The following is a 115,343-nucleotide window of genomic DNA, read 5'->3' on the forward strand; positions in this document are numbered from 1 at the left end:
CCCCCCGTTGTACGCCGAGATCATGCTGTACTCGAGTGAAAGTGGGTGATTGACGTCTTTCAAATAGCGGTTTTTCAAAATGTAGAAGTAGGCGGTACCAGTATCTATGTTGTTTTCAGGGTTAAATAAATACTCTGGAGTTGGCTCCCCCGACTTTTTCTTTACGAGCTTAAACACATCTTTACCCGCAGTCTTAGGGACAACTTGCATCAAGCCATAGGCATTGGCCCAACTGACCGCGTAAGGGTTAAAGCTGCTCTCAGTTTTAATGATGGCGTAAATTAGATCTTCGGGGATGTCGTACTTACGAGACGCGCGCTGAACAATGTCTGCGTATTTATAGCTGCGGATCTCGAACTGTTCTTCCACCATAGGAATTTCGACATAGTAGGCTTTCTTAAAGTCGACATCTTTGACTTTGAGGTGATTGGCGATCAGATAATCGGCAAATCGATTAGCTCGCCAAGACCACTGAATGGGCTGTTTATCTTGATCAACCACTTGTCGATAAAGAAAGGGCTGACCCTCGAGGGTGATCTCTTTAGAAGAGAACAGATCAACGTTGGCTGGGTCGTCTGGTGTTAGGAGTGTGGTGATGATGGCATTTTTTAAATGCCCTTTTGGGTCGGTCGGAGAGACGGTCTCTACCGTGATCAACCCTTTATCGAAGTTGACCTCTGAGCGGCTCAAATAATTGTCGATGTACTTAACGTAGTTACTTTTGCCCGCAAACTTGATTTCATTCCGTCCCCAGCGTTTTTCAATGTTGCCTGAAAAACTATTGATTAGGGCGTCAAGGGCATCGGTATCTTTTGCGAATTGACCAGGTAGCCCCGCTAGGTTTTTTGCAAAACGGTTGGTCGGTTCGTAATTGACGTCATATATGCTTTCGACAAATTCTCGGCTGCAACCGGTCAAGGTCATGGCCAGAGCAAAGTAGGCTAACTTCTTCATAATTCTCCTAAAAAAAGACATCAATGCAATGCAGTGATGTCTTTTCGTTGATCGTTACGCTTCGGTGAGTTTTTACTCACTCGGTGGCGTGTAACCCTCGATGTGAACCTCTTTGCCTTCAAATAAGAAGCTGACCATCTCTGCTTCAAGCAGTTTACGATGCTCAGGATCCATCATATTCAGTTTCTTTTCATTGATCAGCATGGTCTGTTTGTGTTGCCACTCAGCCCAAGCTTCTTTTGAAATGTTGTCGAAAATACGTTTGCCCAGTTCACCTGGATAAAGTTGAAAGTCTAGACCGTCAGCTTCTTTCTGCAGTCGAGCACAAAATACGGTGCGGCTCATAACGATTCCTTAAATAGATTAATGTTGAAGCTCAAAGGGTAAGCTTTCCAGCAATTGTTTGACTGGTGCAGCTAAACCGATCTCTTCAGGTTGGGATAAGTTATACCAAAGACCTTTGCCTGCTTCCATTGCCACATTAGGTTGGTTTGATAAGTCTACCAAAATTGGGGTGATGTCGAGGTGGTAGTGACTGAAGGTATGACGAAAAGCGATCAGTTGGCTGGTTTGATTGATGCTAGTTTCTAAGACGCCGCGAAGGTCCAACTGATGCTGAATATCGGCGTCACTGTGTTCTGGAAAGCAGAATAGCCCGCCCCAGATACCAGACTGCGGGCGTTGCTCTAGCCAGACTTTGCCATCGAAGTGAAGCATTACAAACCATGCTTCTTTCACAGGCTTCTCTTTTTTCGGCTTTTTACCTGGATAATCAAGCGGATTACCTTGCTGTTTGGCAACGCACATTGATTCGACTGGGCACAAGGTACACTTGGGCTTGCTGCGCGTGCACACCATGGCGCCCATGTCCATCATGGCTTGATTGTATTTATCGACGTCCACATCGGGCGTGTGTGCCTCAGCGTAGTGCCACAATTGATTTTCAACTTTCTTTTGTCCGGGCCAACCTTCTACAGCAAAACTACGTGCTAAGGTTCGCTTAACGTTACCATCTAATATAGCGTGTGGCTGTTTATAGACTGAGGAAAGAATCGCTGCGGCTGTCGAACGCCCAATACCGGGTAGCGCATTCATCTCTTCTATGTTGAGCGGAAACTCTCCTCCATATTGTTCTGCGACCACTTTTGCGGCTTTATGCAGGTTACGAGCACGCGCGTAATAGCCCAGTCCCGTCCAAAGGTGGAGAACTTCATCTTGCTCCGCGTTGGCTAAATCGATAACCGTTGGGAATCGCTCTAGAAAACGTTGGTAATAGGGGATGACGGTAGCAACTTGAGTTTGTTGCAACATGATTTCTGACAGCCAAACGCTATATGCGGTTTTATCTTGCTGCCAAGGTAGGCTTTTACGGCCATAGTTTTCATACCACTCTAGGATGGCACTAGCGAATGGAGTCACGACTTGCTCTGTTTATTTTGTTATCGAATCTGGCAAAATTGCATCATAGTTTGTAGGTAAAGTACAACCGACAAACAGTAAGGGTATACTTTCCAGCAGGGATAAGAGTGGAATTCGCTAAAAAACTTGCACCAGTGGCAATTCTTTGGATAATCACAATCCCTTTGAGTCGAGAGCAAATTTTAAACAGGCAAAATCATGAGTGAAGTGACCACTAACGAGTACAACGAAGACGGTAAACTGATACGCAAAATTCGCAGCTTTGTTCGCCGCGAAGGTCGTTTGACCAAAGGTCAAGAAAACGCGATGAATGAGTGTTGGCCAACCATGGGTATTGATTACCAAGAAAAGCTTCTTGATTGGAAAGAAGTGTTTGGCAACGATAACCCTGTCGTTCTCGAGATTGGTTTTGGCATGGGCGCATCGCTGGTTGAAATGGCGAAGAATGCACCAGAAAAGAACTTTATCGGCATCGAAGTACACAGCCCTGGCGTGGGTGCGTGCTTGTCTGACGCTCGCGAGGCGGGTATTACTAACCTACGCGTTATGTGTCACGATGCGGTTGAAGTTTTTGAGCACATGATCCCTGATAGCAGCCTAGCAACGCTGCAACTCTTCTTCCCTGACCCATGGCACAAGAAGCGCCACCACAAGCGTCGTATCGTTCAGCTCGGCTTCGCTGAAATGGTTCGCCAAAAACTGATTGATGGCGAAGGTGTTTTCCATATGGCGACAGACTGGGAAAACTACGCCGAGCACATGATCGAAGTGATGAATCAAGCGCCTGGTTTTGAGAACATCGCGGAGGATGGTGATTACATTCCTCGCCCTGATGAGCGCCCGCTAACAAAATTTGAAGCGCGCGGTCACCGTTTGGGTCACGGTGTTTGGGATATTAAATACAAGCGCGTAAAATAGCCTCGCGCAGGTTACTCTGCTAACCGCTCAACAAACAACGAGAAAGCCAACATTCCACGATGTTGGCTTTTTTGACCCTACAAGAAAATAATAATAACTAATTGATTTTTAAGGTTGCCATGAAACCGACAAAAGAAATTCTCACTGAAATCCTAGAAGAGGTTCGTCCTCTGATTGGGAAAGGTAAAGTTGCTGATTACATTCCGGCTCTTGCGAAAGTGCCGGCAAACAAACTGGGGATTGCGGTATTTACCAACGATGGTCAAGTGATCAAAGCTGGAGATGCTGATGAGTCTTTTTCCATTCAATCCATCTCTAAAGCGCTTAGTCTAACGCTTGCCATGTGTTTGTATAAACCGGACGAGATTTGGAGTCGAGTCGGTAAAGAACCATCGGGTCAGGCGTTTAACTCTCTGATTCAGCTTGAGATGGAGCAAGGCATTCCACGTAACCCGTTTATTAATGCGGGTGCGATTGTGGTGGCTGACTTGCTCAACAGCCGTTTGTCGGCGCCGCGCCAACGACTGCTTGAATTCGTTCGTCAGCTATCGGGCGATACCCATATTTGTTATGACAAAGTGGTGGCAGCTTCGGAGATGATGCACAGCGATCGCAATGCAGCGATCGCGTATCTGATGCGCTCGTTTGGTAACTTTGAAAACGATGTGATTCCGGTACTGAACAACTATTTCCACGCCTGTGCGCTCAAAATGAGCTGCGTCGATTTAGCAAAGACCTTCAGCTACTTGGCCAACAAAGGGACATCAGTGCAAACGGGTAAGCCAGTGATTACGCCAACTCAAACGAAGCAGCTCAATGCATTACTGGCAACGTGTGGTCTCTATGACGGAGCGGGCGAGTTTGCGTATCGCGTGGGTATGCCGGGTAAATCAGGGGTTGGTGGGGGCATCATTGCAGTAGTTCCCGGAGAAATGACAATTGCGGTTTGGTCGCCTGAACTTGATCCTTCAGGTAACTCATTGGCAGGAACCAAAGCGTTAGAGTTGCTTGCTGAGCGAATCGGTCGTTCGATCTTCTAATCTGACACACCTTATAAACAACGGGTTGAGGTTTGCGCCTCAACCCTTTTTTATATCGGTTTTATTCTTCTGCCATAAAGGCTTCAAGCAGATCGTTTAGGAACAACTTACCTTTCTCTGTGATTTGCCACTGAGTATCGCTCTCGTCGATGTAGCCCATCTCAATCGCCCAGTTCATGGTGGCTTGAATTGCTTCAAAGCCTAAGCCTGTTGTATCAAGAAAGTCTTGCTTAGGGCAGGCTTCAAGAAGTCGAAAGCGGTTCATAAAGAACTCGAAAGGGCGATCGTCTGCTGCAACTTCCTCTTCGCTGTTCAAGTACGGTTTGACCATATTGTCGTACGCGGCGAGGTAGCCTTTAGGGTGCTTAATTTTGGTGGTGCGAACAATGCGTCCATCACGAAAACTGATCTTACCGTGAGCGCCACAGCCTATGCCAAGGTAATCACCAAAGCGCCAGTAGTTGAGGTTGTGTTGGCATTGGAATCCTGGCTTGCTGTAACCGGAGATTTCGTATTGAACGTAGCCTGCGTCAGCGAGCTTTTTATGCCCAAGTTCGAAGATATCCCACAGGTCATCGTCGTCAGGTAGCGTTGGCTGTTTGTAGTAGAACAGAGTATTGGGCTCAATGGTCAGCTGATACCAAGATAGATGCGGAGGATCAAGCGCGATCGCTTTCTCAAGGTCAGCAAGAGCTTGATCGACAGATTGATCCGGTAAGCCGTGCATAAGATCGAGGTTAAAGCTGTTTAAGCCAATCTGATGAGCAAGCTTGGCGGCGTTAACGGCTTCATCTTGACCGTGAATACGCCCAAGCCGTTCTAACTTTTGTTGCTCGAAGCTCTGCACGCCTACCGAAATTCGAGTGACTCCTGCTTTTTGGTAACCAGCAAAACGTTCTGCCTCAATGGTGCCTGGGTTGGCTTCCATAGTGATCTCAATATCGGGCTTAAATGGCAGTCTTGCCTCAATGCCAGAGAGCAGATCGGCAATGCCTTGTGCTGAGATTAAACTTGGCGTACCGCCGCCAATAAATATGGAATGCAGTAGACGTGGGTTGCTCTCTAGTTGATAGCGTTCAATATCGGCCTCTAAATCTTGAAGCAGAGCGGCAATGTATTCCTTCTCGGGAATCTCTGCCTTTTGAGCATGCGAGTTAAAGTCGCAATATGGGCATTTTTGTACACACCATGGGATGTGTACATAAAGGCTTAACGCTGGTGGAATTAGTTGGCTCATTACGATTACAAAGGTTGCTCAGAAAGCGTTGCAAACAGTGTTTTGAGCGCTTTACCACGATGAGAAAGTTGCTTCTTGCGTGCTGGCTCTAGCTCAGCTGAAGCGCAGTTATCTTCAGGGACAAAGAAGATTGGGTCGTAACCAAAGCCGTTATCTCCGTGAGCTTCCGTCAGAATGCGGCCTTCCCATTTGCCGTGACAAACGATCGGTGTTGGATCGTTTTCATGGCGCATAAGCACCAGTACACAGTGGAAACGTGCAGTGCGTTCTGCTTCCGGTACGTCTTTCATTGCTTCAAGTAGCTTTTCTAAATTCTGTTGGTCAGTCGCACCAACACCTGCATAACGGGCAGAATAGATACCTGGTGCGCCTTTAAGGGCATCCACTTCAAGGCCAGAGTCATCCGCAATCGCGGCAAGGCCAGTTTCTTTTGCTGCGTGGCGCGCTTTGATGATGGCATTTTCGATAAAGGTTGTGCCAGTCTCGGCGACTTCCGATACATTGAACTCGCTTTGAGCAACAACATTGAAGCCGAAGTCAGACAGTAGGTCAGCCATTTCACGAACTTTGCCTTGGTTGCCAGTTGCTAGCACTATCTTTTTCATGGTGGTCTCTTTCGTTTTTATAAGTGGGGAGAGTGACGCCTCTTCCCGTTAAATAGGTTTCGGTCTTAGGGTGTCCAAAAGCATTTAGATCATCACAGCCTAATTACTCTTCGACATAAAATTTTTGGGTGAACTTTAATGTGCCCGTGCCTTTATTGCCAGCATTAACATCAATGGTGAAGGTTAAGTTCTCTTCGTCGCTGATGGGAAACTCTGCTAAGTAATAAATGGCGTTCGCCTCTTTGACTTCACGGAAGGTCAGCTGACGAGTTTGACCAAGCAGGTTTTTCGCCGAGCCACTGATTTTCGCTGTAATAGCAGGCTTACCTGGTTGGTAGTTGTCGAGCACACTGATGTTGAGAAGCGCGGAGTAGCCATTGCGTTTTAGCTTATAGCTGCGCGCGACTTGCGGTGTCAAAAAAGTAGAGTTAAAGGCAGAGTAGTGTACTTCCACCTCTTTAATGGTTTTAAACTGACCTGCCCATGTCGGTAGGGCAAGCAAGCTTGCACACAGTAGGGTAATCCATTTTTTCATAGCTGCTTCTTCCTTTGTAAACAAAAAGCCATCATAAGATGGCTTTAATTTCTGCGGGGATTTGAGTGGGCGAGTTTACTCTGAGCTGTTTGTGCCGGCCGAGTTCGCCTTTTTCTATCTTGATGAATCCCTTCGCGACTTTAAATTGTTTTGCGAGGTATTTGCTCAAATGCGCATTGGCCTTGCCATCTACGGGTGGGGCAGTAATGGCGACTTTCAGTTCGTCGCCATGTAACCCGACTAACTTGTCTCTACTCGCTTTTGGTTGAATATAGAGGCGAAGAACTAAATCTTCGCCATCAAACCAAGCAACGTTAGACATTATAGTTGGAACCAGATTGGACCGATCAAATCGCCCATTAGGAAGTTAGCGAATTGAAGAGCGATGAACAGCACCAGCACGCTGAGGTCGAAACCACCCATCGCCGGAATAATGCGACGAATTGGTGCCAGCATAGGTTCAGTGAGCTGGTGGAACACGTACTCAATCGGGCTGCGACCTTGACTCACCCAGCTTAAGATGGCGCGGATCAATAGCACCCAGAACAACAGACTGCCGGCCGCTTTTAGAAGTGACAAGAAGCCCAAGAATAGAAAATCTGCACTGAATGATACTGAGCCGTTGGATGCAATAAGAATCAGCGCGACAAACTTGAGTACACACAATACGTAGGCAAACAAGACGGTTGCCATATCCAAGCTACCGATAGATGGAATGACTCGGCGTAGTGGGCCAATCACAGGTTGAGTGGCTTTGACGATAAACTGCGAAAACGGATTGTAGAAATCGGCACGGGCGGCTTGCAGCCAAATGCGTAAGATCACCACCATGATGTACAAATCAAATAGGGTGGAAATCAGAAAACTCATCGAATTCATAGGTGACCCTTAGTTAGTGAGCCTGAGGCTCAAATAGTTAAAATAGTGCTTCCATCTCTTTAGCGCGCGCGACCGCCGCTTGCATGGCTTTGGCTACTATATCTGAAAGTTGGTGTTCATTGAATGTGCGCAGCGCCTCTGCGGTTGTTCCACCTTTAGAGGTGACATTCTCTCTTAGTGTGGACAGCTCGGTTTCTGGGTTGTTCACCACCATACTGGCCGCGCCAAGTGCTGATTGTTGAACCAACAAACGCGCGGTGTCTTTATCAAAGCCTTGCGCGATGGCCTCGGCTTGCATCGCTTCCATAAACAGGAAGAAATAGGCTGGCGCACTGCCTGCGGCGGCAATGATGTTGTTGATACCAGATTCTTGCTCAACCCAGCAGACCTTTCCACATGATTCCATGAGCTGAGCTGCAAAGGCTTTGTCTTGCTCAGAAACATGCGCTGGTGCAAACAAGCCGCTCATGCCCAAGCCTAACTGCGAAGGTGTATTAGGCATCACTCGAACCAAGTTGAGCTCACTGTTTAGCATTTCATTAAAGCGCGCACTTTGAATACCCGCGGCAATCGAGATAACCAATTTGCCTGACCAATCTAGCTGCCGAAGAGGCTTGCATACCTCCTCCATCATTTGTGGCTTCACAGACAACACAATCACATCGGCTTCCTGTACGGCGTCGCTATTGTTATTCGTGGTATTGATACCAAACTCTCGCTCTAGCGGTAGGCGCCTTGTTTCTGAAGGTGCAGTCGCCGTAATCAAAGATGAAGGATACCCACCTGCAATTAATCCAGAAACAATGGCTTTGACCATGTTGCCCGCGCCAATGAAGGCAATTTTCTTGTGTTCCATTGGTTATCTTGTCCTTCTGTTTGTTTATGACTTGCTGTAGTCACGTGCGCCGAAAATGGCGGTCCCGATACGAACCATAGTGCTTCCCGCTTCGATGGCCGCGTCCATATCGCCGCTCATTCCCATCGATAGGGTATCAAGCTGCTCATCTGGAAAACGCTTTGCCAACGCATCTTTTAACTCGGCCAATTGCTTAAATGCGGACAGCTGTGATGCGTAGTCAGACACGTTGGCAGGAATTGACATCAATCCTCTTAACGTGAGGTTGGGCAGCGAAGAAATCAACTCTGCCAGAGCAAAGATTTCATTTTCATTCAGGCCAGATTTTGATGCTTCACCACTGGTGTTGACTTGCATTAGGACTTGAAGCGGAGGCATGCCTGCTGGACGTTGGTCATTGAGGCGCTGAGCTATCTTGGCGCGGTCAACCGTATGTACCCAAGCAAAGTTCTCTGCCACGTGACGAGACTTGTTGGATTGGATCGGACCAATGAAATGCCACTCAAGCGCAAGTTCTGGATGGTGTTCGTTAAAATATGCTACTTTATCGGCCCCTTCTTGCACGTAGTTTTCACCAAATGCAACTTGGCCTGCGTGGGCAGCTTCGAGAATTGCGTCTACAGGTTTCGTTTTACTCACCGCCAGAAGTTGCACTGACTCTCGAGGTCGTCCACACTTTTGTTGTGCGCTCTCAATCTGTGAGGTGATCTGTTCAATATTTTGTTGAATACTGTTCATAGCCGATTTTACTTAAGGAAAATAAATGGATATCGCTGAATTACTAGATTTTAGTGTAAAGCATAATGCATCAGATCTACATCTTTCTGCGGGTGTTTCACCCATGGTACGTATAGATGGAGAAGTAAGAAAGCTTGGTGTTCCTGCTTTTAGTCATTCTGATGTGCACCGTTTGATTTTTGAGATCATGAACGATGCTCAGCGAAGTGAGTTTGAAGAGCGGCTTGAAGTCGATTTTTCATTTGAGTTACCCAACGTCGGTCGATTCCGTGTCAATGCGTTCAACCAGTCTCGCGGTAGCTCTGCGGTGTTTCGTACCATTCCAACCGATATTCCAACCTTAGAGCAATTGGAAGCGCCGCAAATTTTCGAAAAGATCGCCAATATGGAGAAGGGCTTGGTCTTGGTTACTGGACCAACTGGCTCGGGTAAGTCGACAACGCTTGCTGCCATGGTAGATCACATTAACCGCCACCAGAATAAACACATCCTTACCATCGAAGATCCTATCGAATTTGTTCACACCAACAACAAGTGCCTGATAAACCAACGCGAAGTGCACCGTGATACCCACAGCTTTAGTAATGCGCTGCGTAGTGCGTTGCGTGAAGATCCCGATGTCATTTTGGTGGGTGAGCTGCGTGACCAAGAGACGATCAGCTTGGCGCTGACGGCGGCGGAAACAGGCCATTTAGTGTTTGGTACGCTGCATACCAGTAGTGCCGCTAAGACCATTGACCGTATTATCGATGTTTTTCCTGGTAGAGATAAAGACATGGTGCGCTCCATGTTGTCGGAGTCACTGCGTGCTGTTATCGCGCAGAAACTGCTGAAACGGATTGGGGGAGGGCGCACCGCCTGCCATGAGATCATGATGGCGACCCCAGCGATTCGAAACTTGGTTCGTGAAGACAAAGTGGCACAGATGTATTCAGTGATCCAAACAGGTGCAGCGCACGGCATGCAGACTATGGAGCAGCACGCCAAGCAGTTGATTGCTCAAGGTCAGGTGGATCCTGATGAAGTGGCGAAGAAGATCGAAACTGAATCCAATAGTTTGTTCTGATGGGTGAGAATATGGATATTAATGCTTACCTTCAGGGAATGAACAACCAAAAGTCGTCGGATCTATACATTACCGTAGGCGCTCCGATCCTTTATCGAGTAGACGGGGAACTGCGTGCGCATGGTGAGAAGCTGTCACTGAATGATGTGGATATGCTACTCAGAAGTATGATGGATCAAGATCGGCAGCGAGAATTCCATTCAAGCAAAGAGGCGAACTTTGCGATTGTACGAGACTTTGGGCGTTATCGGGTTTCGGCGTTCTATCAACGAGAATTGCCCGGCGCGGTGATCCGCCGCATTGAAACTACGATTCCTAGCTTTGCAGATTTGCGCTTGCCTGATGTGCTGCAAGATCTGTCGATCGCCAAGCGAGGGCTCGTGTTGGTCGTCGGTGCTACAGGGTCGGGGAAATCCACCACCATGGCCGCAATGACTGGCTATCGAAATACCCACCGAACTGGTCATATTCTTACCGTGGAAGATCCGATCGAGTTTGTGCATGAGCATAAGCGTTGCATTGTTACCCAGCGTGAGGTGGGGCTAGATACCGAAAGCTATGAAGTCGCGCTTAAAAACTCGCTGCGCCAAGCGCCGGATATGATATTAATTGGTGAAATTCGTTCTCGTGAAACCATGGAATACGCGATGACGTTTGCTGAAACAGGTCACCTGTGTATGGCGACGCTCCACGCGAACAACGCAAACCAAGCGCTTGAGCGTATCTTGCATTTGGTGCCTAAAGAGCAAAAAGAGCAGTTCTTGTTTGATTTGTCGATGAACCTACGCGGAGTGATAGGCCAACAGTTGATTCGTGATAAGAATGGCCAAGGGCGTCACGGTGTATTTGAAATACTGCTTAATAGCCCACGCGTGTCAGACCTGATTCGCCGAGGTGAACTGCATGAGTTGAAATCGACCATGGCCAAGTCAAAAGAGATAGGCATGCAGACCTTTGACCAAGCTTTATATCAGTTAGTTATCGATGGAAAAATCAATGAAAAAGATGCCTTGCACAGTGCGGACTCCGCCAATGACTTACGCATTATGCTGAAGACAAGGCGAGGTGACGGATTCGCTGGTGGCTCTTTGAGTAATGTGAAAATTGATATGGATTGAACCATGCCCTGCTATTCTGCAGGGCATTTTTTACTGGCTAGATTTTCTCTTTCGATTTATCTGAGCAGCAGCCACCACAACCATTGCCACAACTGGCTTTTTTTCTCACCAAGCGAACGTAAAGGTAGACAATGGCGATTGCTACAACCGCGACTAACCCAAATGTATCCAAGACGGTATAGTTTTGTTCGAACATGCTATTTCTCAACAACTTTTATAGGAATAGGTTGCCCCTGTTTTTTCTGCTGCTTTCTATCGTGTAGACCGACCAGCAGCAGAGCGGCTAAGGCTGAAAAGTAGGTGAGTGACATCACTTGGATTCCACTTAGAGCAAAGCGGGTACCGATCGTATAAACAAGCGTTGCGACGGTAAAACCGAGCAAGGTAGGCAATACGATGGAGAGGAGCATCCATTTATACTCTCCCGTCTGCACTTTTATCATCATCACGGTGGCGAGACAGGGTGGGTACAAAATGAAGAACAAGATCAGCGCAACAGCAGCGACTTCGCCGTGACCGGCAAGTTCATCTGATTGGGCCATCCGCTGCTCCAGTTTTTGGTTATTGTCCTCTTCGGGTTGAAATAGCACGCCGAGTGTCGCCACACTGCTTTCGCGAGCGGCAAACGAAGAAAATAGCGCAACGTTGATCTTCCAATCAAACCCTGCATATTGGGTGACCGGTTCCAAAGCTCGGCCAAAACTACCTAACAGTGAAGCTTCAAGGCGCCTCTCTTTCATTTCTCGGCGAATTTTCTTTCTTTCCGAAGCCAGCTTTCTTAATGCTTTGTTGAGTTTAGCGGCATCTTTTCCTCCCTTTCTCGCAGTAATGGCGAAGTAAAGTTCATTGCGAGATTGGAAAGCGGTGTTCACTGATTGAGATGCGTCAGCGCCTTTCGCATTCAGTTTTGCTGCGCGGTAATCCGTATAGAAGTTTACGAGGTCTGTTAACGACTGTTCATCAAATGAGTCGGCATACTGAGTTTTTTTCGCTGCTTTTTGAAAGCGAGCGACGGCTTTTTCCGCTCGGGCTTGGAACGCTTGCTGCTCTTGCTCTGGAACGCCGGGAAATTGCAACAAGACGAAAATGACCGTAGAGACCGCAAGCACAATGGTGCCCACTTTGCGTACGTACATCCAGGTTCTCTCTAGAGAACGAGTCACCACACTGCGTGCCGTTGGCAGGTTGTAGCGCGGCAGTTCCATGACAAAGGGGGCTTGCTCGGTACGGCGCAAGACAGATTGGGTTAACAGCTTTGCCACAAGTAGCGCTGCGATGATTGAAATTGTCGAAATGTAAAATGTCATCAAAGACTTGTCTTCAACAAAGAAAATACCCAGAAGCAGGGTGTACAGAGGGACTTTCGCTAAACAGTTCATATACGGCACCGTTAGGATCGTCGCAATGCGAGCGCGATTGTCTGGAATCCCTTTGGTTGCCATGACGCCCGGTACGGCGCATCCCCCGGCAAAGACGCCTGCGAGAATCATCGGCAATGTACTTTGTCCATGTAAGCCAAAGCGATTGAGTACCCGATCTGAAATAAATGCGATCCTTGCCATGTAGCCTGAATCTTCAATGATCGCGATAAGCGCAAACAGAATCAGAAAAATGGGGATATAGTTGAGTAGCGTGTTGGCTGAGTCGACAATCCATAGGCCGAGCGATCGAACGTAAGGATCGTGGAGAAAACCCGCGTCGGGTAAGACCCCGGCAATGAGCTCTCTAAGCCCAGCGAGATAAGGCCACCAGTAGTTGGTTAGCTCGTATCCATAGACAATGGAGCTTTGATAGATGACAAATACGGTCGCGATAAGAAACAGCGGCGCGCCAAATTTATTGAGGACAACCTTGTCAATTTTGTCGCTCACAGAGAGTTTTTCGATTTGGTGGCAAGATTGACTGCTGCACGCTTCAACAAGCATCGAGACACGCAGATGTCGCTGCTCAACAATGTAATCACTGACTGTGCTGCTTAACCTTGTTTCAATGCCGTTTAAATAGAGCTGGACTTTGGCACTCAACTGCTGAGCTTGCTGGTCAGACAGCAACTCACCTAGCCATTCATCGATATGACTATCGCGTTCTAACAGTCGCAGTGCAAGCCAACGGAACGAGTAGCTTTGCGGGGCAATCGCGCTATCGAGCCACTCGGTGAGTGAAGAAAGCTCGGGCTCTAATTGCGGATAATCGATTGGCGCTTGCTGCTTTTTGGCATTGAGCAGAGCAGCGTTGATCTGATCTTCACCTTTTCCTTTCCTACCAATACATTCTGCGACAGGCACACCGACTTGTTGACTCAACGCACTCGAGTCGATAGCGATACCCTCTGACTGAGCAACGTCCATCATGTTAAGTACCAAGGCGATTGGCAGACCCATTTCAATCAGTTGCAGTGTGAGGTGCAAAGAGCGGTTGAGGTTGGCGGCATCGACTACGTTGAGCACCACGTCAGCCGACTCTTGCCTAAGGGCATCGCGAGCCACCCTTTCTTCTAGTGAGTAGCAGCTCAAACTGTATGTACCGGGTAAATCGATGAGTTGGTAGGCGTCGCCGGCTACCGAGAAATAGCCTGTTTTTTTGTCTACAGTAACGCCTGGGTAGTTAGCAACATGCTGTCTTGCGCCTGTCAGCATATTAAAAATCGTCGACTTGCCCGCGTTTTGTTGGCCTGCCAGTAGTACTTTTTTCCGTTGCATAACGATTTCCTTACGACAACGTTGCGAGTTGCACGACAACGGTCTCGGCTTCTGTTTTTCTGATCACGACGCTGGTTGCGCCCACTCTAAACTCGAAAGGATCACGCAGCGGCGCTTTGCGAATCAGCTTGATTTGAGACTGTGGAATGAGCCCTAAATCAAGCAGGCGTTGGCGAACGGCTCCGTTCGATTGATGAGAAACAATCGTTGCGCTTTGTCCAATGGATAGCTGGCTTAAGGTAGTTTGCATGTAATAACAGTGAGTAGTTTTTCCTTTCGAGATTGTAAACAATGCGCCGAAAATTAATTAAACAATAACCATTGTATAAATGATTTATATCAATGAAGATGTATTTAATAATCATTCTCACTTTCATTTGTTGGGTTCAGTCGTTAATCTCTCGGCATAAAATTGGGATTCATTCTCAATATCTTTTTAAAAATGCTAGAAATGGACGAAAGAATGAAACAAAAAACTCTGCTCTTACTAATGAGTGCAGTGCTTCCTAGTGCAGCACTGGCTCACACCCCGTTATTTTCATGTTATGACTTCGGCGACAATACCATTTTGTGTGAAGGTGGCTTTTCCGATGGCTCTTCAGCATCCGGCGTAGAAGTGTTGGTGATTGACGGCTCGGGCAAGACGTTAATTACCAGTGAAATTAACGAAGATGGTGAAATTGAATTTGAGAAACCTGCAGGTGAGTACAAAGTTCAGTTCAATGCTGGGCCGGGACATTCCATAGAAGTTGATGGCAAGAATATTGTTGAATAACCAAAGAAATTTAGGATGAAAAAATGAAAAAGTTATCTCTAGCGGTTGGTGTGGCTGCACTCTCTTTGTCTGCCGCTTCTCAGGCTCACTTCCTATTAATGCATACGCCAACTTCTCAGCTTGACGCTCCAACGACCGTGGACATGAAGGTTGTGTTTGGTCACCCGATGGACAACGGCCATGTGATGGACATTGAAAAGCCAGAAGCCCTAACGGTTACATTCAAAGGCAAGAAAACAGATCTGCTGGAAACGTTGCAACCTATTGAGTGGACCGGCCCGGACAACAAGGCGAAGGCGTTTGAGTTAGAGTACAAAATCCGTCGCAACGGTGATTACATTTTTGCCGCAACACCAGCGCCTTATTATGAAGGCGGTGAGGACATCTACATTCAACAAATCACCAAGCGTTACATCAATAAAGGTGGACTGCCAACTGGGTGGGAGAAGCCACTGGGTTTGAAGACGGAAATTGTGCCGAAGAACAAGCCTTATCAAGTGCTTGCTGGTAGTACATTCACTGGCCAGCTTCTCTCTGAAGGCAAGCCAGCGGCAGGTGTTGAGTGTGAGATTGAATTCCTAAACACGGACATTGATAGTAAAGCGAATGCTTTTGGTAAAGGTACGCATCGCAGCACTCCTGCGTCTGCGATTGTTGCCATCACGGATGACAATGGCATGTTTACTTTCGGTGTGCCAACAGCAGGCAAGTGGGGATTTGCGTGCCTAGGGTCAGGTCCTGATAAAGAGTTTAAAGGCAAAGAGCTGTCGCAAGACGCTGTGCTTTGGATTGAAGCGCAAGACTTATAAACGCTATTCGATCAAAAAAGCTGGCGCTTAATCGCCAGCTTTTTTCGTTTAGTTTCTGCGATGGGAAGGCTTATTCACCCCATTGCGCTTCAAACCAACTTTCCAGAATCACAACGGCGGATTGGCAATCGACATTACCCTTGCTTAGCGCTTTGTATCCTCCCATGTTGAAGAGGTCTGCTCGCGCTTCGGTGGTTGAGAGTCTTTCATCATGCAACTCGACAGGTAAGCCATAGCGACCGTGCAGTCGGTTGGCAAACTTTTTCGCCCGAGGTGTGATGGTTTCTAAGTCGCGACCATGGAGGTCGGTCGGTAAACCAACAACCAATAAATCGGGTTGCCACTCTTTGATTAATTTTTCGATGTCATCCCAATTGGGGATTCCGTCATTGGCTTTAAATGCACGAAGAGGAGAGGCGGTACCCGTGACCTCTTGACCAATTGCACTGCCAATGCTTTTGGTACCGAAGTCAAAGGACATGATGGTTTTAGACATGAGAATCCTGTTTTTAGTCTTTATGGTCGATTACGCGTGGCCAATCTCACTTGAGAGCTGAGCAACGTTAATACCCAACATTTGCACGGCTTTTTGCCAGCGCTCAGCAATGGGCGTGTTAAAAATGACGTCTGGGTCCGCTTCGATGGTCAGCCATGAGTTGTCTGAGAGTTCACTTTCGAGCTGGCCAGGCTCCCAGCCGGAATAGCCCAATGCCACCAAGTACTCGTTTGGTTCCGCTTCGGTGCCTAGCACGGTGAGAATATCTCGCGAGGTGGTGACAGAAATACTGTCCGTCATCTGAATACTCGATTCATACTCATCTTTGGGTTGGTGCAAGATGAAGCCTCGATCGCTTGAGACCGGGCCACCTTTTAAGACAGGCTTGTCGAGGCTGTCGGTGAACAGCTGCGGATGAACCGATTGGACATCCACTTGTTTGAGCATTTTGCCGACGGTGACGTCGATTGGAGCATTAATCATTAGACCCATGGCGCCCTCATCATTGTGTTCGCACACGTAGATGACGCTGCGCTCAAAGTAGGGATCTTTCATCCCGGGCATCGCCACTAAAAAATGGTTAGTTAAATTCATAGACACTCCAACAGATTATTAGGGGCAGAGGTTCCACCCCCTTGTTATTATTTGTTGATGCGGCGTTCAATCGCATCCATAAGCTTGCCTGTGATCGAAACATCAAATGCAGCCTCGATTTCACGAATGCACGTTGGGCTTGTTACATTAATTTCAGTTAGCTTGTCGCCGATGACATCCAAACCAACAAAAATCAGTCCTTTTTCCTTAAGTGTAGGCGCTACAGCTTCAGCGATCTTTTTATCTGTTTCACTTAATGGTCTTGCTTCACCAGTCCCTCCAGCAGCTAGGTTGCCGCGGGTTTCACCTTTAGCTGGAATACGGGCTAAGCAGTAACCAATCGGCTCACCATCGACCACTAGGATGCGCTTGTCACCATTGCTGATGTCTGGGACGAAGGTTTGCGCCATTGCGTAGTTTTGACCGTGGTTGGTCAGGGTTTCAATGATCACCGACACGTTTGGATCACCCTCTTTCACGCGGAAGATAGATGCGCCACCCATGCCATCAAGTGGCTTAAGGATCACATCTCCATGCTTTTCACGGAACTGTTTAATCTTCTCGGCTTTGCGCGTTACGATGGTGGTCGGGGTAAGTTCTGGGAACCAAGCAGTGAACAGCTTCTCGTTGCAATCACGTAGGCTTTGCGGCTTGTTTACAATCAGAGTGCCTTGCTCTTCAGCGCGCTCTAGGATGTAAGTCGCGTAGATGTATTCGGTATCAAACGGAGGATCCTTACGCATCAGAACGGCATCAAGCTCAGACAGTTCAATGGTTTGCTCCGATTTAAACTCATACCAACCCGTTGGATCTTCTTTTAGCTCGACGACCTTGGTATCTGCAATGGCGACACCTTGGTCTAGGTGAAGGTCACCCATCTCCATGTAATGGATTTCGTAGCCGCGGCGCTGCGCTTCAAGCATCATGGCAAAGCTAGAGTCTTTTTTGATGTTAATGGACGAGATAGGGTCCATTACGATACCTAATTTGATCATTGTTGTTCTCCGTTTAACCAAGATCGCCGAAACGAACTTGCAAGGCTGTAATTGCAGTGAGAGCCGCTGTTTCCGTGCGCAGTACGCGTGGGCCAAGCAGTGTCTCTTCAAATTTATACTCTTCTGTCATGCCGATTTCTTCCGCTGACAAGCCACCTTCTGGACCAATCAATAGACGAACCTTCTCTACCGGTGTTGGCAGGGTATTGATAGAGTATTTTGCACGTGGATGAAGGTTGAGCTTTAAGCCGTCATAGTCTTCGGCGCACCACTCTTCAAGCTGCATGATTGGGCGGATTTCTGGAACGGTATTACGACCACATTGCTCACAGGCACTGATAGCGATTTTCTGCCATTGCGCGAGCTTCTTTTCGAAGCGCTTTTGATCCAGTTTCACACCACAGCGCTCTGAAATCAGAGGAGTAATGGTATTTACACCAAGCTCAACCGATTTTTGGATGGTGAACTCCATCTTGTCACCACGTGAGATAACCTGACCTAGGTGCAAATCAAGCGGTGATTCCGCGCTGCGTTCAATGCGTTCGGTGACATCCACTTCGACGTGTTTTTTTGTCACACTTGAAATGGTTGCTGGAAATTCAGCACCACTGCCATCAAACAGCAGGACATCTTGCCCCTCTTTCATTCGCAATACACGGCCAATGTGGCCGGCAGCGTCGTCACTCAACATGAGAGTGCCTAGCTGTGAGATGGTTTCTGGATGATAGATTCGTGGGATTCGCATTGGTTTCGATTTCCAGCAAGAGATTTAGAGATAACCTCTAACATGGATGCTTTTAAGGGAAAAAACAAGGGGCGCAAAGCGTTTCCAGCTAAGAACTGGAAACTCTTTGTTGGTTGAAGGATAGATAACTTAAAGGGCTTGGCACGCTTGATAAACAAACGGGTTGTGATTGCCCTGAATTTTGAAAATTCGCTCTTCTCGCTCACATTCCCATGAATCAACCGGAAACTGCTTGTTCCATGCATTCATCAGTTGGGTTTGCTGTTTAGATAGCCTAAATCCATACTCTTTGCTCATATAAAGGTACGTACGCGCGATAGAGCCTTTTGCTCGATCGGGTGGCATCACTTTGCGCTGCTTAAAGTTGACCTGCATTTCACAGCGGCCATAGCTGACGCCGTCGACGCCATTCCACTGGCTAAAGTTATAGTTGGAACGATCGCCATTCACTTCACCGATCGCAGGAGTCAGGTTGTGAAGATCGGCTTCCATCATGCGGAAGGTTTTATCTTTCTTCGCGCAGTTTTTGCGTCCGCCCTCTTGCCAACATTGACGCTGGTGGCCAAATTGCCACGCAGGGACCACATGTTCCCATTCGATACGTGACGCGCGTTTGAGCTGTTTTCGAACTTGGTAGCCACAAGATTCTAAGTCGGGGATACCTTTTCTTCCTTGCCACTGAATATCACAACCACAATAAAAACTGGTTGGGTGATCGGCGTATATTTTGACCGCCTCTTTCTTTGCTTTCGAGAAAGAAGAAGGTGGAGCGGCGACGGCCACGGATGACAGGAGCGCAATGGTGAATGCAAGCAAGCGTTGTGTTTTCATATCTTGGTATTAGAAAAGTATGAGTGCTTACAGTCTAGCACGCATTGCTGGCTTGTATTACTGAGAAAACAATTAACTAGGAGAGTTGTTTACCACTGAAAGCGAGTGTTTGTTGGCACTGCTGACAGCGGTAACTGGCTTGCTTTCGCTGTACTTTATTGTGTCGGCGAATCGACAAAGGGTAGGTGGTACAGGCACAAAGGTATTCAAAGGTCTTCCCTTGTACTGAAGTGATTTCAAAGCTGTGCGTCGTTCTTGCAGGGACTTTAAATACAGCTTCCATCACCCCTTGCCACTCTTTACCGTGTGGTCTTACTCGGCCATAGACTTGGAAGGTCACAAGGTGGGCGACTTCATGGGGAATCACCTCGTTAAAGAAGGCCTGTTGGTTCTCTTTAAATAGAGTTGGGTTGAGGCGGATTTCATTGAGTTGTAGATAAGCTTTACCGGCAGCTTTACCACGTAGCTTGTAGTTGAGTGAAGGTTGTGGGAATTGACGTTTGAAGGCGTTTTGCGCTTGGACTAGACACTCTGCGATGACTTTGTGCGCACGATAATCGAGTTCTAAATACACATCTACTCCTAAAACAACGCCCCAACCAAAAGGGTTGGGGCGCATCATAGATCGAAACGGCTCATCTTGTTAAGGGTGATGTTTCTTCTTAATGGTTTCGTGGTATGCGTGCCAAGTGCCGTAGCCCAGTATTGGCATTGTGAACAACATGCCAATTCCGTAAGTGGCGAAGCCCACCAAGATACCGCCACAAATTAAACCAGCCCACACAATCATGGCCGGAATGTTGGATTTAACGGCATTGAAGCTGGTAAATACCGCGGTCATCATATCGACGCGACGTTCCATCATCAGCGGAATTGAAAATGCGGAGATGCTGAACACAACACAAGCGAGGATAAAGCCAACTAGCGAGCCTATCACGAGGAAAGGCATAAATTCGGTGAGCGGAGCACCTTGCACGGAAGGGTATAAGGCGTGAAGCAACGCAGCGATGCGCATCCAGAAAATCATACATACTGCCAGCAAGACCGCGAATGCCCATTGAGAGGTCGAATTGCGTCCGATCGCTTTCATTGAGTGAAGCAGGCTAGCGCTGTGTCCTTTCTCTCTTTCCCAACTCGCATCGTATAGACCGAGAGCGAGGAAAGGGCCGATTAGCATGTAAACAACGAGGCTAGGCATTACCACGAGGTGAGTTCCTTGCCATTGAACGAGCAATACAATACCAATCGCGGCGGCCATAAAGCATAAACCGTAGAATGCGCTGATAAGAGGCATTCTGATAAAGTCGTGTAAGCCCAACGAGAGCCAATGAAATGGCGCTGAAACGCTTACCTGATTACACGGAATAGTACGAGCGTATTCCGAGTCCGGGACTTCTTTCTGCTTATCTTTGAAGTCGTGTGGGTTCACCGTACGAGGCATACATCCTCCTTGATCGATTCTCTACGTAGACTAAATTCGTTGGCAAATTTAGCGTTTGAAACTCGATGCCCGGCTTGGCGACGTCTGGAATATAAGCGGCGCATCAGTTAACGCTAACGAGGTTTCAATCGCTGAAACTGCTCGTTAACATATTTTTAACTATTGACCCCATGGCAAAAAAATACAACTTTGAGTGGCAAATTAATCCTTAAAGAAAAAGGGCTTTTGGTTTCCCAAAAGCCCTTTTAAATTCGATTATGTCTTATGTTCTAATTACTTAAGACCTGCGAAGTCGGCAAGAATTGCTGCTTTGTCAGTCGCTTCCCATGGGAACTCTTCACGACCGAAGTGACCGTAAGCTGCTGTCTTCTTGTAGATAGGCTGAAGTAGGTTAAGCATCTCTTGTAGGCCGTACGGACGTAGGTCGAAGTTCTGGCGAACAGCTTCCACGATAATGTCGTGAGAGACTTTCTCTGTGCCGAACGTTTCAACCATGATAGACGTTGGATCCGCAACACCGATTGCGTAAGAAAGTTGGATCTCACAACGGTCAGCCATGCCAGCCGCAACGATGTTTTTCGCTACGTAACGGGCTGCGTATGCTGCAGAGCGGTCTACTTTTGATGGATCTTTACCAGAGAACGCACCGCCACCGTGACGCGCTGCACCGCCGTAAGTATCCACGATGATCTTACGACCAGTTAGACCACAGTCACCCATTGGACCGCCGATTACGAAACGACCTGTTGGGTTGATGAAGAAGTTTGTCTCTTTGTTGATCCACTCTGAAGGTAGTACTGGCTTGATGATCTCTTCCATTACCGCTTCACGTAGGTCAGGAGTTGATACTGAGTCACAGTGCTGAGTTGAAAGAACAACCGCATCGATACCTACAATCTTACCTTGATCGTATTGGAACGTTACCTGAGATTTCGCATCTGGACGTAGGAAGTTTAGTTTGCCGCTCTTACGTACTTCCGCTTGTTTTTCAACTAAGCGGTGTGCGTAAGTGATAGGTGCTGGCATTAGGATTTCAGTTTCGTTGGTTGCGTAACCAAACATAATGCCTTGGTCGCCTGCGCCTTGCTCTTTAGGATCGGCTTTATCAACACCTTGGTTGATGTCAGGTGACTGCTTACCAATCGTGTTCAGAACCGCACAAGAATCCGCATCAAAGCCCATGTCTGAATGCACGTAGCCAATTTCACGCACGGTTTGACGCGTTAGCTCTTCGATATCTACCCATGCTGAAGTAGTGATCTCACCACCAACCATGACCATACCGGTTTTAACGTAAGTTTCACACGCGACACGTGCTTTTGGGTCTTGTTCTAGAATTGCATCAAGAACAGCATCAGAAATTTGGTCTGCAATTTTATCTGGATGACCTTCTGATACCGACTCAGAAGTGAATAGGTGCTTAGCCATGTTAGCTCCACTATATCTGGTTAATGTTGGAGGTTTGGTAACACTCCAGCATTCAATAATACTAATAATTGTAGGTGTATCTACATCTAGACGTCTATTCTAGTTTTGAATGCTCAAATTACAAGCTCTTTTTTATTATTAGATAAAACCAAACGTTTGCCTTAAATTGGCTTCAAATGAGTAACTTCGAGCGATTTGCTGCGAAAGGTCGGAAATTTGTGAACAAATGGCTTGGAAAACGTTTGCACAGCTAGATTCGCTTTGAGAGAATTATCGCCCACATTTATATGATTCGCTTAATGCACTCAGGAGCTGACATGTCTTCTCGTCAACATCTCGCTAATGCTATCCGCGCTCTAAGCATGGATGGTGTACAACAGGCTAACTCTGGCCACCCAGGCGCCCCTATGGGTATGGCTGATATCGCTGAAGTTCTTTGGCGCTCTCACCTAAACCACAACCCAGCTAACCCAGAGTGGGCTGACCGCGACCGTTTTGTTCTGTCTAACGGTCACGGCTCTATGCTGATTTACTCTTTACTGCACCTTGCTGGTTACGAGCTATCGATTGACGATCTGAAAAACTTCCGTCAGCTACACTCTAAGACCCCAGGCCACCCAGAATACGGTTACGCACCAGGTGTTGAAACAACAACAGGTCCTCTAGGGCAAGGTATCACTAACGCTGTGGGTATGGCGCTAGCTGAGAAGACGTTGGCAGCACAGTTCAACAAAGAAGGCTTTGATATCGTTGACCACTTCACTTATGCATTCATGGGTGACGGCTGTCTGATGGAAGGTATCTCTCACGAAGCATGCTCTCTAGCAGGTACACTAGGTCTTGGTAAGCTGATTGCGTTCTGGGATGACAACGGCATCTCTATTGATGGTCACGTTGAAGGCTGGTTCTCTGATGATACACCTAAGCGTTTTGAAGCGTACGGCTGGCACGTAATTCCAGCAGTAGATGGTCACGATCCAGAAGCGATCAACGCATCTATCATCGCCGCTAAAGCGGATCCTCGTCCAACTCTGATTTGTACTAAAACAGTGATCGGTTTTGGTTCGCCTAACAAGTCTGGTTCTCACGACTGTCACGGTGCACCACTAGGCGCAGAAGAAATTGCAGCGACTCGCAAGCAACTGGGTTGGGAGCACGGTCCATTTGAAATTCCTGCTGATGTTTATGCTCAGTGGGATGCAAAACAAGCGGGTGCTGAAAAAGAAGCAGCATGGAATGCTAAGTTCGATGCTTATGCCGCGGCATACCCTGCAGAAGCCGCTGAGCTTAAGCGTCGCCTAAACGGTGAACTTCCAGCACAGTGGGAAGAGAAAGCAAACGCAATCATTGCTGACCTTCAAGCGAACCCAGCAAACATTGCATCACGTAAAGCATCTCAAAACGCGCTAGAAGCGTTTGGTGCTATGCTACCAGAATTCCTAGGCGGCTCTGCTGACCTTGCACCATCTAACCTAACCATGTGGTCTGGCTCTAAGTCTGTTTCTGCTGACGATGCATCGGGTAACTACATTCACTATGGTGTCCGTGAATTCGGTATGACAGCAATCATGAACGGTATCGCTCTGCACGGTGGTTTTGTACCATACGGCGCGACTTTCCTAATGTTCATGGAATACGCACGTAACGCGATGCGCATGGCGGCTCTGATGAAAGTTCAGAACATCCAAGTGTACACTCACGATTCTATCGGTCTTGGCGAAGATGGCCCAACTCACCAACCTGTTGAGCAAATGGCATCGCTACGTCTAACTCCAAACATGAGCACATGGCGTCCATGTGACCAAGTAGAGTCTGCAGTCGCTTGGAAACTGGCTATCGAGCGTAAAGACGGTCCAACGTCGCTAATCTTCTCGCGTCAAAACCTTGCGCAGCAAGAGCGTGACGCAGAGCAACTAGCGAACATTGCTAAAGGTGCTTACATCCTGAAAGATTGTGCTGGCAAGCCAGAGCTAATCCTTATCGCGACAGGTTCAGAAGTTGAGCTAGCAGTAGAAGCAGCAGCACAGCTAACAGCTGAAGGTAAGCAAGTACGCGTTGTTTCAATGCCATCTACAGATGCTTTCGACAAACAAGACGTAGCTTACCGTGAAGCAGTACTGCCATCAGACGTAACGGCACGTATCGCTATCGAAGCAGGTATCGCTGACTTCTGGTACAAGTACGTTGGCTTCGGCGGCAAGATCATCGGTATGACAACGTTCGGTGAATCTGCTCCAGCAGGCGAACTGTTCAAGATGTTCGGTTTCACCACTGAAAACGTTGTGAACACAGCGAAAGAACTACTTTCTTAATTTAGTTCGTATCAACGAAAAAGAGAAAACCGAGCCATTTGGCTCGGTTTTTTTATGCGTTCAAGTTAAGTCTGCGCAGCAGTTACTCAAACTCTTTACCCCAGTTATCTTTCTCTTTATGGCCACACACTTTACATGTGACGTATCTGTCCATGTCATAGTAATGACCACCATTGATAAAGGTATGAGCCATCAATTTGATTCGACCTAAAAGAGAAGTGTCCGTGTCGTAGCTGCTGTTTTTTCTGACAAGCACTTCACTATGGGGCGTTTCTTGTTCGCATTGTTTACAAAAGTGAGTGGCTGGGTATCCAGACATAGTCATTTCCTTTGGTTGATAAAACTAGAATAGAAACAGCCAATAGAAAAACGACATACTCCGCCTCACTATGCATAAGAAAAATGTATCAATCAAGTTGAATAAACTCACATTGCTGTCTAGGTAACTTCTCCTTGGTTTTTGTCTAAGGATGGACTGCAATCGGCCGTCTGTGATTAATCAGTCATTCCGTTTAGCCAAGTATTTGTTAGCCATGACAAGAAGATTGTAAGGGATGAGTTACAAACTGCTTTCTATTTGTAACCTTAGGCTTCGTCGTTGTTGGTAGTGTTCTTTGGTAATCCATCGATACTAAAGGACTGTATTATGCTAGATAGTTTAAAAACAGGCTTATCTAAGCTTTCCTTGATAGGGAAGGCATTGATGCTGCCTATATCCATCTTACCAGCAGCAGGTCTACTGCTCGCCTTTGGCGCTAAGCTCGATATCCCGCTTATGATGCGTGCTGGGGGCGTTATATTTGATAACTTAGCCTTGCTGTTTGCCGTCGGGGCTGCCGTTGGTTTGACTAAGGAATCTGGGATCGCCGCCTTAGCTGCGATTGTTGCGATGGTTGTCATGAATGCAACCATGGGGGTCGCGTTAGGTATTACGCCTGAGATGGCGATAGGCGGTGGTCGTTATGCGATGGTGATGGGCATTCCGTCATTGCAAACGGGTGTCTTTGGTGGACTCATCGCTGGTATTCTCGCTGCCGTTATGTACCAACGTTTTTATGATACTAAGCTGCCTGACTTCCTTGGCTTCTTTGCCGGTAAACGTTTTGTCCCTATTGTTACTGCATTTTCTGCGTTTCTCATCGGGTTAGTATTGCCTTATATTTGGTCATATATTCAGTCAGGGATTGATGCGCTGTCGCACATGGCGAATGGCGGCAACATGTATGTCTCAACGTTCATCTACGGATTTATGGAACGTGCTTTAATTCCAGTTGGTCTCCATCATATCTTTTATAGCCCTTATTGGTTCTCTTTTGGTGAGTACACCACCGCCGCTGGAACTATTGTAAACGGCGATCATACGATTTGGTTTAAAATGCTCGAAGATGGCGTCAAAACATTCTCAACCAGCGAATACCAAGAAGCAGGTAAATTCCTATCGGGCAACTTTGCAATTTACATGTTCGCTTTCCCTGCGGCGTGTTTAGCGATGTATCACGAAGCGAATGACAAAAACAAAAAAATAGCAGCGGGTATTTTGGGTTCAGCTGCACTTACCTCTTTTGTTACCGGTATTACAGAGCCAGTGGAATTCGCGTTTATCTTTGTCGCGCCTGTACTTTATGTGTTCTCTGCAATTATGGCTGGGGTGTCTTATGCGGTGACGTATGCGCTGGATGTTCACATAGGTAAAACCTTCTCTGCAGGTATCATTGATTTTGTTTCATTTGGGGTTCTTCCAGCGATGGATGGCTTTAAAACAAACTGGTTCAATGTGATTCTTTGGGGCTCAGCGATGGCTGCGATTTACTACACGGTTTTCCGCTTTGCAATTCGACAACTCAACTTGAAAACGGTTGGGCGTGAGGATACGCAAAGTAAGGCTATCACCTTAGAAAATGAAGAGCTAGCGAGTGAAATTACAACCTTGATTGGTGGTGCGGCGAACATTACTTCGATAGGGGCATGTATTACCAGGTTGCGCCTACAGATTAAAGATCAGTCACTTGTGAATGAGGAGGGAATCAAAGACCTCGGCGCGATGGGAGTCATAAAAGTAGGCTCAAGTGGCTTGCAAATCATTCTAGGAGCGAGAGCTCAATTTGTGGCTGAAATTATGAGTGATAGCCTCAGCGATACTTCGGCTTCACTGTCAGTAAGCCCTAGCTAATCATCTACAACTAACGATCTTCAACAATTACGCTATCAATCGAGAGGTTGGTAGCGTTGCCTTGCATTTAATTTTCAAACTTATTGATCGCTTTAGCATTCTACTAATGCGCTTCGAGTGGCTATCGGTTACTATTTGTGACACGAAAATCATGTAAGGCGATGGAATCATGCTAAGAGTTGCGATCAATGGATTTGGACGTATCGGTCGTAATGTACTGCGGGCAGTATATGAAAGTGGCAAAAGCCAGCAGATTAAAGTCGTTGCAGTGAATGAGCTTGCTCAGCCAGATGCCATGGCGCACCTACTGCAATACGATACGAGCCACGGTCGATTCGGCAAGAAGGTGACCAACGATCAAGAGCATATCTATATTCATCATGACAGCGGAGAATTTGATTCTGTCCGCATTCTACATCTCAGTGTTATTGAGCTGCTGCCGTGGCGCGATCTAGAGGTCGATCTGGTCCTAGATTGCACTGGTGTTTTTGGCTCTCAAGCGGATGGCCAAGAGCACATCAAAGCGGGCGCAAAGAAAGTCCTATTTTCACACCCTGGGGCCAACGATCTCGACAATACCATTATCTATGGCGTGAACCACGATACGCTAAAAGCCGAACACAAAGTTGTCTCCAACGGTTCGTGTACCACCAACTGTATTGTCCCTATCATTAAAGCCCTTGATGACGCTTTTGAAATTGAGTCTGGCACCATTACTACGATTCACTCATCGATGAACGACCAACAAGTCATTGATGCGTACCACTCCGATTTGCGTCGAACACGTGCCGCCAGCCAGTCGATCATTCCTGTAGACACTAAGTTGCATAAAGGTATTGAAAGAATCTTCCCGAAATTTTCTAACAAATTTGAAGCGATTTCCGTGCGAGTACCAACGGTAAACGTCACGGCGATGGATTTAAGTGTCACAATTAATACAAATGTGAAAGTTAATGACGTAAATCAAACCATTGTTAACGCATCTCAGTGTACATTACAGGGCATTGTTGACTATACTGAAGCGCCGCTCGTTTCTATCGACTTTAATCATGATCCCCATAGCGCGATTGTCGATGGTACACAGACTCGAGTGAGCAATGGGCATTTAGTGAAAATGCTTGTTTGGTGTGATAACGAATGGGGCTTTGCGAACCGCATGCTGGATACTGCGCTCGCAATGCAAGCTGCAAAGTAAGCCGTAGTGCAGCGAGGAGAATTATTTATTTTCACCCTTGAAATAAATAAATGATGGCTCCATATCTGAACCAGTTTAAAGAATTAATAGGCTTGGCAGGGTTGCCGGGCTACTGAAAACTTTACTTATTGAATATTTGAGAGGACACATCATGTCTGTAATCAAGATGACTGACCTGGATCTAGCAGGTAAACGTGTATTTATCCGTGCGGACCTAAACGTACCTGTAAAAGAAGGCAAAGTGACTTCTGATGCACGTATCCTAGCATCTCTACCAACGATCAAGCACTGTCTAGAAGCTGGCGCTAAAGTTATGGTTACTTCTCACCTAGGTCGTCCAACTGAAGGTGAATACGCAGAAGAGTTCTCTCTACAACCTGTTGTTAACTACCTAAACGACGCACTAGATTGCGAAGTTAAACTAGCTAAAGATTACCTAGATGGCCTAGAGCTAAACACAGGTGAGCTAGTTGTTCTTGAAAACGTTCGCTTTAACAAAGGCGAGAAGAAGAACGAAGAAGAGCTATCTAAGAAATACGCTGCACTTTGTGACATCTTCGTAATGGATGCATTTGGTACGGCTCACCGTGCTCAAGCGTCTACTCACGGTGTTGGTATGAACGCGCCTGTTGCGTGTGCTGGTCCTCTTCTTGCTGCTGAACTAGAAGCACTAGGTAAAGCAATGGACAACCCAGAGCGTCCACTTGTTGCTATCGTTGGTGGTTCTAAAGTTTCTACTAAGCTAACCGTTCTAGAGTCTCTATCTAAAGTCGCTGACCAGCTAGTCGTTGGTGGTGGTATCGCGAACACATTTATCGCTGCAGCAGGCCACAACGTAGGTAAGTCTCTATACGAAGCTGACCTAGTTGAAACCGCTCAAAAACTAATGAAAGAGTGTTCTATCCCAGTTGCGACTGACGTTGCATGTGCGAAAGCATTCGACGAGAACGCTGAAGCTGAAATCAAGAACGTTGCTGACGTCGCTGACGACGACATGATCTTCGACCTAGGTCCAGACTCAACGGCAGCTCTAGCTGAAATCATCGCTAACGCTAAGACAATCCTATGGAACGGTCCTGTAGGCGTATTCGAATTCAAGAACTTCGAAGCGGGTACCAAAGGTATCTCTGAAGCGATCGCTAAGTCAGCAGGTTTCTCTGTAGCAGGTGGTGGTGACACGCTAGCGGCTATCGACCAATTCGGTATCAAAGCTGACGTTTCTTACATCTCTACTGGTGGTGGTGCATTCCTTGAATTCGTTGAAGGTAAAGTACTTCCAGCAGTTGCAATGCTTGAAGAGCGCGCTAAGTAATTAAGTGAAAGCGGGAGAGTGATTCTCCCGCTTTCTTGTTTGCTGCACATCACAGTTTTTTGCTAGAATAGCGCGAGTTGTGAGCAAACGTTTGCAAGAATTTAAACTTAACAAGTTTTATTTTTAAAACGACAGATAAATAGGATTAAATCCATGTCTAAGATCTTCGATTTCGTAAAACCAGGTGTTATCTCTGGCGACGACGTACAGAAAGTTTTTGAAGTTGCTAAAGAAAACAACTTCGCTCTACCAGCAGTTAACGTTGTAGGTACTGACTCTGTAAACGCAGTACTAGAAGCAGCAGCTAAAGTTAAAGCTCCAGTTGTTGTTCAGTTCTCTAACGGCGGTGCAGCTTTCTTCGCTGGTAAAGGCGTTAAACTTGAAGGTCAAGGTGCTCAAATCCTTGGTGCTGTAGCGGGTGCTAAATACGTTCACGCTGTAGCTGAAGCTTACGGTGTGCCAGTAATCCTACACACTGACCACGCAGCTAAGAAACTTCTTCCATGGATCGACGGTCTACTAGACGCTGGTGAAGAGTTCTTCGCTCAAACTGGTAAGCCTCTATTCTCTTCTCACATGCTAGACCTTTCTGAAGAGTCTCTAGAAGAGAACATCGAAACATGTGCTAAGTACCTAGAGCGCATGGCTAAGATGAACATGACAATCGAGATCGAACTTGGTTGTACTGGTGGTGAAGAAGACGGCGTAGATAACTCTCACATGGACGCATCTGAGCTTTACACTTCTCCTGAAGACGTTGCTTACGCATACGAGAAACTAAGCGCTGTTTCACACCGCTTCACTATCGCAGCATCTTTCGGTAACGTACACGGCGTTTACAAGCCAGGTAACGTTGTTCTAACTCCAACTATCCTACGTGATTCTCAAGCATACTGTGCAGAGAAGTTCGGTATCGCACCAAACGCTCTAAACTTCGTATTCCACGGTGGTTCTGGTTCTACTCAAGAAGAGATCCAAGAGTCTATCGGTTACGGTGTTATCAAGATGAACATCGATACTGATACACAGTGGGCAACTTGGGATGGTATCCGTAAGTACGAAGCGGAAAACCACGATTACCTACAAGGTCAAATCGGTAACCCAACTGGCGAAGACGCACCAAACAAGAAGTACTACGACCCACGCGTATGGCTACGTGCTGGTCAAGCTTCAATGGTTGCTCGTCTAGAGCAAGCTTTTGCTGACCTAAACGCAGTAGACGTACTATAAGTTAGTCGCTATTACGAATGATAAAAACCCGCTCATTGAGCGGGTTTTTTTATATCTGATACTTGGCTCGTTTATCTGAGTGAGTGATGTGAAAAATCTGGCTAAATGTAAATGCTTTGCGTAATCTGTAACAAGCCGATTTCAACATGTTTTGATAAACGTCTGTTTTTATTCTCTTTGCAAAAACTTGACTTTGAGAATGGTCAAAAATGAGATATTGTGCCAAAAAAATGGCATTGCTTGACCGGATGGATAAGCAAGCCGTGGTTAATTACTAATATAAAGCAGTTTGATTCATAGAATTATTACATTTTGAGAGGATACAAATATGGCAGGCGAATCAGCGGGAATTGAAGCTCCCCTAGTTGATGGATTAAGTCACGCAGAAAAATGGTTAACGACGAACTCTGATCTATTGGTTCAATACGGCGTAAACATCATTTCTGCCGTTCTGATTCTATTTATCGGTAACATGATCGTGAAAGCCGTAGCAAACAGTGTTGCTAAGGTTTTAGAAAAGAAAAATATGGATAAGGCGGTTGTCGAGTTTATCCATGGTCTTGTACGTTACTTGCTGTTTGTGATTGTTCTAATTGCAGCGCTGGGCCGCTTAGGTGTTCAAACCGCATCTGTTGTGGCAGTAATCGGTGCCGCCGGTCTTGCTGTTGGTCTTGCTCTTCAAGGCTCACTATCTAACTTTGCGGCGGGCGTACTTATTGTTGCTTTCCGTCCGTTTAAGTCAGGCGACTACGTTGAAATTGGTGGTGTAGCAGGCAGTGTTGAAGCGATTCAGATTTTCCAAACTGTATTGAAAACACCTGATAACAAAATGGTAGTTGTTCCAAATGGCAGCGTCATTGGCAGCCCTATCACGAACTATTCTCGTCACGAAACACGACGTGTCGATTTAATGATTGGGGTTTCTTACAATTCCGATCTACAGAAGACTAAAGAGCTGCTGACTAAGATTTGTCAGTCAGATGAGCGCGTATTGAAAGAGCCTGGCGTGCAAGTTGGTGTTCATACTCTTGCGGATTCTTCAGTTAACTTCGTTGTGCGCCCTTGGGTGAAAACGGCGGACTACTGGAATGTTTACTTTGATCTGATGCAAGCGATCAAAGAAGGCCTAGACAAAGAAGGCATCGAAATTCCGTTCCCGCAAATGGATGTTCACTTGAACAAAGTTGAAGCGTAATCACCGCTTAACACGATACAAAGCGAAGCCATTGGCTTCGCTTTTTTTGTACGTTTTTACAGCTCGAAGATTGGGTTGCTCAAGGCTGATAAAACAATCTTGAGATCGCTAGCAGAAATACCAAATGTGCATTCCGGGTGACCTGGTGTGTAGAGAAGCTGTTCGAATTCATACAGTCGACGGTCAACCACGATTGGGATCTCTGCGGGCAAACCGAAGGGACAGACGGCACCAGCAACACAACCTGTTGCTTCACTCATTGCCTCATTACTTACAATCGATGGGCGTTTGCCTAGTAATGCTTTGATACCCTTGCTGTCCAACCGACTGTCTTTGTCTGTCAAGAACAGAGCGAAGCCAGCTCCTTTGAGTTGCAAGAACAGGCTTTTGGTGTGTGTCCCTGTCCATCCTAGCTCTTTAGCGACTCTCTCGTCTGTGGTGAAATCAAGAATTGGCTCGTGATGCCACTCTTGGTATTCAACGTTTAGCTTTCCCAGCAATGTCTTATTAAACAGATAAATTTCTTCGAGTTTATTCATGAATTACCCAACCAAACATAGTGAACAGCTCGAGCGCCAACATCAGCGCAATCGCATACATCATAATAGCAACCGCGATATCAATACCTTGCTTGACTCGAGGTTGTGATAACACTGGGCCTAATTTAGCGGCACCAATAGACAGCGAGTAGAACCAAACGAGTGAAGCCATCATCGTTCCTAGAGCAAAGGAAATGCGATCTTGGCCTTCAAACTGACCACCAATCGAACCCAGAATGACAACGGTGTCGAGATATAAGTGAGGGTTTAATACCGTCACGGCGAGTGCACCGAGAATCACGGCACGCTTTCCCCGAAGTGTTTGATTTTCTTTTGTTTCATTGGACTGAGTGCTAAAAGCACTTTTCAATGATAGGGAGCCATAAAGGGTTAAAAAAGCGATACCCCCCAGTGTAACTAGCATCAGTAGCGTCTCGTTTTTGGACAACAGTGCGCCGCCACCAAAAATACCCAACGAGATAAAAACGATATCAAGCAAACTGCAAATACTTGCTGTTGTTAAATGATGTTGTCGTTTTATTCCTTGGTTAAGCACGTAGGCATTTTGTGCGCCTATAGGAATGATCATGCTTGCACCCAGTCCAAACCCTTGCAAAATCAACCAAACATTCACCGCTATTACTCCATGTTAATTGTGTCTATCACCTAATGGGTAAAGTATTCAAACTTGGAAAATTAGTAAAATTAATGATTTTAACTTTACATAAGTAGTGCTAATAATTGTGTTTTGAACAGCTGCTAAGTAAGGGAATGTTTTGCGAGGTTTAGATTACAAATGGATTGAAGCGTTAGAAATGGTGGCCAGTCGTGGCAGTTTTGAGCGCGCGGCGAGCGAGCTATACATCTCTCAATCAGCGGTTTCGCAGCGTATTAAACAGTTGGAAAAGTTTCTTGCAAAGCCAGTGCTGATTCGTGAGAAGCCGTTGAGATTGACCACAACGGGTAAGAAACTGCTGGGTTTTTATCATCGTGTTCAAGTGCTTGAACGCGAGCTGTTGCCTGAGTTGACTAACCAAGATAGCGAACGCCCAATTCAAGTCTCCATCGCGACCAATGCTGACAGCCTAGCGACTTGGCTGCTTCCCGCGTTAACGCCCATCATGAAACAGCGCAAAGTCGAGTTTAACCTGTCCGTGGATCTTGAAGATCGCACCTTAGAGAAGGTAAGGAAAGGGGAAGTAACAGGAGCGATAAGTTGGGAAGAAAGCGCGCTCAAAGGGTGCGAAAGCCATTATTTGGGCAAAATGGATTACGTTTGTGTCGCCAACCCTGCGTTTGCGCAGCAGTACTTTCGAGAGGGCGTCACCCGAAAGGCTTTAGAATGCGCTCCAGCAGTGTCGTATGATCAATACGATCAAATGCATCGCCAGTTTCTTCAACAGCACTTTAATCTTTCTCCAGAAGCAATTGTTCATCACCGTGTAGCCAGCTCTGAAGCTTTTGTGAATCTTGCTCTACTCGGGGTTGCCTATTGTTTAATCCCCCGTCTGCAAATCAGCGACGAGTTAGCGCAAGGGCGGTTGGTAGACTTAATGCCAGGGTTCCAGCTGAGCTTTAAAATTTATTGGCACCACTGGCAGTTAGAGAGCGGGGTTTTACAACAAGTGACCCAAGCTATTCTCGAATACTGCCATGGCAAGCTGCCAAAATAGTTTGGGTTAAATCTTTGTCAGAACGGAGCTGTTCGCTTGGTCAAACCTTGTTCCTTACCTATGATGTAGTCAGTTAATCCGATAGGGCAATTTTAGTATGAAAGTGATTCCTTCCGTTGTTGCGCTTCTTTCATTGGCAACGTTAAGCACAAGCGTGTTGGCGAATACGCCAGATTTTCCTCATCTTGTGACCACAGGTTACGGTGAGGTCGTTGCTAAACCCGATATGGCTCAGTTCACTACTAGAGTCGTGGAAACCACTATGACGGCTGAGCAGTCCAAACAAGCCGTTGATAAAGTGGTTTCCGACTTCCTTACGGCACTCAAAGCACAAGGCGTTGAAGGAGAGAGTATTACTAGCTCCAACCTCTATATTTCTCCCCAATACCACTACCCAAAAAATGGTAAACCCGAGTTGGTCGGTTACCGCGCGAGTCGCACGATCAATGTGACAGTGAATGATCTGGATAAGTTGAATCAGTACTTAGATACGGCTCTAAATGCAGGTATTAATCAGGTCGACAATATCCAACTTCAAGTCAAAGACCCGGGCAAATATCAAGATCAAGCCAGAATGGCAGCGATCAAAGATGCCAATAATAAGGCAGACTTTCTCGCTGAAGGGTTTGATAAAGAGATCAAAGGGGTCTGGCGTATTGATTACAACATGCCAAGCTCTCAGCCAGTATTAATGCGATCGATGGCGATGGACGCAAAAACGGAGTCCAATACCTATCAAGACTCAACCATTGTGATTCGCGATAGAGTTGATGTTATTTATCAGCTGGACTGATTGCACCAATAGTTTAGGTGTGGCAGCCCCAAACTTTAACCCACACTCTGGTAAGTGGTATACTGATCAGCCAAATGATTAGGAGTAGTGGTATCAATGCGTCGTAAATATGTTTTCTCGTATTTATTAGCCACTACGCTTACATTTACGGTGATAGTAACCACTTACTACTTACAAAAGTTTTATCAGCTAAAAGATCAAGTTATTGATCAAACTGCAAGGCAAGCGGCTCATCAGCTCGCATATAGTGAGCGTGAATATCTCTCTTTCCGCAGTCAATTCCTTTCCATTATTGAGCTGCTTTCTCACAGTCGAAACCTTTACGATTACGTGCAGGATCCTTCCAATGAAAACAAACGTGTAGTGGAAGAAGTGTGGCGCTCTGTTGCCTTGAATCAGCGCTGGTACACTCAGATTCGCTATGTCGATTTGCAGGGCAACGAGCAAGTACAAATTAACTACTACCAAGGAAATGAACAGGTAGAAGTCGCTGAAACACTGTATAACGTATCGCAGCGGGACTATTTTCAGTTTGCTTCGCAGCTAAAAGAGAACCAAGTTGGGGCATCAGAAATCGATCTGCAACGTGAAGGCGGCAACATCAGCGTGCCTTATCAACCGACGTTGAGGTTGTTCACTCCCGTATTTGTCGATGGGGTGAAATATGGCTATTTGGTGGTCAATATTGATGTTTGGTATCTGGCTTCGCGGCTTAACTACTCACCTGATGAAATTTTCAGACCTGAACTGATTGGTGAGAACGGCTTTTATCTTGCTAGTGGGAATCAGAGCAAGCTCTTTGGGGATTTAATAGAAAGCAGGCAACACTACAATTTAGCTAAAGAGCTGCCAACGGCTTGGAGTGCCATGAAGGAGCAACCTTCAGGTCATTTGATCGAGAATGGTACCTTAGTGGTTTACAACGGCATTTCATTGACCCCGCACCAGAAGCTCTACTTAGTGATCCAAATGGGGCCAGAACAGATCGAAGCCTTGACCAAACGTGACGTCAGTGAGCTTGTTCAGCAAGCCATCTTGGTTGTCCTTTTGATGCTGGCTTTTGTTGTGCCTGCGACTTGGTTGGTGATGCACTACCGAAAGCGCAGTATTGAAAGTCAACTTGCGAGAGCCGCACTCAGTGGGATGTCTGCTGTGATCATCTCTGACAGAAATCACCGTACCATAATGGTTAACGATGAGTTTGTGCAGTTGACAGGATTAGCTCACTCTTCGGTTACCTCTAAAAATACCTTGGCTAAACTGCTCGGCGATAAACAACTCGAGTTGATGTTAGAGATATTTGAGCACGTTGCTCGTGACCATTACTGGCAAGGCGAAGTGCTCTTTTCAAAACCCAATAGCGACGAAGAGGTGACCGCAATACTCAGAATTCAGAGCGTGTTGTCAAAGTCTGGTCGCGTGAGTTACTACATTAGCTCATTGGTTGATATTACCGAGCGTAAGAAGCTTGAAGAGCGGCTGCGAATTCTGAGTGAAAAAGATGAACTCACCCAACTTTGGAACCGACGCAAATTTGAATCTGAGCTGAGTAAATACGCGAAGTTGGTTGACCGCTATCCTCGCCAGACGACATGTTTAGCGCTGCTGGATATCGACCACTTCAAGCGTGTTAATGATCAGCAAGGTCATGATGAAGGCGATCGCGTAATCAAACGCGTCGGCGTTATTTTGCAAGACACGCTGCGAGATACTGACTTCGTTGCGCGAATTGGTGGCGAGGAGTTTGCGGTGATCTTACCGCATACCAGTCTTGCTGAAGCCGAAATGGCATTGAATCGACTGCGTGTTGCCGTTGAGATTGCACCGGACCTTTCTGTCACGATCAGTGCAGGGGTGACGGATTTGCTTGCGGACAGAACGCGCAGTTATAAGTGTGCCGATATCGCGCTTTACGAATCTAAGACGTTGGGACGTAATTTGGTCTCTGTTTGTAGCTCGTCAGAAGAAGTGGCATAAAAAATCGAGCTGAAGTGCTCGATTTTTTATAGTTGATTTGATTACGCAGCTTGCTCAATCGCACCTTGAATATGTGACATTGAGCGATTTAGATGATGCTCAAACACTTCCGTTGCTTTTTGAGTTTCTTTAGAAAGTACCAGCTTCATGATGCTTTCGTATTCATCGATGTTGAACATCTCTGAGCTTGAACCATTGGCCAACGCAAAATAGCGATAGCGTTTGATTTGATTGATTAGATCAGTGAAAAAGTTCAGCATTTGCTTCGAAGTCGCCCCTTCAAGTAACGAAACATGGAATTGATGCTGACGTTCCTCCCATTCAGACCAATCAAAGGTTTCTTGTACGTTTTTGATGCGAGAAAGTTTATGGAAAGAGGTCAAGACTTGCAGCTCCCAGTTCTCATCACCATGTTCAATCGCCTGCTTTAATAGCGCCGCCGCGACAAAACGTAGGCTTTGGTAGAGGTCGGTTAGCTCTTCGACGGTCACGGCCGCAACCCAACAACCTTTTTGAGGTTCAAGGTTGACGTAGTTACTCCAAGATAACTGAACTAAGGCTTCACGGATAGGAGATGCGCCAACGTTGTACTTGGCTTTGAGGTCTGCAACGACGAGTTTTTGTCCAGGTTTAAGTTCACCGCTTAAAATATCCAGATAAATCATCTTAGCGACTTTATCTGTCAATGTTGGGCTAGGCACAATCCAATCCTCACTCACTGATAATACTGATATACAACTAATTCCATTTAACGGTATGAAGTACCGCTGGGTGAATTTGATGATACAGCGTACCGAATATAGGAGCAAGCAGAATATATAAAAAAAAGAGGGCGTTAGCCCTCTTTTTATCAAATGGTAAGAAAGTACTAGATTCTTATAGAACGTGTACTGACGCTGTGTTTGTAGTGCCTGAAGCAACTAGAGCACCAGAAACCATAACCACGATATCGCCTTTTTTACCTAGACCAGATTCTAGAGCAAGTTCTTTACCTGCTACGTAGAATGCGTCAGTGCTGTCGATTGACTCAACAACTACTGGAGTAACACCTTTAGTTAGAACTAGCTGCGCAGCCGTCTTAGTGTTAGTTGTTAGTGCTAGGATGTTTGCTGTTGGGAAGTACTTACGTACTGAACGTGCAGACTTACCACCTTCAGTTGCAACAACGATAAGTGGAGCAGCTAGTTTCTCAGCTGTGTCTACTGCGCCTTTACATACTGCTTCAGTGATGCGTAGACGTGGGCTGTCTAGACGAGAACCTAGCTCAGCTTTTAGAGCTGAATCAGTACGGTTCGCGATTTGAGCCATGATAGTTACTGCTTCAACTGGGTACTTACCTTTAGCAGTTTCACCAGAAAGCATTACTGCGTCAGTACCGTCCATTACTGCGTTAGCAACGTCGCCTGCTTCCGCACGAGTAGGACGTGGGTTGTTGATCATAGAATCAAGCATTTGAGTTGCAGTGATAACCATCTTACGTGCACGGTTACACTTCTCGATCATCATCTTCTGAGCAAAGATTACTTCTTCAGCTGGGATTTCAACACCTAGGTCACCACGAGCAACCATGATGCCGTCAGAAAGCTCTAGGATCTCGTCGAAGTTATCAACACCTTCTTGGTTTTCGATCTTAGAGATGATGTGGATGTTCTCGCCGCCGTTTGCAGCAAGTACTTCACGGATTTCTTGAACGTCAGAAGCTTTACGGATGAAAGAAGCTGCTACGAAGTCAACGCCTTGCTCACAACCGAATTTAAGGTCGTTCTTATCTTTTTCAGATAGTGCAGGTAGGTTTACAGAAACGCCAGGAAGGTTAACACCTTTGTTTTCGCCTAGAGCACCGTTGTTAAGAACTTTACATTTAACTTCAGTGTCAGTTGTTGCGATCACTTCCATTTCGATTAGACCGTCGTCTACTAGGATAGTGTTACCAACGTTTAGGTCAGCCGCAAAGCCAGCGTAAGTTACAGCAACTTTGTCTTTGTTACCCACAACTGAGATGTCAGTTGTGAATGTGAATTCTTGACCAGCTACTAGATCAACGTCGTCGCCGTTTTCTAGTTTGATCGTACGGATTTCAGGACCTTTAGTGTCTAGAAGGATTGCAAGTTGCTTACCAGACTCTTCCATCACTTTGCGGAAGTTCGCGATACGAGTGCCGTGCTCTTCGTAGTCACCGTGAGAGAAGTTCAGGCGCATTACGTTCATGCCTGCGTTTACTAGCTCAGTTAGCTTCTCTACAGATTCAGTTTTAGGGCCAATCGTACATACGATTTTGGTCTTTTTCATGGAAGATACTCTCCGGTCAATAATAGTTACAATTTGAAAGTTGTTAATCTTGTGGAAGTCTCAACAGTTTACCGAGCATTTTGTGCCTGCTTTTTACAGGTAAACCGACAAAATTCATGTGACTTCAAAACTGAAAGTCTTTCACCAAGTTTAGTCATTTTCTGACCAATCTGGTGCGCTATTATTCAGCATTTATGTGACTAACCTAGGATATACGCAGTTAGTTGCAAAAAAATAACGTTCAATTCTGTAATTTTTTTTCTTTTAGGTGGCGCATTCTACCACCGAATGATTTCAATATCACTGCTTAAGAATTGTCTTAGGACAAGGTTTTATCGCTATTTATTAATTTTTTGGATCGAAATAAATGGACTTAAATCTTTCGACTTGACTATAATAACTTTCACTTCGAAACTTTAAAGTAATCAATAAATGTCGAAACGAAACACTCAGCTAAGAAGACACGCGATTTCCAATTTGGTGAATGAGAAAGGTGAGGTCAGTGTTGAAGAGCTATCGGTTCAGTTTTCAACTTCTGAAGTCACGATACGAAAGGATCTTGCTTCTCTTGAAAAAAATGGTCAGTTGCTGCGTCGTTACGGTGGCGCGATTGCATTACTAAAAGAAGTGGTCAACGACGAATTGAGCCAACATGTTTCGATTCGTAAGAATGAACTTGCTGAAGCAGCCGCTAAATTGATCCGTGAACACAATCGCATAGTAATCGATAGTGGCAGCACGACGGGGGCATTGATTAAGCAACTCGATGGAATGCGTGGCCTTGTGGTGATGACCAATTCGCTCACCGTGGCAAATGCGCTGAATGAACTCGAGAGTGAGCCCACTTTGCTGATGACTGGCGGAACATGGGATGCGCACTCGGAGTCGTTTCAGGGGCAAGTCGCCGAATCTGTTCTAAGATCGTATGACTTCGACCAACTCTTTATTGGGGCTGATGGCGTTGACTTGGAGCGTGGTACTACGACCTTTAATGAGTTAGTCGGCTTAAGCAAAGTGATGGCAGAAGTGTCACGAGAAGTCATTGTTATGGTCGAATCTGAAAAGATCGGCCGAAAGATCCCCAACTTGGAACTGGCTTGGGACAGCGTCGATATTTTAATTACTAACAAAGATTTAGAACCAGAATCTAAGCAAGTTATTGAGTCGCATGGCGTCACAGTGATTTGCGCTTAAAGCAAAAATTATCAACAAATATTAACCGATCCGCTTTTGGCTTTGCTTGTTGCCACTCGGAAAATTAAATTGGAGTTACCATTATGTGTGGAATCGTCGGTGCTGTTGCACAACGAGATGTCGCTGAAATTTTAGTAGAAGGATTACGTCGCTTAGAGTACCGCGGTTATGATTCGGCAGGGGTTGCGATCGTTGATAACGAATCGAACCTAACGCGTGTTCGTCGCCTTGGTAAAGTACAAGAGCTCGCGGATGCCGTCGATTCAGCGCAAGTTGTGGGTGGAACAGGTATTGCTCACACGCGCTGGGCAACACACGGCGAACCTTCAGAAGTGAACGCACACCCACACATGTCAGGTGACATCGCAGTGGTACATAACGGCATCATCGAAAACCACGAAGAGCTACGTGAATTGCTGCAATCTCGCGGTTACGTATTTGAATCTCAAACCGATACGGAAGTTATCGCTCACATGGTTGAGTGGGAACTTCGCACGTCAGAAACACTGCTTGAAGCGGTACAAAAAACAGCAAAACAACTGGAAGGCGCATACGGCACGGTAGCGCTGGATCGTAACGATCCTTCACGCATCGTCGTGGCGCGATCAGGTAGCCCAATCGTTATTGGCTTTGGTGTGGGTGAAAACTTCCTCGCGTCTGACCAACTTGCGCTACTTAACGTAACACGCCGTTTCATGTACCTAGAAGAAGGTGATGTTGCTGAGATCACTCGTCGTGACGTAACGGTATTTGATGCAACAGGTGAGCGCGTAGAACGTGAAATCACAGAATCAAACGCTGAGCACGATGCGGGTGACAAAGGCCAATACCGTCACTTCATGCAGAAAGAGATCTACGAGCAACCAACGGCGCTGATCAACACCATGGAAGGTCGTATTACGGCGGATTCTGTTGTTACTGAAGCCATTGGTGTGAACGCGACAGAAATTCTAAGCAAAGTGGAACACGTACAGATCGTGGCATGTGGTACGTCTTACAATGCAGGTATGACAGCACGTTACTGGTTCGAAGATATTGCAGGCGTAAGCTGTGACGTAGAAATCGCGTCTGAATTCCGTTACCGCAAATTTGTGACGCGTCCAAACAGTCTATTGATCACGCTTTCTCAATCTGGTGAAACCGCCGATACGTTAGCAGCCCTTCGCCTAGCAAAAGAGAAAGGTTACATGGCGGCAATGACCATCTGTAACGTAGCGGGCTCTTCTTTGGTTCGTGAATCTGATTTCGCATTTATGACCCGTGCAGGTGTGGAAATCGGTGTGGCATCAACTAAAGCGTTCACCACTCAGCTTTCTGCGCTACTGATGCTGGTAACTGCTCTTGGTAAGCAACAAAACCGCATCAGCAAGGAGAAAGAAAAAGAGATCGTAGAGGCACTTCACGCTCTACCGAAGCAAATCAACGCAGCGCTCTCTTTCGAAAAAGAAATCGAAGCACTCGCACCGGACTTTGCTGATAAACATCACACACTATTCCTAGGTCGTGGTGAGTTCTACCCAATCGCGATGGAAGCGTCTCTAAAACTGAAAGAGATCTCTTACATTCACGCAGAAGCGTACGCAGCGGGTGAACTGAAACACGGTCCTTTAGCGTTGATCGATGCAGATATGCCCGTAGTGGTTGTTGCACCAAGCAACGATCTTCTAGAGAAGCTGAAATCAAACGTTGAAGAAGTACGTGCGCGTGGCGGTCTGCTTTACGTATTCGCAGACGCGGACGCAGGTTTCGAAGGCGATGAGACTATGAAGATCATCACTATGCCACACGTTAGTGAAATCACAGCAGCGATCTACTACACCATCCCAATGCAGCTACTGTCTTACTACGTAGCATTGATCAAAGGTACTGACGTAGACCAACCTCGTAACCTAGCGAAAGCGGTAACGGTAGAGTAATCGCGATATAACTCGATTCAGCCGAGGCTTTGTCCTCGGCTTTTTTGTCTCTGGGGAAAATGAATCAAGTGCTTAGGAGATATGTTTTAGGTTATTGACTGCTGTGATTTATCGGTTTACTAGAGGCGTTGCGATAGGAAGTAGCGTTAGAATGGGCTCTCTTTGTTGAGTTCGTTACAAATCTCAACAATCGCAAGTGAGAGCCCTGATTTTATGATCTGCTGCTGTCGTTGCAGTTGAAGTTGATAAAACTCGAGGTCAATGTCGTCGTCAGGTTCGGTCACTTCCAACTGAACCATTCCCATTTTACTTGCCAAGTTGAGCTTCTTAATCGGTTCTAACACGTTTGGATCGGTGAATTCATAATCGGAGGTATCACTGTTTAACGTGTTCTTTATTTTGATTATGTCTTCGATGTCGTGATAAACCTGGTTGGGAAGTACCCCTAAACCAAAAAGTAGTTTTAGGCGGACAGAAAGATCACCAAGTGGACCTGTGTCATGGAGTAATGGACCAACCACAGATTGCACAGCGAAGTTATCTTTTTGGAATATTCTCTGCATTAATGCGTCGATCGACTCATTAAATACGTCAACGGTAGCGATAAAAAAACCGCGTACCGAAGGGGCGCTATTTAATCGTTCGATAATCTCGGTTTCATTGATAGTGTCTACCATATACTGAACTAAATTGCTGTTAGTGAGGGAGGAGTCCGCAAACCCCTCCTTGAATGTTTTATTATAATGTTTCGAAAATGGATTCGATTTTTGCCACTTCGAGACTCTCTTCCGCTAGCCCAGTGTATTTTGCTAGCGTCTGCTTCACACCCACTTCTTTTAATGAGGTTTGCAGTTCTACTGCTTGTGGGTCGGTGTCGTTAGTGTACTTCAACGCAGCGGCAATGCCTTTCAAAAGTGTTTGATTTTCAGTGCCATACTCAATTGTACCGAGTAACGGCTTCACTAATCTATCGTTTGCACCTAATTTGCGAATTGGTTGACGGCCGACACGGTCAACTTCATCAACTAAGAATGGGTTAGCGAAACGACCTAGGATCTTTTCGATGTACGCATTGTGCATGTCGCGATCAAAGCCGTAGCGTTTGATCAGTACTTCTCCGCTTTCTTGCATCGCCTGTTTTACTTCAGCGTGAATGCTTGGATCTTCAATCGCTTCACGAATGGTGCGATGCCCTTTCAAGCAACCTAGGTAAGCGGTAATGCAGTGACCTGTATTGAGCGTGAACAGCTTGCGTTCGACAAACGCCATTAGGTTGTTGGTTTTTTCCATGCCTGCGATGTCAGGGATTTCGCCCTTGAATTGCTGCTCATCCACAATCCATTCGCTAAAGCTTTCTACCGTCACTTCTAGTGGGTCATCGTTCGCCGCTTCTGCTGGTGGTACGATGCGGTCTACTGCTGAATCGACAAAGCCAACCAACTCGTCTGCTTTTGCGTGCAATGATTCATCTAAGTGTTTGTACACTTCACCTTTTAGGTGTGTGGTGCCACGAACCATGTTTTCACACGCGATGATGTTTAATGGTTTTTCGTTGCCTGCCGCAAAGCGTTTTGCTATGCCGGTAGCGATGGTTTTCGCAATGATGTCCAGTACGTTAGGACCCACTGCTGTTGTTACCAAATCGGTTTTTACAATGCGGTCGATGACATCTTCGCTAGCGGAATTAACAGCGGTGACGTGAGTTACTGTGTCGATTTGGCACTCAGTACCGACCACTTTTACTTTGTATTCTTGTTTGTGGCTAAGTTGATCAACCAGTGGAGCATCAACGTCTGCAAATGTCACCTCGACTTCTGCGTCTGCTAAGAGTTTACCGATGAAACCGCGACCGATGTTACCTGCACCAAAATGAACTGCGTTTTTCATAATTCTTACCTACCAATATCTGAAAATGTTGACTTACGAAACTAGGGTGAGGCCAACCGCATAGGGGGTGACAGCTGACCTCATTTGCCTCAGGAGCAAATTAAAGGAGTAATTAAGCCGCTTGCTGGCCGCCAAGGATGTTCAGAATCTCTTCCACATCGTTGGTGCTGGTTAGCTTTTCAATCGACTCCGGCTCATCGAGCGCGTTGGTAATGGTGGTAATCACCTGGATGTGCTCATCGTTCTTAGCGGCAATGCCGATAACCAGTTTCGCTACATCATCGTCGTCTTCAGTAAATTGGATACCCGATGGGTATTGGCAGATTACAATGCCGGTTTTCTTCACGCGGTCTTTCGCTTCTACTGTACCGTGAGGCACTGCGATAGATTCGCCTAGGTAAGTAGGAACCAATGCTTCACGTTCAAACATCGCGTCTACGTATTCTGGTTCTGCGTAGCCAAGTTCAACCAATTTGTTGCCTGCAAAGCGAATGGCTTCTTCTTTGTTGGCTGCTTTCAAACCTAGGTGAATGTTCTCACGCTGGATTTGGAATACCGATGGTTGTTGTGGCTCAAAGCTGTCGTCGTTCGCCGCCATGACGGACACTTTTACCATCTGGTCGTCATTGGCTGCGGATTGGTTTTGTGCTGCTAGTAGTTTGGTGACTAGCTGGTTGTACATTTCGCTGTCTAGGAAGTTCGTCAATGAAATGTGGTGTGCGTTTGGAGCATGCTTGCGTGCACGATCCGTTAAGTCTTTATGAGTAATCACGATATCTGCACTCTCTGGTAAGCTGTTAATGGCAAGGTTGGTTACGTGGATGTTCAGACCTGCGTCTTGAACCTTTTTGCGTAGCATGCTCGCGCCCATTGCACTCGAGCCCATGCCCGCATCACAAGCGACAATGATGCTTTGTACTGTCGCTAGATCTACGTCACCTTTGCTTTGGCTGTTTACCACCGCATCGTTTTTAGATGCAGATTTCATGTCTTTCATTTGTGATGTTGCTTTCTCTAGTGCAGCTTCATCACCGTCTTCTTCTATTGACGTTTGTGTCTTCATTAGCAGTGCTGCTACGGCGAATGACACGCCTGTTGCTGCAGCGATAGACGCTAGAACACCAACGATTGAACCTTTCTGAGTCATCAACAAGATAGCGAAGATTGAACCTGGTGATGCTGGAGAAACGATACCTGCGTTAAACATTGTTAGAACGAATACGCCAGTCATACCACCTGCAATAGCTGCAAGGATTAGGCGAGGGTTCATTAGGATGTATGGGAAGTAAATCTCGTGGATACCGCCGAAGAAGTGGATGATTGATGCACCACCTGCAGTTTGACGAGCTGTACCCTTACCAAACACCATGTACGCTAGAAGGATACCTAGACCAGGACCTGGGTTTGCTTCGATTAGGAAGAAGATCGATTGACCAGCTTCAGACGCTTGCTGAATACCCAGTGGAGAGAAGATACCGTGGTTGATCGCGTTATTTAGGAACAGGATCTTCGCTGGCTCAACAAAAATAGAGGTTAAAGGCAGTAAGTGCGCTGACACCAGGAAGTTTACGCCAGCAGCCAAGCCGCCAGATAACACTTTGACAAATGGTCCGATAAAGAAGAAAGCGAGGATCGCACACGCCATACCGATGATGCCGGCAGAGAAGTTGTTGACCAACATTTCAAAGCCGCTTTTTACTTTACCGTCGATGTAGTTATCGAATTTCTTGATCGCCCAGCCGCCCATCGGACCAACCATCATCGCGCCCATAAACATTGGGATGTCGGTACCGACAATCACACCCATTGTTGTAATTGCACCGACGACCGCCCCACGATCGCCACCAACTAACTTACCACCGGTGTAACCGATAAGTAGTGGCAGCAAGTAGGTAATCATAGGACCAACCATAGAAGCTAACGTTTCGTTAGGTAGCCATCCAGTTGGGATAAATAGAGCAGTGATAAAGCCCCACGCGATAAACGCGCCGATGTTAGGCATTACCATGTTAGATAGAAAACGACCAAAATTTTGTATCTTGATCTTAGCATCTGGTGATATCATAACAGTTCCCCGTTCGATGTTCTGATGAATATTGTAGTAGTACGGTTCGCCAAAACCGCTTGATTGCTTAGTTCTCAATCAATTTACCACACAAATTCATTCTGGAACTGACGACGGGTTTTTTGTGATCACTACCTCGTAAACACCTACCTCCAACGTATTTCTTCGTGATTTTCATCTCGTTTTTACAACGTAATTTTAATACAAATTTTAAATTTCAAATTTGTCAATAAAAATTAAACAACCAATGTCTCGTTTTTGTGGTTTTAAAATTCAAACTAATGGTGATCTAAATCACCTTTATTGTTTTTGTTTTTATCGAATAAACTTAAAGTGAGGTTTTTATCACGTTTCACCGTGGTGCTATCTAAATGTGCATTGTGATCTATGTCTTATTTTGTTGTTTTGTGAAATTTAGCAACATAAATGGATGACGTAAGTGAGGTTGGATAATCTGATGTGCTGGTTGAAAAATGGCAAGGTTGCCCTTGCCATTTATTCGCTAGTTAGCCTCAAGATACGCTTTTGAAGAAATATCGGTCCAAGCGCGTACTTTTGTTAGGTATTGCTTTTGGGACTCTATGATCTCTTTGGCGAGAGCGTCATTGTTCGCTTGCTCTTCGAGTAACTCAGCGGTGGCTGTTTGCATCGCTTTGAGTACTTCTGGTGGGAAGTCTCGAACCTTGATGTCAGGGTATTCAGCGCTCATGGTTGCCCAGCTGTTTGCATTGGCATCGACGGCTTGAGTGTACATATCAAATGCAGCGACGCGGAACGCGGTTTCTAAGATCGTTTGCAGATCTTTTGGTAAGGAATCCCATTTCTTTTTGTTTACTAGGAATTGGGTTTCCGAACCAGGCTCATGCCAAGCGGTATAGTAGTACGGAGCGATTTTTTGAAAGCCCATACGTAAATCGAATGCAGGACCTACCCACTCTAGAGCGTCAATGGTCCCACGTTCCAATGAGGTGTACAGCTCACCAGGGGCAATATTCGTTGGCGCAGCACCGACTTTTGCCATCACTTCTCCTGCAAACCCCGGGATACGGATTTTTAGCCCTTTCAGATCATCGACTGAGTTGATCTCTTTTTTAAACCATCCACCCATTTGAATATCGGAGTTACCCCCAGGGAAAGAGAGCAAGTTATGTGGAGCGTAGACTTTTTCCATCAATTCCATACCGCCTCCGCGGTAGAACCAAGCGTACTGCTCCGTTGAAATCATGCCAAATGGCATAGAAGAGAAGTATAGGGTGTTGGGTACTTTGCCCTTCCAGTAATAAGAGCTGGAATGCCCCAAGTCGTATTGGCCAGATTTAACCATGTCAAAAATACCCAGAGGGGCTTTATGTTTATTGGCAGAATCGATGCGAATTTGCAGGCGTCCATTGGACATCTCTTCTGCCAGCTTCGCCATGTTTTTTGTCGCATCGCCCAAGATAGGGGTATTTGGTCCCCATGTTTCGGCAAGTTTTAGGCGGTAGACTTTATCGGCGGCAAAACTAGCAAATGAGGCGGACGCTAAAGAGAGCGTGGCGGCGCCTATTAGCAACGGACGGAGGAATTTTTGTTTTGGCAGCATGACTTTACGACTTCCTTGTTGTTGTGTTTATCATCAAAGGCTAGCTTTTCCTTTGGTGAATTTTTCGTCAATCTAATTTTGTTCTACTGAGCCGCTGCTAGATAAGATAAGGTACCGCGTTGGAAACACTTCATGGTGAGAGTGCATAGTGGTAAGTGATGGTTGTGCAATATATGAGCAGAAATAGAGGCACTAAAAGAAGATTATCTTGATAGTAAAAGTGCTGCATAGGTCACGCAGCACTGAGCATGGTTAGCGTTCGGCGTGATAAGAGAGATATTGCTGAGCGTGTTGAACTCCCATGTACCGTGCTAAGGTTTTTACTGGAACATCTCTAAGATCGACCATGATCAAACCGTCTAGCGCATTGTTGAAGGCGGGATCGACGTTGAAAGCGATCAGCTTTCCATTCAATCCAAGGTATTGGCGCAGTAAAACCGGCACGCCTTTACCCTCATCCATACGTGAAATCACTTTCGAGAGTAATTGAATATCACCTAAAGCAGTCAGCATGGAAGTATTCCAGTGATGACTCTTTGTCGGGAGTGGATTTGAGGGCGTAACAAATTCGGCAACGTCAGAGTTGTAATAATGCAGCGTCATGGTTTCTGCTAGCAGTTGCCTTGCTTGTTCACTGTAGTCGTTGCTGATGCTGACTGGACCAAATAGGTGAGTGTAGTGAGGGTTGCGCTGAACAAAAGTGGCGATGCCTTTCCAGAGCAACAATAGGGGAGCCATGGTTTTTTGGTAGTGTTCATCGATTACAGAGCGCCCCATTTCAATCGCCGGGCCCATACTTTCAATAAAGGGGTGGTCAAACTGGAAGAGTGTTTTCGAATACAGTGTAGATAACCCACCTTTTTCAATGAGTTTACCGACAAGTCCGAGTCTGTATGCACCAACCAAGCGTTGGTGTTGTTTATCCCAAATAAACAGCTGTAAGTAGTCGCGATCAAACTCATCAAGATCAATGCTGCGGCCTGTGCCTTCTCCAACTTTCCTGAAATTGGCTTCACGTAAACGGCCAATTTCATGCATCAGCGCGGGGATTTCGTCAGATCGGCAGCAATATACATCAAAGTCGCCGCTAGATAGTAAATGGTGATCTTCATGCAGACGTGCAAGATCATTTAATCGATCCGCTAGAGGCAGTGGTTGAGCAATGGGTTCAATCGGCGTTTGTTGCTGATGTCGGGCAGAGGTCGATGGGCTTTGAAGCACATAGGTATTAAGACGCAAATATTGGGTCATTTGATCATCGCTGAGCCCTTTGAGTTCTCTATATTGAATCGCATTGCCCAGCGAGATGTTGATGCATTGCTCCCGTTTGTTGAGCAGCTCACGCCCTAACATCAAAGTTCTTAGCAGTGGGTGAACTTTGCCAGCGACATAAAAACGTTTCGAGTTTTGACCATCGATAAAAACCGGAACGGCGGTGGCTGAGGACTTTCGAATCAGGCGACTGACCGATCGGCTCCATTGCTTGTCTTCTAGATACGCTTCTTTGCTGTTGATGAGTTGAGAAACTTCGCCTGCTGGGAATAACAAGAGGAGTCCACCTTGTTCTAGGTGTTGGTGAGCATGGCGAAGCGCCTTCAAATTGGCCTGTTTAGCGGTATTGCCCTCAAACACATCGACGCCAATGAATAATTCGTCTAGCTCAGGTACGGTTTTAAGATGGTGGTTGGCGAGAATTTGAACATCAGGTCGTACTTGCAACAAAAGCTCAGCAAGGATAACGCCTTCCACACAGCCTAGTGGGTGGTTAGCGACCACGACGGTTGCGCCCGATGATGGAATGTTTCCAAGCCCACCTTTTATGACTTGGTAGTCGATCCCTAACACTTCTAAAGTAAAGCGGAGAAATGCTTGAGTGGAGCAGCCTGCTGGACGTTGGGTATAAAACTTATCTAACTGAGACAGGCCAGTAGCCCACTCGGTAAACTGTTCGCCTAAGCGGAATGGTGTTTTTTGAGGGAGACGAAAAGGGCTCGAAACTTCCATATATCCTCACAGATGATTGAGTTCTGTAGAAGAGGTTATGAGGATGTTGTGACAGGGAAGCTTCAACTTAGTGAGTTCTGAATGACATTCAGGTGACAGTTGAATGACACTTAACTCTATTGCGGTAATGTTGGTGAGCGAAAATGTAACGATGATTATTTAATTTTATTAAAAAATATATCGCTCACAAAATATACTAATTTTGCATCTAAACCAAAGTTTCATTGCTAATGTGTCTAGGCGGGTAGGGCTATCGAACCGAGATGAGCGATAGACTCCTATGGAAGATAGCCAGTCAATTTACCTTCGCAATTGCTGATCTGGAATACCTCACCTTAAGAGGTAAAACGGGAACCTAAGGTTCCCGTTGTTGTATCTGCTGTTTTTAGACACTGCACGCTTAACTGGTTCGGTGAACCGCCATATGTGCGAGTGTGACTAGCGCTTGCTTATACTCAGACTCTTCAAGCACGCGAAGCTCTGCAATGGCTTTGTCCGCTTCTTGGTAAGCTTTTTGGCGTGTGTACTCTAACGAGCCAGTCTCTTCCATGGCCGCTAGAATCTCAGTGAGTTTTTCCATGCCGTTCGCTTTTTCAATCGCTTCACGAATCATGGCAACTTGCGCGTCATTACCATGACGCATCGCGTACAGCAGAGGCAGAGTCGGTTTACCTTCTGCAAGATCATCGCCGACATTTTTCCCCATTTCTTCTCCGTCTGACGTGTAGTCCATAACGTCGTCAATGAGCTGGAATGCCGTGCCTAAATATTTGCCGTAGTTTTGTAGGGCAGTCTCCACTTCTTCAGGTGCGTCATTAAGAATCGCACCGATCTGTGTCGCGGCTTCAAACAGACGTGCCGTTTTTGAATAGATCACGTCCATATAGATCTCTTCAGTTGTGTCAGGATCGTTGCAGTTCATTAACTGCTGAACTTCACCTTCTGCAATCACGTTAACAGCATCACTCATGAGCTTAAGGATCTTCATGGATCCTAGCTCTGTCATCATCTGAAAAGAGCGTGTGTAGATAAAATCGCCAACTAATACGCTAGCAGCATTACCAAATGCCGCATTTGCGGTTGCTTTACCGCGGCGCATGTCAGATTCATCAACGACATCATCGTGCAATAGCGTCGCCGTATGAATGAACTCAATAAAGGCTGCCGCCGTTGTATGAGCGTTTCCTTGATAACCCAAAGCGCGAGCAGATAATACTGCTAACAATGGACGTATGCGCTTACCACCACCACTAATGATGTAAAAACCTAATTGGTTGATTAAAGATACGTCTGAGTTGAGTTGGGCGTGAATTGTTTCATTCACTTTTGCCATGTCATCGGCAGTTAGCGCTTGGATAGCTTTAAAATCCATGGTAAATCCGGCTGAAGTTAGAACTTGTAAGGTCTTCTTATCTGCTTTAATCGCTGAATAATACACTAAAAAACGTTGATTAATACATGCTTAACGGGCATGATTGCCGCACTTTTAATTGGCGAACAGCTTTTCGCCAATTTTTTCAAAATATGGCTTGTCATAGGGAGATCTCTTCTGTAGAATCTGCGCCCTATTGATGATTAGTTTAGCGCACACCCAAGATGCTCATTTAATATGCATATGGCTGTGCGGAAAAAGCGGAGTAAGATATGTACGCTGTTTTCCAATCTGGTGGTAAACAACACCGTGTAAGCGAAGGTCAAACTCTTCGTTTAGAGAAATTAGACGTTGAAACTGGTGCAACTGTAGAATTTGATAAAGTTCTTCTTGTTGCTAACGGCGAAGATGTTAAAGTTGGCGCTCCTCTAGTAGAGGGCGGTAAAGTAGTTGCTGAAGTTGTACAACACGGTCGTGGCGATAAAGTTAAAATCGTTAAGTTCCGTCGTCGTAAGCACTCTCGTAAGCAACAAGGTCACCGTCAGTGGTTCACGGAAGTGAAAATCACTGGTATCAACGCTTAATCGATTAGGAGAGTTTAACAATGGCACACAAAAAAGCTGGTGGTTCTACTCGTAACGGCCGCGATTCAGAAAGCAAACGTCTAGGTGTTAAGCGTTTCGGTGGTGAGTCTGTTCTTGCAGGTAACATCATCGTTCGTCAACGTGGTACTAAGTTCCACGCTGGTACTAACGTTGGTATCGGTAAAGACCACACTCTATTCGCTCTTACTGAAGGTAAAGTGAAGTTCGAAGTGAAAGGTCCTAAAAACCGTAAATTCGTTAGCATCGAAGCTGAGTAATTAAACCCAGTTTAATTTATTCATTAGCTTTCAAGCTGAATTCAAAAGCCCTGCCGATTCGGCGGGGTTTTTTATTTATGGCGACTTGAGTTTGCCAACATTGCGGAATGAATACTAAGGCACTCTGGTAAAGAGTCCCTTCATATTTGTTCCAGTAGCAGAACATTACAGATCTAAGGTGATCAGTCTGAGATTGGAATCTGCTAGAATTTGTATCATTCACTTCACTTGGTGGAGTTTGAGATGATATTTGCAACGCAGCTATGACACATAGCAAAAGGGCGGAGTAAGAGATGAAATTCGTTGATGAAGCGGTAGTAAAAGTTCAAGCCGGTGATGGCGGTAACGGTGTAGTGAGTTTCTGGCGAGAGAAATTCGTTGCGAAAGGTGGCCCTGATGGTGGTGATGGTGGCGATGGCGGCGATGTATACATCCAAGCTGACGAAAACCTAAATACCTTGATCGATTACCGTTTCCAACGCTTCTATGAAGCAGAACGTGGTGAAAACGGTCGTGGCGGTAACTGTACAGGTAAGCGCGGCAAAGACAATGTATTGCGTGTTCCAGTTGGTACACGTGCAGTTGATATCCATACCAATGAAATCGTTGCGGAAGTGGCGGAACATGGTAAGAAAGTGATGATCGCGAAAGGCGGTTGGCATGGTCTGGGTAACACGCGTTTTAAATCGTCAGTAAACCGAGCGCCACGTCAAAAGACGCTAGGTACTAAAGGTGAAATCCGTGAGATTCGCTTAGAGCTACTGCTACTTGCTGATGTGGGCATGCTAGGCCTACCGAATGCGGGTAAGTCGACATTTATTCGAGCGGTGTCTGCGGCGAAACCAAAAGTTGCTGATTACCCGTTTACAACACTTATCCCGAGCCTAGGGGTAGTGAGTGTGGTCCCTGAGAAGAGCTTTGTCGTTGCGGATATTCCAGGCTTGATTGAAGGCGCTGCGGACGGTGCTGGACTTGGTATTCGCTTCTTGAAGCACCTAGAACGTTGTCGAGTGCTTCTACATATGATCGACATTATGCCGATTGATCAATCTGATCCTGTTCAGAATGCATTGACGATCATTGATGAGCTTGAGCAGTACAGTGAAAAACTGGCTGATAAACCACGTTGGTTGATCTTCAATAAAGTCGATCTGATGCCAGAAGAAGAAGCTAACGAAGTAATCCAAAATATTCTTGATGCACTTGGTTGGGAAGAGGATTACTACAAGATTTCAGCGGTGAATCGTCAAGGTACTAAAGAGCTTTGTTATAAGCTGGCTGACTTTATGGAAAATCTACCTCGTGAAGAAGAAGAGCTTTCGGAAGAAGAGAAAGTTGACTTCATGTGGGATGATTACCACAAAGATGCGATGGCTGGTAAAGACGTGATCACTGAAGATGATGACGACTGGGATGATTGGGACGACGAGGAAGATGACGGCCACGTTGTCTACGTTCGTGACTAATCAGTGAAACTATATCTAAGCCGCAATGACTATTGCGGCTTTTTTGTGTCTAAATCAAATCATGATGTTGCAATTCCGAGGACAATAGCCGGATTCTAAAGGAGTAGGATTGTTATATGGCATCTAAGCAACGCGCCGTTTCCCGCATGATCGCCCAAGCAGGGCAAATGCTGTTGGCTCACGGCGCTGAAAGTACATTAGTTGGTGACTTGATGCGCCGTTTTGGTATGGCATCAGGCATGGATGAAGTTGAGGTTTCTCTCTCTGCCAGTTCTTTGGTGGTAACGACTGTCTATCAAGAACACTGCATCACGACCGCTCGTCGATGTCCTGACAGAGGGATCAACATGCGGGCGATCACTCAAGTTCAGCGTATCTGTATTATGTTAGAGCGTGGCATCATTGACTCAACAATGGCTCAGAAGAAACTCAACCAGATCAGTCCTGAACGTTATAACCGCTGGTTAGTGGTATTCATGATCGGTTTGTCGTGCGCGGCGTTCAGTCGTCTAGCTGGGGGAGATTGGGCGGTATTTGTGATGACGTTTATTGCGTCTGCGACGGGTATGGTTGTTCGACAAGAAATTGGTCATCGTCACTTTAATCCACTTTTGAACTTTGCCGCGACCGCTTTTGTCACTACCGCTGTTTCTGCTCAGGCGGTGATTTATGACATCGGAAACTCCCCTTCGATCGTTATGGCATCATCTGTTTTGATGCTCGTCCCTGGTTTCCCTTTGATTAACTCTGTAGCGGATATGCTCAAGGGCTACATCAATATGGGCATTGCGCGCTTTGTTATGGCAAGTCTTCTAACCTTAGCAACCAGTTTAGGAATCGTAGCCGCCATGAGCTTAGTCGGTGTTTGGGGGTGGGTAGCATGATCTCAATAGAACTGCTGTTAGGTTTGCTCAACGACATGTTGTTTGCTGCAATCCCCGCTGTTGGGTTTGCTTTGGTTTTCAACGTGCCGCAGAAAGCCCTGATGTATTGTGCGTTAGGGGGAGCGATAGGTCATGGTTCACGTTACTTGATGATGCACTTTGGTATTCCGATAGAGTGGGCAACCTTCTTTGCAGCCATGATCGTGAGTATGGTTGGCATTCATTGGTCACACCGCTTTCTTGCTCACCCAAAAGTATTTACCGTTGCCGCTTTGATTCCAATGGTCCCTGGGGTATTTGCTTTTAAAGCGATGATCGCTTTAGTTGAATTGAACCACCGAGGCTACAGCCCTGAATTGGTGGCGATGTTGATGGAGAACTTCTTAAAGGCAATGTTTATTATCGCTGGATTAGCAGTTGGTCTTGCTATGCCTGGCTTGCTATTCTATCGCCGTAAACCCATTGTCTAACTCAGGAGTAAGTGAATGATCATTAGCATGATCGCTGCCATGGCAAACGATCGAATTATCGGCAAAGACAATCAAATGCCTTGGCATTTACCTGCAGATTTTGCGTGGTTCAAGCGCTGTACTATGGGAAAGCCCGTCGTGATGGGGCGCAAGACCTATGACTCGATTGGTCGACCTCTACCTGGTCGCGAGAACATTGTCATTAGCCGAGATGCCAGCCTGACGATTGAAGGGGTGACTACGGTTACGTCGATTGACGATGCTTTGAAGGCGGCAGGTGATGTGGAAGAGGTCATGATCATTGGTGGTGGAGCGATTTATGCCGCTTGTTTGCCTTTGGCCAATAAGTTGTACGTGACCCATATTGACGCTTGTGTTGACGGTGATACACAGTTTCCAGATTGGGGGACTGAGTTCGAAGAGTGTTACTCAGAGACGTTTACTGCAGATGAGAAGAATGCCTATAACATGCGTTTTGTCGTGTTGGAAAAGAACAGCTAGCAATTGACTAACTTTTCAAATTAAAAACGGTTGATGTTATCGCATCAACCGTTTTTGTTTATCGCTCTAACGCATCCTGTGTGAAGTACGTTTTATCTTCCCAACGCAGCATCGTTAAACTGCCCCCCCAAACACATCCGGTATCTAAACCGATCACGTCTTTACCGTCATAACCTTCCAGTGCAGCCCAGTGACCAAACAGGACGGGCTTGCTGAGAGGAATTCTTTCTTTAAGGTTAAACCAAGGAACAAACTTATCGCCGCTCACTTCTCGTGGTGGCAATTTACACCCCATATCCAGTCGCCCATCAGGAAAACAAAAGCGCATGCGCGTAAATGCATTGATAATATAACGGTAGCGATCGATACCTTGTAGAGTCTCCTGCCAAAAGTCGGGTTGATTGTCGTACATGTTTTCGATCAGCCACGTCCAATCATCACCTCGTAGGCAGGCTTCGACTTCGTTCGCGTACTGGCGAGCTTGTTCAAGTGTCCATTGTGGCGAGACACCCGCGTGACACATCACAAACTCAGGATGCTCAGCAAGTAATGGCTGTTTTCTGAGCCAATGGAGTAACTCATCGCGGTCTTCTGCATCAAAAATTGGCGCTGTTTTGTCTTTATTTTTGAGTTTGTGGATGCCCAGAGCAACCGCGAGAAGGTGCAAATCATGATTACCTAACACGACTTTAGCGCTGTCACCAAGGCCACGTACAAATCTTAGTGTTTCTAAAGATTTAGGACCTCTAGCCACCAGATCTCCCGCTAGCCATAGGGTGTCTTTTTTAGGATTGAAGCTTACGGTTTTAAGAAGGAGTTGTAGCTCGTCAAAGCAACCTTGAATATCGCCAACAATATATGTAGCCAAAATCGCCCCTGTCGTTGATTAGTTGAGAATATTAGGAATCGCGAGTCGAAATGGATCAATTTCCGCGATGAACTGATTGCCTTTTTCATCCAACATCATGTATTGACCTTGCATGACGCCAACAGGTGTTTCAATAGCGGTACCGCTGCTGTAGGTATACTCATCATTGCTGGGAATAAAAGGCTGTTGACCCACCACACCGTCGCCTTCTATGGTCAGTTGCTTGCCATTCGCATCTGTAATCAACCAGCGCCGGCTCTGAAGCTGAACCGTTTGGTTGCTTAGGTTTTTAATGGTGATCATGTAAGCGAAGAGGTAGCGGTTGGCATCTGGTTGAGATTGCTCAGGAATGTACTTGCTGTGAACTTGGACTTTTATACAAGGGACTGCTTCCATGTAAACTCCTTTATAAAGTCGAAAAAGGGCGATAAACCAATGTTTATCACCCTTTGATTTTAACTAAAACTACTTGCGATTGGCATCTAACCAGTTCGCCAAGTCAACAAACTGTTTCAAGGTGAGGTTCTCCGGACGCATCCCTGGGTTGATATCTAAACTTTCCAAGGTTTCCGCATCAACCAAGCCTTTGTAACAGTTACGGACTGTTTTGCGGCGTTGGTTAAAGCCTTCACGACAGACGCGATCAAGCCAGTTTAGGTTTGTCGCTGGATAAGGCAGCTCCTCGTATGGAACTAGGCGTACTACCGCTGAATCTACTTTTGGTGGTGGCACGAAGGCTGTCGGTGGCACTTCGAGAACAGGGACCACTTTACAGTAGTATTGTGCCATCACGGTTAGACGCCCATACGCTTTGGTACCAGGCCCTGCCGCTAAGCGGTTAACCACTTCTTTTTGCAGCATAAAGTGCATGTCTTGCACATCTTTATGGTACTCAAACAAGTGGAACATCAATGGCGTGGAGATGTTGTAAGGAAGGTTACCGAAGATGCGTAGCTTGTTGTTTGGCTTCACTAGCTGTGTGAAGTCAAAGCGCATCGCATCGCCTTCATGAATCGTGAGTTTATCCGCCAATTCAGGGTGGTTACGTAAGCGTTCGGCTAGATCTCGGTCAAGCTCAATAACTGTGAACTTATCAACTTCACGGCCAACAGGCTCCGTGATTGCGCCAAGGCCCGGACCAATCTCTACAAGATTCTGCCCAGGTCTAGGATTAATCGCAGATACGATCCCATCAATAATGTAAGGATCGTTCAGGAAGTTTTGACCAAAGCGTTTACGTGCTTTGTGCCCTAAGTGGACATCATTTCTCATAATTTTCTCAAGTTAACTGGTTTTCTTTTCGACTAGCTCAATCGCATGAGCGAGTGCAGTTCTAAAGCTTCCTGTGTCTGCATTGCCTGAACCTGCCAAGTCTAATGCAGTGCCGTGATCAACGGAGGTCCTGATAAAAGGTAGGCCCAAAGTAATGTTTACTGAGCGACCAAAGCCTTTGTATTTTAGTACAGGAAGTACCTGATCGTGATACATCCCTAACACTGCATCGGCTTCCTCAAGATACTTCTCGTTGAAGATAGTATCTGCCGGAAGGGGGCCGACTAAGTCAAGGCTATCGCGTTGACGTAGCATTTCAAGTGTTGGTGTGATGGTCTCTATCTCTTCATTGCCGAGACAACCATCTTCACCGGCATGTGGATTTAGGCCACATACGTAGATCTTAGGCGATGGAATTGCAAACTTCTCAACCAAATCAGTATGGAGAATGTTGATAATGCTTTCCAAGCGCTCTGCGGTGACCGCCTTCGAGACATACGCAAGCGGTATATGGGTTGTGACCAACGCTACACGCAGTCCTTCTGTAGCCAACATCATCACCACCAGAGGGGTGTTGGATTTCTCTGCGAAAAATTCAGTATGGCCGCTGAAGGCGACTCCCGCTCGATTGATGACCCCTTTGTGCACAGGGCCGGTGACAATAGCATCAAACTCACCACTCATACAGCCCAAAGCGGCTCTTTCCAGTGTTTTTAATACATAATGTCCGTTCGCCTCGTTGAGTTCCCCAGCAACCGCTGGGCTATCGAGCGCAATATGATCGACAATGAGAGAGCCAGCTTGCTGAGCGGTTACTGGACTATCCATTTGATAATCCAGTAGTTCAACGTCAATTCCAAGTTGCTGCGCTCGCTGCTGAAGCAACTGCTTGTCAGCGCAGACGACAATTTGATGGGCCCAACTCTCTTTAGACAGTGCCAATACGAGATCGGGGCCGATTCCAGCGGGCTCTCCAGCGGTGACGATGATGCGCTTAACTGTCATCTTCGTCGTCCTCAAGAATTTCAACAAAGGCACTCGCTCGTAGCTCCTGAAGCCAAGCGCTTGCTTCTTCATTGAACTTACGGTTAAACAAAATGCGGTAAGCTTTGTTCTTCATCGCAGAATCGGTGCGGTCTACCTGACGACGGTCAAGTACTTCGACAATGTGCCAGCCATGTACGGTTTTGAAAGGTTCACTGATTTGACCTTCTGGCAGCGTATCCACTTGGTGCTTAAATTCAGGCACATAAAGATCAGACGTTTGATAGCCTAACTCACCATTTTGCGCAGCAGAACCTGGGTCTTGGCTATATTGACGTGCCAACTCACCAAAGGTCGCTTCACCAGCCTGAATACGCTCAATAATTTCATTTAACTCTTTTTGAACGCCTTCATCACTCAGAATAACGGTTGGTCGAATCAGAATATGGCGTGCATTCACTTCTGTAACGGCGACGGTTTCAAGACCCTTTACGTCATCAATTTTTAGAATATGGAAGCCAACACCGCTTCGAAACGGGCCAATAACGCTGCCCTTGTTTTCTAAGTTGATGTTGTCCGCGAAGATGGTTGGCATCTCTTCTTTACGCATCCAGCCCCAATCACCACCTTGAAGTGCTTTTGGACCTTTAGAGTAGGTGTAAGCCATGGTTGCGAAGTCGGCACCCTCTTTGAGTTTAGCGACAATATCCTTGGCTTGTTTTTCTAGCGCTGATGCATCGTCGCCATCGTTTACACGCAGTTGGATATGACTGATTTTGTACTGAACAGTGGCGTTGGTCTCTTGGGCTAAGATGTTGGCTAAGTTATCCACTTCTGCCGGTAAGATATTGATGCGGCGACGAACCAATGCATTGCGTGCCTCCGTTGCTGCGATTTCCTTGCGCACTTGCTCGCGAAATTCAGAGTACTCTAGGCCTTCAGCGGCAATGGAGTCGCTCAACTGCTCAATGGTTTGGTTGTTATTTTTAGCGATCTCTTCGATAGCCTGATTGAGTCGATTGTCATCGATACGTACACCGATTCGCTCTGCTTCTTGCTGTTGTAGGGTGTCAATAATCAGCTTCTCGGTCACTTGCTGACGTAGAACCTCTTGCTCTGGTAAGCCTTGACCATTTTGGCGTGCATTAGCCTTTAGAGTTTTAATTGAAGTGTCAATATCACTCTCAAGAATGACTCCGCTGTTTACAATGACATTAATTTTATCAAGTGCGACTGGCTGAGCGTATGCCAAGGTAAACTGGCTTGCCGCAAACAGTGCTAACAACGACTTTTTCCAAAATTTCATTTGTAGTCCTATCCATTCATCGCTTGCTTGTTAGACAGCAAGCGGTCAAATTAGTTGTTTAAGAAGAATGGGCGACCGTAGCCCAATGAGTTATCACTGCTTCCTGAACCACCACCTAGGTTGGTACCAAAGCCTATAATGCCGAAGTTAACACTGAAGTTGCTTTCATATTTAGGCTCTGAGTTCGGGTAACTGTTGAAATCAGGTTTCCAGTTACGCAGTTGGTTGCTGTATGAGAAACCCACATACCAACAATCCGAGGTGTAGTTAATACGACCTAGCCATTCAATGGTTTGCTCAGTGGTAAAATCATAAAAGTACTGCAAGCTGGTATCCCAGTGACGAGTCAATTGATAACTGGCCAGTAATCCACCTTGCGAAATGCCGTCTTCAGTAATTGCATCGAGGTCACCTAGGCTATCTCCTAAGGTATTTTCGATGTAGCTACGGGTAACGTAACGATAGTTACCTTGTAGGTAACCTTTATCGAAACGATATTCTAACGTGCTGTTTCCTAGCTGAACCTCGCTTGAGTCAACATCGTACTGAATACCGCCGTGGTAGAACAAGTAATCGCCATAGTTGAAATCCATTTCAACCGCCCACGCGGAGTAATTTGATGGTTTTTCTGCGGTGCTATCAAGGCGATTGGTTCTGTCTAGATAAATTATTTGACCGAAGGAGACACTCAGGCGCTCTTTATAGTCACTATCGTAAAAACGCGAGCTCGCACCGTAGCTAAACTGATTGGCACCTTGGATTTTATCGACACCACTGTATTTGCGGCTACGGAACAAGCCGTAATAGTCGGTTTGAAGCAAGGTCGTATCGTAGTTGGCGATGTTATTTTGTTCGACTTCTGGAATATACAGATACTGAATCTGAGGTTCGAGCGTTTGAGTGTAATCGTCCATTACCACGGTATCGCGCTCTAGAACAACACCAGCGAGCGAGCGCACTTCTGGCATGATTCGATTAACTTGCTCTTCTAGTTCGCTGTCCACCACTCCATTGAGGTCTTGTTGATAGTAGGTGCTGAGTAAGCGCGCTTCTGTCACCCATGAACCCCAAGTTGTACCGAGCGGTACCGTTAGGCCCGGCTCAATATGAACGCGTGTTGCAGAAGGTTTACCTTTGGCCTCTGTGTCAAAACGTGTGATGTGGCTAATGACATCGAAATCTAAATAGCGCAGTAATTCTGGCGCGTAGTAGTTAAGTTTCAACTGCGGCAAAATATGATAAGGCAGGTTGTCACTTTCGGTCAGTACTTGGAAATCACGAGTGAGGAGTGTGGCATCCCAATTGTTTGCGCGGTACTGAACTTGTCCTTCTTGGACGAGTTGGCCATCTTCTCGGCTACCAATACTTGAATCAACATCGGTAAAGTAGTCAACATCACTGACTTGTGAGTAATCGATGTTAAATTTCCAAGCCTGCTCGTAGATGCCTTCATGCTTATATTGGAAACCCCAGCGATCACCTTTCTCTTCAAACTTGCGATCATTAGGCAAATATTCGGCGTCTATCTCACCTTCACCGAAGGTAGTGAGATATCGGAATTTGCTGTTCAGTTGCGTGCCGCGCAGTTGCATGTGCTTGATGGTGGTCTCAAGATCGTAGTTCGGTGCAATATTCCAATAAAATGGAACTTCAACTTCTAGACCATCACTCGAACCATAAGACGCTGTGGGGTATAGAAAACCGGTCTTACGAGTGTCACCGATAGGAACAGTAAGATAAGGCACGTAGAAAACAGGCACATCCAGCACTTCGAAACGCGGATGATAGAAAGTGGCCACTTCTTCATTTTGGTCGACTTCAATGCCCGATGCTTTCATCGTCCAAGCGTTGTCGCCTTCTGGACAAGAAGTAATGCTTCCATCGTCTATCTCGTAAACCGCTTTACCAGTGCGAGCGATATAGGCAGCGTTACCACGGCCCGGTTCGCATAGAAACTTATACTGGGTGTTTTCAAGCGTAATGTTTTCCGACGATAGACTATTGGTCACTCTGTCTGACGTTGACTTGACCGTTCCGTCACTAAACTCGACGTTACCCTCTGCAACAATGATGTTTTCACTTTGGTGCAGAGTGACTTGATCAGCTTCAAAACGCTTGTTGCCCTGCACAACAACAACATCGCCTTGATAAGTTGCCTTATCGCCATTGATTGCTTCTAAGCGGTCAGCTTCAACAGTGACGGGTTGCTGATTTGGGTTTTCTGGCTCTGGGACGTTGATCAAACATTGATCTATAGCGGGCAGTTCCTGCACACTATCGTCTACCATAGCTTCTGCTTGAGTTTGAGGCACAAAAAGAGCAGCGCTGATTGAAGCGGCTAACAAGGTGCGGGAAGAACGTGGCATCGAGTTTTACTATCCTGTTTAACTTGATATATCCGGAGGCTGCGTTGACGAACCTCTGTAAATGGAGGATTGGTGTTCGCCATCTATAAACGACCGAATGTAAAATAAACGGTCCTTATGATAAAGGAATTTGTGGCTAACAGCACTATCAGACCGCGGAACGGTGAAAAAATTCAGAGATTGAGAGCACATAATGCATATTTTCGGCAAAATTTTAGGTTCGTTTTTTGGCTTTTTATTCGGTGGCGTATTTGGCGCGCTATTCGGACTATTCATTGGTCATCAGTTTGATAAAGCACGCCGATTAAGACAGGCTGGCTTTAGTAGTAGCTTTGGCAGTGGACCTAGCCAAGCTGAGCGACAAGAGGAATTCTTTAAAGCGGCATTTGCTGTCATGGGGCATGTTGCGAAGGCCAAAGGTCAGGTTACTCGAGAAGAGATTCAACTCGCGACAGCCATGATGGATAGAATGAACTTGCACGGCGCTCAGAGAAAAGCCGCTCAGGAAGCGTTTCGTGAAGGCAAGGAGAGTGATTTTCCTCTAGAAACTGTGCTTGAACGAGTCAGAATTTCTGCTGGTGGACGTTTTGATTTGATGCAGTTTTTCCTAGAGTTACAGATTTCAGCGGCCTTTGCTGATGGTGATATTCACCCTAGTGAGCGCAGTGTGCTCCACAAGGTTGCGCGCGGGCTTGGATTTTCTGCCGATCAACTTGAGCAGCGTTTGAAGATGCAAGAAGCTGCGTTTCGTTTTCAGCGTGGTGGATTTGGTGGCCAAAGTGGTGGTCAATCTCAACACTCCGGTGGTGCTTGGCAACAAACATCAAGCGCAGACCAACTTAGCGACGCTTACAAGCTGTTGGGTGTCGATAGCAGCGCCGATGCCAAAGCAGTGAAGCGAGCGTATCGAAAACTGATGAATGAACACCACCCTGATAAATTGATGGCAAAGGGTCTGCCCCCAGAGATGATGAATGTCGCCAAGGAAAAGGCGCAAGAGATTCAAAACGCATACGATCTAATCAAAAAGTCGAAAGGGTTTTAACGCGGTAACTGTTTTTCAATCTGAACACATCATGGGGCGCAAATTTGCGCCCCTTTTCGTGCTCGTAAGCCTGACCTCATCGAGTGTGTAAAATAAGTCGTAGAGCGCTTCAGAAGGTGAGAATCTGCTCCAGATCAATTTAGTGTTTAAATTGTCATTAAAGTGGAATTTTCTGGCTACGACTTTAGTAATCACATCTACACTTATCAAAAAGGATGTAAGGGTGTGATTCGAGATGGAAGTGTTAACAACGAACATAGGAGCATTAGAGGCATACCAATGTGGTCTCAGTCATCAATTATCTGAGATCCAAAAGCGAATGAAAGTTCACCAACCCAAGCTAGCTAAAGTCTGCTTCGCCCTTTATGACAGTCGAGACCATTTACTCAGAAGTTACGCTGATAGTTCGTCACTTTCTCTGCGTATGGCGCATTACGAAGCACCTCTGAGCTCTTTACCTTACCTCAAATCGTGTCTAGAGAGTCGCACCGAAACCTATCTGTCTGAGCTTAGTGACCTACATCCTTCTCCGCATGTTAGAGCCTTGTTAGGGGAGGGGTTTCATTCTTCTGTGGCGATGCCTATTTTCGCTGAGCAGAGGTTTTGCGGATTCTTGTTTCTTAATTCCCACTATCCTGACGCTTTTACTCAGAGCGACATAAAGGCGCTCAAGCCTTATCTGAAAATGCTGGAAGTCGCTATTTTCTCGGAGTACCAACTCGTCCATTTATTGGTGGAGAAATTAAGTAAATTGATCGCACGCTCTCCTGTTTATCAAAGGGAGTCTTTTAGCCACAAGCAACGGGTAGCCGCCTATACCAACATGATCGCGTTGGCACTGGCGGACCACTATGACGTGGATGATGAGTTTGTTGAGCATCTTACTCTGTTTGCTCAATATCATGACATTGGCAAAATTCGACTTTCACCTGAATTACTCTGCAAACAGCAGGTTCTCACCCAAGATGAGGTGAACCAATTGCGTCAGCATATTATTTTTGGTGAAGAGATTGTTGAGCAGCTCATTGCTGAGTTAAATGCGCTTGACCACCCAAGTGCAATACTGTTGCATGACGTGATTTCTTACCATTACGAGTTCTTAGATGGCAGCGGTTACCCACGACAATTACAAGCCGATGAGATACCTCTTGGCGCTCGCATCGTGTGTGTTGCGAACATCTTCGATGCGATGACAACACATAAACCATACAAGCAAGGCTGTTCAGTACCTTATGCGTTGTTAGAGCTCGAAAAAATGGTCGCTATGAACAAGCTCGATGCTCGCTGTGTCGATGCCTTGAGAAATCATCAGCATCAGTTGAAATCGATTCTTGAGCGTTACCCTGAAAGGGACCCGATGGAAGGCTTGTATTGAGTCATTAGTTTTCATTGAGTAATGATTTGTCGCATTGTGTGGTTTTTGGGGGGAGTTAACGTGTCCAACTACACCCAAAATCATCAAATGCAAAAAAGGCGTAGTAGGTATTAACCTGCTACGCCTTTTCGAATATGGTGGCCCCTCGCAGACTTGAACCATTATGTGGGGTAGTTTTTACCCTAGAGTTTGGTGCTCTTCGTCTGAATTGTCAGGGTTATCCCTTATCATATAAGGGATTTTTGAACTACATGCCCCCTTTTATTTAAATGCTTCCTCAAGGTTGTGTTTAAATGGGGGCTTTTTTGAACAAAAGAGCTTCCTAGGTAAAAGCTATTAAATCGCAAACACCACACCTAACTCTGATGAGCGACTCCCTTTTCCTACAGTACGTCTTGACACATTATATCTACCTGTAATGGGGCAACTTCTTACTCATAGTTTCCCCTCAAGAATATCAAAGTAAGTACTGCTGATGGATTTAGATAAGACGCTATTAATGTCAAGGGCGAGGTTAGTAATGCTTCTTTCCTCTTTATTGATGTCAACAATCCCTTCTGTCGCCATAACTAAGAAATCAATTGTTGCGATGAGGTTATTAACCATCTCATGATCTATTGCTGTATTTTCAGTAGGTGTTTTGTCTTGAAGCTTGTTTTTTGCAATATACGTTTTAAGAGCCTCATTTTCTTGTGTGAGTAATTTTCTTTCCTGCTCCAAATTCTCTATTTTCTCTTTATCTCCGAGCTTTCTAACAGCTTCCTTTTTAAGAGCATCTAAAGGTTTGGAACCATCAGCATCATAGTATGAGTGGTAAACTGCACCGACAATCCCCCAGTATTTTGGATTAGTAGCGATAGCGCGGTGAGTGATTTCCTTCATGTTTATAGGGAGGTTTTCGTTGAAAATCTCCGCGCACATCTTCTGGAAAGCAGTCTTATTACGGATGTGAACGAGGTCACACATAGCTTTCATTTTTGGTACAACATGTTCTTCGAAGCGCAAAGCCCGAGCTTCTACACCTGCAACCTGAGAGCCTTTAAATCGGTTCTCACCTTTCTTTGCTCCTTTAGGCATTAAAACCTCCTGTAATTGCTGCTGGAAGGCTCAAAGTACCCCCAAGGGCTTTCTGGGCATCCATCTCGATTTGCTCCAACTCGTCAGGTAATTCGTTAACTCCAATGCCTGAAATATCGCAGATAATTTTGATTACACCTTTGAAATCAGAAAGTAACACTTTACCTGTCGGCAGTTCTCCAAGGAGGGCTTTAAACTGACCTGTTTGCGCCAATATTTTATTACGGAATAGCGTAACTCTTGCTTTTAATTGGGGGGTCAAGAACTCCTGATAGCAAGCGGCTTCCTCGATACGTACAAGAGTGTTAGTGAGCTCGTTAGATGACTTTAACTTAGTCAACTTTTCCCTGATGAACTCCGGTTCTCTTACTAACCATTTATCTTTCTGGGATAGGTTGTTAGCCATTGCGTCCAAACATGTTGCAGTAGTAGCCCATGCTGATACTTCATCACTATAGAACCTCTTGAGGGTAATTTCGTTTATATAGGCACCCATATCCTCGCTATTCGCTTTAGCTTCATCGATAATGACCTCAAGTTCTGCTGCCTTATCAGTAAGCGCCCTTATTTTTGCACTTATTGCAGGGAGGTGATCGACTGTTTTGACGGAATATGGGCACTCACCACACTTAGAGAGACCACCAATAGTGTTCTTCTTAATGTCATGTGGACACTCGTTATTGAAAGGGCAAATGTGTGTGGAGTTAAATGCCAGTTGATCAACGATTGTAGTAGTGCCATGGGAATTATCTTCTAACTCATCCAGTCTTTTCTTGATGATTAGCATCCCACTTCGGGTTTCTTTTGACTCATGATCAGAAAATGACAATGCTCCAAAATCATTCAGTGCACCATTCGCATTCCTAGCAAATGCTTGCTGCAGAGCAGATTGTTTGCTCTTTGCATCAACCATCATTGGTGCAACAAAGTCTCTGAACTCTTGTTCTTGTCCGGCTTTTTGAGCATCCAGAAATTTATGTTGGATCTTCGCGTAATAGATCACATGCGCATCGTCCGCATGTCCAGTTGACTTCTTAATGACAGAAGGAGGAAGAATAGTGATGTTATTGCTAACTACCTGAACACGCATTGAGTGAGGGGTGATATCTAACTTTGCATCACCCACAAAACCTTTCACACGTTGCAAATTACCAGCAAGATCTTTGTCATGGTGAATCTCAACTGGAGGAACATGATGCTCACTTATCTTTGAGTAAAAATATGAAAAGTGGACTAAAATGTGCTTAAAGGTGGCTCTATAAGTGTTGTCAGTAACAGTGGAGAATGAGTCTTTGATTTGTAAGTGAGGATCTACCTGTGCAAATAGCGGTTTGAGCATGCTAAAACCTGAATGTTCGTGTCCATCATAATAAATAGGTGCATCATCACCATTGAGGAAAGCCTTTTTCCACGTTGACTGCCTGTCTAGTATTCCAATGACGGTTTCGCTGACATCAGCTTCCCATGCATCATGTGACTTATCTGAATTCACCCATAGCTTGGTAATTAGATAAGAGCGCTCATCAAAGAGGTCTCGGTTGACATTTTGGTCGTATGTCTGGTCGTCAAGCCATCGTAGTGCCATTAACCTGATTCCTGTCTCAGCCATCACGATACTTAAGTGAATGTAGTGAGGAAGAAATGTGCATGATTTAAGCTGGCACACTTGATTCACTCTAGGTCTGAAACAAGGGATAATTTTTGTTGGAATCTCATCAATCGGATAATACTTATCGTTGCACCGAAAGATAGGTGTGAACCCAGTATCACTCGTTTTAATCGTTTTGTTTAGTTGGTTTAACCCTAAGATGAAACCATCCCTATTAGGGTGATTGTGGTTCATATACCAAACCCACTCAGCGACCCCATAAAGGTATGATAGGTAGGGAGCAAAGCTATCTTCGGGCAATAATTCCTTGACCGTCCCTTTACTTCGGCCACTAACCGGAAAGTCCAGCTGCCTACTTACAGGTTTCTTGAAGTCATCATGAGTCATGGCAAGGTAATCGAAAAAACCTTCAAGCTTATACAGTTGTTCTTTATAGGAGGTTGTTTTGACACCTTGACCCAGCCCCTTCATCATCTCTTTTGCCTGTTTACGATTGATGTTTTTTGGCACCGGTAGAGGCTCTCCCGAATTTATAAGGGTTTGCATCCCTTTTCTTATTGCACTTTGATACTTATCGTAGCTTTTTAGCCCCTTTTCTTTCAGTGTATTTATGTAGTCATTCACATCTTCCAACCACATAGGAATAGCAGGATGCTTCTTTAGTTCTAGAGGGGTAAAGTCAGCAGTAGTTAATTTTCCTTTAACACCCGGAATGTTGCTATTCCTGACAAATACTTTATTTGTATCAAATCGCACTCTGTCTGGTAGGCATGTTTTAAGTGCTAAATACCAGTCAACAGTCCTTGGGACACTTTTAATCGTATGACTTGCAAGATCATCAAGTAGCTCATCGGTGATATCCTCAACCTCCCAAGCAGCGCAGGCTCGAACGTACCTGTGGGCATACCACCCAAAGTTCTTCATCGACGACTTAGCCATATATTTAGTGATGTCGATGTCACACTCTAGTCCCTCAAAAAAAGGGGCACGAATGATTTTGAGTATTTCTGGGTAGGCATCTGCTGCATACTCTGTGGGTGCACCTGACTGACCACGTTTGATCGTTGGTATATCGCTGTAATAGACAGGGAGTAAAAGGAATTTGGATGCCCAACAGCAATGAAGGAATAGTCTCAAGTCAGTGCGCAAACCTCTGGCATCATTCAGGGTGATCTTTATGTGCCTTGAGTGCTCAGGCAGGATTTGATGAAATTCCTTTCGAGATTCTCTTGGGTCAATATCAACAAGTTGATAGACGTTTATTAACCATGCCTCATCAAGCTCAAACTCATCTTCGAATTGGTCTAGGTACTTGAATAAAGATATTTTTGTTGCCCCTAGCCGTGCCTTCTCGTTCAACCCATCCTCATGAGTAAGCGTTTTAACCCCCTGCCTTTTGCAAACCACTTGCTTGGTCAACTCAAGTGCTTCAAGGATTTTATCTCTCAGCTCTGACTTTCCGCAGATGATTGCGGGCTTTCTTGTATGGTTGAATAACATCCTAAGCAACCTTCTCTAGGTTTTCTTTCTCTACTTCAAGCTTTTTAAGCTGTCGGTCATAGTATTGAATCGCTAGTTCCTTTAATGAAACGTTCTGATCTCTGATATATGAATTGGCGGCTGATAGCATAAACTCAATTAAATCGACATCTTGTTTAGCGTAAACTTCTGTCGAACTAATATTCTGATGCCCCATCAGTAGCTTGACGTATGCTAAAGGTAAACCTTGTCGATCAGTCGGGTTACCATTCTCATCTACAATAGGGAAGTAATTCAGGGTGTAAAAGGCATAAGTGTGTCTGAAACCATGGTGGCCCAAGTGAAGAAGTGTTGGGTCAAACTCTTTAATGTATCGTTTTAGTGTTTTTGAACGCGTAGACCTACAACTACAGAAGAACGGCCGGCCATTTGCCTTCTGAAATAGGAAGCGATGACTAACATTTGATTTGTAATGATGCTCCATATAAACCTTCAGAATAGACCAGAAAACTTGTGCAAATGGTTGAATCATAAAGGTAAGAGATGTAGCGCGACCTTTATCACGAAGCGCTTCTGATTCCTCCTGTGTTAAGCCAACATTATGGCGAGCACTGGGAGAAATAATATCAATGGTTCTTTCATCCCAGTTTATGTCGTCTACCGTGACTTGAAGCGCCTCAGATGTGCGGACACCTGTTGCAGCCAAAAGAGCATAGAGTAGGAAGTCTCTAACTTTAGAGAAGCTAGATGCTGGCGTAATATCCGAGTAGGAAAAGAACTGGAAGCTTTTATCGATAGGAAATGATTTTTTGATCTTTTTGTTGGTTAGTGCCTTCAATGATGACTTATTGCTCTTCCTAGTTGCTTTCCTGAATAGCTTAACTTTCTTTTTGCTTTTAGAGCCAAAGTTGCGTTTTGTTGCTTCAAACCATGACCTTCTAGCCATTTGACTTAGCTCTCGATGGCTGATGTTGTGCTCATGTTTGATAGCATTAAGGAAAGATTCATCATTTTTATCGAACAATCTTAACTCCATAAATATGGATAAAGAGGCTTCGATTACGTTGGCAATACTTTCATCGCTTGTTTCGTTATCTTTACCAATGTTTATAGCGACTTGGCGGATCAGTTTCGTTTCAGAACGCTCGCCAAGCGTCAGATAGTCTTGGTAAAGGCGAAATGTCTTGGATGGCTCAAAGGTAACGTTTAGCTCATCGGATACTGTTCTCACCTCATATAGAAAATCAAGGAATCGAGACACATGGCCTGCATATTGCTCGATTGTTGTAGAGGCATACCCTCTATCAATAAGTAGCTCGACGTACTCTTCAAAAGGGGCATACATCTCAGACGTATGGATGTTCATCAGTAGCATACCTTGGCTAACAATAGGGCCACTTATGCAGGTAAAGTTCTTCATTTAGTGCCAATACTCCCAAAGCTTATAATTGCGTCCTTAAATAAGGTTATATTTGAAATTGTAGGGGTGTCAATGGTTTTGGATAAAAAAAACATGTATACATGTACAGGTTTCTATATAAGTGTAAATGCTGAGTGAGGATGGTTATTCAGAAACCTGAGAGCAAGGACTCGCTCTTTGTCTGTATGCAATTGAGTTTGATCGTAAATGCGTCTTTCTGACATATATAGACGATGAAAGAAGTAAAGAATCTCATGTCTGATTATATAGTCTGGGAAGCGACAATAAGGATCTGGTCTTAGAGTTAGTGAGCTAATCTACACGTTTCGCACAAGCTGAGTTTTGGTAAAGAATGCTATCATTCCGAAAAACATGATCGCCTTCCTATTCATATCCGAGACATTTATTGAAGAAAGGACGTGCTTGTTCAACGGCACCCAATTAAAGTGTCGCTACGCGACACTTGCTCTTTTTTGCTCTCGTAAACTTTGGGTCAAAATTATTGTGCACTACTTAATGTTGTAATTATCTTTGAAACACTTTTCGCACTTGCAGTCGAAATTAAACCTAGCTTTAAGTCGTTTCTGTCTCGCTTTTAGATCCAATTTCGTACATTCGTCGTCGTACGACCATGTGATTTCATCTCCTTTTTTGATATTTTTAGTCGCTAGAATAAGCGGATGGGAAATGCTAATAAGGTCTTTGGTGAAGGGATTTGCTTTAAGCGTGGCTTTAACCTTAGCGTTTGCATCGCAACTGTGATTCATAAAGATCGTTGCTGCAGACATGTACGCAAACGTGGACACAGTATTGCGAGGGTTTATAGCAGTCAATACTGAGTGATACGTAGCTACGATAGAGTGAACATAGGAAACATAATCTCGATCGTGCCCTAGATTAGTTGATAATAAATCTAGGATCTCTTTGTCATGCTGATTGAAATTTGGGCGAGCACTATTTCTCAGGTTATATTGCTCAATGATTCTATCAATTATCCCTCTACTTTCTTCCGCTAGTAATAATAAAGTCATTGCCCAAGAGCCTGACTTTCCAGCAAGTCCGATTTGTGAGATGTTGTATCCGATTAGTAAATCATCGATCAATATTGTTTCGTTTGCTTTGAAGTCCCTAGTTGCTTTGAGCCCGCGCAGCCCATCTGCTCTAACGAACACTGCAACGCCACTACCAACAGAGGGATATACAAAGCGGGATGAATTGTTACTTTTAAGTGCAAAAGTTATTTTATCCCTTACATCAGACTCTTTTTCCGTTTTTAGTAGGGCTTTAAAACTTTTGTATCCATGTTTAATGGCAAGATTATTTTGATGTTCGGTAAGTTTTAATGACTTGTCTTGACCACGCAGCAACTTTGCTTGCTTTTTAATAGTGGAGCTTAATTTAGGCATAGAATAACCTTACAGTTTGCATCTCGCTTCTTGGTACGCGAGATTTGAGTAGGTTTTTCTGCCTCAACCATTGAGTCAACAAATTTTTAACTAGTGTTGAGCTAGGCAACTTTGAAATCCAAGAGCGCCTCCAGTATGCGCGTAATAAAACCATACGCTAATTTGCATATTTAGGCAACTGTGTTCAGGTGATTATCGATTCAATAAAGGGCTGCGTGCCGAGTTTCACTACTCGTTGCTCTTGAGTTGATTTGGTAACAAACAAAGAGACAAAAAATTGCAAGCTATCAAGTTATTGGCTTGTACATTTAGACACTACTCTAAATAGGTTGCCTCAATTAACCTATTTAGAGTGATAGGTTAAAAATACACAAAAAAATTAACCTATCGCCGTAAGGCTGTGAACTAGCTAGCTCTTTTAATGGCACTTTCGAGTTAGAAAGTGCCACGGGCAAGAATTCAGACTGTGAAGGTTTTGGACAAAAGCCATTTTCGCGCTTTGAGCAAACTAAGCGAGTTTGCATTGGAACTTGTATGGAAAAGGCGTTTTTAAGGCGAGTAATTGATGCTTAAAAGGGAATGGAGGTGTTGAGGTATGGATACTAATGAACTTACAGTAAAAACTTTAATCTCTACATGAAAGGCTGGATAGCTTTTAGCCTTTCCTTAAGGATATCAGCTTCTTTTTTATGTAATCTGGCTAACGTATTAACTCGCCCGAGAGCACTCCGATACATGGATAGATACTCTTGCGTTGTTGATGCTTTCGGAAAAAGCTGCTCACACTGAAAAACTGCGGTTTTAATTTTACTCCTCTCTTTCTTTGAGAATGTTGGTCGTCCAGCACTAACATTTACTCTGTGTACAGTTTGGCGCTTCCCTTTAGACATCACTTCATGTTTAGTTCGGTTCGGCTTTACATTAATCGTCTTGAAAAGTCCATACACGCTGGATATTGCGTTAGTAATTTCGGATTTACTTAATGGGCGAGGGCTTGATACTGTTACGTCATCGACATATCTTGTGTATGTTATGCCCTTGCGCTTAAGTTCTTCTACGAGTTTTGACTCACGACTCCAAAGCACCAGATTGCTTATGTAGCTGCTAGTTTTGCCACCTTGCACCAGATGTCCATTGTGAGTAACTAAAGCGGTTAAACAACTAGCTACCTCGTTAGAGAAGCCAAAGCAGCCAACCCAAACCTCATGTACAACTTTGTTACTTATCGAAGGGTAAAAGTTTGAGATATCTTCACTAATAATGATGTGTTTATTTATGTGCTGTTTTGTGTTCGAAAGGTAATCCCTTCCTTTTAAACTTCCTTGGAGGTAGCTTGGATAAGAGACTTGCTTTAAGAATACTGAGTTTATTCTTTCATGAACCCGCTTGAGCCTGGCCTTAACATCATGAGTTATTCGCTTTGACCCATCAGGCTTCTCTATCACTCTAGTAACGAAGTACATTGAGTTAGCAACACTTGCAAGTTCAATTAGCTCACTGTGAGTTAAGCCAAGAGCTAGTGCTAGGCTGTCAAGCTTAGCTACTGGTTGGTGGGGGTAAGTCGGTTTCATGTGATGAAGCCTCAATGAGCTGCAACGCTGTCAGAGAAAGTTGTGCTGCTAATTCGTTGCTGATTCCTTCAAGTTCGCTTGTGTCTGAGGCTAGGAACATGAAGATGCTAGCTGGGATATTGAAAGCGTCACATAGCTTATTAATTGTCGAGATATTTGGGTCTCGTTTACCTTGCTCTAATAGAGTTAGGTATGAGACAGAAATATCTGAGAGTTCGGCTAGCTTGGTCTTAGTTAGTCCTTTTTGAGTTCGACATAACTTCAAAGCTTTACTGATATTCATTTCATTACCTCAAGAACAAAGTGACCTGCTGTAAACATTTATCTGTATTGCTCATGGTGATTACTCACCAAAAAATTTAAGTAAGCGTTCGACAGCAGGCACCCAAGCAATGACTTTGCCAATTACCTCTAGGAGGTAGGTGGGGCTTACTGAAGACTCATTCTTACTACAATACTCAAGCTGTTGGATTACTCGCTCCAGCTCAATTTGTTTACTACTATCCATACCATCATGCATCTCCAACTGAATTTGTTTTAGTGATTCAATTGAGGATTTTAAAAGCTGTTGATTATTCATAACCATTGACCTATTTGTTTTTTCAGTGCGACATTGCACCAGTCAAACAATATTGAACTGAAAATAAATGGTACGGACAGCACAGGTCACTCAATCTCCGGATACCAAAGGTATCCCACCAGTCACATTTAAATCTCAATCAATCATTTACCCAACCATTCTATCCGGCTCGTAGTTGAAGCAGGCGTCTGTGGTTTCAGTAGATGCAGAGACGAGGTCAATTCTTATCTGGCAAACAGATTGTGATGACACAATCGACTCGAAGAGTCACTATCTAGTTCAATTAAAGGTTGTAGCTTTTAAAGAGCATCAGGGTGGTTCACCCTGTACACGATAAATAATACAACAAAAATTCACACAGTCAACTTTATTTTTACTGGTAGTCAAAATTTGGCTTGTTTGGTTAATTTTGAACTATAAACAGGGACAGGCATAACTCCTCAATAAAAGCTCGTACCAATCCCCAACATATCCTCAAAGTAACCGCCTACAGATGGGTGAGTATGGCAACGGCATGTGCTCACGAATGAGAGTTAAGTAGGGCGAACTGACACTTGCGCGTGAGCGTACTTGCTGCGTATTACGATTGGGGATATGTAAAAGAACCTCTTATCCTCTCATTAGCGTTTCTAACGCAAACTAGATGGTTAAAAAATGCACTAGAGTAAATGCGTTAACTAATAATGGGGCATAGGCGAGTTAGCTCGACTCAGGATGATTTTGACTCAGGATGATTTGCTAAACCATCGGTATTTGCAGTATGGTTTGTTTGGAACAGTGGTCAGAAAGTAAAGGCACACCTATGAAGCCAATAAAGCAAATTTCGAAAGCTCGAAGTGCGAAAATTGAAAGCATGAAAGCAATTAAAGCTGCTTACCTGAAGGCTAAGGCTGAAGGAAGCATCAAGACTTACCGAATTACGCGAACCCGTTAGCGAGCATGTAGAGGTAGATTTAAGCTCTGGTTGCTTTGTTGTTGAGTTTAAGGATAGACTAGGTTCTATCAATGACAGCGGGACTTTTTCAGTACATTGATGTCTACTCTGATGAGTCGCAGGCCGCGCCGCGATAGCCAAAGACCTCCGCCTTTCAATAGCCCTGTTCTCTTCCGCTCATAGAGTATTGACTGCAGGTAGCGCGTAATAGAGCCACTATTTAGTGGCTCTTGTCGTATCTGAGCGTTAGAAAAGCTAAAGTCTTTCCCTTCGAGTTTCCCAAGTTCATATGTGGGTCGTAACAAACTTCGGGGCAGAAGTGCGTTACTTACTCTTCAGTGTAAAGCTCGGCGTAGTCGATTAAATCCATGCTGCGATCGATACACTTTAAGTCTTCAAAAGCCCTCCACTTTTTAGCAAGCCTAAGCGAATAGTTAAACTCGACAGTGTTTTCTAAAATTTCTTTATTGGTATGTTCAACATGCACAAACTCAATACGACCAAATGGTGTTGAGTAAAGACCGGGCTTTCCTGTTGTCGCGAGGATTAACATCATGGGTATCTGTGAGATTACATGCCAACGTGATAGAGCGTCTTCGAATGATATGTAACACTGTTGGTCTTTACGGAGTGATAAAGCGATCTGCTCAATGGCACCTGAAGGTTTTTGGTAGCCTAAAAACACAATCAACTCAAACTGTATATTCACGAGATAAGGACTTCTGGACAAAATCTGTTCAATATTGTCAGTTTGGAAAATCGAGCAGATCTCACCTTTCGTGTAAATAAACTGTCCTGTGCGGCGGTAACGCATTTCTAATAGCATTCTCATGCAAGGCCCCTGTATCGCTAATGAACTCTTATATTGAACATGTGAATTTGGGTAATAAAGAACACCTGAATCAGTACTTTTTTCTTCCCCATACTACGATTTAGTGAGAGTGTGTTGAATCAGTCTAAACAAGGCATGGGGCAAAGGCTTGTTTAGATTATGGTTTGAACATTTACCCATAGGTTGTCTCAATTAACCTAATTAAAGCGATAGGTTAAAAAAACACGAAAAATTTAACCTATCGCAGTAGAAAATTTAATTCATTATCCAATTATTACTTAGATTAGTGCAACTTCCATCAGCTAAGTTTATATTGGTTCTCTCTAGTAGTATGCATTAAAGTTATCATTATTGTTCATGGGGGTATAACGAATGAGAGTCCTATATTTTGATGTTCGCAGTCTATTATACTCTCAGCGCTATATTGACAGTGATAAATGGGTGCTGTCTGCCTACAGGTGCTGGTTGAATAGTCGGAGATCCTCGAGTCTATTAACTGCTGTTAAACCTGAACAGTCAAGCATTGAGGCTCTACGCTCTGCGGTTTCCGTTGCTGGCATGCTGTTATACCCTCTGGGTGATCGTTACACACGTTCAATGCTTATAGAGTCTGGTGTATTTGCGGACAGCGAATTAGCTCCAGATGTACACCTAAAAATACGAATTGGGGATAGGGACCCGATTCGTAGGATGCTCAATCATGCACAAACATTGAGTGCGAAGTGGTATGTTTGTGGAGATTGTTATGATGACAATATACTGCGGTCACACCCAGAACGATATTTGAGTAGTGCGGATGGACAGGGAGTTACCCCTGAATTGCTGTGTAAAATTCGATCACTGTAGCGGTGTTACGTAAGTGGATAAATGTCGATGTTCTACATTTATCCATCAGATTCTTTCTTTTCAATTGGGGGGGGGATACCTGCCGAATGACTCATGTGTATACCCGTCAATCAAAACCGTCACACCAAATGAACATATTTCTGCTACGAGTTCATCATCGTCAGAGCAATAATAGGGTGCCAGTTTCATCCTGCCCTGAATCAACCATCAACACCTTATAACTCTATATCAATTGAACTAGGAAGGATTTCTTCTGGGTTCGTAAATATCTTTCGAAACGCAACTTATGATTGGCTAAAGAAGGGGGAATTGGTTTTAGGTTGGTGTTGAACTGAAGCCCCAAAAAAGGACGTTATATACATCGACGTTACTCCTTTATTGGATATTCCAAATACAACCTTAAATTTACTTATCTCAAGGGAAGAGAGGGTTAATTGCAACCCTAAAAAGGTTGTATTTGTAAGGTGGTCACTAGGTAAAAAAAAAGAAGCTAAATGGCTTCTTCTCTTTTTTAACCAACTGCGTTGATTAAGAAAATATGGTGGCCCCTCGCAGACTTGAACTGCGGACCAATCGATTCAGTTTATCCAATACTTTCGTAAAGGGCTGGACTATATCATCATCCTCGCATTGCGGTGGGATGTCGGACGCTAATGTTGTATTACACAGCAAGATCGTGCTGAACCAACTAGTCTCTGAACCTTCCTTTCACGCCTGAAAGGCTTGGCTGCTGATCGGCTTGGGGTGTTTTACATCCGGTAGCTTTCCAGCAATTCATCCGATTTTTCCATATGTTATTACTAACATAGGTCACAACTTAATATGAGTCGACTGCTCTAACCACTGAGCTAAGGGGCCATATTTAAATGCTAATACACGTGGAGTATATCAGACTTTTTGGGTGATACTAGCATTAACTAGTAATCACTAAAATCTATTGAATCTGAAGTTCTAAATACAACCTCAAAAGAAACCCCAAATAAGAACTGCGGACCAATCGATTATGAGTCGACTGCTCTAACCACTGAGCTAAGGGGCCGTATAGGGCAATGATTATAGGGGAAGCCGATCTCGCTGTCTAGCCAGTGGGGTGGCTAAATGCGCTTAGTTTTTATTCACTTAAATCGGTTCAATACAAAAAAGGTGAGCTATTGCTCACCTTTTAATCATTAACGGTTGGTTTCGCAATTATTCGTCTAGGAAGCTGCGCAGAGTTTCTGAGCGGCTAGGGTGACGAAGTTTACGTAGTGCTTTCGCTTCGATCTGACGGATACGTTCACGTGTAACGTCAAACTGCTTGCCCACTTCTTCAAGGGTGTGGTCAGTATTCATATCAATACCGAAACGCATACGAAGAACTTTCGCTTCACGCGGAGTAAGACCAGCAAGAACGTCTTTAGTCGCTACTTTTAGGCTGCCTGCAGTCGCAGAGTCTAGTGGTAGCTCAAGCGTTGTATCTTCGATGAAATCACCTAGATGCGAATCTTCGTCGTCACCGATTGGTGTCTCCATTGAGATTGGCTCTTTCGCGATCTTCAGTACTTTACGGATCTTGTCTTCTGGCATTTGCATGCGCTCTGCCAGCTCTTCCGGTAGCGGTTCACGACCCATCTCTTGTAGCATTTGACGAGAGATACGGTTTAGCTTGTTGATCGTTTCGATCATGTGTACCGGAATACGAATCGTACGTGCTTGGTCTGCTATCGAGCGTGTGATTGCCTGGCGGATCCACCACGTTGCGTAAGTCGAGAACTTGTAACCACGACGGTATTCAAACTTATCAACCGCTTTCATCAGACCGATGTTACCTTCTTGGATCAGATCCAAGAACTGCAAGCCACGGTTGGTGTATTTCTTCGCGATAGAGATTACAAGACGCAAGTTCGCTTCTACCATCTCTTTCTTCGCGCGGCGAGCTTTCGCTTCACCAATCGACATACGACGGCTGATATCTTTGATGTTTTGAACTGTCAGTGACGTCTCTTCTTCAATGATCTTCAGCTTAGCGATTGAGCGACGAATGTCGTCTTCGCTACGACGGATTTTATCTGCGTACGGCTTGTCTGATGCAAGAATTTCATCTAACCAAGCGTCACTTGATTCGTTACCACTAAATAGGGCGATGAACGATTTCTTAGGCATTTTGCCGTATTCAACCGAAGCTTTCATGATTAGACGTTCTTGAGTACGTACACGTTCCATTGAGGTGCGTAGTTCGTCAACAAGGTAGTCAAATTGCTTTGGTGTTAGACGGAATTCTTTGAATACGTCAATGACCATTTCGTGAGCAACGGTTGCTTTCGGGCTTTCACTGCCGTACTCGTTGCACGCAAGTTGGTAGTTTTGGAACGTATTACGAAGTGCTGTGAACTTCTCTAGAGCAAATTCAGGGTCGATGCCTGTATCTTCTTCTTCGGACTCTTCGTCTTCAGACTCTTCGTCTTCTTCATCCGCATCTTCAGCGTCTTCATCTTCGAGATCAGATTCGGCGAGCTCAGAACCGATGTGCGTTGCAGTAGGGGCTGCGGTTTCATCGGCATCTGGGTCTACGAAGCCTGTGATCAGGTCAGTCAGACGAAGTTCTTCTGCCTGAACTTTGTCAAACTGCTCGAGAATGTACGGGATAGTGCCAGGATATTCTGCGACAGCGTTTTGAACTTGGTTAATACCATCTTCAATGCGCTTCGCGATATCGATCTCACCTTCACGAGTCAGAAGCTCCACAGTACCCATTTCACGCATGTACATACGTACTGGGTCTGTAGTGCGGCCAATCTCGTTTTCAACGCTTGAAAGTGCCGCTGCTGCAGCTTCTGCTGCATCTTCATCGGTGATGGTTTCATCGTCATTCAGCGCAAGATCATCCGCATCAGGCGCGGTCTCAACAACACGGATACCCATGTCATTGATCATCTGAATGATATCTTCTACCTGCTCAGAATCTACGATTTCTGCTGGTAGGTGGTCGTTTACTTCTGCGTAGGTCAGATAGCCTTGTTCCTTGCCTTTAATGACAAGTTGCTTTAGCTGTGACTGCGGATTTTGATCCATAGACGGTATCCAACTTAGTATCTGGTGAAGGAATTAGTATGCGAGTTGCAAACCACACATAATAACAAATTAATTGATTGCTGACTATTCGAACAGGGTTACGCTTTTAAATCTAGCATGAGCGCTAGCAGCTCCCTTCTTTCTTCGGTTGATAAACCGACACTTCTTTCTTTGGCCTGCAGGTTTTCAATTTGTTTTTCAACGCACTGGGCAAGAATTTTGTCCAATGAGTCTAAAAATATATCTTGTTCGTTATCATCGTCGAGGGGGATTTCCCACCCTGCGAGACGAGACAGTAGAGCCTCATGGCTGCTGTTGCGCCAATGTTCTATCAACTGGCCCGTTGTTATATTGGGATGCGAGTGACAATATTCAAGCACCTCCACAAATAAACTTAGCCCTGGTACTGTTAACTCTCTCACAGTTGAGAGATCGGGTACCATTTGAGCATAGCTCGGATTTTGGATAAGCAAAGCGATCACTTCTCGCATTGGTGTGCGCTTGATCTCTTTGTGCGGCTGAGGTCGACTTTCTACCTGCTTTTTACGAGGTTGACGAAGTCGGTTGTCAAAACCGGTGCGCTCATCGAGTAGTTTTTCTAGTAACTCTTGGAAATACGGATCTGGGATCTTATCGATCAGTGCACTGGCGTGAGCCCTCAACGCTGATTTACCCTCATTGGTTCCCAAGTTTAATCGATGGATCTCGATTAAGTTGTCAAATAGGTAACTAGAGAGCGGTGTTGCCTGTTCTATTTGTTGCTCGAAAGCTTGTTTACCAAACTTCCTTACATAGCTGTCAGGATCTTCACCATCGGGTAAAAATAGGAACTTGAGCGTATTGCCTGTTTTCAAATACTGAAGAGCATTTTCCAGCGCGCGCCATGCCGCTTCTTTCCCCGCTCGGTCACCATCGTAACAACACACCACAGTGTTCGTTTGCCGGAATAGCAGCTGAATATGATCGCCCGTTGTTGATGTGCCCAGTGATGCGACCGAGTAGTCCACCCCATATTGGGCCAAAGCAACCACATCCATATAGCCTTCAACCACCAAGATCTGACTTGGCTCGCGATGGGCTTGCATCACTTCATATAGGCCGTAGAGCTCTTTGCCTTTATGGAAAATAGGGGTTTCTGGTGAGTTTAAGTACTTTGGTGTGCCATCACCAATTACTCGGCCACCAAAGCCGATCACTCGACCACGTCGATCTCGAATGGGGAACATGACCCGACCACGAAAACGATCATAACGATTGCCTTTGTCGTTTTCGATCAACATTCCGCCAGAAACGAGCATTTCCTGCGTTTGTTGCTGCTGCCCAAAGTTCTTACGGACGAGATCCCATTCGTCAGCCACGTAACCGATACCGAATTTTTGGACGATCTCGCCAGATAGGCCACGATCTTTTAGGTATTCGATGGCGATCTTACTTGATGATTGCTTAAGTTGATCGCGATAGAACTGAGCAATACTGCCCATAAGATCATAAAGAGTACGTTTTTGTGCTGTACTCGCTTGGGGCTGATTGGACTGAAAACCGCCACCTTGGCGCTGCTCTCTTGGAACATCTAAACCAAGAAATGAAGCGAGTTCTTCAATCGCTTCAACAAACTCTAAGCGTTCATATTCCATCAAGAAATCGATGGCATTGCCGTGCACGCCACAACCAAAACAGTGATAAAACTGCTTCTCTTGGCTTACGCTGAACGAAGGGGTTTTCTCGTTGTGGAATGGGCAACAGGCACCGTAGTTTTTGCCTTTTTTCTTAAGTTTTACTCGTGCGTCAATGATGTCGACAATATCAAGTCGAGCAAGTAGATCATCAATAAAGCTGCGAGGGATATGTCCTGCCATAAAACCTTAGAAAAACACAATAACCATGGAAAAGGGCTAGATACAAACAAGCCGTGCGTTCCAGAGGATAGCACGGCTTGCTGCAATTTGGGTTGGGTAATTAAGCCAGCTTAGCGCGAACTAAACCACTTACTTTACCCATGTCTGCACGTCCTTGAATTTGTGGCTTAAGAACACCCATTACTTTACCCATGTCTTGCATGCCCGCAGCACCTGACTCAGCAATTGCACTTTCGACTAGTGCAGCGACTTCATCTTCAGTCAGCGGTTGAGGCATAAAGTCCTCAAGTACGGTAATTTCAGCTTTCTCAGCGTCTGCTAGATCTTGACGACCAGCAGCTTCAAATTGCGTAACAGAGTCGCGACGTTGTTTAACCATTTTTGTCAGCACAGCAAGAATGTCGTCGTCATTCAGAGTAATCTGCTCGTCGACTTCACGTTGCTTAATAGCAGACAGAGCTAAACGGATAGTGCCAAGGCGCAATTTGTCCTTGGCTTTCATCGCTAATTTTTGCTCTTCTTTGAGCGTGTCAATAAGAGCCATAACTATAATCCTTTAGGACTTAGTTATTAGTACAGGCGAACGCGACGAGCGTTTTCGCGAGCTAGCTTCTTAGCGTGACGCTTTTGAGCTGCTGCTTTAGCGCGTTTGCGAACTGTAGTTGGTTTTTCGTAGTGCTCACGACGACGCACTTCAGAAAGGATACCTGCTTTTTCGCAAGAGCGTTTGAAACGACGTAGAGCAACGTCGAACGGTTCGTTTTCACGTACTTTAACTACTGGCATATGCCTTTCACCTCAGGGGTTAATTCGTTAATGCTGGAACGTTAGTGAGCCAAACACTGATGTTCGGTCTCAAACCAGCTTGATCAAAAATGGTGCGGAATTTTAATCCGATCACATAGCCTTTGTAAAGCGTTTTGTTGAGTACAGTTTGCACAAAATTTGTTTGCAAGCCAAAGGCGCGGTAATATTGCGCCAATTTTGAATTTTAGACAAATACATCCTAGGTAACCCATGCGTATTATCGGTATCGAAACCTCTTGTGATGAGACAGGCATTGCAATTTATGATGATGAGAAAGGATTGCTTTCCCATCAACTATATAGCCAGGTAAAACTGCACGCAGACTATGGCGGTGTGGTTCCTGAGCTGGCTTCTCGTGACCACGTTAAGAAGACCATTCCTCTGATTAAAGCGGCGATGGCAGAGGCCAATCTTACACCGAAGGATATTGATGGTATCGCTTATACAGCTGGCCCAGGTCTAGTCGGTGCTCTGCTCGTTGGTGCCACGATCGGTCGTAGTATTGCGTATGCATGGGATATTCCTGCCGTTCCTGTTCATCATATGGAAGGACATTTGCTGGCGCCAATGTTAGAAGACAACCCTCCGCCATTCCCATTTGTTGCGGTGCTTGTTTCTGGTGGGCACTCGATGATGGTGGAAGTGAAAGGGATTGGCGAATACACCATACTAGGTGAGTCAATTGATGATGCGGCGGGTGAAGCGTTTGATAAAACGGCGAAACTAATGGGTTTGGATTACCCTGGTGGACCGCTCCTTTCTAAACTGGCTGAAAAAGGTACGCCAGGCCGATTTAAGTTTCCTCGTCCAATGACAGATCGTCCTGGACTTGATATGAGCTTTTCTGGTTTGAAGACGTTCACTGCCAATACTATTGCTGCCAATGGTGATGATGAGCAAACTCGAGCCGATATTGCTCTTGCGTTTGAAGAAGCGGTGTGTGCGACGTTAACCATTAAGTGTAAGCGTGCATTAGAGCAAACTGGCTTTAAACGTATTGTTATCGCTGGTGGGGTGAGTGCAAACCGTCGCTTACGTGCAGATTTAGAGCAGTTGGCCAAAAAAATTGGTGGGGAAGTTTATTATCCTCGTACAGAATTCTGTACCGACAATGGTGCCATGATTGCTTACGCAGGCATGCAGCGTTTGAAAAACGGTGAAGTCGCGGATCTTTCTGTACAAGCCAAGCCCCGTTGGCCCATTGATCAATTGGATCCGATCAACTAACGATCTCTAACAATCAATAAGGTCGCTCATTATGGCGGCCTTTTTGTTTTGTGGCAGTCTAAGTGTTCCGAGTTGTTAATAGAATTACTGATGGTAAGCTCGGGCTGAATAAAAATAGTAGTGGATAACACCATGGAAAGATTTTCGATAGATGGCCGAGAAATGGCGTATCTGGATGTGGGCACTGGCCCTGTTGTTGTTTTTGGTCACAGCTACCTTTGGGATAGTGCCATGTGGGCCCCTCAAGTCGAAGCGCTGAGTCAACATTACCGTTGTATTGTGCCTGAGCTTTGGGCTCACGGCGAATCGGATGCCGCACCAGAGCAGACTCGTTCACTCGGCGATTACGCGAAGCAAATTGTCGCTCTGATGGATCATCTGGATGTAGAGCAGTTTTCTCTTGTGGGGCTGTCGGTTGGTGGCATGTGGGGCTGTGAAGTGGTTTCACTTGTGCCATCACGTGTGACGTCTTTGGTATTAATGGATACCTTTGTAGGTTTAGAGCCTGAAGTTACGCACGCTAAGTACTTTGGTATGTTAGATGCGATTAGCACTGCGAAAATGATTCCAGAACCGATTGTTGAGGCCGTCACTCCGCTGTTTTTTGCTCGTAATGTTGAGCAAGATAATCCTGAGTTAGTACGTCTGTTCCGTTCTAAGCTGACGGGTTTAACGGGTGAAGCCGCGGTCGAAACCGCCCGAGTAGGCCGAATGGTATTTGGTCGCCGAGACCAGATGGAAGATATAGAGAAGTTTGCGTTGCCAGTATTAGTGGCTGTGGGGCAAGAAGATATACCTAGACCAGTGCTTGAGTCATACCTTATGCATGACACTATCTCAGGGTCGCAATTGGTTGAAATACCACAAGCCGGTCATATCTCCAGCCTAGAGCAAGCGGAGTTTGTCACGGATATGCTTAAGGTCTTTTTAGATAAGCATGCCAAATAGCGAACAGTATCAAATCAATAAGGCCTCATTGCGAGGCCTTATTTAATTCTTGTTTCTTTTCGCCAATTTTGGGTTCAGATCCATCTAGCAACCGACGGATGTTTTGGTGATGTCTAAATACAATCAGACAACACAACATCGCCACGGGTAAGGTGTATTGGGGCTTGAACATCCAAGTGTAGAGAGGAGCGAGTAACACGGTGACAATGGCCGCGAGCGACGAGTAGCGAAAAACCAGTGCGACCGCTAACCAAGTGGCGATTACCATAGCGGTAAAATCTAAACCTATTGGCGCGATAGCTCCAAGCGCTGTAGCAACCCCTTTTCCGCCTTTAAAATGAAAGAAAAGCGGGTACATGTGACCTAAACAAGCCGCAATCGCGATGACACCTAAAATCACAGGGTCGATACCCAAGAAAAAGCCACTCCAGACAGGAATGGTTCCCTTTAACATGTCACAAAGCAGAACTGCGGCGGCGGCTTTTTTCCCCCCGATGCGCAATACATTTGTCGCTCCAGGATTGTTGGAGCCCATTTTACGAGGATCAGGAAGACGAAGCATTCGGCAGATCAAAACGGCACTCGATATCGAGCCTAATAAGTAGGCAATGATGATCATAACAAGTGCTAGTGGTGTCATATCAAGTTAACTCGTCTTTTGAGGTGTTTGTCAGGCAACTAATTGATATTATATCGACCTTGCCAACCTCAACAATAATGGTTTGGGCACAGGAATAGTAATTCTTTTTGTCAAAATTGGGTATCCGACCTCTAAAGGAAAAACGCATGGATAAGGTATTTATCGAGCAGCTAGAAGTAATTACCACAATTGGTGTTTACGATTGGGAACAAGAAATAAAGCAAAAATTGGTGCTTGATATCGAGATGGCTCACGACAATCGCCCTGCAGGGAAAAGTGACAATGTGGTCGATGCTTTGGATTATGCCGAGGTGAGCGGCGCTGTATTAGCCCACATAGAAGGCGGACGATTCCTTTTAGTTGAGCGAGTAGCAGAAGAGATTGCCGACCTAATCATGACCCGATTTAACGTGCCGTGGATTAAGATTCGTTTAACCAAACCTGGTGCGGTCCCTCAAGCAAAAGGTGTGGGCGTTATCATCGAGCGAGGCGCTGCATGATAACGGCTTACGTTGGCATTGGCTCTAACATTGAAAGACGTAAGCATATTCAAGCTGCTATTGATGAGCTTAGCGCGTTAGGCAGTGAACTGCGTCTCTCGACCATTTTTGAATGCGAAGCCGTCGACTTTGAAAGCCATCCGTTTTACAACCTTGTCGTAGAAATGAAAACAACGTTAGATTTGGCGGAATTCTCGCGACAACTTCGCCAAATTGAGCTCAAATGGGGCCGAGCTGAAAACGCGGCAAAATATGAACCGCGCACGTTGGATCTTGATATCATTTTATTTGGTGATGTGGTGTCTGACGCTCAACCTGAGCTACCTCGTAGCGACATATTTAAGTATGCTTTTGTCCTTAAGCCCCTTGTCGAGCTATGCCCCGCAAGAGTGGTTCCCCAAGATGGTCGAAGCATCAAACAAATTTGGCAACAGTCGACGTTTGACACTGCACTGGTGCCGGTTCCTCTATGGTTTAACCACAAATTTTAAGAGATTCTAATGAGTTATATTGAAGCCTTCTTACTCGCGTTGATTCAAGGCCTGACTGAGTTTTTGCCTATTTCTAGCTCTGCCCACCTTATCTTGCCTTCGGCAGTGTTGGGTTGGGAAGACCAAGGGCTTGCGTTCGATGTGGCGGTTCATGTGGGTACCTTGGCCGCTGTTATGATCTACTTCCGTAAAGAAGTCGTGACGTTACTGGGCGCGTTTTTTGGCTCTATCTTTAAAGGTGACCGAAGCAAAGAAGCCAAGTTTGCGTGGATGATTGTTATCGCAACTATCCCAGCCTGTTTACTGGGTTTGTTCCTAAAAGATTTCATTGAACTGTATTTACGCAGTGCTTGGGTGATAGCGACGACGACCATCATTTTTGGTCTGCTGCTTTGGTACGTCGATAGAAACGCGAAACTTGTCGCGGATGAATATCAAGCAGATTGGAAGAAAGCGTTGTTTGTCGGTTTAGCGCAAGCAATGGCGCTTATCCCAGGGACGTCACGCTCTGGAGCAACGATTACTGCCGCGCTGTATCTCGGTTTTACCCGTGAAGCAGCCGCACGATTCTCGTTTTTAATGTCGATTCCAATCATCTTACTCGCGGGTGGTTACTTAGGTTTAAAACTGGTGACGAGCGGAGAGCCGATTCATTTTGGTTTCTTGATGACGGGGATCATCACCTCATTTGTCAGTGCGTACCTATGTATTCATTTCTTCTTGAAGCTGATTTCTCGTATGGGGATGACACCGTTTGTCATTTATCGATTGATTCTAGGTGTTGGCTTGTTCGGCTTTTTAATGATGTCGTAGTGTAGAGCCCAAATCTCAATTCAATAAGGACCACATCGCCCAATCTCGCGCACCGTGTGACATTGTGGTATATATGTGGTCTTTCTTTATCCCTCTTCTTTGAATCATTGTTTATGCGAATTTTTGCACTCACACTTCTTATCATTTTAGGCTGGCTGCAATTCGAACTGTGGTTTGGTAAGAATGGCATTTCTGATTTCCAACTGGTGAACGCCGACATTGAAGTTCAACATCAAGTGAATGGAAACTTGCAGACTCGCAATAATGAAATGTTTGCTGAAATCGACGACTTGCGCCAAGGTTTAGATGCCATTGAAGAGCGCGCTCGACATGAACTGGGCATGATTAAAGAAGGGGAGACTTTCTATCGTATTATAGGAGAGGATGACTAAGTGTCCGATCTCGCCCCTACGGCCATGGTTGCCATCGTGCCTGCCGCTGGCGTCGGTAGCCGAATGCAAGCTGACCGTCCTAAGCAGTATCTTACTATTCATGGCAAAACCGTATTAGAACATACTGTTGAAAAGCTTCTGTCTCACCCTTTGATTACCCGCGTTATTGTCGCCATTAGTGAGGGTGACCCATACTACCCGACGTTGGCGCTCAGCCAGCGACAAGACGTGACTACCGTCGCGGGAGGAAAAGAGCGGGCAGACTCGGTACTGTCTGGTTTGAACTATGTCTGTGAGCACCAGCTTTCAACATGGGTGATGGTGCACGATGCGGCGCGTCCTTGTGTTCGCTTGACGGATATTGATCAACTCATAGCACAGTCACTCCATCATGGTTGCGGCGCAATACTCGCCGCGCCAGTGAGAGATACGATGAAACGAGCGAATGCTCAACAAACCATTGAACACACTGTAGAAAGAGAAGCTTTGTGGCATGCTTTAACTCCACAAATGTTTAAAACTGAGCAATTGACTCATGCCCTCACTTCAGCTTTATCTGAAGGAGTAGCGATTACTGACGAAGCCTCAGCACTGGAATGGTTAGGAGAATCTCCTGCGCTAGTGAAGGGGAGTGCCGATAATATAAAAATAACCCAACCAGAAGATTTGGCACTTGCAGAGTTTTATCTAACGCGAAATAAAGGATAACGTATGATTCGAATTGGTCATGGTTTTGACGTACACAAGTTTGGTGGTGAAGGGCCTGTCATTATTGGTGGCGTAGCACTTCCTTATGAACAAGGTCTTATCGCTCACTCAGACGGTGACGTTGCATTGCATGCACTGTCTGACGCACTACTCGGCGCCATTGCGGAAGGGGATATTGGTCGTCATTTCCCTGATACTGATGATAAATGGAAAGGCGCAGATAGCCGAGCGTTGCTGCGAGACGTGTATCGTCGAGTGAAAGAAAAAGGCTACGTGCTGGGGAATGCGGACATCACAATAATGGCTCAAGCGCCGAAAATGGCACCACATATTGAAGCAATGTGCCAAGTGATCGCTCAGGACTTAGAAACCGACATTGGTAACGTCAATGTAAAAGCCACCACTACGGAGCGTCTTGGTTTTACAGGACGCAAAGAAGGCATCGCGACAGAAGCGGTCGTATTACTTATTAAAAAATAACTCAGTTACACGCCGTCTATTCTTAAGTGAATAGGCGGCGTGTAATGGAAAACATTATGTCAGATATCTTATCTTCACTGGCTTACCTCAATGGTAAACCGACAGCTACGGCAAAAATTAAAGCACAACCAGAGCACTTCCAGGTTAACGAAGTGCTGGGTTATGAGTTTACAGGCAGTGGTGAGCACCTCATGGTACGGGTTCGTAAAACCGGTGAGAACACCAGTTTTGTAGCAAATGAGCTTGCGAAGGCATGCGGCGTAAAATCGAAAGACGTCAGCTGCGCTGGGTTGAAAGATCGCCATGCCGTGACGGAGCAGTGGTTAAGTATCCATCTACCTAAAGGCGACACGCCAGACTTCAGTGCTTTCCTCGCGCAATACCCAAGTATCGAAATTCTCGAGACGACAAGACACAACAAAAAGCTGCGTCCGGGGGAGTTAGCGGGCAACCAGTTCGTGGTTACATTATCGGAAGTGAGTGATGTCGACGATGTTGTGAAGCGTCTAGAATCGATAGTCCAAACCGGCGTTCCTAACTATTTTGGTAGCCAACGTTTTGGTAACCAAGGCAATAATATTGAAGAAGCAAGACGCTGGGGCAAAGAAAACGTCCGCACTCGCAACCAAAACAAACGCAGTATGTTGTTATCTGCGGCGCGCTCGTGGATTTTCAACCGAATTGTCTCTGCGCGTATTGAGCAAGGTGTCTTTAACCAAGCCATCATCGGCGATTTGGTCCAGACTCCAACGTCTCTGGTTCAAGTTGAGGAAAATGCTCTTGATGAGGTAAACCGTACATTGCTTGCAGGCAACGCTGAGCTTACCGCAGCAATGGCAGGTGACAACGCACTTCCAACGCAGGCTCAGGCTCTTGAATTGGAGCAGCCTCACTTGGATGCAGAACCGGATCTTATGGCGCTGATTCGAGGTAACCGCATGCGTCACGATCGCCGAGCCATATCGTTAAAAGCGCAAGACTTCTCTTGGCAAACGGAGAATGACTGCGTCACCCTACAATTTTCTTTGGATGCAGGGTGTTTTGCGACTTCCATTGTTCGTGAATTAGTTAATGAGATAGAAGTTGAACGAGTTTACTAATGGGTGAGAAAAAACTGAAAGTTCTTCTCAGTAATGACGATGGCGTGCATGCCCAAGGCATTCACGCTTTGGCTGAGAGCTTAAATGATATCGCTGATGTGACGATTGTCGCGCCAGACCGAAATCGTTCGGGCGCGTCCAATTCACTGACGTTAGAGCAACCGCTGCGCGTGAATGAAATTGCGGATGGTGTGTTCTCTGTTCAGGGAACGCCGACCGATTGCGTGCACTTTGCGTTGAATGAGCTAATGAAAGACGATTTGCCGGACTTGGTGTTGTCCGGTATCAACCATGGCGCAAATCTTGGCGATGATGTTCTCTATTCGGGCACCGTCGCGGCGGCAATGGAAGGCCATTTTCTCGGTGTTCAAGCTGTTGCTTTCTCATTGGTGGGTAAGCAGAACTTCACAAGTGCTGGCAAGATTGCCCGGCATATTGTGGAACAACACCTAGCAAAACCGATCCCGACCAATCGACTGCTCAATATTAATGTGCCAGACCTTCCTTTTGATGAATTAAAAGGTATCGCTGTTACTCGTTTAGGTGCTCGACATCACGCGGAAGCGATGATTAAGCAGCAAGACCCTCGAGGTCATGATATATACTGGCTTGGTCCTCCTGGGAAAGAGCAAGATGCCGGTGAAGGAACGGATTTTTACGCGGTCGATCAAGGGTTTGTGTCTGTCACGCCTTTGCAGGTAGATCTTACTGCGCATGAGTCACTAATGAGCATGGAAAACTGGTTGAAGGATCAATAAGCATGGCAAACCCACAAGCAGATAGATTGATCGACTTTCTAGTAGCAAGTGGTATTCATAACTCTGATGTACTAGAAGCGATAAGACGCTTACCTCGAGAGCAGTTTGTTTCTCAAGCGATGATGCATCAAGCCTATGACAATAATGCTTTACCTATTGGGCAAGGGCAAACTATCTCTCAGCCGTATATTGTGGCGAAAATGACTGAAATTCTGGAACTTAGCCGTAAGAGCAAAGTCCTAGAAGTGGGGACGGGTTCTGGTTATCAAACCGCGGTTTTAGCGCAGTTGGTCGACCATGTCTTTTCGGTTGAACGAATCAAATCGTTACAATGGGAAGCGAAACGTCGCTTGAAGCAGTTGGATATCTACAATGTGTCAACGAAACATGGTGATGGTTGGCAAGGTTGGGCAGCGAAAGCGCCGTTTGATGCGATTATCGTCACCGCGGCGGCAGAATCTGTTCCAGAAGCTCTGCTGACTCAGCTGTCGGAAGGTGGCATTTTGGTCATCCCTGTCGGAACCGATGAGCAGCAGTTGCTCAAGATAACGCGCTGCGCTGACTCATTCACATCAGAAGTTATAGAAGTTGTACGTTTTGTTCCTTTGGTTGCTGGTGATCTCGCCTAGATATGTCGCTTAAGTCTCTTTTATTCATTATTGGTGTTTGCAGTGTGCTCCTCGGGTGCGCTGCGCAATCCCCTGCGCCAGTTTCAGGATTAAAGAAAGACTATGATTCAGTCTCTCGAGGTAGCTATAGAGGCAGTTACTACGAAGTCGAGAAAGGCGATACGCTCTATTTTATAGCTTACATCACAGATAAAGATGTAAATGAGATCATTGCTTACAACAAGTTGACAGCGCCATACACCATATATCCAGGGCAGAAACTCAGGCTATGGAAACCTGCATACACCCCGCCAGCCTATGGTGGTACAGGCGCAGGCGCTCCAGTTGTTGCAGTGGCGGCAGTGCCAGCGACGCCGAGTGTGAATTCGAGCAAAAACTCAAATCAAAAGGTTACGCAACACAGTTCACAAAATGTACCAAAATCGACCAAAAAAGAACCAGCAAAGAAGGTTGAACAATCTAAACCAAAGGAGTATGTTAACTCTACAGGTAAACAAAATGTTAATAAGGTAGTCAGTAACGACAAACCTAAAAACACAAAAGTTTCCAAATGGTTATGGCCAACAAAAGGGAGAGTGATTAAAAACTTCTCTGCTGGAGACCAAGGGAATAAAGGCATCGACATTGCAGGACAGCGAGGTCAGCCGATTGTCTCTACAGCAGGTGGCACCGTCGTCTATTCAGGCAACGCATTGCGAGGTTACGGCAATCTTGTGATTGTAAAACATAACGACAACTACCTCAGCGCGTATGCACATAATGACCGGTTGCTAGTACACGAAGGACAGAGTGTAAAAGCAGGCCAGAAAATAGCAACAATGGGAAGTTCTGGAGCAAATAGTGTTCGATTACACTTTGAAATTCGCTATCAAGGTAAGTCGGTGAACCCAAAACGCTACTTACCGTAAAAATTACTGACAAGGTAAAATAGCGACATTAGACGTAGTAATGTCTTGCTAGCTCGCCAGGGGGAGGCGCTATGAGTATCAGCAATGCAGCAACGAAAGTCGAAGAATTCGAAGTAGGACAAGAAAACGTTACGGCGTTTGAATCTGAACAAGAATCACCATCCACAAAATCTACACCTGCTGAAGAAGCTAAAGGAAAGGAAGAATTTGACGCTTCAGCAAAAAGTCTCGATGCCACTCAGCTCTATTTGGGTGAAATTGGCTTTTCTCCACTATTAACCGCAGAAGAAGAAGTGCTGTACGCCCGCAGAGCCTTAAGAGGTGATGAGGCTGCAAGAAAGCGCATGATAGAAAGTAACTTGCGTTTAGTGGTGAAAATTTCTCGTCGATACAGCAATCGAGGACTCGCACTTTTAGATCTTATTGAAGAAGGTAACCTAGGTCTTATTCGAGCTGTTGAAAAGTTCGATCCTGAGCGTGGTTTCCGTTTTTCTACCTATGCCACTTGGTGGATTCGTCAGACCATTGAACGAGCCCTAATGAACCAGACTCGCACGATTCGTTTACCAATCCATGTTGTGAAAGAGCTGAACATCTATTTACGTACCGCGCGTGAACTTTCTCAAAAGCTAGATCATGAACCGACTGCTGAAGAGATTGCGACCCAACTAGATAAGCCGGTGGATGATGTCAGCAAAATGCTTCGTCTCAATGAGCGAATCAGTTCGGTTGATACACCAATTGGTGGGGATGGCGAAAAAGCGTTGTTGGATATCATTCCCGACGTTAATAACTCAGACCCTGAAGTATCGACGCAAGATGACGATATTAAAAGCTCGCTTGTGCATTGGTTAGATGAACTTAACCCGAAACAAAAAGAAGTCTTAGCTCGTCGCTTTGGCCTGCTGGGTTATGAGCCATCGACACTTGAAGAAGTAGGACGTGAAATCAATTTAACTCGAGAGCGAGTACGCCAAATTCAAGTAGAAGGTCTACGCCGTTTAAGAGAGATTTTGATTAAACAAGGCTTGAGTATGGAAAGTTTGTTTAGCGTTACCGAAGATTAGGAGCAAAAAGCCTTGGCAGTGCCAAGGCTTTTTTCATTTGCTTAGTTGTCCCGTCCTGAAATGTGCCTACATAGGTAAAATATTATGCCCTACGCTTAGGAAAGACACGAACTGACTTAATTCTATTCTCTTCTAGTTCAACAATTTCCATTGGGTGACCAGAGACTTGAACGCTCAAGTGACTCTCTGGGATATCCTCTAAATGTTCTAAGATAAGCCCGTTTAATGTTCTAGGGCCATCAGTTGGCAGTTTCCATTTTAACCCTTTGTTGATATCGCGAATGTTGGCGCTACCATCGATTAGAAAGCTACCATCGCCTTGAGGCGAAATTTCTTCCGAAAGGCTTGGTGTAATTGATGTGGTGAACTCGCCAACAATCTCTTCTAGAATATCTTCCAAAGTAATCAGGCCGATAATGTCGCCATACTCATCAACGATTAGACCAATACGCTGCTTATTGCGCTGGAATTTTAGCAGTTGAACGTTGAGTGGCGTACTCTCTGGAATGAAGTAAACTTCATCAGCTGCTCTTAATAAGGTCTCTTTAGTGAACTCATTCTTCTCTAACATCAATCGGTACGACTCTCGTAGGCGTAGCATACCAACCACTTCGTCGATTTGGTCGCGATACAATACCACTCGACCATGAGGTGAGTGAGTCAGCTGTCGAACAATAGATTTCCAATCATCATTGATATCGATGCCCGTAATCTCGTTTCGTGGCACCATGATGTCATTCACCGTCACATGTTCAAGATCCAAAATGGAAATCAACATATCTTGGTGGCGTCTAGGAATAAGACTGCCAGCTTCATTCACTACGGTTCTCAACTCTTCAGAGCTTAGGTGGTCGTCTCCGCCATGATCTGCCTTTATACCGAGTAAGCGGATAAAGCCATTAGTAATGAAGTTCACCAGCATGACGAGAGGAGAGAGCAGTTTCATCAAGATGGTGAGAACAATACTGCTCGCGTAAGACACGCGCTCTGGATAAAGTGAAGCTAGGGTCTTTGGGGTGACTTCGGCAAACACGAGCACAACCATAGTAAGTGCTCCCGTTGCAATTGCTACACCTAGGTCGCCATATAAACGCATACCCAGAATTGTCGCGATAGCTGAAGCAAGAATATTGACAAGGTTGTTGCCGATAAGAATAAGACCAATTAAGCGGTCTGGGCGGTCGAGTAGTTTCTCGACGCGTTTTGCACCTTTATGCCCGTGGTTTGCTAGGTGCTTGAGGCGGTATCGGTTCAAGGACATCATCCCTGTCTCTGAACCCGAAAAATATCCTGAAATTACGATAAGACACGCGAGTAGCGCAAATAAGATACCCGTTGATATGTCGTCCAAAGCTTATCTTTTCCTTGTTGGGTTTGGTTAATTTATGACCTAATTGTCAAAGTAAGTCAATTTAGATTAGGGTGGGCTGTATTGTAAAAGAAAGGTGCAATTGGTGCACCTTTGACTCGTTATTAACCCAGAATTATCTCGCGAACAAATCGACTGCCAAAATAGGCTAGAGTGAGCAAGGTCGCACCAGCAACCGCAAACCATGTAATTTTGCGTCCACGCCATCCTTTTTGATAATGCCCCCACAATAAAGTGGTGTATATCAGCCATGCAATAAAGGAAAGAATACCCTTATGTGCTTTCCCCTGAGCAAACATATCTTGGACAAACACAAACCCCGTTATTAGCGTGCCGGTCAGCAGCAAGGTGCCAAGCAGGATGATGTTAAACAATTGACGTTCAACCATCAGCAAAGGCGGTAAGTTTGGGTTTATCGCCAGTGCTTTTTTGGCTTTCAATTTATGATCGAGCCAAGCAAGTTGCAGCGCGTACAGGGCTCCTATCGTCAGTGTTGAGTATGAAAACAACGCTAGCGAGATATGAATCAGCAGCTTAGGGTCTTGTTCAAGGTGAGTTATAAAGGTACTCGGAAGAAATGCGGCAGCGGAGAGGTTAATCGCAGCAAAGCTATAGACAACTGGCAGTAAAAACCACAACCGAGTTTTGAGCATGGCAATGCTCATCACCAATGAAATGATAAAACTAATTAACGAAGCCACATTGAGAATACTCAGGTTTTGCCCTGAGGCTTCTATGATCAAATCACTGAGCAACCAAGCATGAAAAGCCAATGCTAAAAAGGCACTGACTAAGACGGTTTTAGCTCTGATACCGGTCTGATTTACAAGCCCAGGTATGATTGTCGCGATTGCTAAAAAATAGAGTATTGCAGCAACAACGGCGATTAAGTTGTCCATGGTTCTCTATAAGCTGGTGGATTTTTAACAAATTATACCCTGCATCAACGACTTGAGCTATGACTTATCTCCCTCATTTACGTGACATGAGGTATCAAATGTTGTTAATGCTGTGTCCACACTCGGTTGGCTAAGGTATAATCACAGTAATTGTCGCTAAATTTAACGGGTGAGATGTATTAACGCTCGCTCAAAAAAGAGACTTAAGATGTTTGAGAATTTAACGGATCGATTGTCCAAAACGCTGAAAAATATCAGCGGAAAAGGTCGCCTGACCGAAGACAACATAAAAGATACCTTACGTGAAGTACGTATGGCGCTTTTGGAGGCGGATGTCGCGCTTCCAGTGGTACGCGATTTTATTAAACGCGTTAAAGAAGCAGCCGTTGGTGTTGAGGTTTCCAAATCCCTGACGCCTGGCCAAGAGTTCATTAAGATTGTTCAAGGTGAACTTGAAGCCGTAATGGGCGAGTCAAATGAAGCTCTAAATCTTGCTGCGCAGCCACCTGCTGTTATCTTGATGGCAGGTCTACAAGGTGCGGGTAAAACCACATCGGTCGGTAAGCTATCTAAGCTTTTAAAAGAGCGTGATAAGAAGAAGGTACTGGTTGTTTCTGCTGACGTTTATCGCCCAGCCGCGATCAAACAGCTTGAAACGTTAGCGTCAGATATTGGTGTCGACTTCTTCCCGTCTAGTGCGGATCAAAAGCCAATTGATATCGCTAATGCTGCTATCGATCATGCGAAGAAGAAGTTCTACGACGTTTTGGTTGTCGATACCGCAGGTCGCTTAGCCATCGATGAGCAAATGATGGGAGAAATCAAAGAGCTTCACTCTGCGATTGATCCTGTTGAGACGCTATTCGTCGTCGATGCGATGACAGGTCAAGACGCGGCAAACACTGCGAAAGCATTTGGTGATACGCTGCCACTTACGGGCGTGATCTTAACCAAAGTAGATGGTGATGCTCGTGGTGGTGCGGCGCTTTCTGTTCGCCATATCACGGGTAAACCGATCAAATTCTTAGGTGTTGGTGAAAAGACGGATGCACTTGAACCTTTCCACCCAGATCGTGTGGCATCACGCATCTTGGGCATGGGTGACGTCCTATCTCTAATCGAAGACCTGCAACGTAATGTTGACCAAGAAAAAGCAGAGAAACTGGCAAAAAAGTTCAAAGAGAAGAAAGGTTTTGACCTTGAAGATTTCCGTGAGCAGCTAGGTCAGATGCAAAACATGGGCGGCATGATGGGCATGATGGATAAGCTGCCGGGTATGAGCAACTTGCCTGACAATGTGAAAGACAAAGTTGACGACAAGATGTTCAAGCAGATGGAAGCGATCATCAACTCGATGACCATGAAAGAGCGTCAACGCCCAGAACTGATTAAAGGATCACGTAAAAAGCGTATCGCTGCAGGTTCTGGCACCCAGGTGCAAGATGTTAACCGTCTACTCAAGCAGTTCACCCAGATGCAGAAAATGATGAAGAAAATGCAGAAAGGTGGCATGAAAGGCATGATGCGCAACATGCAAGGCATGATGGGCGGCATGGGAGGAATGGGCGGTGGCGGTTTTAATCCGTTTGGCCGTTAAATCAGACCTGCAATAAAAATTTCAAGGTGTTAGCTGCGTCACAAACTTAAGTTTCGTTTTATGTTGGTGAAAAAGTAGCTAAAGACCTTGCATTGCTCCGGAATAAGAGTAAAATTCCGGAGCTTTATTTTGGCACGAGCCCCAAATCATTTAGCGATAAATGGTTTCTGGGGTTAATTTTATTTTTGAGAAAGCAAAGAGGACGACATGGTAACCATTCGTTTGGCACGTCACGGCGCTAAGAAGCGTCCATTTTATCAAATCGTAGTAGCGGACAGCCGCAATGCAGCAACTGGCCGTTTCATCGAGAAAGTTGGTTTCTTCAACCCAACTGCTAAAGGTCAAGAAGAAGGTCTACGTCTAGACCTAGATCGCGTTAACCACTGGGTTGGTCAAGGCGCATCTCTATCTGACCGCGTTGCTAAGCTAGTAAAAGACGCTCAAAAAGCGGCTTAATTCTTACTTGAAAGAAGAAATTAGCTTATGTCGATGAAAGGTAAAGAAACAATGAGTGAAGACAAGATTGTTGTAGGTAAGTTAGGTGCTTCTTACGGCATTCGCGGCTGGCTTAAAGTTTTTTCCTACACAGACAATGCTGAAAGCATGTTTGATTACACCCCATGGTTTATTAACCAAGGTGGTAAGTGGGTTGAGTACAAGGTTGAGAGTTGGAAGCGCCATAACAAAGGTTTGGTGGTGAAACTCGAAGGTCTGGATGTGCGCGAAGATGCGCAATTACTGACAAACTTTGAAATCTCTATTGACCCTGCTGTTCTTCCAGAATTGCCATCAGATGAATTCTATTGGCGTGATTTGATTGGGATGCACGTAGTAACCGACAAAGGTTACGATCTAGGTACTGTCTCTGACATGCTAGAAACGGGTTCCAACGATGTTTTGGTTGTAAAAGCAAATCTAAAAGATGCTTTCGGGCAAAAGGAACGATTAATTCCGTTCCTTGAAGAGCAAGTGATCAAACATGTTGATCGCGAAGCTCAACGGATCGAAGTTGACTGGGATCCTGGATTCTAAACTCCAAAATTTCAGAGCGAGATAAACATGTGGGTTGGCGTAATAAGCCTTTTTCCTGAAATGTTCCGTTCTGTTACTGATTATGGAGTAACAGGTCAAGCGGTTAAAAAAGGTCTTTTGTCGATTGAGACTTGGAATCCTCGCGATTTCACGCACGACAAACATCGCACTGTTGATGATAGACCTTACGGTGGCGGCCCTGGCATGCTCATGATGGTTCAGCCTTTGCGCGATGCTATTCATGCAGCCAAACAAGCTTCACCGGGTAAGACGAAAGTCATTTATCTTTCTCCTCAAGGTCGAAAGCTCGACCAAAAAGGAGTTGAGGAGCTGGCAACAAATGAGAACTTGCTTTTGATTTGTGGCCGCTATGAAGGGGTAGATGAGCGTATCATCCAATCTGAAGTTGACGAAGAATGGTCAATTGGGGATTTCGTGATGACGGGTGGTGAGATTCCAGCCATGACGTTGATTGATTCAGTGTCTCGGTTTGTGCCGGGAGTGCTAGGAGATTTTGCGTCAGCAGAGGAAGACTCCTTTGCTAATGGCTTGTTAGATTGCCCTCACTATACGCGTCCAGAGGTGTTAGATGACAAAGAAGTACCTTCGGTGCTGATGTCAGGTAACCACAAGGAAATTCGTCGCTGGCGACTTAAACAGTCGTTAGGCCGTACTTGGCTAAGAAGACCAGAACTCCTGGAAAACCTAGCTCTGACTGACGAACAGGAACAATTACTGGCCGAATTTATTAAAGAGCACCGCTCTGGTAAAAAGTAAGCAGTAACCTATTAAATTTAGTATCAGTTTATTCTAGGAATTTATTAAAATGAGTAACATCATCAAGGCTCTTGAAGAAGAGCAACTAAAATCAGACCTACCTAAATTTGCACCAGGTGACACTGTTGTAGTTCAAGTTAAGGTAAAAGAAGGTGACCGTGAGCGTCTACAGGCTTTCGAAGGCGTTGTAATCGCAATCCGTAACCGTGGTCTACACTCTGCTTTCACTGTACGTAAGATTTCTAACGGTGAAGGTGTTGAGCGTACGTTCCAAACACACTCTCCAATCGTTGATAGCATCGAAGTTAAACGCCGTGGTGCAGTACGTCGTGCCAAGTTGTACTACCTACGTGAGCGTTCTGGTAAGTCTGCTCGTATTAAAGAGAAACTTGCTAAGAAGTAATGCTATAACTAGCGTTCTCATAGTATTAGCGGAGCCCTGTGGCTCCGCTTTTTTATTCTTTGCTTATAACTTGCCACTTCTCTCTACCGTTGTCATCGGTACTCATTTACTGGCTCCATTTGTTCAAAGAAAGTTCCGCGATTCTTCCTAGGTACAAAGAAAAATATCTCCGTTCTAAGTTAAAAATTGTATTTGATATAACTACCTAAGTAATACGCTGGATACAAAAAGAGCCGATGTTTTCACATCAGCCCTCTAGTCAGCTTAAATCACATTGTCTCAATCAATATTGGTCTTCTGACCAGCCATCTGAATCAGACATATCCGGTGCTCCCGGAATGGTATTTTCTTCATCTGCCCATTCACCAAAATCGATCATTTGGCATTGTTTGCTGCAAAACGGACGATAAGGGCTTTGTTCCCCCCAAGTCACGTCTGTACCACACTGTGGGCAGGGAACGATAGTAATCTTAGTCATAATCAACTCATTGTCGAAGATCGGGTTTAGAGATGAGTTTAGCGGAAAGGCTTAACAACACACCGCTAATTTAAACTCTATGTTTGCAGTCGATGCCTGCCCAGAAGCAAATTCGATAAATTTGATCGCAAATCTATTCTTGTGCCCTGAGATCATTGGGTAGACACCAAACTCCATCGGAATCTCCAAGCGTAAAATATTGGCTTCATCGGCATCACTCTGATAGAAACCAGCCGGCGCATTATACGCGCGGAAGTGACCAGTTTCACGAGTCAGTCTTAGCCATAGCTTCAACGCTTGTGCTAGGGGCAATAAACTACCGAGCCATTTGTTAGCGTCGGCTTGTTTTTGATTGATAGGTAAGTGCAGCCAATGATGTAGGGCGGGCAAGTCAAAGCAACATGAGCCACCAGGCAAGTTAAAACGCTGGCGAATTGCACTTAGGAATCGGTCCTCTTTTAAGCTCTGGCCAAATCGTTCAGCGGCCATGAGATGGCTATGCGCTTCGTCGACTTCACGCAAAATACCGAGGAGCATTTCCTGATCGACGCCATCAACATTAAGCCAGTTGCGATAGGTTAAACGTTGCTTCTCAATATCCTTAGCGAGCTCACTTTTTAGCTGTATTTGCTCAAAGATTTCTAGCAGGTCAAATAGAGAACGATAAAAAACCAAATGCTGCATATCGTCACTGAATTCTGCAGCCAAACGCAGCTGATTGAGCAGTGCTTCGACTCTCAAGTAGATGCGGGTTTTTTCGTTCAATGGATGTTCGAAGTAGTGAGTGGTCATTAAAATGCAGTCGTGAATGGTTCTACCTTTATTCTCACCGATTTGCCCTACCGATTTCTAGGAACTTTTGATGCAAATCTGTGATTTGAGGCAAAAGTTTTTGGTTTTCTGTATCATTTTTAATCACGAAGTCCGCAATGGCTAATCGTTGCTCTCTGCTTGCTTGAGCTGCAACAATGGCTTGTGCTTGCTCAAGCGCTACGTTGTCTCGTGCCACCGTCCTTTCTAACTGAGTAGCCTCATCGACATCGACGACAACAACTTTGTCCGCTAGATGCTGCAAGTGATTTTCAACCATCAAAGGAATGACTAAAAGCGCATACTCTGAGGTAGTGTTTGCTAACTCAGCGAGCATGTTTGCGCGAATCATTGGGTGTAGTAATTGGTCTAGCCAGGCCTTTTGGCTTGGGTCTGAGAAGATGATCTCTCGAAGTTTACTTCTGTCGAGATTGCCGTCTTCTAGTAAAACAGAGGAGCCAAATTTGTTCTCTATGGCTTTTAATCCTTCACTGCCTGGCGCCACTACTTCACGAGCGATGACGTCAGCGTCCACAATTTCGATGCCAAAGTGCTGATGAAAAAGGTTTGCGACGGTCGTTTTGCCACTAGCAATCCCACCGGTTAAACCCACAACAAAGGTCATATTAGAGTCCTAAAAAATGAGTCAGATAAAAGCCCCATATCTGAGAGCCCCACATCATGCTTATCCAACCAGCTATCGCCAAGTAAGGGCCAAATGGAAAGGCTTTATCGATACCTTGGCGTTTTAGTCGCAGTTGAATCAGGCCAAATACCAGTCCGACTAAAGAAGAGAATAGGATAAGCATGGGAAGTTGTTGCCATCCGAGCCAAGCGCCTAGAGCCGCCAGCAGTTTAAAGTCACCGTAACCCATACCTTCTTTACCGGTAGCTAGTTTAAACAGCCAATATACCGACCAAAGGGATAGATAACCGGCCATCGCGCCAATAACCGAGTCTTGCAGTGAGATAGGGCTTATTTGAAACAGGGCCAACGCGATACCCGCCCAAGTGAGGGGTAGGGTAAGGGAGTCTGGCAGCAGCATGGTATCGAGGTCGATAAAGGTTGCCGCAATCAATACGAACGTAAAAATCAGTAGGGCGAGTGTGAAGTAACTAAAGCCAAGCTGATACGATACAACAAAGCTTAAGCCGCCACTGAGCAGCTCAATCAGAGGGTAGCGGGCGCTGATTGGATTGTCACATTGTCGACACTTCCCTCTTAGCAACAACCAACTCACCACAGGAATATTATCTATAATGCGGATTGGGGTGTGGCATTTAGGGCAAGTTGAACGAGGAACACTGAGGTTATAAGTTCCCTTTGGTGCTTCTATGTTGTACTCGGGAAAGCTTTCGGCGCACTCTTGTCGCCACTCTCGCTCCATTATTTTTGGTAGACGATGTATGACCACGTTGAGAAAACTACCAATGATAAGGCCAAAAACGGTCGCCATGGTTGGAAATAACCAAGGGTAGTAATGAAATTGCTCGATCAAACCAATATCGCCCTAGATGAAAGAAAGTGCCAAGCACAAAATAGTAAAGGCTAATACTATCCTAATACACTCATTAAGTTAAAGATCGGCAAGTACATAGCGACCACTAAGCCTCCTACTACCACACCAAGGAAAATAATAATCATAGGCTCTAGGACTTTTCCTAGATTATCGACGGTGTTATCAATTTCAAACTCATAGATGGTGGCGACTTTATTGAGCATGTCATCTAAGCTTCCCGATTCTTCGCCAATCATCACCATTTGCAGCACCATTTCAGGAAAGGTTTGTGAGTTTCGCATCGCAATGTACATCGGCATGCCTGCTGCGGTATCGGCATAAACTTGTTCGATGACGTTTTGATAGTGAATATTATTGGCGGTTTTCGCTGATGTTTTTAAGCATGAAAGTATCGGGATACCAGCACTAAAACTCGTTGCCAACGTTCGGCTAAACTTCGCAATGGAAGCTTTGCTAATGATGGTACCAATTATTGGGATGTTTAAGCTTGCTCGACTTGTTGCCAATTGAATGCGGAAGGATTTTTTTCGTCCGAGTTTTAACAGCAAAAACGCGATGGCAAGCGCCATAAACACCATGCCTGAATAAGATTGAACCCAGTGAGAGAGAATAAGGACCTGCGCGGTAAACCAAGGCAGTTCAGCGCCAAATCCGGAAAACATTGACTCAAACTCTGGTATGACGACGGTTAACATTAAATAAGTGACCGATAACGCGGTAATCACAACCATGGATGGGTAGATCAGAGCTTTGATTACTTTTGCTCTCAGTTGTTCTGACTTTTCTCGATAAGTTGCAATTCGTTCAAACACTTCAGCTAGGTTACCAGATTGCTCACCGGTTGCGACAAGGTCTACGTATAAGGTGTCAAAATGCGTGCTCGCTGTTCGCAGCGTTTTTGATAGTGGTGTGCCAGATTCAACCCCTTTCACTATTTGGGACAAAATCGATTTCATCTCGGCTTTACGGTGATTATCTGCGACTAACTTAAGAGCCTGAATCAAGGGCACGCCCGTCATCAGCATCGTCGCTAACTGCCTCGTTAAAATCGTAATGTCTTTGCGTTTTACGCGCTGCGTTATGCGTTTGTATAAGGAAAGATTGCGCTTTTTCAGCTTTTTGACTTGGATATGTTGTTCTTTCAGTTTGTCTCGTACCTCGTTTTCGTTCAGCGCTAATAACTGACCTGAAACTGGTTTGCCGATGCTATTGAGACCTCGCCAATGGAAGCTTTTTAATTGGTTCTTGTATCGATTTTTCACATGAACTTCCCGCTATAAGTAGAGTACGCGTTGCAGCTCAGAGACACTAGTAATGCCTAAACGCAACTTTTCTAAGCCAGATTCTTTTAATGTTGCCATCCCTTCACTACGAGCAAGTTGCTCGAGGCTTTGGATTGAAGAGCCCTGCGCGATGGCTTGAGATAAGGTAGGGGTAAAGGACATGACTTCGTAGATGCCAACACGTCCTACGTAGCCGTTATTACATTCTGAACACCCATCGCTAGATGCACGATAAAGAGTTTCACCTAGGGTTAGGTCGAGTCCTATCGCGTGAGAGTGGTCGACTTGATAAGCGATTTTGCAATGATTACACAAACGTCGAGCAAGCCGTTGGGCGATAATCAAACTGAGTGAAGAGGCGATATTAAAGGGTTCTACGCCCATATTGCTGAGTCTAGCGACACTTTCTGCGGCAGAGTTTGTGTGCAAAGTCGAGAGCACGAGGTGGCCAGTTTGGGCGGCTTTAACGGCAATCTCTGCGGTCTCAATATCTCGGATTTCACCCACCATTACGATGTCTGGGTCTTGGCGGAGAAATGCGCGTAAGGCTTGCGCAAAACCAAAGCCAATCTGAGGTTGGACTTGGACTTGATTGATACCAGAGAGGTTGATTTCTACGGGATCTTCCGCTGTCGCGATGTTCACTTCCGCCGTGTTTAATAGTTTTAATCCGGTATAGAGTGAGACGGTTTTACCACTGCCCGTTGGTCCCGTCATAAGGATTAGCCCTTGTGGGCGGCGTAATGCATTCAGGTATTGCTGTTTTTGTGTGTCATTATATCCGAGGGCATCAATGTTAAGACTCGCCTCACTGCTATCTAGCAAGCGGAGGACGATTTTTTCTCCCCACAAGGTGGGTAATGTTGAAACGCGCATATCAATTGCGGTACTGGTGCCGATTTTTAGTTTAATACGCCCATCTTGCGGAAGCCGCCGTTCTGCGATGTCGAGTTTGGAGAGAATTTTCAATCGGGCGGCTAAACGTCGACTTAAATGATGTGCAGGTTGCTGGATTTCGACCAAAATACCGTCACAGCGAAGCCTGACGCGGTAGGAATCTTCATAGGGTTCGAAGTGAATGTCGGATGCCCCTTTTCGCACAGCATCAAGCAGAATTTGATTGATATAACGACTCACCGGAGCGGTGTCTAAGCTGAGATCTTCAATGGTGCCGATTTCATCATCGGAAACATCGACCAGCTGTTCGAGGTCTTGCTCATTGAGCTCTTTTTTTGCTGATAGTCCCGTCTCTATTGTTCGGCCATAGAGTTTACGAATTGCACTATGAAGCGCTTTTATATCGGCAAGAACTAGCTCAATTTGCCGACCCGTCGCAAAGCGAAATTCATCTTCTAGTTCAAGGTTTGTCGGATCGGCAATGGCAATAGTGAGTTGCTGAGCACTTTCATAGAGTGGCAAGGCTTGGTGGCGGGTGATGAGTTCCCTCAGCCCTAACCTTTGACAAATCGCAGCGTAGTCAAATTGGTCAATCTCTACTTTCGGCAGGCCAAAAATGTGTGCGAGTTGCTCAGTCAGTTGCTGGTGTTCAATCAGGTTCAGAGTGAGCAAAGCCTCCGGCACGGATTGGCCGGAGGCTTGACAATGTTCGATAACGCTCGCTTCTTGCGCCGCATCCAAAAGGTGGGCTTGGCGCAAGATAGCTGGGAGGTTAGTTAGCATCAAGATTAGATTGAGCTATTGTAGCTGCATCCAGTTACGTTAATATCTGTACCGTTGTGTTCGCATGTCCACTGTCCTGCAGTAGAGCGTGATAGTTTAACCTTACTACCAGTGCCCGCCCCCTGGGTTACTTCTGCTAGGATATTATTGGCGGAGCTAACCGCACCGGAAGTGGCGTTAATTGTCCCTATCCCAAAAGCGGCGGATATAGATGGAAATTGATTTTGAAACGCAATTGTGTCTTCAGCTTGTGTTTTATATGCCGAAGCAGAGGCAAGGGCTGTACCCAAAGCGCTTTTCTTAACGTATCCCTGATATTGAGGGATGGCAATCGCCGCCAATACGCCGATAACTGCCACTACTATCATTAACTCAATCAGCGTAAAACCCTTTGCTTTACGGTTATTCGTTTGTTTCATTTGTACTCTCCAAAGTGAAAAAGATTATGTGCCTGAGAGCATAAAAGGGTTGAGTGGAGTGGGGTATGTGGGAAAAGGCGCTTTCCGAGTGGATTAGGGAAAGTTAATGTTTAGTTGCAGTGTGGCGGCAAAAGTTTTCGAGATATCGCACGGTTTAATGTGGTGTTTCTTATGATTGAAACAAAAACAGAGGCTTTGATGCCTCTGCTTAATAATTGAAAAATATGATTTTTATTCCAGAATCAATGGCTGCTATTTATTTAAATCGCATTGAAAGGTCGAGCGCTTTAAGGTGCTTGGTGAGTGCGCCAACTGAAATGTAATCTACACCAGTCTCAGCATATTCACGCAGTGTTGCTAACGTCACGTTTCCTGAGTTTTCTAGTGCGGCACGACCGGCATTGATTTTTACCGCTTCTCGCATCATCTCTGTCGTAAAGTTATCGAGCATGATGATATCAGCGCCAGCATCAATCGCTTCTTGCAACTCTTCTAAGCTTTCTGTTTCAACTTCAACAGGCTTACCTGGGTTGAGCTCTTTGGCCGTTTTGATGGTTTGAGAAATGCCACCATTAGCAATAATGTGATTTTCTTTAATTAAGTAAGCATCAAACACGCCAATGCGATGGTTAAAACCGCCACCACAGGCAACGGCATACTTCAAAGCGCTGCGTAAACCTGGAATGGTTTTGCGTGTGTCGAGAAGGCGACAGTTTGTCCCTTCAAGCTCGGCTGCGTATTGGGCGGTGATGGTTGCACAGCCGGAGAGTGTTTGAATGAAGTTCATCGCATTACGTTCGCCTGTCAATAACGCGCGCGAAGGACCTTCCAGAGTACACAATACTTGGTTTGGCTCGACTTTGTCGCCATCTTGCACATGCCAAGTAATCGTGACTTGACCACCGAGTTGCTTAAACACTTCATCAGCCCATGCTTGGCCACAAAATACACCGTGTTCGCGAGTGATAATGGTTGCTTCATTACGAGCGTCATCAGGAATTAGACTTGCGGTGATGTCTGCGGCTGGATCGAGAGTCCCACCTAAATCTTCTTTTATGGTGTCAGCGACAGCACGTGAGATTTCTAGAGGAAGTTGCTGCTTCAAATATTCGAGGCGTTCTTGGCTGTTGTGTGTGTTTTTCATCGCAAATCTAATACGCAGTTGGACAAGAGGTGGGCATGATACGCTGACTGTGGATGAAATTCAGCCTTTAATCTCGCATTTCATTGCTAAAGGGATAAAATCACAGAAAACTCAAAGAGTAACTTCAGAAAGAGCTCAGCTATGATTGATGATAGAGGTTGGTATCGACCGGCACGCCATGTTCCCTCGCCATTTTTTGATCAAAGAAGTGATGAGACGGATATTTCGCTATTGGTCGTACACAATATTAGTCTGCCACCGGGTCAGTTTGGCGGGCCATATATCGAGCAGTTCTTCACTGGCAAGCTCGATCCTAACGCGCATCCCTTCTTTAAGGTGATTCATACTATGGGCGTATCGGCACATTGCCTTGTTCGCCGTGATGGAGAGATCATTCAATTCGTGCCTTTTAATGCCAGAGCTTGGCACGCGGGCGTATCGAGTTTTGCTGGCCGAGAAAAATGCAACGATTACTCGATTGGCATTGAGCTAGAAGGCTGTGATTACGTAGCTTATACCGATGCGCAATATCAATCGCTGACAGAGCTGACTCAACAGTTGCAATTGCGTTACCCGCAGATCACTTCCTCAAGAATCACTGGCCATCAGTATATCGCGCCGCTTCGTAAGAGTGACCCGGGCTTAGTCTTTGATTGGCGACGTTTTCATGATGCATTAAAACGTTGTGAGAGCTGAGCTCAAGCTGATTAGAAAAGGGTTGGATCTATAACCAACCCCTAAAGCATTTGTTAAAGCGTCTCTTGATACTCAACCAGAACTTGTTCAACCCAAGTCGCGATGCGTTCGTCGCTGAGCTCGTATTGAGAGTCTTCATCTAGCGCTAAGCCGACAAACTTGCTCTGGTCTTCAGTTAAGGCTTTGGATGCTTCAAACTCATAGCTGTCGTCGTTTGGCCAGTATCCGATAAAATTCACTCCCGTTGCTTTGAGCTCATCGTGCAGCATGCCCATCGCATCAAGATACCATTCGCCGTATCCTTCTTGGTCACCCAGACCAAACAGTGCGACGGTTTTGCCAGCAAGAGACAGACCGCTGACCTGATCCCAAAGCTCATTCCAGTCTTCTTGAATTTCACCGAAGTCCCATGTAGAGATGCCAAGGAGCAGAAGATCGTAGTCAGCCATTAGGCTAAGAGGAGATTCTTTTACGTTGTGGATGTCGACAAGATCGTCACCGATGATCGCGCGAATTTTTTCTGCTGCCATCTCGGTATAGCAGGTAGTTGAGCCGTAAAATAGACCGATTTTCATAGCGTTTTGTTCTTTACTCGGGAGTTGATAGCGAATTCTAACCACAAATTGGCGAGGTTTGCAGCGAATATCGAAGGGAAAGGACAAATTTTATGGCTTTATTGCTTAGCCACACTTACATTGGAGCCATGTCGAAGAATTGAGGAATACCGTGTCTGAGGTAATGTCTCCTGAACAAGGACTTGTTGAACAGTTTTTAGATGCGATGTGGATGGAACGCGGGTTATCCGAAAACACATTAGCGTCTTACCGCAACGATTTAAGCAAACTGCTTCAATGGATGAGTAAGCATAACTATCGTCTAGATTTCATTAGCTTATCAGGTTTGCAGGAATATCAAACTTGGTTGGTAGACGAAGGGTACAAGCAAACTTCTCGTGCTAGAATGCTGTCGGCAATTCGTCGGTTATTTCAGTATTTGCATCGAGAGAAAGTCCGCGCGGATGATCCCAGCGCCTTACTCGTAAGCCCTAAATTGCCTAAGCGTTTACCCAAAGATCTCAGTGAAGCGCAGGTAGACGCGCTGCTTGATGCCCCCGATCCTAATGATCCCATGGAGCTTCGTGATAAAGCGATGCTGGAACTTTTGTACGCTACCGGGCTGCGTGTGACCGAGTTAGTGAGCCTTACCATGGAAAACATTAGCCTACGTCAAGGGGTGGTTCGTGTTACGGGTAAAGGGGGCAAAGAACGCCTTGTTCCGATGGGAGAAAACGCAGTCGATTGGATTGAAACTTTTCTTGAGCAGGGGCGGTCTGAGTTACTAGGTGAAAATACTTCCGATGTGGTCTTTCCAAGCAAACGGGCTCGGCAGATGACTCGCCAGACGTTTTGGCACCGGATAAAACATTACGCCGTGATAGCGGGTATTGATAGCGAAAAGTTGTCACCTCACGTATTGCGGCATGCGTTCGCGACGCACTTACTCAATTATGGTGCTGACTTACGGGTTGTGCAGATGTTACTCGGACATAGTGACTTGTCGACCACGCAAATTTATACTCATGTCGCCACAGAGCGATTGAAACAATTACACAGCGAGCACCACCCAAGGGCGTAGGCTCTCGCACAAAATGAAGGTGAACTTGATGAGCGTATTACGCCGTATGACTCTACTGACTCTGCCGTTGCTCCTTGCGGCCCAGAGTGTTTCTGCAAACGAAGTGACATTTGACAAAGCTCAGCTTGAAGCGCGCTTTGCAAAACTGGGTTTGGAAGTGAAGCAAGTGGTTCCTGCTGATATTGATGGTCTCGTGGAAGTGCAAACAACCGGTGGGGTGTTATTCGCTTCACCAACGGGTGATTACTTTCTTGCCGGGACCTTGTACAAGTTAGATGGGAATGGTCAGTACGAAGATGTACTTGCCAAGCGCCAGGCACCTATTAATGCGGCCAAAATTGAATCGTTCAAGGACAGCATGATCGAGTTCAAAGCCGACAACGAAAAGTACGTAGTGACGGTATTTACCGACATTACATGTGGTTACTGTGTTCGCCTACATAATCAGATGCAAGGCTACAATGAGCTGGGTATTACTGTTCGCTACATGGCATACCCACGTCAAGGTGGAACGGGTTCCGTCGCGGATCAAATGGCGGCCATTTGGGGGGCTGATAATCCTCAGTCTGCGATGCATGACGGTAAAGTAAACCGCAAGTTCCCAGAACAGAGCAAAGACTTTGCCAAGTATCAAGACATCATCAAACAGCATTATGCGTTAGGTCGAGAACTTGGTATTAGTGGAACGCCTGCTATCTTCCTTCCTAACGGCGAAATGGTGGGTGGTTACTTACCGCCAGCACAGCTTTTACAGCGCCTTGAACAGATTTAATAATCTGCTGACTTGATTGAATAAGATTGGGAGCGTCGTAATGCTCCCTTTTTGTTTATACTCAGACCACGTACCTTAGGTTTCCCCAACAAGACCTCACGATATTTATGATAGAAATTCAACGACGACCGGAAGTCGATCTCTCTCTGCTCCCTGACACCATTGCACCTCTGTTAAAACGCGTTTATATCAGCCGCGGAATTACATCGCCTGAGCAACTCGAAACAACGGCAAGAGCACTGCACTCTTATCAAAAACTGCACGGGATAGAGGCTGCTGTTGAGCTGCTTTTCAACGCAATTGCGGAGCAAAAGCGAATTATTGTGGTGGGTGATTTTGATGCCGATGGTGCAACCAGCTCTGCGCTTTCTGTGCTTGCGCTGCGCATGCTCGGCTCAAACAATGTTGATTATCTTGTTCCTAACCGCTTTGAAGATGGCTATGGCTTAAGCCCAGAGGTGGTAGATCAAGCGATCGAAATTGGCGCACAAGTGATCATGACGGTCGACAACGGCGTCTCTTCTATTGATGGTGTGCGTTATGCCAAAGAGCAAGGGCTAAAGGTATTGGTGACTGACCACCATTTACCTGGTCATGAACTGCCAAATGTTGATGCTATGGTCAATCCCAACCTTCAAGAATGTGCGTTTCCATCAAAAGCATTAGCAGGTGTGGGCGTGGCGTTTTATCTGATGATGGCGCTTTGTGTCCATATGCGTAAAAACGGTTGGTTTGCCCAGCAAGGAATGGCAGAACCGAAATTGATGGAGCTGATTGACCTAGTGGCGCTAGGTACAGTGGCTGACGTTGTGCCGCTGGATGAAAACAACCGTATTTTAGTCCATCAGGGATTGCAGCGAATTCGCGCAGGTAAAGCGCGCCCGGGAATTCAAGCTTTGATTGAAGTCGCTAAGCGTGATGCAAGGCGATTGGTGGCGTCTGACTTTGGCTTTGCTTTAGGTCCGCGCATTAATGCCGCGGGGCGCTTGGATGATATGTCGTTTGGTGTTGAGCTTTTGATGGCGAGTAACATCCATGCAGCTCGTCGAATGGCAAGTGAGTTGGATGGACTAAACCAGACGCGCAAAGAAATTGAAGAAGGCATGAAGCAAGAAGCGATGGCTTTTTGTGAGCGCTTACAGTTTGGTGATAGCGATATGCCCCATGGTTTGGTCTTGTTCCAACGCGATTGGCACCAAGGCGTGATTGGGATCTTAGCATCGCGAATCAAAGAGAAGTTTCATCGCCCTGTAATAGCGTTTGCTGATGGAGGTGAGGGAAGCATTAAAGGCTCATGTCGTTCGATTCCTGGCCTGCATATGCGTGATGTGCTCGATCGCATCGATACTCAAAATCCAGGTTTGATTGTGAAGTTTGGTGGGCATGCGATGGCGGCAGGCTTGACGATTATGGAAAGCAACTTTGAGCGTTTTGCTAAGCTGTTTGATGAGGCGGTGAAACAGGACTTAGACGAAGCTGCGCTCAAAGGTGTGATTCTTTCTGATGGTGAGCTAAAGCCGGAGGAATTCTCTATGCACACGGCTGAAATGCTTCGTGCTGGTGGCCCTTGGGGACAGGCGTTTCCGGAGCCTTTGTTCGATGGCGAGTTTAAAGTCTTACATCAGAAGTTGGTGGGAGAGAAACATCTCAAATTAATGCTTGAGCCTCTACATAAAGGCCACCCAACCAATATCATGATCGATGGGATTGCCTTTAACGTTGATTTGCGACGTTGGCCGGACGCGTCAGTCAAGACCGTTCACTTAGCTTATAAGCTAGATATCAATGAGTTTCGTGGCAATCAGTCATTGCAGTTGATGATTGACCATCTGGAAGCCCGCTAACGCTTTGCGCTTGGTAGGTTAACGATAGGGTTGATGCGTTCCATCAACCCTTTTTGATTTTCTAAGGCTGCGCATCTTTCTTCTCATTCCCTAATAACCTTTCATATTTATTTAAAACTCGCCTATCAAACTGTGATAGCTAGCACGCTTTCTTCCCATCTGTTTACAAATTGTAATTGGTCAGACCAATTTGATTGATGTTTTAATCCACTATTGTTATCAAGATGTTGAAGCGTGACCTGTTCTATGATTTAGGTCAACTTTTGTCTGGAACTTGCGTTTTAATTATGTTAATTTCCTCGCCAACATAAAATTGGTATTACCAATTGACTGCAAAGAGTAGAAGAATAACAACTATGGCTTATCAAAGGATTCGTCAGCCAAAACTTTCTGATGTCATTGAACAAGAGTTAGAAAGGCTGATTGTGGAAGGAACATTGTCTCCGGGGCAACAATTGCCGCCAGAGCGCGAGCTGGCTAAACAGTTTGATGTGTCTCGTCCTTCAATCCGTGAGGCAATTCAACGCCTTGAAGCGAAGCGTCTTCTTACTCGTCGACAGGGTGGTGGCACATTCGTTAGCGAAAACATCTGGACCAGCTTTTCAGATCCTCTGCTAAATTTATTGTCTAGCCACTCAGAGACTCAGCTTGATTTACTGGAAACGCGTCATGCGATGGAAGGTATCTCAGCGTACTTTGCAGCCGTTCGTGGGACTGAAGAAGATTTCGCTCGTATCGAGGCAAGCCTCGAAAAAATCAGTGAGCAACAAACTGAGAAAAACATTGAAGCGGAAGCCGCTGCAGTTATGCAGTTTCTGATCGCTTTAACGGAAGCGGCGCATAACGTAGTGCTGCTGCATATTGTTCGCAGTTTAGCGCCATTGCTTGAGCAGAATATCTTACAGAATTTAAAGCTCTTACACCGCCGCGATGAAGTGGTCGAAAAAGTAAGTAAACACAGAGCTAATATCGTGGAAGCGATCGTTTCAGGTAAGCCAGAAAAGGCGCGTGAAATGTGTCATTCACACTTAGCTTATATTGAAGAAACATTGTTGGATTTGACTCGTGAAGAGTCGCGCAGAGAGCGCTCTTTGCGTCGAATTCAACAAGGTAACGACTCTTGAAGTCGTTGCGTAAATAACTAGATCCAACCAACAGAAGGATAGATCGCCATGTCTGACATGAAGCATGACGTAGACGCACTGGAAACTCAAGATTGGCTGCAAGCCCTAGAGTCAGTAGTACGTGAAGAAGGTGTAGAACGTGCACAGTTCCTACTAGAAACTGTTCTAGAGAAAGCACGTCTAGACGGCGTTGATATGCCAACTGGTATCAACACGAACTACATCAACACGATTCCGGCAGCACAAGAGCCAGCATACCCAGGTGATGTGACTCTTGAACGTCGTATTCGCTCAATCATTCGCTGGAACGCAATCATGATCGTATTGCGTGCATCTAAGAAAGACCTAGACCTTGGTGGTCACATGGCTTCTTACCAATCAGCGGCTGCATTCTACGAAGTCTGTTTCAACCACTTCTTCCGCGCTCCAAATGAGACGGACGGTGGCGATCTAGTTTACTACCAAGGTCATATCTCACCGGGTATCTACTCTCGTGCATTCGTTGAAGGTCGTCTAACTGAAGAGCAGCTAGATAACTTCCGTCAAGAAGTAGATGGCAAAGGTATCCCATCATACCCGCACCCTAAACTAATGCCTGAATTCTGGCAATTCCCTACAGTATCTATGGGTCTTGGTCCAATCTCTGCGATCTACCAAGCTCGTTTCCTTAAGTACCTAGAAGGTCGTGGTCTTAAAGATACTTCTGCTCAACGTGTATACGCTTTCCTAGGCGACGGTGAGATGGATGAGCCAGAATCACGTGGTTCTCTATCTTTCGCTGCGCGTGAGAAACTGGACAACCTTTGTTTCCTAATCAACTGTAACCTACAGCGTCTAGATGGCCCTGTAATGGGTAACGGTAGCATCATCCAAGAGCTAGAAGGTCTGTTCAAAGGCGCTGGCTGGAACGTTGTTAAGGTTATCTGGGGCAACAACTGGGATGCACTACTGGCGAAAGACACGTCAGGTAAGCTTCTACAGCTAATGAACGAAACTGTAGATGGCGACTACCAAACATTTAAATCTAAAGATGGCGCATACGTACGTGAGCACTTCTTTGGTAAGTACCCTGAGACAGCTGCATTGGTTGCAGACATGACTGATGACGAAATCTTCGCACTTAAGCGTGGTGGTCACGACTCTTCTAAACTGTACGCAGCTTACAAGAACGCAGCAGAAACGAAAGGTCGTCCAACAGTAATCCTAGCGAAGACTGTTAAAGGTTACGGCATGGGTGAAGCGGCGGAAGGTAAGAACATCGCGCACCAAGTTAAGAAGATGGACATGACTCACGTACTACACCTACGTGATCGTCTAGGCCTTCAGGACATCCTAACTGACGAAGCAGTGAAAGAACTTCCATACCTGAAACTTGAAGAAGGTTCAGCGGAATACGAATACCTACACGCTCGTCGTAAAGCACTAAAAGGTTACACGCCACAGCGTCTACCTAAGTTCACTCAAGAATTCAAAGTGCCTGAGCTAGAAGAGTTCGCTCCGCTACTAAGCGAGCAGAAGCGTGATATCTCTACAACAATGGCTTACGTTCGTACTCTTAACATCCTGCTTAAGAACAAGAACATTGGTAAGAACATCGTTCCTATCATCTGTGACGAAGCTCGTACGTTCGGTATGGAAGGTCTGTTCCGTCAGATCGGTATTTACAACCCGCACGGTCAGAACTACACACCTCAAGATCGCGACATTGTTTCTTACTACAAAGAAGCAACGTCAGGTCAGGTTCTACAAGAAGGTATCAACGAGCTAGGCTCAATGGCATCTTGGGTTGCGGCTGCGACTTCATACAGCACCAACGATCTGCCAATGATCCCGTTCTACATCTACTACTCTATGTTCGGTTTCCAACGTGTTGGCGACATGGCGTGGATGGCTGGTGACCAACAAGCTCGCGGTTTCCTACTAGGTGCTACTGCAGGTCGTACTACGCTAAACGGTGAAGGTCTACAGCACGAAGACGGCCACTCGCACATCATGGCGAACACGGTTCCTAACTGTATTTCTTACGACCCAACATTCGCTTACGAAGTTGCAGTCATCATGCAAGATGGTATTCGTCGTATGTACGGTGAGAACCAAGAGAACGTGTTCTACTACCTAACGGTAATGAACGAAAACTACGCAATGCCAGCAATGCCAGAAGGCGCTGAAGAAGGCATCCGTAAGGGTATCTACAAGCTTGAGTCTTACGCAGGTGACAAGTCTAAAGTTCAGCTAATGGGCTCTGGTACTATCATGAACGAAGTACGTAAAGCAGCGACTATCCTGAGCGAAGAGTACGGCATCGCATCTGACGTGTTCTCTGTAACATCGTTCAACGAGCTAACTCGTGACGGTCAAGACGCAGAGCGTTACAACATGCTTCACCCAGAAGCAGAAGCGAAAGTACCTTACATTGCACAAGTAATGGGCAGCGAGCCAGCTATCGCCGCGACTGACTACATGAAGAACTACTGTGAGCAAGTTCGCGCGTTCATGCCTTCTGAGTCTTACAAAGTACTTGGTACTGATGGTTACGGCCGTTCTGACAGCCGTGAGAACCTACGTCGTCACTTCGAAGTTAACGCGGGCTACGTAGTTGTTGCAGCTCTTACTGAGCTAGCGAAACGTGGTGATGTTGAGAAGTCAGTCGTCGTTGAAGCGATTGCTAAGTTTGACATCGACACTGAAAAAACAAACCCACTTTACGCTTAATACAGCGCTTAACTAGAAGGTAAATAAGCAATGGCAATCGAAATTAATGTACCTGACATCGGTGCGGATGAGGTTGAAGTTACTGAGATTCTTGTAAGCGTTGGCGACAAGGTTGAAGAAGAACAGTCTTTGATCACTGTTGAAGGCGACAAAGCTTCTATGGAAGTTCCAGCGTCTCAAGCAGGTATTGTTAAAGAAATCAAAGTAACTGAAGGTGATTCTGTTACGACTGGTTCTCTAATCATGATTTTCGAAGCCGAGGGTGCAGCAGCTGCTGCACCTGCTCCTGCGGCAGAAGCGGCTCCAGTAGCGGCTCCAGCTCCAGCAGCAGCGGCCCCAGTTACAAACGAGCTTAAAGAAGTTCACGTTCCAGATATCGGCGGCGACGAAGTCGAAGTGACTGAAATCATGGTTGCAGTTGGCGACAGCATCGAAGAAGAGCAATCTCTTCTGACTGTTGAAGGCGACAAAGCTTCAATGGAAGTTCCAGCACCATTCGCTGGTACGCTAAAAGAGATCAAAGTTGCTGCTGGCGATAAAGTAACAACTGGTACTCTAATCATGGTATTCGAAACTGCAGGTTCAGGCGCAGCAGCGGCTCCAGCAGCAGTAGAAGCTCCAGCGGCACCTGCGGCGGCAGCAGCTGAGAAAGAAGTGAATGTTCCTGATATCGGCGGTGACGAAGTAGAAGTTACTGAGATCATGGTAGCGGTTGGCGACACAGTAGAAGAAGAGCAA

Annotated in this window: 112 protein-coding genes (1 of these 112 running past the window's edge); 50 read left to right on the forward strand and 62 right to left on the reverse strand. The window is 45.6% G+C overall.

The window, feature by feature from the left end; all coding sequences use genetic code 11:
• The 3 genes from RJ47_RS18805 to mutY all read right to left on the reverse strand — a co-directional run.
• The coding region (locus RJ47_RS18805; protein WP_039486188.1) for a murein transglycosylase domain-containing protein at positions 1 to 954 on the reverse strand (954 nt) is incomplete at its 3' end.
• 72 nt (positions 955 to 1,026) lie between these two features.
• The gene (locus RJ47_RS18810; protein WP_008078685.1) at positions 1,027 to 1,299 is read right to left on the reverse strand and encodes an oxidative damage protection protein; all 273 of its coding nucleotides are present in this window, start codon (positions 1,297 to 1,299) and stop codon (positions 1,027 to 1,029) included.
• Between the two features lie 18 nt (positions 1,300 to 1,317).
• Complete coding sequence (mutY, locus tag RJ47_RS18815) at positions 1,318 to 2,373, reverse strand: A/G-specific adenine glycosylase (protein WP_039486190.1); 1,056 nt, start codon at positions 2,371 to 2,373, stop codon at positions 1,318 to 1,320.
• Between the two features lie 198 nt (positions 2,374 to 2,571).
• Between mutY and trmB the strand changes: the two genes are divergently transcribed.
• Both trmB and glsB read left to right on the forward strand, forming a co-directional pair.
• Entirely contained in the window at positions 2,572 to 3,291 is a 720-nt protein-coding gene (gene trmB / locus RJ47_RS18820; protein ID WP_038137857.1) for a tRNA (guanosine(46)-N7)-methyltransferase TrmB, read from the forward strand.
• A 119-nt stretch (positions 3,292 to 3,410) separates the two neighbouring features.
• Positions 3,411 to 4,331 carry a glutaminase B gene (gene glsB / locus RJ47_RS18825; protein ID WP_039486192.1) on the forward strand — a complete coding sequence of 307 codons (921 nt, stop codon included), beginning with the start codon at positions 3,411 to 3,413 and terminating at the stop codon, positions 4,329 to 4,331.
• A 61-nt stretch (positions 4,332 to 4,392) separates the two neighbouring features.
• Here glsB and hemW read toward each other — a convergent pair whose 3' ends face one another.
• From hemW to RJ47_RS18860, 7 genes are all read right to left on the reverse strand, one after another.
• Complete coding sequence (gene hemW, locus RJ47_RS18830; protein WP_039486194.1) at positions 4,393 to 5,568, reverse strand: radical SAM family heme chaperone HemW; 1,176 nt, start codon at positions 5,566 to 5,568, stop codon at positions 4,393 to 4,395.
• A 5-nt stretch (positions 5,569 to 5,573) separates the two neighbouring features.
• Positions 5,574 to 6,173, reverse strand: coding sequence for an XTP/dITP diphosphatase (locus tag RJ47_RS18835; RefSeq protein ID WP_038137848.1), 600 nt, complete (start codon positions 6,171 to 6,173; stop codon positions 5,574 to 5,576).
• Positions 6,174 to 6,276: 103 nt separating this feature from the next.
• Positions 6,277 to 6,708 (reverse strand): DUF4426 domain-containing protein, encoded by a 432-nt coding sequence (locus RJ47_RS18840; protein WP_005475132.1) that lies wholly within the window; start codon positions 6,706 to 6,708, stop codon positions 6,277 to 6,279.
• A gap of 31 nt (positions 6,709 to 6,739) precedes the next feature.
• Positions 6,740 to 7,030, reverse strand: coding sequence for a DUF167 family protein YggU (gene yggU / locus RJ47_RS18845; protein ID WP_038214408.1), 291 nt, complete (start codon positions 7,028 to 7,030; stop codon positions 6,740 to 6,742).
• Positions 7,030 to 7,587, reverse strand: coding sequence for a YggT family protein (locus RJ47_RS18850; RefSeq protein WP_005475177.1), 558 nt, complete (start codon positions 7,585 to 7,587; stop codon positions 7,030 to 7,032). The genes yggU and RJ47_RS18850 overlap by 1 nt, the downstream gene beginning before the upstream one ends.
• Before the next feature lie 37 nt (positions 7,588 to 7,624).
• Entirely contained in the window at positions 7,625 to 8,443 is an 819-nt protein-coding gene (proC, locus tag RJ47_RS18855; protein WP_039486196.1) for a pyrroline-5-carboxylate reductase, read from the reverse strand.
• A 24-nt stretch (positions 8,444 to 8,467) separates the two neighbouring features.
• Positions 8,468 to 9,181 (reverse strand): YggS family pyridoxal phosphate-dependent enzyme, encoded by a 714-nt coding sequence (locus tag RJ47_RS18860; protein WP_038137838.1) that lies wholly within the window; start codon positions 9,179 to 9,181, stop codon positions 8,468 to 8,470.
• A 25-nt stretch (positions 9,182 to 9,206) separates the two neighbouring features.
• Here RJ47_RS18860 and RJ47_RS18865 point away from each other — a divergent pair, with 25 nt between their 5' ends.
• On the forward strand, positions 9,207 to 10,247 hold the full coding sequence (locus RJ47_RS18865) for a type IV pilus twitching motility protein PilT (RefSeq protein ID WP_039486198.1): 1,041 nt from the start codon (positions 9,207 to 9,209) through the stop codon (positions 10,245 to 10,247).
• An 11-nt stretch (positions 10,248 to 10,258) separates the two neighbouring features.
• The gene (locus RJ47_RS18870; protein ID WP_038214693.1) at positions 10,259 to 11,365 is read left to right on the forward strand and encodes a PilT/PilU family type 4a pilus ATPase; all 1,107 of its coding nucleotides are present in this window, start codon (positions 10,259 to 10,261) and stop codon (positions 11,363 to 11,365) included.
• A 37-nt stretch (positions 11,366 to 11,402) separates the two neighbouring features.
• On the opposite strand, the gene RJ47_RS21350 is transcribed toward RJ47_RS18870, so the two are convergent.
• Genes RJ47_RS21350 through RJ47_RS18880 form a run of 3 tightly spaced genes read right to left on the reverse strand, consistent with a single transcriptional unit; the run spans position 11,403 to position 14,314 of the window.
• A complete protein-coding gene (locus tag RJ47_RS21350) occupies positions 11,403 to 11,561 on the reverse strand; it encodes a FeoB-associated Cys-rich membrane protein (RefSeq protein ID WP_156143353.1) in 159 nt (52 codons plus the stop codon).
• A 1-nt stretch (position 11,562) separates the two neighbouring features.
• The gene (feoB, locus tag RJ47_RS18875) at positions 11,563 to 14,064 is read right to left on the reverse strand and encodes a ferrous iron transport protein B (RefSeq protein WP_039486200.1); all 2,502 of its coding nucleotides are present in this window, start codon (positions 14,062 to 14,064) and stop codon (positions 11,563 to 11,565) included.
• Between the two features lie 10 nt (positions 14,065 to 14,074).
• Positions 14,075 to 14,314 carry a FeoA family protein gene (locus RJ47_RS18880; RefSeq protein WP_039486202.1) on the reverse strand — a complete coding sequence of 80 codons (240 nt, stop codon included), beginning with the start codon at positions 14,312 to 14,314 and terminating at the stop codon, positions 14,075 to 14,077.
• Positions 14,315 to 14,527: 213 nt separating this feature from the next.
• Between RJ47_RS18880 and RJ47_RS18885 the strand changes: the two genes are divergently transcribed.
• Together RJ47_RS18885 and RJ47_RS18890 are read left to right on the forward strand one after the other, a co-directional pair.
• Positions 14,528 to 14,839, forward strand: a complete 312-nt coding sequence (locus RJ47_RS18885; protein ID WP_038137830.1) for a hypothetical protein — start codon at positions 14,528 to 14,530, stop codon at positions 14,837 to 14,839.
• A 23-nt stretch (positions 14,840 to 14,862) separates the two neighbouring features.
• Complete coding sequence (locus tag RJ47_RS18890; protein WP_039486204.1) at positions 14,863 to 15,648, forward strand: DUF4198 domain-containing protein; 786 nt, start codon at positions 14,863 to 14,865, stop codon at positions 15,646 to 15,648.
• 70 nt (positions 15,649 to 15,718) lie between these two features.
• Here RJ47_RS18890 and ruvX read toward each other — a convergent pair whose 3' ends face one another.
• The 8 genes from ruvX to metK all read right to left on the reverse strand — a co-directional run bounded on the left by ruvX (position 15,719) and on the right by metK (position 22,178).
• The gene (gene ruvX, locus RJ47_RS18895) at positions 15,719 to 16,144 is read right to left on the reverse strand and encodes a Holliday junction resolvase RuvX (RefSeq protein WP_039486206.1); all 426 of its coding nucleotides are present in this window, start codon (positions 16,142 to 16,144) and stop codon (positions 15,719 to 15,721) included.
• A 30-nt stretch (positions 16,145 to 16,174) separates the two neighbouring features.
• A complete protein-coding gene (locus RJ47_RS18900; RefSeq protein ID WP_038137822.1) occupies positions 16,175 to 16,738 on the reverse strand; it encodes a YqgE/AlgH family protein in 564 nt (187 codons plus the stop codon).
• A gap of 47 nt (positions 16,739 to 16,785) precedes the next feature.
• A complete protein-coding gene (gshB, locus tag RJ47_RS18905) occupies positions 16,786 to 17,733 on the reverse strand; it encodes a glutathione synthase (RefSeq protein ID WP_039486208.1) in 948 nt (315 codons plus the stop codon).
• A 13-nt stretch (positions 17,734 to 17,746) separates the two neighbouring features.
• The gene (gene rsmE / locus RJ47_RS18910) at positions 17,747 to 18,478 is read right to left on the reverse strand and encodes a 16S rRNA (uracil(1498)-N(3))-methyltransferase (RefSeq protein WP_038191409.1); all 732 of its coding nucleotides are present in this window, start codon (positions 18,476 to 18,478) and stop codon (positions 17,747 to 17,749) included.
• 129 nt (positions 18,479 to 18,607) lie between these two features.
• Positions 18,608 to 19,309 carry a deoxyribonuclease I gene (gene endA, locus RJ47_RS18915; protein WP_005475167.1) on the reverse strand — a complete coding sequence of 234 codons (702 nt, stop codon included), beginning with the start codon at positions 19,307 to 19,309 and terminating at the stop codon, positions 18,608 to 18,610.
• 76 nt (positions 19,310 to 19,385) lie between these two features.
• Positions 19,386 to 19,883, reverse strand: coding sequence for a SprT family zinc-dependent metalloprotease (locus RJ47_RS18920; protein ID WP_039486420.1), 498 nt, complete (start codon positions 19,881 to 19,883; stop codon positions 19,386 to 19,388).
• Between the two features lie 69 nt (positions 19,884 to 19,952).
• Entirely contained in the window at positions 19,953 to 20,750 is a 798-nt protein-coding gene (locus tag RJ47_RS18925; protein ID WP_039486210.1) for a DUF2189 domain-containing protein, read from the reverse strand.
• A gap of 273 nt (positions 20,751 to 21,023) precedes the next feature.
• Entirely contained in the window at positions 21,024 to 22,178 is a 1,155-nt protein-coding gene (gene metK, locus RJ47_RS18930; RefSeq protein ID WP_005475235.1) for a methionine adenosyltransferase, read from the reverse strand.
• Positions 22,179 to 22,495: 317 nt separating this feature from the next.
• Between metK and tkt the strand changes: the two genes are divergently transcribed.
• Entirely contained in the window at positions 22,496 to 24,490 is a 1,995-nt protein-coding gene (gene tkt / locus RJ47_RS18935) for a transketolase (RefSeq protein WP_039486212.1), read from the forward strand.
• Positions 24,491 to 24,572: 82 nt separating this feature from the next.
• Here the strand turns inward: tkt and RJ47_RS18940 are convergent, their stop codons facing one another.
• Positions 24,573 to 24,809: a hypothetical protein gene (locus RJ47_RS18940; RefSeq protein ID WP_005475244.1), complete on the reverse strand. Its 237-nt coding sequence runs from the start codon at positions 24,807 to 24,809 to the stop codon at positions 24,573 to 24,575.
• 327 nt (positions 24,810 to 25,136) lie between these two features.
• On the opposite strand from RJ47_RS18940, the gene RJ47_RS18945 reads away from it, so the two are divergent.
• From RJ47_RS18945 to mscS, 5 genes are all read left to right on the forward strand, one after another.
• Complete coding sequence (locus RJ47_RS18945) at positions 25,137 to 26,660, forward strand: PTS transporter subunit EIIC (RefSeq protein WP_039486214.1); 1,524 nt, start codon at positions 25,137 to 25,139, stop codon at positions 26,658 to 26,660.
• Between the two features lie 169 nt (positions 26,661 to 26,829).
• The gene (epd, locus tag RJ47_RS18950; protein WP_039486216.1) at positions 26,830 to 27,855 is read left to right on the forward strand and encodes an erythrose-4-phosphate dehydrogenase; all 1,026 of its coding nucleotides are present in this window, start codon (positions 26,830 to 26,832) and stop codon (positions 27,853 to 27,855) included.
• A 151-nt stretch (positions 27,856 to 28,006) separates the two neighbouring features.
• Positions 28,007 to 29,167, forward strand: coding sequence for a phosphoglycerate kinase (locus RJ47_RS18955; protein ID WP_038137804.1), 1,161 nt, complete (start codon positions 28,007 to 28,009; stop codon positions 29,165 to 29,167).
• 153 nt (positions 29,168 to 29,320) lie between these two features.
• Positions 29,321 to 30,397: a class II fructose-bisphosphate aldolase gene (gene fbaA / locus RJ47_RS18960; RefSeq protein WP_005475220.1), complete on the forward strand. Its 1,077-nt coding sequence runs from the start codon at positions 29,321 to 29,323 to the stop codon at positions 30,395 to 30,397.
• A 328-nt stretch (positions 30,398 to 30,725) separates the two neighbouring features.
• A complete protein-coding gene (gene mscS, locus RJ47_RS18965; RefSeq protein ID WP_005475169.1) occupies positions 30,726 to 31,592 on the forward strand; it encodes a small-conductance mechanosensitive channel MscS in 867 nt (288 codons plus the stop codon).
• A 56-nt stretch (positions 31,593 to 31,648) separates the two neighbouring features.
• Here the strand turns inward: mscS and RJ47_RS18970 are convergent, their stop codons facing one another.
• Positions 31,649 to 32,131, reverse strand: coding sequence for a YbaK/EbsC family protein (locus tag RJ47_RS18970; RefSeq protein WP_005475217.1), 483 nt, complete (start codon positions 32,129 to 32,131; stop codon positions 31,649 to 31,651).
• On the reverse strand, positions 32,124 to 32,765 hold the full coding sequence (locus tag RJ47_RS18975) for a LysE/ArgO family amino acid transporter (protein ID WP_038137803.1): 642 nt from the start codon (positions 32,763 to 32,765) through the stop codon (positions 32,124 to 32,126). The genes RJ47_RS18970 and RJ47_RS18975 overlap by 8 nt, the downstream gene beginning before the upstream one ends.
• Positions 32,766 to 32,907: 142 nt before the next feature.
• Between RJ47_RS18975 and RJ47_RS18980 the strand changes: the two genes are divergently transcribed.
• From RJ47_RS18980 to RJ47_RS18990, 3 genes are all read left to right on the forward strand, one after another.
• Complete coding sequence (locus RJ47_RS18980; RefSeq protein ID WP_039486218.1) at positions 32,908 to 33,804, forward strand: LysR family transcriptional regulator ArgP; 897 nt, start codon at positions 32,908 to 32,910, stop codon at positions 33,802 to 33,804.
• 97 nt (positions 33,805 to 33,901) lie between these two features.
• Positions 33,902 to 34,597: an oxidative stress defense protein gene (locus RJ47_RS18985; protein ID WP_039486220.1), complete on the forward strand. Its 696-nt coding sequence runs from the start codon at positions 33,902 to 33,904 to the stop codon at positions 34,595 to 34,597.
• A gap of 96 nt (positions 34,598 to 34,693) precedes the next feature.
• Positions 34,694 to 36,574, forward strand: coding sequence for a diguanylate cyclase (locus RJ47_RS18990; RefSeq protein ID WP_039486223.1), 1,881 nt, complete (start codon positions 34,694 to 34,696; stop codon positions 36,572 to 36,574).
• A 41-nt stretch (positions 36,575 to 36,615) separates the two neighbouring features.
• Here the strand turns inward: RJ47_RS18990 and RJ47_RS18995 are convergent, their stop codons facing one another.
• Together RJ47_RS18995 and pykF are read right to left on the reverse strand one after the other, a co-directional pair.
• On the reverse strand, positions 36,616 to 37,275 hold the full coding sequence (locus tag RJ47_RS18995; RefSeq protein WP_072016656.1) for a GntR family transcriptional regulator: 660 nt from the start codon (positions 37,273 to 37,275) through the stop codon (positions 36,616 to 36,618).
• A 175-nt stretch (positions 37,276 to 37,450) separates the two neighbouring features.
• Entirely contained in the window at positions 37,451 to 38,863 is a 1,413-nt protein-coding gene (gene pykF, locus RJ47_RS19000; protein ID WP_038137789.1) for a pyruvate kinase PykF, read from the reverse strand.
• Between the two features lie 432 nt (positions 38,864 to 39,295).
• Here pykF and RJ47_RS19005 point away from each other — a divergent pair, with 432 nt between their 5' ends.
• Both RJ47_RS19005 and glmS read left to right on the forward strand, forming a co-directional pair.
• Positions 39,296 to 40,057 (forward strand): DeoR/GlpR family DNA-binding transcription regulator, encoded by a 762-nt coding sequence (locus RJ47_RS19005; RefSeq protein ID WP_039486225.1) that lies wholly within the window; start codon positions 39,296 to 39,298, stop codon positions 40,055 to 40,057.
• Positions 40,058 to 40,140: 83 nt separating this feature from the next.
• On the forward strand, positions 40,141 to 41,973 hold the full coding sequence (gene glmS / locus RJ47_RS19010; RefSeq protein WP_039486227.1) for a glutamine--fructose-6-phosphate transaminase (isomerizing): 1,833 nt from the start codon (positions 40,141 to 40,143) through the stop codon (positions 41,971 to 41,973).
• A gap of 146 nt (positions 41,974 to 42,119) precedes the next feature.
• Here glmS and RJ47_RS19015 read toward each other — a convergent pair whose 3' ends face one another.
• From RJ47_RS19015 to ispB, 6 genes are all read right to left on the reverse strand, one after another.
• Positions 42,120 to 42,650 carry an MltR family transcriptional regulator gene (locus RJ47_RS19015; RefSeq protein WP_005475233.1) on the reverse strand — a complete coding sequence of 177 codons (531 nt, stop codon included), beginning with the start codon at positions 42,648 to 42,650 and terminating at the stop codon, positions 42,120 to 42,122.
• Positions 42,651 to 42,711: 61 nt separating this feature from the next.
• The gene (locus tag RJ47_RS19020) at positions 42,712 to 43,860 is read right to left on the reverse strand and encodes a mannitol-1-phosphate 5-dehydrogenase (RefSeq protein ID WP_039486229.1); all 1,149 of its coding nucleotides are present in this window, start codon (positions 43,858 to 43,860) and stop codon (positions 42,712 to 42,714) included.
• Positions 43,861 to 43,972: 112 nt separating this feature from the next.
• A complete protein-coding gene (locus RJ47_RS19025) occupies positions 43,973 to 45,925 on the reverse strand; it encodes a PTS mannitol transporter subunit IICBA (RefSeq protein ID WP_039486231.1) in 1,953 nt (650 codons plus the stop codon).
• Positions 45,926 to 46,427: 502 nt separating this feature from the next.
• The gene (locus RJ47_RS19030; RefSeq protein ID WP_039486236.1) at positions 46,428 to 47,507 is read right to left on the reverse strand and encodes a TRAP transporter substrate-binding protein; all 1,080 of its coding nucleotides are present in this window, start codon (positions 47,505 to 47,507) and stop codon (positions 46,428 to 46,430) included.
• Between the two features lie 252 nt (positions 47,508 to 47,759).
• Positions 47,760 to 49,511: a lysophospholipid acyltransferase family protein gene (locus RJ47_RS19035; protein ID WP_039486238.1), complete on the reverse strand. Its 1,752-nt coding sequence runs from the start codon at positions 49,509 to 49,511 to the stop codon at positions 47,760 to 47,762.
• A gap of 400 nt (positions 49,512 to 49,911) precedes the next feature.
• Positions 49,912 to 50,883: an octaprenyl diphosphate synthase gene (gene ispB, locus RJ47_RS19040; protein ID WP_039486240.1), complete on the reverse strand. Its 972-nt coding sequence runs from the start codon at positions 50,881 to 50,883 to the stop codon at positions 49,912 to 49,914.
• 272 nt (positions 50,884 to 51,155) lie between these two features.
• Here ispB and rplU point away from each other — a divergent pair, with 272 nt between their 5' ends.
• From rplU to folA, 6 genes are all read left to right on the forward strand, one after another.
• Positions 51,156 to 51,467: a 50S ribosomal protein L21 gene (gene rplU / locus RJ47_RS19045; protein WP_008072988.1), complete on the forward strand. Its 312-nt coding sequence runs from the start codon at positions 51,156 to 51,158 to the stop codon at positions 51,465 to 51,467.
• 20 nt (positions 51,468 to 51,487) lie between these two features.
• The gene (rpmA, locus tag RJ47_RS19050; protein ID WP_004409945.1) at positions 51,488 to 51,745 is read left to right on the forward strand and encodes a 50S ribosomal protein L27; all 258 of its coding nucleotides are present in this window, start codon (positions 51,488 to 51,490) and stop codon (positions 51,743 to 51,745) included.
• Positions 51,746 to 52,038: 293 nt separating this feature from the next.
• Positions 52,039 to 53,211, forward strand: coding sequence for an Obg family GTPase CgtA (cgtA, locus tag RJ47_RS19055; protein ID WP_038191352.1), 1,173 nt, complete (start codon positions 52,039 to 52,041; stop codon positions 53,209 to 53,211).
• A 116-nt stretch (positions 53,212 to 53,327) separates the two neighbouring features.
• Positions 53,328 to 54,095 (forward strand): threonine/serine exporter family protein, encoded by a 768-nt coding sequence (locus RJ47_RS19060; RefSeq protein ID WP_005476874.1) that lies wholly within the window; start codon positions 53,328 to 53,330, stop codon positions 54,093 to 54,095.
• Positions 54,092 to 54,565: a threonine/serine exporter family protein gene (locus tag RJ47_RS19065; RefSeq protein WP_038137715.1), complete on the forward strand. Its 474-nt coding sequence runs from the start codon at positions 54,092 to 54,094 to the stop codon at positions 54,563 to 54,565. The genes RJ47_RS19060 and RJ47_RS19065 overlap by 4 nt, the downstream gene beginning before the upstream one ends.
• A gap of 15 nt (positions 54,566 to 54,580) precedes the next feature.
• Entirely contained in the window at positions 54,581 to 55,066 is a 486-nt protein-coding gene (gene folA, locus RJ47_RS19070) for a type 3 dihydrofolate reductase (protein ID WP_038191350.1), read from the forward strand.
• 58 nt (positions 55,067 to 55,124) lie between these two features.
• On the opposite strand, the gene apaH is transcribed toward folA, so the two are convergent.
• The 6 genes from apaH to lptD all read right to left on the reverse strand — a co-directional run bounded on the left by apaH (position 55,125) and on the right by lptD (position 61,862).
• Complete coding sequence (gene apaH, locus RJ47_RS19075) at positions 55,125 to 55,934, reverse strand: bis(5'-nucleosyl)-tetraphosphatase (symmetrical) ApaH (protein ID WP_039486242.1); 810 nt, start codon at positions 55,932 to 55,934, stop codon at positions 55,125 to 55,127.
• Positions 55,935 to 55,952: 18 nt separating this feature from the next.
• The gene (gene apaG, locus RJ47_RS19080) at positions 55,953 to 56,330 is read right to left on the reverse strand and encodes a Co2+/Mg2+ efflux protein ApaG (RefSeq protein ID WP_005476879.1); all 378 of its coding nucleotides are present in this window, start codon (positions 56,328 to 56,330) and stop codon (positions 55,953 to 55,955) included.
• Between the two features lie 69 nt (positions 56,331 to 56,399).
• Positions 56,400 to 57,206, reverse strand: a complete 807-nt coding sequence (rsmA, locus tag RJ47_RS19085) for a 16S rRNA (adenine(1518)-N(6)/adenine(1519)-N(6))-dimethyltransferase RsmA (RefSeq protein ID WP_005476881.1) — start codon at positions 57,204 to 57,206, stop codon at positions 56,400 to 56,402.
• Between the two features lie 12 nt (positions 57,207 to 57,218).
• Complete coding sequence (pdxA, locus tag RJ47_RS19090) at positions 57,219 to 58,211, reverse strand: 4-hydroxythreonine-4-phosphate dehydrogenase PdxA (RefSeq protein WP_039486244.1); 993 nt, start codon at positions 58,209 to 58,211, stop codon at positions 57,219 to 57,221.
• The gene (gene surA / locus RJ47_RS19095; protein WP_039486246.1) at positions 58,201 to 59,496 is read right to left on the reverse strand and encodes a peptidylprolyl isomerase SurA; all 1,296 of its coding nucleotides are present in this window, start codon (positions 59,494 to 59,496) and stop codon (positions 58,201 to 58,203) included. The genes pdxA and surA overlap by 11 nt, the downstream gene beginning before the upstream one ends.
• Positions 59,497 to 59,546: 50 nt before the next feature.
• Positions 59,547 to 61,862 carry an LPS assembly protein LptD gene (gene lptD / locus RJ47_RS19100; protein WP_039486248.1) on the reverse strand — a complete coding sequence of 772 codons (2,316 nt, stop codon included), beginning with the start codon at positions 61,860 to 61,862 and terminating at the stop codon, positions 59,547 to 59,549.
• Positions 61,863 to 62,055: 193 nt separating this feature from the next.
• Between lptD and djlA the strand changes: the two genes are divergently transcribed.
• Positions 62,056 to 62,907, forward strand: coding sequence for a co-chaperone DjlA (gene djlA / locus RJ47_RS19105; RefSeq protein WP_039486250.1), 852 nt, complete (start codon positions 62,056 to 62,058; stop codon positions 62,905 to 62,907).
• A 235-nt stretch (positions 62,908 to 63,142) separates the two neighbouring features.
• Positions 63,143 to 64,282 (forward strand): HD-GYP domain-containing protein, encoded by a 1,140-nt coding sequence (locus tag RJ47_RS19110; protein WP_039486253.1) that lies wholly within the window; start codon positions 63,143 to 63,145, stop codon positions 64,280 to 64,282.
• Positions 64,283 to 64,717: 435 nt separating this feature from the next.
• Here RJ47_RS19110 and RJ47_RS19115 read toward each other — a convergent pair whose 3' ends face one another.
• The 12 genes from RJ47_RS19115 to rpsU all read right to left on the reverse strand — a co-directional run bounded on the left by RJ47_RS19115 (position 64,718) and on the right by rpsU (position 81,729).
• Positions 64,718 to 65,359 (reverse strand): hypothetical protein, encoded by a 642-nt coding sequence (locus tag RJ47_RS19115; protein ID WP_039486255.1) that lies wholly within the window; start codon positions 65,357 to 65,359, stop codon positions 64,718 to 64,720.
• Positions 65,352 to 68,468: a hypothetical protein gene (locus tag RJ47_RS19120; protein ID WP_039486257.1), complete on the reverse strand. Its 3,117-nt coding sequence runs from the start codon at positions 68,466 to 68,468 to the stop codon at positions 65,352 to 65,354. Before RJ47_RS19120 ends, RJ47_RS19115 begins: the two co-directional genes overlap by 8 nt.
• Before the next feature lies 1 nt (position 68,469).
• Positions 68,470 to 69,867 (reverse strand): site-specific integrase, encoded by a 1,398-nt coding sequence (locus tag RJ47_RS19125; protein ID WP_231565978.1) that lies wholly within the window; start codon positions 69,865 to 69,867, stop codon positions 68,470 to 68,472.
• Between the two features lie 509 nt (positions 69,868 to 70,376).
• Positions 70,377 to 71,273, reverse strand: coding sequence for an SET domain-containing protein (locus RJ47_RS19130; RefSeq protein WP_039486259.1), 897 nt, complete (start codon positions 71,271 to 71,273; stop codon positions 70,377 to 70,379).
• Between the two features lie 632 nt (positions 71,274 to 71,905).
• The gene (locus RJ47_RS19135; RefSeq protein ID WP_039486261.1) at positions 71,906 to 72,844 is read right to left on the reverse strand and encodes a reverse transcriptase family protein; all 939 of its coding nucleotides are present in this window, start codon (positions 72,842 to 72,844) and stop codon (positions 71,906 to 71,908) included.
• Positions 72,810 to 73,127, reverse strand: a complete 318-nt coding sequence (locus RJ47_RS19140; protein WP_039486263.1) for a helix-turn-helix domain-containing protein — start codon at positions 73,125 to 73,127, stop codon at positions 72,810 to 72,812. Before RJ47_RS19140 ends, RJ47_RS19135 begins: the two co-directional genes overlap by 35 nt.
• Before the next feature lie 60 nt (positions 73,128 to 73,187).
• Entirely contained in the window at positions 73,188 to 73,424 is a 237-nt protein-coding gene (locus RJ47_RS19145) for a hypothetical protein (protein WP_039486264.1), read from the reverse strand.
• Between the two features lie 1,262 nt (positions 73,425 to 74,686).
• Positions 74,687 to 75,190: a hypothetical protein gene (locus RJ47_RS19150; protein ID WP_039486266.1), complete on the reverse strand. Its 504-nt coding sequence runs from the start codon at positions 75,188 to 75,190 to the stop codon at positions 74,687 to 74,689.
• 2,034 nt (positions 75,191 to 77,224) lie between these two features.
• A complete protein-coding gene (gene rpoD / locus RJ47_RS19160) occupies positions 77,225 to 79,087 on the reverse strand; it encodes an RNA polymerase sigma factor RpoD (RefSeq protein WP_005476849.1) in 1,863 nt (620 codons plus the stop codon).
• Positions 79,088 to 79,185: 98 nt separating this feature from the next.
• The gene (gene dnaG, locus RJ47_RS19165) at positions 79,186 to 80,943 is read right to left on the reverse strand and encodes a DNA primase (protein WP_038214537.1); all 1,758 of its coding nucleotides are present in this window, start codon (positions 80,941 to 80,943) and stop codon (positions 79,186 to 79,188) included.
• Positions 80,944 to 81,043: 100 nt separating this feature from the next.
• Positions 81,044 to 81,487, reverse strand: a complete 444-nt coding sequence (locus tag RJ47_RS19170; RefSeq protein ID WP_038137687.1) for a GatB/YqeY domain-containing protein — start codon at positions 81,485 to 81,487, stop codon at positions 81,044 to 81,046.
• A 26-nt stretch (positions 81,488 to 81,513) separates the two neighbouring features.
• Complete coding sequence (gene rpsU / locus RJ47_RS19175) at positions 81,514 to 81,729, reverse strand: 30S ribosomal protein S21 (protein ID WP_001145625.1); 216 nt, start codon at positions 81,727 to 81,729, stop codon at positions 81,514 to 81,516.
• A 231-nt stretch (positions 81,730 to 81,960) separates the two neighbouring features.
• On the opposite strand from rpsU, the gene tsaD reads away from it, so the two are divergent.
• Both tsaD and RJ47_RS19185 read left to right on the forward strand, forming a co-directional pair.
• Positions 81,961 to 82,977 carry a tRNA (adenosine(37)-N6)-threonylcarbamoyltransferase complex transferase subunit TsaD gene (tsaD, locus tag RJ47_RS19180; protein WP_038137685.1) on the forward strand — a complete coding sequence of 339 codons (1,017 nt, stop codon included), beginning with the start codon at positions 81,961 to 81,963 and terminating at the stop codon, positions 82,975 to 82,977.
• Positions 82,978 to 83,109: 132 nt separating this feature from the next.
• Positions 83,110 to 83,925, forward strand: coding sequence for an alpha/beta fold hydrolase (locus tag RJ47_RS19185; protein WP_039486268.1), 816 nt, complete (start codon positions 83,110 to 83,112; stop codon positions 83,923 to 83,925).
• Positions 83,926 to 83,950: 25 nt separating this feature from the next.
• Here the strand turns inward: RJ47_RS19185 and plsY are convergent, their stop codons facing one another.
• Positions 83,951 to 84,565 carry a glycerol-3-phosphate 1-O-acyltransferase PlsY gene (plsY, locus tag RJ47_RS19190; RefSeq protein ID WP_039486270.1) on the reverse strand — a complete coding sequence of 205 codons (615 nt, stop codon included), beginning with the start codon at positions 84,563 to 84,565 and terminating at the stop codon, positions 83,951 to 83,953.
• Between the two features lie 146 nt (positions 84,566 to 84,711).
• On the opposite strand from plsY, the gene folB reads away from it, so the two are divergent.
• The 11 genes from folB (at position 84,712) to rpoS (ending at position 92,411) form a co-directional block, all read left to right on the forward strand.
• Positions 84,712 to 85,065, forward strand: coding sequence for a bifunctional dihydroneopterin aldolase/7,8-dihydroneopterin epimerase (gene folB, locus RJ47_RS19195; RefSeq protein WP_038137677.1), 354 nt, complete (start codon positions 84,712 to 84,714; stop codon positions 85,063 to 85,065).
• Entirely contained in the window at positions 85,062 to 85,556 is a 495-nt protein-coding gene (gene folK / locus RJ47_RS19200; protein WP_038191336.1) for a 2-amino-4-hydroxy-6-hydroxymethyldihydropteridine diphosphokinase, read from the forward strand. Before folB ends, folK begins: the two co-directional genes overlap by 4 nt.
• Before the next feature lie 9 nt (positions 85,557 to 85,565).
• Entirely contained in the window at positions 85,566 to 86,369 is an 804-nt protein-coding gene (locus RJ47_RS19205; protein ID WP_038137674.1) for an undecaprenyl-diphosphate phosphatase, read from the forward strand.
• Between the two features lie 113 nt (positions 86,370 to 86,482).
• Complete coding sequence (ftsB, locus tag RJ47_RS19210; RefSeq protein WP_038137671.1) at positions 86,483 to 86,761, forward strand: cell division protein FtsB; 279 nt, start codon at positions 86,483 to 86,485, stop codon at positions 86,759 to 86,761.
• A 24-nt stretch (positions 86,762 to 86,785) separates the two neighbouring features.
• A complete protein-coding gene (ispD, locus tag RJ47_RS19215) occupies positions 86,786 to 87,469 on the forward strand; it encodes a 2-C-methyl-D-erythritol 4-phosphate cytidylyltransferase (RefSeq protein WP_156143354.1) in 684 nt (227 codons plus the stop codon).
• Positions 87,470 to 87,472: 3 nt separating this feature from the next.
• Entirely contained in the window at positions 87,473 to 87,949 is a 477-nt protein-coding gene (ispF, locus tag RJ47_RS19220) for a 2-C-methyl-D-erythritol 2,4-cyclodiphosphate synthase (protein ID WP_005476471.1), read from the forward strand.
• A gap of 56 nt (positions 87,950 to 88,005) precedes the next feature.
• Positions 88,006 to 89,049, forward strand: coding sequence for a tRNA pseudouridine(13) synthase TruD (truD, locus tag RJ47_RS19225; protein WP_039486425.1), 1,044 nt, complete (start codon positions 88,006 to 88,008; stop codon positions 89,047 to 89,049).
• Positions 89,049 to 89,807 carry a 5'/3'-nucleotidase SurE gene (surE, locus tag RJ47_RS19230; RefSeq protein ID WP_039486276.1) on the forward strand — a complete coding sequence of 253 codons (759 nt, stop codon included), beginning with the start codon at positions 89,049 to 89,051 and terminating at the stop codon, positions 89,805 to 89,807. Before truD ends, surE begins: the two co-directional genes overlap by 1 nt.
• A 2-nt stretch (positions 89,808 to 89,809) precedes the next feature.
• Entirely contained in the window at positions 89,810 to 90,436 is a 627-nt protein-coding gene (locus RJ47_RS19235; protein ID WP_038137661.1) for a protein-L-isoaspartate(D-aspartate) O-methyltransferase, read from the forward strand.
• A gap of 2 nt (positions 90,437 to 90,438) precedes the next feature.
• Positions 90,439 to 91,344: a murein hydrolase activator NlpD gene (gene nlpD, locus RJ47_RS19240; RefSeq protein ID WP_039486278.1), complete on the forward strand. Its 906-nt coding sequence runs from the start codon at positions 90,439 to 90,441 to the stop codon at positions 91,342 to 91,344.
• Between the two features lie 71 nt (positions 91,345 to 91,415).
• Positions 91,416 to 92,411 carry an RNA polymerase sigma factor RpoS gene (gene rpoS, locus RJ47_RS19245; protein ID WP_038137656.1) on the forward strand — a complete coding sequence of 332 codons (996 nt, stop codon included), beginning with the start codon at positions 91,416 to 91,418 and terminating at the stop codon, positions 92,409 to 92,411.
• 82 nt (positions 92,412 to 92,493) lie between these two features.
• On the opposite strand, the gene RJ47_RS19250 is transcribed toward rpoS, so the two are convergent.
• Positions 92,494 to 93,762, reverse strand: coding sequence for an HlyC/CorC family transporter (locus RJ47_RS19250; RefSeq protein ID WP_005476496.1), 1,269 nt, complete (start codon positions 93,760 to 93,762; stop codon positions 92,494 to 92,496).
• Positions 93,763 to 93,884: 122 nt separating this feature from the next.
• The gene (locus tag RJ47_RS19255; RefSeq protein ID WP_005476452.1) at positions 93,885 to 94,679 is read right to left on the reverse strand and encodes a cytochrome C assembly family protein; all 795 of its coding nucleotides are present in this window, start codon (positions 94,677 to 94,679) and stop codon (positions 93,885 to 93,887) included.
• A gap of 208 nt (positions 94,680 to 94,887) precedes the next feature.
• Between RJ47_RS19255 and ffh the strand changes: the two genes are divergently transcribed.
• From ffh to rplS, 5 genes are all read left to right on the forward strand, one after another.
• Complete coding sequence (gene ffh, locus RJ47_RS19260) at positions 94,888 to 96,276, forward strand: signal recognition particle protein (RefSeq protein WP_005476509.1); 1,389 nt, start codon at positions 94,888 to 94,890, stop codon at positions 96,274 to 96,276.
• A gap of 207 nt (positions 96,277 to 96,483) precedes the next feature.
• Positions 96,484 to 96,732 carry a 30S ribosomal protein S16 gene (gene rpsP / locus RJ47_RS19265; protein WP_005438039.1) on the forward strand — a complete coding sequence of 83 codons (249 nt, stop codon included), beginning with the start codon at positions 96,484 to 96,486 and terminating at the stop codon, positions 96,730 to 96,732.
• 27 nt (positions 96,733 to 96,759) lie between these two features.
• The gene (gene rimM, locus RJ47_RS19270) at positions 96,760 to 97,308 is read left to right on the forward strand and encodes a ribosome maturation factor RimM (protein WP_038191330.1); all 549 of its coding nucleotides are present in this window, start codon (positions 96,760 to 96,762) and stop codon (positions 97,306 to 97,308) included.
• Positions 97,309 to 97,335: 27 nt separating this feature from the next.
• Entirely contained in the window at positions 97,336 to 98,085 is a 750-nt protein-coding gene (trmD, locus tag RJ47_RS19275) for a tRNA (guanosine(37)-N1)-methyltransferase TrmD (protein ID WP_038137653.1), read from the forward strand.
• Positions 98,086 to 98,134: 49 nt separating this feature from the next.
• Positions 98,135 to 98,488, forward strand: coding sequence for a 50S ribosomal protein L19 (gene rplS, locus RJ47_RS19280; RefSeq protein WP_005476458.1), 354 nt, complete (start codon positions 98,135 to 98,137; stop codon positions 98,486 to 98,488).
• A 283-nt stretch (positions 98,489 to 98,771) separates the two neighbouring features.
• Here rplS and yacG read toward each other — a convergent pair whose 3' ends face one another.
• From yacG to nadC, 8 genes are all read right to left on the reverse strand, one after another.
• Positions 98,772 to 98,966, reverse strand: coding sequence for a DNA gyrase inhibitor YacG (gene yacG, locus RJ47_RS19285; protein WP_038191328.1), 195 nt, complete (start codon positions 98,964 to 98,966; stop codon positions 98,772 to 98,774).
• A 51-nt stretch (positions 98,967 to 99,017) separates the two neighbouring features.
• Positions 99,018 to 99,758 carry a cell division protein ZapD gene (gene zapD, locus RJ47_RS19290; protein WP_005476491.1) on the reverse strand — a complete coding sequence of 247 codons (741 nt, stop codon included), beginning with the start codon at positions 99,756 to 99,758 and terminating at the stop codon, positions 99,018 to 99,020.
• Positions 99,759 to 99,792: 34 nt separating this feature from the next.
• Positions 99,793 to 100,401 (reverse strand): dephospho-CoA kinase, encoded by a 609-nt coding sequence (gene coaE, locus RJ47_RS19295; RefSeq protein ID WP_039486281.1) that lies wholly within the window; start codon positions 100,399 to 100,401, stop codon positions 99,793 to 99,795.
• Between the two features lies 1 nt (position 100,402).
• Positions 100,403 to 101,272: a prepilin peptidase gene (locus RJ47_RS19300; RefSeq protein WP_039477926.1), complete on the reverse strand. Its 870-nt coding sequence runs from the start codon at positions 101,270 to 101,272 to the stop codon at positions 100,403 to 100,405.
• 59 nt (positions 101,273 to 101,331) lie between these two features.
• Positions 101,332 to 102,558: a type II secretion system F family protein gene (locus tag RJ47_RS19305; RefSeq protein ID WP_039486284.1), complete on the reverse strand. Its 1,227-nt coding sequence runs from the start codon at positions 102,556 to 102,558 to the stop codon at positions 101,332 to 101,334.
• Between the two features lie 12 nt (positions 102,559 to 102,570).
• On the reverse strand, positions 102,571 to 104,259 hold the full coding sequence (gene pilB, locus RJ47_RS19310) for a type IV-A pilus assembly ATPase PilB (protein ID WP_039486287.1): 1,689 nt from the start codon (positions 104,257 to 104,259) through the stop codon (positions 102,571 to 102,573).
• Positions 104,260 to 104,264: 5 nt separating this feature from the next.
• Positions 104,265 to 104,678 carry a pilin gene (locus RJ47_RS19315; RefSeq protein WP_039486290.1) on the reverse strand — a complete coding sequence of 138 codons (414 nt, stop codon included), beginning with the start codon at positions 104,676 to 104,678 and terminating at the stop codon, positions 104,265 to 104,267.
• 256 nt (positions 104,679 to 104,934) lie between these two features.
• Positions 104,935 to 105,822 (reverse strand): carboxylating nicotinate-nucleotide diphosphorylase, encoded by an 888-nt coding sequence (gene nadC / locus RJ47_RS19320; RefSeq protein WP_039486293.1) that lies wholly within the window; start codon positions 105,820 to 105,822, stop codon positions 104,935 to 104,937.
• 141 nt (positions 105,823 to 105,963) lie between these two features.
• Here nadC and ampD point away from each other — a divergent pair, with 141 nt between their 5' ends.
• The gene (ampD, locus tag RJ47_RS19325; protein WP_039486295.1) at positions 105,964 to 106,518 is read left to right on the forward strand and encodes a 1,6-anhydro-N-acetylmuramyl-L-alanine amidase AmpD; all 555 of its coding nucleotides are present in this window, start codon (positions 105,964 to 105,966) and stop codon (positions 106,516 to 106,518) included.
• A gap of 53 nt (positions 106,519 to 106,571) precedes the next feature.
• On the opposite strand, the gene fldB is transcribed toward ampD, so the two are convergent.
• A complete protein-coding gene (gene fldB / locus RJ47_RS19330) occupies positions 106,572 to 107,093 on the reverse strand; it encodes a flavodoxin FldB (RefSeq protein ID WP_038137631.1) in 522 nt (173 codons plus the stop codon).
• A 163-nt stretch (positions 107,094 to 107,256) separates the two neighbouring features.
• On the opposite strand from fldB, the gene xerD reads away from it, so the two are divergent.
• The 6 genes from xerD to aceF form a co-directional block, all read left to right on the forward strand.
• Complete coding sequence (xerD, locus tag RJ47_RS19335) at positions 107,257 to 108,153, forward strand: site-specific tyrosine recombinase XerD (RefSeq protein ID WP_039486298.1); 897 nt, start codon at positions 107,257 to 107,259, stop codon at positions 108,151 to 108,153.
• A gap of 28 nt (positions 108,154 to 108,181) precedes the next feature.
• On the forward strand, positions 108,182 to 108,925 hold the full coding sequence (locus tag RJ47_RS19340) for a thioredoxin fold domain-containing protein (protein ID WP_039486300.1): 744 nt from the start codon (positions 108,182 to 108,184) through the stop codon (positions 108,923 to 108,925).
• Between the two features lie 107 nt (positions 108,926 to 109,032).
• Positions 109,033 to 110,769, forward strand: a complete 1,737-nt coding sequence (recJ, locus tag RJ47_RS19345) for a single-stranded-DNA-specific exonuclease RecJ (protein ID WP_038191312.1) — start codon at positions 109,033 to 109,035, stop codon at positions 110,767 to 110,769.
• Between the two features lie 356 nt (positions 110,770 to 111,125).
• Positions 111,126 to 111,893, forward strand: a complete 768-nt coding sequence (gene pdhR / locus RJ47_RS19350; RefSeq protein WP_005475680.1) for a pyruvate dehydrogenase complex transcriptional repressor PdhR — start codon at positions 111,126 to 111,128, stop codon at positions 111,891 to 111,893.
• Between the two features lie 48 nt (positions 111,894 to 111,941).
• Complete coding sequence (gene aceE, locus RJ47_RS19355; protein ID WP_038137622.1) at positions 111,942 to 114,605, forward strand: pyruvate dehydrogenase (acetyl-transferring), homodimeric type; 2,664 nt, start codon at positions 111,942 to 111,944, stop codon at positions 114,603 to 114,605.
• A gap of 30 nt (positions 114,606 to 114,635) precedes the next feature.
• A protein-coding gene (gene aceF / locus RJ47_RS19360; protein ID WP_039486303.1) for a pyruvate dehydrogenase complex dihydrolipoyllysine-residue acetyltransferase crosses the window boundary here: on the forward strand, positions 114,636 to 115,343 show its beginning. It continues 1,215 nt past the right edge of the window; 708 of the gene's 1,923 nt are visible here — the first part of the coding sequence; it begins with the start codon at positions 114,636 to 114,638; its stop codon lies beyond the right edge, outside the window.

This window comes from Vibrio sinaloensis (assembly GCF_000808535.1).
GTDB lineage: Bacteria > Pseudomonadota > Gammaproteobacteria > Enterobacterales > Vibrionaceae > Vibrio > Vibrio sinaloensis_D.

Coding starts and splice junctions, on each gene's coding strand:
- RJ47_RS18865 (WP_039486198.1), top strand. CDS start 9,207: ATGGATATCGCTGAATTACTAGATTTTAGTGTAAAGCATAATGCATCA.
- rpsU (WP_001145625.1), bottom strand. CDS start 81,729: ATGCCAGTAGTTAAAGTACGTGAAAACGAACCGTTCGACGTTGCTCTA.
- djlA (WP_039486250.1), top strand. CDS start 62,056: ATGCATATTTTCGGCAAAATTTTAGGTTCGTTTTTTGGCTTTTTATTC.
- RJ47_RS19125 (WP_231565978.1), bottom strand. CDS start 69,867: ATGAAGAACTTTACCTGCATAAGTGGCCCTATTGTTAGCCAAGGTATG.
- RJ47_RS19025 (WP_039486231.1), bottom strand. CDS start 45,925: ATGATATCACCAGATGCTAAGATCAAGATACAAAATTTTGGTCGTTTT.
- xerD (WP_039486298.1), top strand. CDS start 107,257: ATGTCTCCTGAACAAGGACTTGTTGAACAGTTTTTAGATGCGATGTGG.
- RJ47_RS18955 (WP_038137804.1), top strand. CDS start 28,007: ATGTCTGTAATCAAGATGACTGACCTGGATCTAGCAGGTAAACGTGTA.
- rpsP (WP_005438039.1), top strand. CDS start 96,484: ATGGTAACCATTCGTTTGGCACGTCACGGCGCTAAGAAGCGTCCATTT.
- aceE (WP_038137622.1), top strand. CDS start 111,942: ATGTCTGACATGAAGCATGACGTAGACGCACTGGAAACTCAAGATTGG.
- RJ47_RS19005 (WP_039486225.1), top strand. CDS start 39,296: ATGTCGAAACGAAACACTCAGCTAAGAAGACACGCGATTTCCAATTTG.
- rpoD (WP_005476849.1), bottom strand. CDS start 79,087: ATGGATCAAAATCCGCAGTCACAGCTAAAGCAACTTGTCATTAAAGGC.
- fbaA (WP_005475220.1), top strand. CDS start 29,321: ATGTCTAAGATCTTCGATTTCGTAAAACCAGGTGTTATCTCTGGCGAC.
- epd (WP_039486216.1), top strand. CDS start 26,830: ATGCTAAGAGTTGCGATCAATGGATTTGGACGTATCGGTCGTAATGTA.
- RJ47_RS18925 (WP_039486210.1), bottom strand. CDS start 20,750: ATGCCTCGTACGGTGAACCCACACGACTTCAAAGATAAGCAGAAAGAA.
- RJ47_RS19315 (WP_039486290.1), bottom strand. CDS start 104,678: ATGAAACAAACGAATAACCGTAAAGCAAAGGGTTTTACGCTGATTGAG.
- RJ47_RS19135 (WP_039486261.1), bottom strand. CDS start 72,844: ATGAAACCGACTTACCCCCACCAACCAGTAGCTAAGCTTGACAGCCTA.
- RJ47_RS18835 (WP_038137848.1), bottom strand. CDS start 6,173: ATGAAAAAGATAGTGCTAGCAACTGGCAACCAAGGCAAAGTTCGTGAA.
- endA (WP_005475167.1), bottom strand. CDS start 19,309: ATGAAAACACAACGCTTGCTTGCATTCACCATTGCGCTCCTGTCATCC.
- rplS (WP_005476458.1), top strand. CDS start 98,135: ATGAGTAACATCATCAAGGCTCTTGAAGAAGAGCAACTAAAATCAGAC.
- RJ47_RS21350 (WP_156143353.1), bottom strand. CDS start 11,561: ATGTTCGAACAAAACTATACCGTCTTGGATACATTTGGGTTAGTCGCG.
- cgtA (WP_038191352.1), top strand. CDS start 52,039: ATGAAATTCGTTGATGAAGCGGTAGTAAAAGTTCAAGCCGGTGATGGC.
- RJ47_RS18970 (WP_005475217.1), bottom strand. CDS start 32,131: ATGAATAAACTCGAAGAAATTTATCTGTTTAATAAGACATTGCTGGGA.
- rsmE (WP_038191409.1), bottom strand. CDS start 18,478: ATGCGAATCCCACGAATCTATCATCCAGAAACCATCTCACAGCTAGGC.
- nadC (WP_039486293.1), bottom strand. CDS start 105,822: ATGAAAAACACACACAACAGCCAAGAACGCCTCGAATATTTGAAGCAG.
- tsaD (WP_038137685.1), top strand. CDS start 81,961: ATGCGTATTATCGGTATCGAAACCTCTTGTGATGAGACAGGCATTGCA.
- rplU (WP_008072988.1), top strand. CDS start 51,156: ATGTACGCTGTTTTCCAATCTGGTGGTAAACAACACCGTGTAAGCGAA.
- RJ47_RS19255 (WP_005476452.1), bottom strand. CDS start 94,679: ATGGACAACTTAATCGCCGTTGTTGCTGCAATACTCTATTTTTTAGCA.
- RJ47_RS18990 (WP_039486223.1), top strand. CDS start 34,694: ATGCGTCGTAAATATGTTTTCTCGTATTTATTAGCCACTACGCTTACA.
- folA (WP_038191350.1), top strand. CDS start 54,581: ATGATCATTAGCATGATCGCTGCCATGGCAAACGATCGAATTATCGGC.
- truD (WP_039486425.1), top strand. CDS start 88,006: ATGTCAGATATCTTATCTTCACTGGCTTACCTCAATGGTAAACCGACA.
- RJ47_RS19185 (WP_039486268.1), top strand. CDS start 83,110: ATGGAAAGATTTTCGATAGATGGCCGAGAAATGGCGTATCTGGATGTG.
- ftsB (WP_038137671.1), top strand. CDS start 86,483: ATGCGAATTTTTGCACTCACACTTCTTATCATTTTAGGCTGGCTGCAA.
- fldB (WP_038137631.1), bottom strand. CDS start 107,093: ATGAAAATCGGTCTATTTTACGGCTCAACTACCTGCTATACCGAGATG.
- RJ47_RS19145 (WP_039486264.1), bottom strand. CDS start 73,424: ATGAATAATCAACAGCTTTTAAAATCCTCAATTGAATCACTAAAACAA.
- recJ (WP_038191312.1), top strand. CDS start 109,033: ATGATAGAAATTCAACGACGACCGGAAGTCGATCTCTCTCTGCTCCCT.
- surA (WP_039486246.1), bottom strand. CDS start 59,496: ATGAAATTTTGGAAAAAGTCGTTGTTAGCACTGTTTGCGGCAAGCCAG.
- RJ47_RS18890 (WP_039486204.1), top strand. CDS start 14,863: ATGAAAAAGTTATCTCTAGCGGTTGGTGTGGCTGCACTCTCTTTGTCT.
- RJ47_RS19150 (WP_039486266.1), bottom strand. CDS start 75,190: ATGAGAATGCTATTAGAAATGCGTTACCGCCGCACAGGACAGTTTATT.
- ruvX (WP_039486206.1), bottom strand. CDS start 16,144: ATGTCTAAAACCATCATGTCCTTTGACTTCGGTACCAAAAGCATTGGC.
- RJ47_RS19170 (WP_038137687.1), bottom strand. CDS start 81,487: ATGGCTCTTATTGACACGCTCAAAGAAGAGCAAAAATTAGCGATGAAA.
- folK (WP_038191336.1), top strand. CDS start 85,062: ATGATAACGGCTTACGTTGGCATTGGCTCTAACATTGAAAGACGTAAG.
- pilB (WP_039486287.1), bottom strand. CDS start 104,259: ATGCTAACTAACCTCCCAGCTATCTTGCGCCAAGCCCACCTTTTGGAT.
- folB (WP_038137677.1), top strand. CDS start 84,712: ATGGATAAGGTATTTATCGAGCAGCTAGAAGTAATTACCACAATTGGT.
- glsB (WP_039486192.1), top strand. CDS start 3,411: ATGAAACCGACAAAAGAAATTCTCACTGAAATCCTAGAAGAGGTTCGT.
- ffh (WP_005476509.1), top strand. CDS start 94,888: ATGTTTGAGAATTTAACGGATCGATTGTCCAAAACGCTGAAAAATATC.
- ispD (WP_156143354.1), top strand. CDS start 86,786: ATGGTTGCCATCGTGCCTGCCGCTGGCGTCGGTAGCCGAATGCAAGCT.
- rimM (WP_038191330.1), top strand. CDS start 96,760: ATGTCGATGAAAGGTAAAGAAACAATGAGTGAAGACAAGATTGTTGTA.
- RJ47_RS18810 (WP_008078685.1), bottom strand. CDS start 1,299: ATGAGCCGCACCGTATTTTGTGCTCGACTGCAGAAAGAAGCTGACGGT.
- dnaG (WP_038214537.1), bottom strand. CDS start 80,943: ATGGCAGGACATATCCCTCGCAGCTTTATTGATGATCTACTTGCTCGA.
- proC (WP_039486196.1), bottom strand. CDS start 8,443: ATGGAACACAAGAAAATTGCCTTCATTGGCGCGGGCAACATGGTCAAA.
- feoB (WP_039486200.1), bottom strand. CDS start 14,064: ATGCAACGGAAAAAAGTACTACTGGCAGGCCAACAAAACGCGGGCAAG.
- RJ47_RS18985 (WP_039486220.1), top strand. CDS start 33,902: ATGAAAGTGATTCCTTCCGTTGTTGCGCTTCTTTCATTGGCAACGTTA.
- RJ47_RS19340 (WP_039486300.1), top strand. CDS start 108,182: ATGAGCGTATTACGCCGTATGACTCTACTGACTCTGCCGTTGCTCCTT.
- metK (WP_005475235.1), bottom strand. CDS start 22,178: ATGGCTAAGCACCTATTCACTTCTGAGTCGGTATCAGAAGGTCATCCA.
- coaE (WP_039486281.1), bottom strand. CDS start 100,401: ATGACCTTTGTTGTGGGTTTAACCGGTGGGATTGCTAGTGGCAAAACG.
- RJ47_RS18945 (WP_039486214.1), top strand. CDS start 25,137: ATGCTAGATAGTTTAAAAACAGGCTTATCTAAGCTTTCCTTGATAGGG.
- lptD (WP_039486248.1), bottom strand. CDS start 61,862: ATGCCACGTTCTTCCCGCACCTTGTTAGCCGCTTCAATCAGCGCTGCT.
- rpoS (WP_038137656.1), top strand. CDS start 91,416: ATGAGTATCAGCAATGCAGCAACGAAAGTCGAAGAATTCGAAGTAGGA.
- plsY (WP_039486270.1), bottom strand. CDS start 84,565: ATGACACCACTAGCACTTGTTATGATCATCATTGCCTACTTATTAGGC.
- RJ47_RS18885 (WP_038137830.1), top strand. CDS start 14,528: ATGAAACAAAAAACTCTGCTCTTACTAATGAGTGCAGTGCTTCCTAGT.
- pdhR (WP_005475680.1), top strand. CDS start 111,126: ATGGCTTATCAAAGGATTCGTCAGCCAAAACTTTCTGATGTCATTGAA.
- rsmA (WP_005476881.1), bottom strand. CDS start 57,206: ATGAGAAATGATGTCCACTTAGGGCACAAAGCACGTAAACGCTTTGGT.
- trmB (WP_038137857.1), top strand. CDS start 2,572: ATGAGTGAAGTGACCACTAACGAGTACAACGAAGACGGTAAACTGATA.
- ampD (WP_039486295.1), top strand. CDS start 105,964: ATGATTGATGATAGAGGTTGGTATCGACCGGCACGCCATGTTCCCTCG.
- RJ47_RS19110 (WP_039486253.1), top strand. CDS start 63,143: ATGGAAGTGTTAACAACGAACATAGGAGCATTAGAGGCATACCAATGT.
- nlpD (WP_039486278.1), top strand. CDS start 90,439: ATGTCGCTTAAGTCTCTTTTATTCATTATTGGTGTTTGCAGTGTGCTC.
- hemW (WP_039486194.1), bottom strand. CDS start 5,568: ATGAGCCAACTAATTCCACCAGCGTTAAGCCTTTATGTACACATCCCA.
- RJ47_RS19015 (WP_005475233.1), bottom strand. CDS start 42,650: ATGGTAGACACTATCAATGAAACCGAGATTATCGAACGATTAAATAGC.
- RJ47_RS19115 (WP_039486255.1), bottom strand. CDS start 65,359: ATGCCTAAAGGAGCAAAGAAAGGTGAGAACCGATTTAAAGGCTCTCAG.
- glmS (WP_039486227.1), top strand. CDS start 40,141: ATGTGTGGAATCGTCGGTGCTGTTGCACAACGAGATGTCGCTGAAATT.
- RJ47_RS19035 (WP_039486238.1), bottom strand. CDS start 49,511: ATGGAAGTTTCGAGCCCTTTTCGTCTCCCTCAAAAAACACCATTCCGC.
- gshB (WP_039486208.1), bottom strand. CDS start 17,733: ATGATCAAATTAGGTATCGTAATGGACCCTATCTCGTCCATTAACATC.
- ispF (WP_005476471.1), top strand. CDS start 87,473: ATGATTCGAATTGGTCATGGTTTTGACGTACACAAGTTTGGTGGTGAA.
- RJ47_RS19140 (WP_039486263.1), bottom strand. CDS start 73,127: ATGAATATCAGTAAAGCTTTGAAGTTATGTCGAACTCAAAAAGGACTA.
- ispB (WP_039486240.1), bottom strand. CDS start 50,883: ATGGATTTTAAAGCTATCCAAGCGCTAACTGCCGATGACATGGCAAAA.
- trmD (WP_038137653.1), top strand. CDS start 97,336: ATGTGGGTTGGCGTAATAAGCCTTTTTCCTGAAATGTTCCGTTCTGTT.
- RJ47_RS19020 (WP_039486229.1), bottom strand. CDS start 43,860: ATGAAAAACGCAGTTCATTTTGGTGCAGGTAACATCGGTCGCGGTTTC.
- RJ47_RS18870 (WP_038214693.1), top strand. CDS start 10,259: ATGGATATTAATGCTTACCTTCAGGGAATGAACAACCAAAAGTCGTCG.
- RJ47_RS18860 (WP_038137838.1), bottom strand. CDS start 9,181: ATGAACAGTATTCAACAAAATATTGAACAGATCACCTCACAGATTGAG.
- RJ47_RS18840 (WP_005475132.1), bottom strand. CDS start 6,708: ATGAAAAAATGGATTACCCTACTGTGTGCAAGCTTGCTTGCCCTACCG.
- zapD (WP_005476491.1), bottom strand. CDS start 99,758: ATGACCACTCACTACTTCGAACATCCATTGAACGAAAAAACCCGCATC.
- RJ47_RS19060 (WP_005476874.1), top strand. CDS start 53,328: ATGGCATCTAAGCAACGCGCCGTTTCCCGCATGATCGCCCAAGCAGGG.
- RJ47_RS19120 (WP_039486257.1), bottom strand. CDS start 68,468: ATGTTATTCAACCATACAAGAAAGCCCGCAATCATCTGCGGAAAGTCA.
- pykF (WP_038137789.1), bottom strand. CDS start 38,863: ATGAAAAAGACCAAAATCGTATGTACGATTGGCCCTAAAACTGAATCT.
- RJ47_RS18940 (WP_005475244.1), bottom strand. CDS start 24,809: ATGTCTGGATACCCAGCCACTCACTTTTGTAAACAATGCGAACAAGAA.
- pdxA (WP_039486244.1), bottom strand. CDS start 58,211: ATGACAGTTAAGCGCATCATCGTCACCGCTGGAGAGCCCGCTGGAATC.
- RJ47_RS18880 (WP_039486202.1), bottom strand. CDS start 14,314: ATGCAAACTACCTTAAGCCAGCTATCCATTGGACAAAGCGCAACGATT.
- RJ47_RS18900 (WP_038137822.1), bottom strand. CDS start 16,738: ATGAATTTAACTAACCATTTTTTAGTGGCGATGCCCGGGATGAAAGAT.
- RJ47_RS19030 (WP_039486236.1), bottom strand. CDS start 47,507: ATGCTGCCAAAACAAAAATTCCTCCGTCCGTTGCTAATAGGCGCCGCC.
- RJ47_RS19130 (WP_039486259.1), bottom strand. CDS start 71,273: ATGCCTAAATTAAGCTCCACTATTAAAAAGCAAGCAAAGTTGCTGCGT.
- yacG (WP_038191328.1), bottom strand. CDS start 98,966: ATGACTAAGATTACTATCGTTCCCTGCCCACAGTGTGGTACAGACGTG.
- RJ47_RS19205 (WP_038137674.1), top strand. CDS start 85,566: ATGAGTTATATTGAAGCCTTCTTACTCGCGTTGATTCAAGGCCTGACT.
- RJ47_RS18850 (WP_005475177.1), bottom strand. CDS start 7,587: ATGAATTCGATGAGTTTTCTGATTTCCACCCTATTTGATTTGTACATC.
- yggU (WP_038214408.1), bottom strand. CDS start 7,030: ATGTCTAACGTTGCTTGGTTTGATGGCGAAGATTTAGTTCTTCGCCTC.
- surE (WP_039486276.1), top strand. CDS start 89,049: ATGGGTGAGAAAAAACTGAAAGTTCTTCTCAGTAATGACGATGGCGTG.
- rpmA (WP_004409945.1), top strand. CDS start 51,488: ATGGCACACAAAAAAGCTGGTGGTTCTACTCGTAACGGCCGCGATTCA.
- tkt (WP_039486212.1), top strand. CDS start 22,496: ATGTCTTCTCGTCAACATCTCGCTAATGCTATCCGCGCTCTAAGCATG.
- mscS (WP_005475169.1), top strand. CDS start 30,726: ATGGCAGGCGAATCAGCGGGAATTGAAGCTCCCCTAGTTGATGGATTA.
- RJ47_RS19235 (WP_038137661.1), top strand. CDS start 89,810: ATGGCAAACCCACAAGCAGATAGATTGATCGACTTTCTAGTAGCAAGT.
- apaG (WP_005476879.1), bottom strand. CDS start 56,330: ATGGAAGCAGTCCCTTGTATAAAAGTCCAAGTTCACAGCAAGTACATT.
- RJ47_RS19065 (WP_038137715.1), top strand. CDS start 54,092: ATGATCTCAATAGAACTGCTGTTAGGTTTGCTCAACGACATGTTGTTT.